Below are 111,176 nucleotides of genomic sequence, written 5' to 3' on the forward strand. Positions count from 1 at the left end.
CTGGCAAGTCGCCGATTTGCAGCGTGTGTGGATTGACCTCGGGCATCTTGCGATCGTTGAGTGGCACGCCCAGAGTCTCAAGCCCCAGCCCGGCGATATTGGGTCGACGCCCCATCGCGGCGAGCACGGCATCGGCCTCAAACTGCCCGCCCGCGCCCGAGACCGTCAGGGTGGTTCCGTTGTCTTTAATCTCGGCAGGTGCGCCCAGATATAGCGTCAGGTCTTTGCTGATACTCTCGCGCAGGGCGGTGGCGACATCGGGATCGCTGACGCCAGCCACGGTTTCGAGCGCGTCAAACCCCGCCACCTCGACGCCCAGACGCGCCATCGCCTGGGCCAATTCCACCCCGATTGCGCCCATGCCGATCACCGCTATGCGCTTGGGCAGATCGGGCAGTTCAAACAGCGTGTCGGTGGTCAGAATGCGGTTGCCGAACTTTTCCCACGGCTTGGGCAGGATCGGCGAGGATCCGGTCGCCAGAATGATCGCATCGGCGGTGACCTCGCCCACGCCTTCAATCTGCACGCGGTTCGGCCCTAGCAATTGCGCGCGCGCCGAAATTGCGCGTTGGCCCAGTTTCTGCGGCACTTCGCGGGGCGATTTGACAAAACCGTCACGCAGGGCGCGCACCCGCGCTAGAATCGTGGGAATATCGGCGCGCAGGTCTTCGCCGCCGCTGATCCCGAACTCTGCGAAATCCTTGCGGCGGTGAAAGGCGTTGGCAGCCTCGATCATCGCCTTGGAGGGCATGCAGCCACGCGCCGCGCAAGTTGTTCCCCAGTCGCCCGCGTTTACGATCAGGAAATCTTCTGTTTCCCGGCGCACTTCGCGCAAAGCCGAAATCCCGGCCGATCCTGAACCGATGATGATAACGCTTTTGTGCTGGGTCATGGTGCCTCCGAATTGGCGGGTTACGAAAAATACTATCCTAGCGCGGTTTGCGTCGCGCAAGTGGGGTCGAGCGGGGCGGGCTTTGGGCCGTCACTCGCAGCCCACGCATCGTCAAGATCTGGCGCAGGGATTGCGCGGGCGTGATGGTGCGAAAGATATCGCGCATCATTTTTGCATCGGCTGCCAGACCTTTGCGCCAATTGCCAAGTTTCGCGTGTTTCATCGGGCTATCGACGCCGGGCCATGAAACGACGGCGATGCGCGCAGATTGCGCGATCCAAAGCCGGTTCATGAACACTTCCAGCCCGAAGCGGGGCAGGGCGTGCAACTGATCGAGCCGCTCGGCCAGCAGATCGCGCGCCAGCACCCGTTCACCCGAGATGTAATCCAGCCCGATCAAGCGCCAAAGCCGGGGCGCGTTGCGCCGCAGACTGATCGAGACATCGGCCGCGCCACTCGCCACCGGTGCAATCAGCGCGCCCAGATCGCCCGCACCCAGCCCCAACAAGTCGCTATCAAGCAACATCACATGGCTGCCGGTGCTGGCCGCGATCCCTGCTGCTACCGCTGCCGTCTTGCCGCCATTCCGGCTTTGACGGATCACTTGCAGATGGGGATGCGTGCGCTGATGGCTTTCCGCGATCTGCGCTGTGTTATCGCTTGATCCGTCATCCACCACGATCACCTGAGAAATCTGGCGATGCGCCAGCACGGTTTGTAGCACCGCGGCGATCCGCGGGGCCTCGTTATAGGCGGGAATGATGCAGCTGATTTGCGTCATAGCGCGTGCTTCTTTCGACGAAAATACCAGATTACGCCGCCCAAAACGATCAGCCCCAGCGCAATCAGCGAGGCGCGCGCGATCCAACTGTCGATACTGCCGTAATAGGCGCCAAGCTGGTAGCCCAAGGCAACAAACAGCAGCGATTTCGGGATCGTAGCGATCAGGTTCGTGCCAGCAAACACCCAGAAATTCATCCGCGCGACGCCTGCCGCCACCAACACCGGCGCGCCCGCCGAATGAGTCCATTTGCCAAACAGCAGGGTGCGCACACCCTTGTCGCGAAAATGCCGCCCGTTGCGCAGCAGCCGCTCGCGATTGAGGCCCAGCTTGGTGCGCCAGCGCGCGGGCAGGCGATGCAGCCCCCATCGCCCCAGCGCATAAAGTCCGATATCGCCCACCAGATCAGCTAGGATGACGACGACCGACACGCTCCAGACGGAAAACAGATGCTGGCTGGCCAGCCACGCCGCGATCACCGTCACGATCGGCCCTTCAAGCACCGCAATCGGGGCAACCACCGCTAGCCCGTGCTTTGCCATCAGCACGGTGATCGTCTCAAGCCCGATCATGCGTCAGGGACCAGTGGTGACTTCGGTATGGGACATCTCATTGCCGCGCCATGTAAATTGCCGATCTTTCCAAGTCATCAACCAGAGTGCAGGCAGCATCGCGTCGCGGATCGTCCAGGCCGCCAAATCGCGCCAGCTCGCCGACCAGCCCGCAACCCGTGCCAGCGCCCATTCCACGCCATACCACAGCGCAAACAGAACGGGCAGGGCCAATGCGGGCCAAACATCCATCGCGACCAGCGCGATGGCGGTGGCAAAGGGCAGGATGGGGCCTTGCGCGATCTCGGCGGCAAAGATCGCGATGAACCCGTCGCGGCGCACTTTGGACCAGCGCAACTGGCGCTCCCAGACGGCGTGGGACTGGCGGCGGCCAATGGGCTGGGCAAACAGATGGCGGGTAAGACGGACGTGCAGCCCCTGATCGCGCACCAGTTTTGTGGCGGCGACATCCTCGGCCATATTACGCCCGAGCGCGGCAAACCCGCCCCCTTTCATCAAGATATCGCGGTTCCAGAACAAGGACTTGCCCTGCGCAAACCCAAAGCCCAATTCATCGGCTGCCAACTGCCAGCGCGCCTGATTGGTATTGAGAAACGCCGCCTCGACCGCGCCCCAAAGATTGCTGGCGCGCGCGCCCACTGGGGGGGCCGAAACCAACCCGGTGCCGGGGCGCCATTCGGCCAGCAACTGTTGTAGATAATCGGGCGGAAGCAGCAAGTTACTGTCGGCCATCGCAAGCCATTGCGCATCGGTGGCCGAAAGACCTTTATGCAGATTATTAAGTTTGGGATTGCCCGAGACCGCATCCAACCCCGTCAGAAGCCGGGCGTTAACGTCAGGATAGCGCGCCATCAGATCGCGCACCAGATCGCAGGCCGGATCAGACGCCGAGGGGGCGCAAAAGATTACCTCGAAATCGGGATACTCAAGGGTGAAGGACGAGCCCAGCGTTTCGTCATCGAATGGATCAACCCCGCAAACCGGGCGCAGCAGCGCGATTTTGGGCAGCGTGGCAGGAACGGGGCGGGGCGCGCGCAGACTGCGCCGCGCCACAATCGCCGAGGTCGCAAGATGAATCGCAAGGGTCAGGCCCAGAAAACCGATGAGGATGGCGGCGAGAATGCTCATGCGCGCACCCGCGCCAGTTTGGCGTCCTCAACGCGGGGCGCTGGCTGATGCTGCACTTGGCGCTCGGCGCGCCATTCCAGCAATTGCAGCGCGCCCGAGTGATCCTCAGTTAAAGCCGTCAGGCTATCGACCCAGTCGCCACAATTGGCATAGGTTAGCCCGTCCAGATCGCGCAGCGCGGGCTTGTGGGAGTGACCGCAAATAATGCCATCCGCCTCGCAGTCTTGGGCCAAGGTGGTAAGGCGACGCTCGTAACCCTCGCCACGCGCCAGCAACGTGTTGATGCCCGAAATGGCCAGTTCGATCACGCTATGCTCGGTCTCGGAACGCCCCGTCCGGCGACGCAGCCAAGCATCAAGCCCGCGAAACAAACCGTCCATCTGGCTGCCAAACCGCGTCATTCCGTGCCAGCGCAAGATCCGCGCATCGCATTGATCGCCATGGATCACCAAATAGCGCTGCCCGTCCGCGCCGTGATGGACCACCCGCTCGGCCAGTTCGAAATTGAGAAAGCTCATCCCCGGCCCGCGCATTGAGGCATCGTGGTTGCCCGGCAGATACACCACCCGCGTACCTTGCGCCGCGCGACGCTCTAGCTCGTTGAGGATTTCAGTCTGCGCGTTTGTCCACTGCACTTTGCCGCCATGCCATAGGTCCAGAATATCGCCCACCAGATAGATCGTGTCCGCCTCGCTTGCACGCAGAAATTCAAGGATCGGACCGGGCCGACAGCCCCGCGCGCCAAGGTGAAAATCCGACAGGAACAGCGTGCGATAATGTGTGCGGCAGACGGGTTTCGCAGGGCGGGCGGAAGCGTTCATTGGACGGCTCCAGGCTGGGAATAGGGGCTTAAAGAACTGACCCGTCCGCCCGAGATGCAGGCCAATGCGCATATTGAGGCTGCGCGAGACCAGGTCGACGCGCCGGATCTTGGCGGGGACGGGGTAGCTGTTGAGGCGAACAGACGGGACATGGCTCTCGCAATCATACTAGCATCGCCCGAATGACGTTTGACCGTAACGTCAAGGAGACACTTTTATTAAACTGTTATGACACTTAAGCGGCGCGTGAACGCGATCAAGCGCGCGAGAGCACAACTTCTGGTGAGGATTCTGTAACTTGTCATCGCCTGCCTGCGCAGAACATAGTGATCTCGGCTTTGAAAAAGGGATGCACGCAATCATGGCGGGATATTTGACGACACATGTTCTTGATACGGCACGAGGCTGTCCGGCCGCAGGTTTGCGCATCGTTTTGCATCGCCTCTCTGGCGACCAGCGCGCGCAGATTGCCGAGATGGTGACCAATGCTGACGGGCGCACCGACAGCCCGATCCTGCCTGCCGAAACTTTTGCGACCGGTAGTTACGAACTGATATTTCATGCCGGCGATTATCTGCGCGCGAGCGGGCAGGCGGCGGAAGATCCGCTGTTTCTCGATCAGGTGCCGATCCGCTTTGGCATGGCCGACACGCAGGCGCATTATCATGTGCCCCTGCTGCTGTCGCCCTATGGCTATTCAACCTATCGCGGCAGCTAGGCGCGCCAAAAATTTGAGCGGATGGACAATTTTTGCCCGTTTAGGCGCTGGGTTGGCTTGCGCTTGCGCGGAGCTTGGGGAACTCTGGCGCAAATGAGGGACGGATGATGGATTACACCTTCTGGATGGAATGGGCGCAATTTGCGGTGCGCTGGCTGCATGTGATCACTGCGATCGCGTGGATCGGATCGTCGTTTTATTTCATCGCGCTCGATCTGGGGCTGACGCCGGAACCCGGCGCGCCCAAAGGTGTGACCGGGGCCGCGTGGCAGGTGCATGGCGGCGGGTTTTACCACATCCAGAAATACATGGTCGCGCCGGACCAGATGCCAAGCCGTCTGACCTGGTTCAAGTGGGAGAGCTACGGCACATGGTTGTCAGGATTTGCGATGCTGATCCTGCTATATTGGATGCAGGCCCAGTTTTTCCTGATTGATCCGCGCGTGATGGATCTGAACGTCTGGCAAGCGGTGGCGATCTCGGCGGGCTCGTTGCTGTTTGGCTGGATCTCTTATGATCTGATCTGCAAGTCGCGTTTTGGCGAGGATAACACCCGCCTGATGCTGGGGCTTTACGTGATTCTGGTGGCTATGGCTTGGGGCTACACGCAGGTGTTTTCGGGCCGTGCGGCCTTGCTGCACCTCGGCGCCTTCACCGCCACGATTATGACCGCGAATGTGTTTTTAATTATCATGCCCAATCAGCGCATCGTGGTGGCGGATCTAAAGGCAGGGCGTTCGCCTGACCCGAAATATGGGAAAATCGCCAAGCAGCGCTCGACCCATAACAACTATCTGACGCTGCCAGTGATTTTCTTGATGCTGTCTAATCACTATCCGTTGGCATTTGCGAGCCAGTACAACTGGTTGATCGCCTCGCTGATTTTCCTGATGGGGGTGACGATCCGTCATTTCTTCAACACACATCACGCTCACAAGGGGAGCCCGTGGTGGACTTGGGGTGTGACAGCGGTGATTTTCGGGCTGATCATTTGGCTGTCGTCGATCCCGAAACCCGATGCGGGCGGTGATGAGGATGGGATGGCGATGCTGACCCCGGACGAGGCGCGCTTTGCCGCAGCGCCGGGCTTTGAGGATGTCAGCGATATCGTGATGGGGCGCTGTTCGATGTGCCACGCATCCGAGCCGGGATTTGACGGCATCGGGCGCGCACCCAAGGGCATTCATCTTGAGACCCCGCGCGAAGTGGCCGCCGCCGCGCGCGAGATTTATATGCAAGCCGGGCTGAGTGATGCGATGCCCCCCGGCAATCTCAGCTTTATGGAGCCCGAGGAACGCGCCGCGATCCGCAAATGGTATCGTGCAGGGGAGGGGTATGTGCAGTCGGCGCAAGCAGAGAGCGCGCCCAAAACGAACCCTGGCGATTCGTAACCGTGGGCATGTTTGAGTAAATGGCCCTCTGCTTCGCTGATTCTCAAAATAGAACCGCGTAAGTGATCACCTTGCGTTAGCTGCGCCCTTGCCACCCCTTATCCATCACACGCGTTAGCAATAGATTAACCCCGCCATGCGAAAACGAATCCTTTGCGCGCCCTTGCAGCGCTTTGCCCGCGTCACTAAGACTTCTGTAAAGAACTGAGGCTATGGATTTTGCAAAGACACCTAGGAAGGGCATCTCGATGAAAGACCCCCAAGACTTTTACATGAATACGCTGGTGCCTATGGTGGTCGAGCAGACGTCGCGCGGCGAACGCGCCTATGACATCTTCTCGCGCCTCCTCAAAGAGCGCATCATTTTCTTGTCCGGCCCTGTGCATGACGGCATGTCGACGCTGATCTGCGCCCAGCTTTTGTTCCTTGAGGCGGAAAACCCGAACAAGGAAATTGCGATGTATATCAACAGCCCCGGTGGCGTCGTTACCTCGGGACTGTCGATCTATGACACGATGCAATACATCAAACCCAAGATCTCAACTTTGGTGATCGGGCAGGCGGCTTCGATGGGCTCTCTGCTGCTGACGGCGGGCGAAAAAGACATGCGATTCTCGCTGCCCAACAGCCGGGTGATGGTCCACCAGCCCTCGGGCGGGTATCAGGGGCAGGCGACCGATATCATGATTCACGCGCGCGAGACGGAAAAGCTCAAGCGTCGTCTGAATGAGATCTACGTCAAACACACCGGCAATGACTACGAAACCGTCGAAGCGGCGCTCGAGCGTGACAATTTCATGTCAGCCGAAGATGCCAAAAAATGGGGTTTGATTGACGAAATTCTTGAAAGCCGCACTCCGAGCGAAGGCGAAAAGTGATCCCGGGACTTAACTGACCCGCGAATTTGACATTGAGGTAGCGGGTGGCCTGTCTTAGTCTGACCGGGACAGGCCCCCGAAATAGCCCGGACGGCCGGGCAGCGCAGAGGTTTTAGATGGCGAACTCGAACGGTTCCGACAGCAAGAACACGCTCTATTGCTCGTTTTGCGGCAAGAGCCAGCATGAGGTCCGCAAGCTGATCGCGGGCCCGACAGTGTTCATCTGCGATGAATGCGTTGAGCTGTGCATGGATATTATCCGCGAGGAAACGAAATCGGCGGGGCTGAAAACCACCGATGGCGTGCCCACGCCGCGCGATATTTGCAAGGTTCTCGATGATTATGTGATCGGGCAGGAACATGCCAAGCGCGTGCTGTCCGTTGCGGTGCATAACCACTACAAACGGCTTAACCACGGCTCGAAAACCGATATTGAGCTAGCAAAATCCAACATCCTGCTGATCGGCCCGACGGGCTGCGGCAAGACCCTGCTGGCCCAAACGCTGGCGCGGATTTTGGATGTGCCCTTCACGATGGCCGATGCGACCACGCTGACCGAGGCGGGGTATGTCGGTGAAGATGTGGAAAACATCATCCTGAAGCTGCTGCAAGCCAGCGAATATAACGTCGAACGAGCGCAGCGCGGCATCGTCTATATCGACGAGGTCGACAAGATCACGCGCAAGTCCGACAACCCCTCGATCACGCGCGACGTGTCGGGTGAGGGCGTGCAACAAGCGCTTCTGAAAATCATGGAAGGCACCGTGGCCTCGGTGCCCCCACAAGGCGGGCGCAAGCATCCCCAGCAGGAATTCTTGCAAGTGGATACGACCAATATCCTGTTCATTTGTGGCGGCGCGTTCGCGGGTCTTGATCGCATCATTGCGCAGCGCGGCAAGGGCTCAGCGATGGGCTTTGGCGCGGATGTTAAGGAAAAAGATAGCCGCGGTGTGGGCGAAATTTTCATGGATCTCGAGCCCGAAGATCTGCTGAAATTCGGCCTGATCCCTGAGTTTGTTGGCCGTCTGCCGGTGATCGCGACGCTGACCGATCTGGATGCCGAGGCGCTGGTGACCATCCTGACCGCGCCGAAAAACGCGTTGGTCAAACAATACCAGCGTCTGTTCGACATTGAGGGCGTAAAGCTGACCTTCACCGATGATTCGCTCGTCGCGATTTCCAAACGTGCGATCGAACGTAAGACTGGTGCGCGGGGCCTGCGCTCGATCATGGAAGATATCCTGCTGGATACCATGTTCGAACTGCCCGGTCTGGATGACGTCGAAGAAGTGGTGGTCAACGAAGAGGCGGTCACGCAATCCGAGGCCAAACCCCTTCTGATCTACGCCGACAAAAAGAAAGAAGGCAAATCAGCAAGCTGAGTCCTTCAAACTACAAGTTTTGAAAGGCGGGCTTCGGCTCGCCTTTTTTTGCGCCTGCCGACACTGGACCTCGCCGCGTCAAAGGATATAACGGTCAGGACAGATCGCGGAGGGTGTCCCATGAAATTCCTGCTTCGGCTTCTGACCTGGTGGAACGGTCAAACGCTTGGCACGCAATTGTTCACCGCGCGCAAAGGCGTGAAGGTGGGTGAGGACGCGCAGGGCAATATCTATTATCACTTGCGCGACGACAAGAAACGCTGGGTGATCTATAACGGCGTGATCGAAGCCAGCCGCATCCCCCCCGATTGGCATGGCTGGATTCATTTCACCTTTGACGAGCCGCCGACCGAGCAGCCCTTTGCTCATAAGGCTTGGGAAAAGCCGCATCAGGAAAACCACACCGGCACGGCTGCGGCCTATGTGCCGCCCGGCTCGATCCGCTTGGCGCAACCGGTGGAGCGGCGCGACTACGAGGCGTGGCAACCCAAATAATCGCAAGGGACGGCAATGTCTGAGAACCGCACCGAGATCGTGACCGGGGCCGTTGTTTTGGTCGTAGCGCTGGGTTTTCTGGTCTGGGCCGGGCGCGGGATCGGCCTTGGCCCCGAGGGCGGTAGCTATCCGCTGCATGCCTCTTTCCGCTCGATCGGCGGTGTGATTGCGGGCACCGATGTGCGGCTCGCAGGGGTCAAGGTGGGCACGGTGACCGATGTGTCGCTGAACCCGAAAACCTTTTTCGCCGACACGACGATCACCGTGAAAGACAGCGTGAAACTGCCCGAGGATACCGTGATTGCAGTGACGCAAGACGGGCTCATGGGCAGCAATTATATCGAATTGATCCCCGGCGGCGCGATGGATGACCTCAAGCCCGGTGATGAGATACTGGATACGCAAAGCGCGGTTTCGGTGCTGAATCTGATGCTAAAATTTGCCGGTGGTGGCACGCAGGAGGAGGCGCAATGATCCGCGCATTGATGCTCGCTTTGATGATGCTGCCCGGCATGGCGAGGGCGCAGGAATTGCTGCCAGACGCAACGCCTGATGACCAGATACCGCAAGCTGAACCCGCTCGCGGGCTGGCTGATGGCACGGGGGCGATACTACGCGGGCTTGATAAGGTGGCGGGCACGACCTCGAATATCGAGATGAAAGTCGGGCAGAGTGTCAAATTCGGATTTATTTCCATCACTTTGCGCGAATGTCGCTATCCGGCGGATGATCCGTCCTCAAACGCCTATGCGTTCCTGACGATCACCGAGGCCGCTAAGCCGCAACCCGATTTTTCGGGCTGGATGATTGCCTCAAGCCCCGCACTTTCGGCGCTCGATCATCCCCGTTATGACGTTTGGGTCATTCGCTGCACCAGCAATTGAGGCGTAGGGACATCCGGCGCAGTGAAATCCGCGCTTTGAAGCAGCGCTTTCGCGAGACGCGAGCGATACTCGACACGCGTCACCTCGATCCCGCCAAGGCTGGCTAAATGCGGCGTGATATACTGCGTGTCAAATAGCGTGAACCCCGCCTGTCGCAACCGATCCACTGCGAAGGCAATCGCGATTTTCGATCCGCTTTTACGTGCGGAAAACATGCTTTCGCCAAAAAACGCGCCCCCCAGCGTGATGCCGAACACCCCGCCAACCAGATCCGCACCCTGCCAGACCTCAACCGAATGAGCATAACCGGCCGCGTGAAGATCGTCATATAGCGCGAAGAGCGGCCCGTTGATCCAGGTTTCACTGCGATCCGCGCAGCCCTCAACCACGGCGCGAAACGCGCGATTAGTTGAAATAGTAAAATCTGCGCGCCGAATCTCCTTCGCGAGAGAGCGCGAAATGTGGAAATTGTCTAAGGGCATAATTCCGCGTTGTGCGGGGTCAAACCAGTGAAGCTGCGTCGATTCGCGGCTCTCGGCCATTGGAAATATACCTTGCGCATAGCCTGTCAGAAGGAGTTGCGCGCTTAGCCTGTCCGTCATTTTCTTGCCCGTTTTTCCCGTTACGCCTAGGGTGCCCCCAAAATGAACCAGAGCGAGGCCGAGCGCAAATATGGGTTTTTATGATTTTCTGCCCGAGATCGGGCGTTACGCCGATGACCCGGGCACGGTGGACCGCATGAACCTGCGCCACAAGGTGATTATCAAGCCGCTCGAAGATCAGATCGCGGGCAAACGCGTGCTGGACCTAGCGGCGCATGACGGGCGCTGGGCCTATGCGTTTGCGGCGGCTGGTGCGCGCGAAGTGGTCGGGATCGAGGGGCGTCAGGAACTGATAGACCGCTTTGACGAATTCCCCCGCGCCCATCTGCGCGAGAGGGTGCGATTGATTTGCGATGATATTTACGACGGGATGCAAAAGCTGATCGACGCGGGCGAACGCTTTGATGTCGTTGGGGTTTTTGGTATACTCTATCACGTCATGGACCATTTCCGCCTGTTTCAACTTGTGCGTAAGCTCGGTCCGGAACTGGTGATTGTGGATAGCGAGTTTGCGCAGCGTCCGGGTCAGGTAATCATGCTGGTGCGCGAACGCACGGATAATGAGCTGAACTCGATTCCCCAGATCAAAGGGCAGGAAAAGGCGCTGATCGGCATTCCATCCTTCCCAGCGATGGAGGCGATGGCCGATGTGCTGGATTACGATTGTCACTGGCTTGATTGGAACGAGATCGGGCCGGGCAAGCGCAAATTTGTCGGCGATTATTACCGCCCCGCCGATCAGCCCAAGCGACGCGGCACCTGCCTGTTGATCCCGAAATAGAAAAACGCCCCCAAGCGAGGGCGTTTTCATGGTCGCGTGTTCAGCTTACAGGTTTTTCTCAAGCCACTTTTCAAGCCAATGGATCGAGTAATTTCCAGCCTGAATATCCGGCTCGGCCAGCAGCGCGTTGAACAGCGGGACGGTGGTATCGACACCATCCACGATCAGCTCTCCCAGCGCGCGATACAGTCGTTGAAGCGCCTCGTGACGGTCGCGCCCATGCACGATCAGCTTGCCGATCAAGCTGTCGTAATAGGGCGGGATCGTGTAGCCGTCATACAGCGCGCTATCCATGCGCACGCCAAGGCCGCCGGGCGCGTGATAATGCGTTATCTTGCCGGGGCAGGGCGTGAAATTGGGCAACTTTTCAGCGTTGATACGCACCTCGATGGCGTGACCGCGAATCGACAGCTTATCCTGCTCAAACTCCATCGGCTCGCCCGCAGCGACCTTGATTTGCTGGCGCACCAGATCAACGCCAAAAATCGCCTCGGTGACAGGGTGTTCGACCTGCAGGCGGGTGTTCATCTCGATGAAATAGAACTCGCCGTCTTCATAGAGAAACTCGATCGTTCCCGCGCCAGAATAGCCCATTTTACCAATCGCATCGGCGCAAATGCCACCGATCCGCGCGCGCTGTTCGGGCGTGATCGAGGGGCCGGGGGCCTCTTCGAACACTTTCTGGTGGCGCCGCTGCAGCGAGCAATCGCGCTCTCCCAGATGGACGCCGCGCCCTTTACCATCACCAAAGACCTGGACTTCGATATGGCGGGGCCGTTGGAGGTATTTCTCCATGTAGACTTCGTCATTGCCGAAGGCCGATTTCGCCTCGGCACGCGCGGTGCGAAACGCGCTTTCCAGCGCAGCCTCGTCAGCGGCGACCTTCATGCCGCGCCCACCGCCACCAGCGGTCGCCTTGATGATCACCGGATAGCCCATTGCGGCGGCTTCTTTCTTGGCCGACGCGACATCAGGAACGCCTGCCGCCGAGCCGGGAACCACCGGAATACCCAGCTTTTTCGCGGTTTCCTTGGCGGTGATCTTATCACCCATCAGGCGGATATGCTCTGCTGAGGGGCCGATAAAGGTAATGCCGTGATCTTCAAGCACCTGCACGAAAGCGGCGTTCTCCGACAGGAACCCGTAGCCGGGATGGATCGCCTGCGCGCCGGTGATTTCACAGGCGGCCACGATTGCGGGGACCGAAAGATAGCTTAGCGTCGACGAGGGCGGGCCGATGCACACAGATTCATCGGCCATGCGCACATGCATCGCGTCCGAATCGGCGGTCGAGTGGACCGCGACGGACGCGATCCCCATTTCGCGACACGCGCGGATGACGCGCAGCGCGATTTCGCCGCGATTGGCGATCAGGATCTTGTCAAACATCTTCGCGCCCTCACTCAACGATCATCAGGGTCGTGCCAAACTCCACCGGCTGGCCGTCATCCACGAGGATGCGCTTGACCGTGCCCGATTTCGGGGCCGGGATATGGTTCATCGTTTTCATCGCCTCGACGATCATCAGCGTCTGGCCTTCTGTGACCTGATCGCCGGGTTTGACGAACGCTGGCGCGCCGGGCTCTGGCGACATATAGGCGGTGCCCACCATCGGCGAGGCCACTGCGCCGGGATGATCTGCGGGATCGTCATTCACGGGGGCTGCGTCGCTCGGGGCAGGGCTTGCCGAGGCCGTTACCGGGACAGGGGCCGCCGCCATCGGTGCCGCAGCTTGTTGCACCACATTCACCTGTTTGGCCACGCGCACCTTCAGGCTGTCATCGGGGCCGTAATCGCGTGTCACCGCCAATTCGGTCAGCTTGTTGGCGTTCAGAAGTTCGGCGAGAGCCTGAATGAAGGCCACGTCATTGTCTCGGGTGTCTTTGGTCATGCGATCCTCAAGGGGTGCTTTTACGAATGGCCCGTTCTGTCGGGGCCTTACAATGTCACAGGCGGTTATACGCGAGGTGGCGCGCGGTGAAAAGCCGCAACGGATTGCGCAGGGTCAAGCACTCGCGAAATCTTGACTGCCCGGAGAATAGGCAAGCGAAGGGCATCGCGCTCAATCTCCGGGCAAAGCGGAGGAAACGGGCCTCCGCTGCAGTGCGGAATATTTTACCACTTGATAAAATTCAAGACTGTGGCAGCGTAGGGGCAGCAAAAAAAAGAACAGGGAGCCCGCAAATGTCACACAGCCAGCTCACCGAAGGGATCGTGCCGGGACGGCTTGATCCTGAGGGTTACTGCACCAATTTCGCCGATGTCGCGCCGCCGCTTGGCGTGCAAGAGGCGCGCATCGCCGCCGATCGGTGTTATTTTTGCCACGATGCGCCTTGCATGGAGGCCTGCCCGACTTCGATCGACGTGCCGCTGTTCATCCGGCAAATCTCGACCGGCACGCCCGAGGCGGCGGCCCTCACCATCTTTGAGCAAAACATTCTGGGAGGCATGTGCGCACGCGTTTGCCCGACCGAAACCCTGTGCGAAGGTGCGTGCGTTCGTATGGACTCCGAGGGCGAGCCGGTGGAAATCGGCGCGTTGCAGCGCTTTGCCACCGACACGTTGATGGCGAAGCAGGACCACCCGTTTTCGCGTGCCCCGCGCACCGGCAAATCGGTGGCAGTCGTGGGCGCTGGCCCTGCGGGGCTGGCCGCGGCACATCGCCTTGCGATGCTGGGCCATGAGGTTACGCTGTATGATGCCCACAACAAACCCGGCGGGCTGAACGAATATGGGATCGCCAGCTACAAGGCACCGGGCGGCTTCGCGCAGGCCGAAGTGGCGTGGTTGATGCAGATCGGCGGCATCACGGCGGTCGAAAACTGGCAGTTGGGCCGTGAGGGTGATGGCGATCTGGCCGACCTATTGGCCAATCACGACGCAGTTTTCCTTGGCATGGGGTTAAGCGGAGTGAATGCGCTGCGCCTTGAGGGCGAGGACAAAGACGGCATTCGCCCCGCGACCGACTTTATCTCGGAACTGCGTCAGGCCTCGGATCTGGCCAGCTTGCCGATTGGGCGTGATGTGGTGGTGATCGGCGGCGGCATGACGGCGGTTGATGCCGCGGTTCAATCGAAATTGCTCGGCGCGCTGCATGTGACCCTTGTCTATCGTCGTTCGCGCGCGGAAATGCCCGCCAGCCTGCACGAGCAGGAACATGCGCTGACCCATGGCGTGACCATCATCGAGAACGCGGCGCCGGTGGCAATCCATGGCAATGGCGCGGTGCGTGAGGTGGAATTCGCCTATACGCGTTCCGGCCCTGATGGGCTTGAGATGACTGACACTACCCTCCGCCTACCCGCCGATCAGGTGTTCAAGGCCATCGGTCAGACGCTGGGAGACATGCCCGCCAAGGTCGAGGTCGCAGGCGGCAAGATCAAGGTTGACGGGGCCGGGCGCACCTCGGCTGCGCGCGTCTGGGCAGGGGGCGATTGCACCCATGCGGGCGAAGATCTGACCGTCACGGCGGTGGCGCAAGGGCGCGACGCTGCACAAGATATCCACCACGTTTTGATGGAGGGCTAAGACATGGCCGATCTGCGTTCCAAATTCATCGGTATCAAATCTCCCAACCCGTTCTGGCTGGCCTCGGCCCCGCCCACGGATAAGGAATACAACGTCCGGCGTGCCTTTGAGGCGGGCTGGGGGGGCGTCGTGTGGAAAACGCTCGGGTCTGAGGGGCCGCCCGTGGTCAACGTCAACGGCCCGCGCTACGGCGCGATTTACGGGGCGGACCGGCGGCTGCTGGGGTTGAATAATATCGAACTGATCACCGATCGCCCGCTAGAGGTGAACCTGCGCGAGATCAAGTCGGTCAAGCGCGACTACCCGGATCGGGCGCTGATCGTATCGCTGATGGTGCCCTGCGACGAGGATAGCTGGAAGGCGATCCTTGCACGCGTCGAGGAAACCGAGGCCGATGGGGTTGAGCTGAACTTCGGCTGCCCGCACGGGATGGCCGAACGCGGCATGGGCTCGGCTGTCGGACAGGTGCCTGAGTATATCGAGATGGTCACGCGTTGGGTGAAACAACATTCGCGCATGCCCTGTATCGTGAAACTCACGCCCAACATCTCCGACATTCGCGGCCCGGCGCGGGCGGCCAAGGCGGGGGGCGCGGATGCGGTCAGCCTGATCAATACAATCAATTCGATCACTTCGGTCGATCTGGATGATTTCGCGCCTGAACCCACGATTGACGGCAAGGGCACGCATGGCGGCTATTGCGGCCCGGCGGTCAAGCCGATCGCGCTGAATATGGTGGCCGAGATCGCACGCGATGCCGAAACGGCGGGCCTGCCGATTTCGGGCATTGGTGGCGTCACGACCTGGCGCGACGGGGCCGAATTCATGGCGCTCGGCGCGGGCAATGTGCAGGTGTGCACGGCGGCCATGACCTACGGGTTCAAGGTCGTGCAAGAGATGATCTCGGGCCTGTCGGAATACATGGATCGCAAGGGTTTCACCAACACGTCCGAGCTGGTGGGTCGCGCGGTGCCCAATGTGACGGATTGGCAATATCTCAACCTAAATTATGTCACCAAAGCTGAGATCGTTCAGGACGATTGCATTAAGTGCGGGCGTTGCTTTGCGGCGTGCGAGGATACGAGCCATCAGGCCATCGCGATGTCCGAGGACCGCACCTTCACCGTCAAGGATGAGGAATGCGTTGCCTGCAACCTGTGCGTCGAGGTCTGCCCGGTCGATTGCATCGAGATGAAGCAGATGCCCAAGGGCAGCGTTGATCCGCGCACCGGGGAAACAGTCGGCGATTATGCCAATTGGACGACGCATCCCAATAATCCTTCGGCCACCGCCGCCGAGTGAGGGCGCGCCCCCCTGTTGGGGGGCGCATCAGCGCGTCACGTCAAGCTGTGGCACACTGGTTTGGGGCGTTTGCGGCCAAGGCCGGGTTTGCCATTGCTGCGCCGCGCTTGTGTCAGGCGCGGCGTCTTGCGTCATTGCAGCCGATTTCGCGGCCTCCCCGGATTGAGACGATGCCACCCCCTTGATCGCGCTGTCTTGCGCGGGCGTTTCGCCTTGCGACTCTGGCGTTTCGGTAGCCTCCGACGCCTCTGACGCGGCCATATCCGTATCCCCCGCTATCGCCGAAACGGCCATGACCCGCGCTGCCGCCTCTTCTAGCGGTGACACATCAAAGGTCGGCATTGGCCCTGACGGTGCATTGGGATCAGGCGGCGGCCCGACCGGCTCGATTTGGGCCTCGCCAACGCCGACGCGCGCCGCAGCAATACCGCTGAAAAACCGCGCGGTTTGCGCATGGTCTTGCGCCGTTTGCGTATCCGTTCCCGCACTTTTTCCGTCATCCGTATCGGCGGACGTCGCCGCCGGTTCTACCGTTGTTGCAGGCGCATTTTTAGGTGTCGCCGGGCTTAACAGCGGCGACCAACCCGTTTGAGGCATCAGCCCCGATATCCGGTCCATCCCCATTTCCTCGCATAAGCATCCCCACAGGGTGAGTCTGCGCGCAAGAAGTTTCGCAAAGGTAAAGAGGTGGCCGCGGTTTAACCCTAAGGTTAACGCTGCAGCCAAAGGGTGCGATCAGGGGGCAAGCAAGCGACCGAACAGCATATCCAGAAATTGTCCTGCGCCCTCAAACGGGTCCGTGCCGGGGCCGAGAACCGCACGCACCTGCACCTCGAAATCGGCGTAATGCTGGGTCAGCGCCCAGATCGAGAAAATCAAATGATGGGGATCGACAGGCGCCAGCTTGCCTGCGTCGATCCAGCTGCGAATAACCTGCGCCTTGCTATCAACCAGGGCCTTGAGATTGTGGCCCAATTCATCTTCCATCCGGGGCGCGCCTTGCAGCATCTCATTGGCGAAAAGCCTGCTTTCACGGGGCATTTCGCGGCTCATCTCAAGCTTGCGCCGCATGTACGACATTATTTCGGCGCGCGGTTCTCCGTCGGGCTCCATCGCGCGCAGTGGGGCCAGCCAGATGTCAAGAAGCCCAGCCATCAACTCGGCATGGATCGCCTCTTTAGAGGGGAAATAATACAGCAAATTGGGCTTGCTCAAACCGGCTTCGGTCGCGATCTGATCCAGCGTCGAGCCGCGAAAACCATGCGCGGAAAACACCTCAAGCGCGGCCTCAAGGATCTTGTGCCGGTTCAATTTCTGAATTCGGGTCAGCGGTTTATCCGCATCTTGCCCTCGCGCAAAGCGCACCTGATTCCCGGTGTCATTCAATTCATTTCTCCCGATCACGCTAAAGTAACCGAAAAGCGGCGCGTGGATCAACGTAGCGTTGCCTTTGCGCTAGGGCAAGTCGCGTCACAATTCGCGCGCTTGACTGACTTCTTCGCTGTGGCAGCGTTCACTCTGACCGATTGGTCAAATCGTTATGCTCGGCCCGTGGCGCTGCCCCGGGCCGGAGACACGCCATGGCCCTTGATCGCAAGATCCCCAATGAGCTGAGCGCATTCTGGATGCCGTTCACCGCGAACCGCCAGTTCAAGAAGAACCCGCACATGTTCGTGGGGGCCAAGGACACGCATTACACCACCGCCGACGGGCGTCAGGTGCTGGATGGCACGGGGCGGGGCTGTGGTGCTGCAACGCGGCCCATTGCCGCCTGCTGATCACCGAGGCCATCCAGAGACAGGCCGCTGAGATGGATTACGCACCCGCCTTCTAGGTGGGCCATCCGATTGCGTTTGAGCTGGCCAACCGTCTGATCGACATCGCGCCCAAAGGCTATCTACAAAAGTTGCGTGAAATCACTAAAAAGCACGACATCCTGCTGATCTTTGACGAGGTGATCACCGGGTTTGGCCGCCTGGGCGCCGCCTTTGCCGCGTAGCATTATGGCGTCACGCCCGATATCATGACTACCGCCAAGGGGTTGACGAATGGCGTCATTCCGAAGGGGGGACATGATGACCACGGGACGGTGCATGACGCATTCATGAACGGCCCCGAGTATATGATCGAGCTGTCTCACGGCTATACCTATTCCGGTAACCCGATTGCTCGGCGGCTGAACTGGCGACGCTGGAAACCTACAAGCAAGAGGGCCTGTTCGAGCGCGCCGCAGGCCTTGCTCCTTATTGGCTGGCGGCGTTGCATTCGCTCATGGGCATGCGCCATGTGATTTATATTCGCAACGAGGGTCTGATCGGCTCGGTCGAGCTGGAACCGATCGCGGGCGAGCCGACGAAACGCGCCTTTAGCGGCTTCCTCAAGGCCTATGAGAATGGCACCCTGATCCGCACCACGGGGGACATCATCGCCATGTCGCCGCCGCTGATCATCTCGAAAGAGCAAATCGACGAGTTGATCGGGACACTCAAGGACGTGCTGGAAACGCTCGACTAGACAGTTTGATCGGGCGCACGCGCGAAACAACGCCGATCTGCCCGGTTCGCCCCTTGCGCCGTTGCCAGCGCTGCCTATTTTACGCGCAGCCCCGGAGGTTTCCCCATGCTGCGCCTCGCGTTCTTTTTCGCCCTTCTTTTGCCCGCCACCCCTGCGCTTGCCGAACTCGTCTCGTGCAAGACCTCGATTCGCGGCGAGACCTATGATTTCCGTTATGATCCCGACAATGCGGCGCTTAAAGACAGCCGCAGTCTGCGCGAAAAAGTGCTTGGGGAAAAAGGCGATGTAACCTGTCCTGCACTGGTGACCCTGCGTGCGCTGACGCCTGAGCTGGATGATGCCGGGCGCGCGCCGTTTTGTTTGCAATGGGATCGCAAGGCCGAGACTTATCTTGGCTATGACGAGGGCGCGCGCGACGCATATGGGATGTGCCGCAAACCGTCGAAAAGTTTCTGCCAGCGGTTGGCGGGTACGTCTCAGGCCGTGCAGGGCCTTGGAAGTGATGCGGAAGGCCTTGCTGCGGATGCTGCGGGAGTGGTCGTTGGCGGGAAACTCGGCACAAAGATCGTGCGCGATCAGTCGGGCCGCTTGCGTGACAAACTGCTTCAAGCCGGGATTGGTGTTTTGGCCGCCTCATCGCCGCCCGCGCTGGCCGCGACCGCGGTGATTGTGGGCAGCACGGTGTATGTCTGCTCGGATCGGGGCGCTGAGGGAGCGGCGATGCAGGCTGCGCCCGAGCCCGATCTCAAAAGCGGGGCCGAGATTGCAGAAGGGGCCGAGTTGTTGGGGGCAAAACTGCCCAAGACGCATCTGCCCGAGGGTGTTGAGGGGGCTCCGTCCGCGCCAGTCGAGGTTGCGCCACTGACCCAGCCAGATACCTCCGCCCCTAATCAACCCGAGCAGTCAGATTGAAGGTTTGATGGGGGGGCTGAAAGAAGAGCTTAAGATGATCGCGTGATCTCTCTTTCCCTTGCGGGCCGAAGCCCAACGAAAAGACCAAGACCCGACTGCTTTGGTATGAAAAAAGGGCGCGAATACGCGCCCCTTCCAATTTGTGAAGTTGGTCTGAACTAGAAAGCGTATTTCATGCCGACACGGATCTGGGTAAAGGCATAGCCGCCCGATGTGACAGTCGATGCGCTGAAGTCAGGGCTTTTCAAGAGTATCTGCATGAGTTCCGCACGCAGCGCGATACGGTCACTCAAGGCGTAATCCGTTCCGAGCCCGAGCGCAAAGCCCGCCTGCGTCCCGGAATAGCCGCAATCAATAAATCCACAGGGCCCCGTATCGGCACTACCTTTGATATGACCCGCAGCGAAACCAGCAGTCACATAGGGCGACAACTTGCCCATTTCAGTGCGCGCGGTGACTCGTAGTGTCGCCAGCCAGTCGGCCTTCATTTTACAGCCTTCTCCGATGGTGACGCACGGGAATGTACTGCCCACAATACGGTTGGACTCATAGTCACCAAACGAAATATCGCCCTCGATTGCTACGGCGGGCGTAAGCGCCTTGCCAAAGCCCAGCGTGATCCCGTTGCCATCCGCCTTGATCGGCACCGTGTCGCCAAAGCTATACGTATAATTTGGCTCGACGAGTGTTCGATTGGCCAGCACGTAGCCGTAGACGTTCTCGGCTGATGCGCTGGTTGCGAGCACGTTGAGTGCGATCGCCGCGCTGGCGATGATCGTTTTTAGGTTCATTTTTCAGGCTACCCCAAATTTCGATCCGACCCTTGTGGCAAGCTAAATCGAAAAAAATCTAATAATCAAATGCTTCGAGCGGGAGCGTCGCGAAAATTATAGCTACGTTGCTTTATTGCTGTGACGAGCGAAAGCAATTCGCGAGAGGGCTCACTTTACCCCGATGCCGCGCAGCACGATCCCCTTCACGCTGGCTTTCGTGGCCTCCCATTGCGCGTCTGACAATGGCTGGCCACCGTTCAGCGTCTCGATCTGATGGCCGAAATCGGCGTAATGCTGGGTTGTCGCCCAAAGCATATACAGCAGGTGATGTGGGTCCACGTCCGCCATTTGGCCTTGCGCGATCCAGCGCCGGATAATCTTGGCGCGCCCCTCAGTCCAGTCGCGCAGCGTGGTTTCCAGATAGTCCTGAATGACTGGCGCGCCATGCATAACCTCGCTTGCCCAAACCTTGGACCCGTTGGGGTGACTGCGTGAAATTTCCATCTTGGCGTCGATATAGGCGCCGATCCCTTCAGTAGGGCCGGAGGCTGCGTCAAACACATCTGCAGCCTCAAGCCAGACATTGAAAATCTGTTCAACCACGCGGCGATAAAGCGCCTCTTTGGTGTCGAAATAATAATGCAGATTAGCCTTCGGCAATCCCGCCATATCCGCGATCAACTGCATCGTCGCCCCGCCAAAGCCCGCCTCGGCAAAGACAGTCTCGGCGGCTTTAAGAATCGACTCTTCAGTCGCGCGCCGTGCTTCGGCGCGGCTTCCCGCACCACTGCGCCCAATTTTTGAGCGTTTGCCGCTCTCGTCATCTTTCATTTGCGATCCGCCCGAATTTTTGTTGACCAGATAGTCAGGACGTGGCCCACTCAACTTGACCATACGGTCAGAACAAGATTCGTCGCAAGAGGGCAAAGCCCCACCAGCCGACAGGGAGTTTCAAAAATGTCTGCACCCGGAGAGAACCTTCGCATCAATCCCGACCGCCTTTGGGATAGCCTTATGGAGATGGCCAAGATCGGCCCCGGCGTCGCGGGTGGCAATAATCGCCAGACCCTCACCGATGCCGACGCCGAGGGCCGCGCGCTGTTCCAGAAATGGTGTGAAGCCGCGGGTATGAGCATGGGCGTCGATAGCATGGGCAATATGTTTGCCACGCGCCCCGGCCAAGACCCCGACGCGCTGCCCGTATATATGGGCAGCCATCTTGATACGCAGCCTACGGGCGGGAAGTTTGATGGTGTTCTGGGCGTATTGGGCGCGCTGGAGGCCGTGCGCTCGATGAATGATCTCGGGATCAAGACCAAGCACCCGATCGTGGTGACCAACTGGACCAACGAGGAAGGCACGCGGTTTGCGCCTGCCATGCTGGCCTCGGGGGTGTTTGCGGGGCTTCACACGCAGGACTGGGCCTATGAGCGTGAGGATGCCGAAGGCAAGAAATTTGGCGATGAGCTGAAACGCATCGGTTGGGTCGGTGACGAAGAGGTGGGCGCGCGCAAGATGCATGCGATGTTCGAGCTACATATCGAACAAGGCCCCATTCTGGAAGCCGAGGGCAAAGATATCGGCGTTGTCACCCACGGGCAGGGGCTAAGCTGGACGCAGGTGACGATCACAGGCAAAGACAGCCACACCGGTTCCACCCCGATGCCGATGCGCAAAAATGCCGGGCTTGGCATGGCGCGCGTGCTGGAACTGGTCGATGAAATCGCCTGGTCGCACGCCCCCGACGCGGTGGGCGCGGCGGGTCATATCGACGTCTATCCCAATTCGCGCAATGTGATCCCCGGCAAGGTCGTGTTCACGGTTGATTTCCGCTCGCCCGATCTTTCGGTGATTGAGGATATGGAAAAGCGCCTGCGTGAAGGGGCGCAGAAAATTTGCGACGACATGGGTCTGGGCGTGGAGTTCGAAAAAACCGGCGGCTTTGATCCGGTCACCTTTGATCCGACCTGCGTGTCGGCAGTGCGCAATGCCGCCGAAAGGCTGGGCTATAGTCATCGCGATATCATCTCGGGGGCGGGGCATGATGCGTGCTGGATCAACAAGGTCGCGCCCACGGCGATGATCATGTGTCCTTGCGTCGACGGGCTAAGCCACAATGAGGCCGAGGATATCTCCAAGGAGTGGGCCGCGGCGGGGGCCGATGTTCTGTTCCACGCCGCGCTGGACACGGCGGAAATCGTGAGCTGAGCGAAGGTGCCGGGGGGGGCTGTCTGCCCCGTCGCCGATTGGTGCTCGGACCAATGGCGCATCAATCGGCGATCCCCGAGGATATTTCGATCAAGAGGAAGGTTGCAGCCTTTCGAAGGGAGAGAAAGAATGACCACAGTCATCAAGAACGGAACCATCGTCACCGCAGATCTGACCTATAAGGCGGATGTGCTGATCGAGGGCGGACAGATCATTGAAATCGGGCCGGACCTGACCGGCGACGAGAGCTTGGATGCCACCGGTTGCTATGTCATGCCCGGCGGGATTGATCCGCATACTCATCTGGAAATGCCCTTCATGGGCACTTATTCCACCGATGATTTCGAATCCGGCACGCGGGCTGCGCTGGCAGGCGGCACCACGATGGTGGTCGATTTCGTGCTGCCCTCGCCGGGTGAAGGGCTGCTGGATGCGCTCAAGAAATGGGACAACAAATCGACCCGCGCGCATTGTGATTACTCGTTCCACATGGCGATCACATGGTGGGACAAGCAGGTCTTTGACGAGATGAAGACCGTGACCGAGCATGGCATCAACACCTTCAAGCATTTCATGGCCTATAAGGGCGCGCTGATGGTGAATGATGACGAGCTGTATTCGAGCTTCAAGCGCTGCGCCGAACTGGGCGCGATACCGCTGGTGCATGCGGAAAACGGCGATGTGGTGGCGGAATTGTCGGCGAAACTGCTCGCCGAGGGCAATAGCGGCCCCGAGGGTCATGCCTATTCCCGCCCACCGCAGGTCGAGGGCGAGGCGACGAACCGCGCCATTATGATCGCCGATATGGCGGGCGTACCGCTGTATGTTGTGCATACCTCCTGCGAGGAAAGCCACGAGGCGATCCGGCGTGCCAAGATGAACGGCAAACGCGTCTGGGGCGAGCCGTTGATCCAGCACCTGACGCTGGATGAGTCCGAGTATTTCGACAAGGATTGGGACCATGCCGCGCGCCGCGTGATGAGCCCGCCTTTCCGCAACAAGCAGCATCAAGATAGCCTGTGGGCGGGCTTGCAATCGGGCACGCTGTCGGTCGTCGCGACCGATCACTGTGCCTTCTCGACTGAACAGAAACGCTATGGCGTGGGCGATTTCACCAAGATCCCCAATGGCACGGGCGGGTTGGAAGACCGCCTGCCGATGCTGTGGACTTATGGTGTGGGCACGGGTCGGCTGACGCCCAATGAGTTCGTCGCCGTGACCTCGACCAATATCGCCAAGATCCTGAACGTCTATCCCAAGAAGGGGGCCGTGCTGGTTGGCTCGGATGCCGATCTGGTGGTCTGGGATCCCAAGGCGAGCAAGACAATCTCAGCCAAGACGCAGCAATCTGCCATTGATTACAACGTGTTTGAGGGCAAAGAGGTGACTGGACTGCCGCGCTACACGTTGTCGCGCGGGGTAGTTGCTTGGGCCGATGGCGAGATCAAGACCAAGGAGGGCCACGGCCAGTTCGTCGCGCGCGATCCCGGAATGCCGGTGACCAAAGCGCTGTCGACCTGGAAAGACCTCACCGCGCCGCGCCCGGTGCAGCGCAGCGGTATTCCCGCGAGTGGGGTCTAGGGTCGCGATGGGTGCTCCGGCCCATAGCGGTGTTCTCGAGGCGGCGGTCTATGTCGGCGATCTCGACGCGACCGAACGCTTCTACAGCGGCGTTCTTGGTCTTGAGCGGATAGCGCGGGTTGAGGGGCGGCACGTCTTCTTTCGCTGCGGGCCAAGCGTAATCCTTGCTTTTATCGCAAAGGCCACGCAGCGCCCACCCGCCCCGGACGCGAAACTGCCCGTGCCCCCGCATGGCGCGATCGGGCCGGGCCATGTTTGCATAGGCAGCACGGGAGAGCTGTTAGATGAATGGGAAAAACACTTGAAAGACAATGATGTAGAGATTGAAGCTGACTTTCGTTGGCCGAACGGAGCGCGCTCGATCTACCTGCGCGATCCGGCAGGCAATAGCGTCGAGATTGCCGATCAAATCCTGTGGAGGCGCACATGACGGCCGCCCCGGTCATCTCAGCCAAAGGGCTGGACCTGACATTTGAAACCAATGACGGCCCGGTTCACGCGCTTAAGGATATCACCCTTGATATCGAGCGTGGCGAGTTCGTCAGCTTCATCGGCCCCTCGGGCTGTGGCAAAACCACCTTCCTGCGCTGTATCGCGGCGCTGGAAACACCCACGGGCGGCGAGCTGCGCGTCAATGGCATGAGCGCCGAGGACGCGCGCAAAGCGCGATCTTATGGCTATGTGTTTCAGGCGGCGGGGTTGTATCCATGGCGCACGATTGCGGGAAATGTGAAACTTCCGCTGGAAATTATGGGGTTTTCCAAGGCCGAGCAGGCCGAACGCGTTGAAAAAGTGCTATCGCTGGTCGATCTTGACGGCTTCGGCAAGAAGTTCCCGTGGCAGTTGTCGGGCGGCATGCAGCAACGCGCCAGTATCGCGCGCGCGCTGGCTTTTGACGCCGATATCCTGCTGATGGACGAACCCTTTGGCGCGCTGGATGAAATCGTGCGCGATAAGCTGAATTCCGAGCTGCTCAAGCTGTGGGAGCGCACGCAAAAGACCATCGGTTTTGTCACCCACTCGATCCCCGAGGCGGTCTATCTGAGCACCAAGATCGTGGTGATGTCGCCGCGTCCGGGCCAGATCTACGAGGTGATCGACAGCCCGCTGCCGCGCAGTGCGCGCCCGCTTGATATTCGCGACAGCGAGGAATTCCTGCAAGTCGCGCACCGGGTGCGCGAAGGACTGCGCGCGGGGCATGCGTATGATGAGTGATGCGATCACCCAACAGGTCGGGCAGGGGGAACGCGCATGAAGATGATCGCCCCTATCTTTACCGTTCTCGCCGCGATTGTGCTGCTTTGGTATGGTGGCTCGGTCGCGCTGAATGCGAAATGGACCTATGATCAAGCCGCGCGGGCGGGCGAGAGCGTGACGATCTCTCAGCTTCTCAGTGACACGATGCATCAGAAGCGCCCCGTTTTGCCCGCACCCCATCAGGTGGCGCAGGGGCTTTGGCAGGGGCTTGCTGGGCAGGCGATTACCTCCAAGCGCAGCCTAGTTTATCACGGCTGGATCACGCTTTCCGCCACGCTGGCGGGCTTCGCGCTGGGCACCGGGCTGGGGATTTTGCTGGCGGTCGGGATCACGCATAGCCGCGCGATGGATCTGTCGGTGATGCCTTGGGCGATTGCCAGTCAGACCGTGCCGATTTTGGCAATTGCGCCGATGGTGATTGTGGTATTGGCGAGCCTTGGGGTAACGGGGTTACTGCCCAAGGCGCTGATCGCGGCCTATCTCAGCTTTTTCCCGGTGCTGGTGGGCATGGTAAAGGGGCTGCGCGCGCCTGATAGCATGCAGCTTGATCTGCTTAAGACTTATAATGCCAGTCAGGGCGAGACGTTGCGCAAGCTGCGGCTGCCCTCGTCGATGCCCTATCTGTTTGCCTCGCTCAAGGTCGGTGTTGCTGCCAGCCTTGTTGGTACCATCGTGGCGGAACTGCCTGCGGGGGCCACGCGAGGCCTTGGCGCGCGGCTGCTTTCGGGCAGCTATTATGGGCAAACGGTGCAAATCTGGTCGGCGCTGTTCACGGCGGCCGCACTGGCGGCGATCCTAGTCGGGATCGTAGGCGTGATCGAGCGGATCACCCTGAAACGAATGGGGATGGCGTGATGGGTTGGGCGATTTTTGCGATACTGTTCTGGCTGGCAGCTTGGGGTGCCAATGCGTGGATGGCACGGCGCTATGGGCATCAGCGCTGGGCGCAATTTGCTATCCCCGCGCTGTTTGGCATCACGGTGCTGTTGCTTTGGGAGGGCCTGGTGCTGGGCTTTGGCATCAGCCCGGTGATCCTGCCCGCGCCCAGCCAGATCGCGCAGACCTTTGCGCAATCCGGCCCGATCCTGCGCGGGGATTTCGTGCAAACGATCCTGAAAGGCGCGCTGTCGGGCTATGTGATTGGCTGTGGCGCGGCAATTGTCGTGGCGGTGCTGATCGACCGCTCGCCGTTTTTGCAGCGCGGGTTGTTGCCGATTGGCAATTTCGTGGCTGCCTTGCCGATTGTGGGCGTCGCGCCGATCCTTGTGATGTGGTTCGGCTTTGACTGGCAGTCCAAGGCGGCGGTCGTGGTGGTGATGGTGTTCTTCCCGGTGCTGGTGAACATGGTCGCCGGGCTGGCCGCGACCGATCATCTGCAACGCGACCTGATGGCGACCTATTCGGCGAGCTACTGGCAGGGGCTGATCAAACTGCGCCTGCCCGCGGCGATGCCGTTTCTGTTCAACGGCCTGAAAATCGCGACCACGCTGGCGCTGATCGGGGCGATTGTTGCTGAATTTTTCGGCAGTCCAACCCGCGGGATGGGCTTTCGGATATCGACCGCCGTGGGGCAGCTTGATTTGCCGCTCGTGTGGTCGGAGATTACCGTTGCGGCGATTGCAGGCTCGGGCTTTTATGGGGCGGTGGCGCTTCTCGAAAAGCTGGTGACGTTCTGGCACCCGTCGCAGCGGGCCCGAGCTTAGGCACCGCCTGAGAATTATAAAAATCCCGGGCAAAGATCCGGGGACAACAGTGGAGAGTAAACGATGAAGAAACTGATGACCGGGCTGAGTGTCAGCCTTGGCCTTTTTGCCGGTGCGGCATGGGCTAATGAGGATGTGACGCTGCAACTCAAATGGGTGACGCAGGCGCAGTTCGCGGGCTACTATGTGGCTCAGGACAAAGGATTTTACAGCGATTCTGGCCTGAATGTCACGATCAAACCGGGCGGCCCCGATATTGGCCCCGAGCAGGTGATCGCAGGCGGTGGCGCCGATGTGATCGTCGACTGGATGCCGGCCGCTTTGGCGGCGCGCGAAAAGGGCCTGCCGTTGGTCAATATCGCCCAACCTTACAAAAAATCGGGCATGATGCTGACCTGTCTGAAGGAAAGCGGCATCAAGACTCCCGCCGATTTTCCCGGCCATACTTTGGGCGTGTGGTTCTTTGGCAATGAATACCCGTTCCTAAGCTGGATGTCGCATCTGGGCATTCCGACCGATGGCGGTGACGCGGGCGTGACGGTGCTCAAGCAGGGCTTTAACGTCGATCCGCTGCTGCAAAAACAGGCGGCTTGTATCTCGACGATGACCTATAACGAGTATCTTCAGGTGCTTGAGGCGGGGATCCAACCGGACCAGTTGGTCACCTTTAAGTATGAAGATGAGGGCGTCGCGACGCTCGAAGACGGTCTTTATGTGATGGAAGACAGCCTCAAGGACCCGGCTTTCGTCGAGAAGATGGCGAAATTCGTCAAAGCCTCGATGGAGGGCTGGAAATACGCCGAGGAGCATCCCGAGGAAGCTGCGAAAATCGTGCTGGATAACGACGAAACCGGCGCGCAGACCATCGAGCATCAGGAAGGCATGATGAAAGAGGTCGCCAAGCTGACCGAAGGCACCGATGGCATGCTGGACCCGGCGGATTATGAGCGCACGGTGAAAGTGCTGCTTGAAGGTGGCTCTGATCCGGTGATCACCAAGCAGCCCGAAGGCGCGTGGACCCATGCGGTGACGGATGCTGCCGGTCTGAAATAAGCCAGCGAAGCCGATGCGCCGCTTGCACGGCCAATGCGCCCCCCGGAGCCGATCCGGGGGGCTTTTTGCTGCGCGATTGCACGGCTTGTTAAGGCTTATGTGCTGTAACGGGGCCGGCAGATTGGGAAAGGCGTTGGCAAATGGTGGTTCATGCACAGGCAAGGCGGCAAGGCGGGCACGGGTTGCGCAACGCAGTACTGGCGATTGTCAGCTTTTTGGCATTGGTCGCGCTGTTCTGGATGACGTGGAAAAGCCAGTTCGCGGCCCCCGCAAGCTATGTTTTCAAAACCCCCACCCAAGAGGTAGAGGCCGCTTATTGTCTGGCGGTCGTGCGCCAGATCGCGCCGGGTGGTAGTTTTGGCGGCTACCTTGATGAGGCGCAGGATTTTTGGCTGAAACGGCTGATGACCTACGGCGGCGATATGGCGGATAACCTTACGCAGGGCGAGACCCTTTTGGGCCGCCATCTTGCCACGTTTCCGGGGCCGGATCGGGTGTGGTTGATGGATGCAATGGATGCCTGTTCCAATCGGGCGCTGGTCTATGGGTTTCGCTTTCGCGCGTTTCAATGAAGCTGGATCACGCCTGTTCCCCCTTGCCGTTGGAAAAACGTAAGGTCACACTCATCTTTGGCGTCGATATTTATTGATCGAAGTCAAAGCTTGAAGCACAGTACTGAACTATATGGTTCACTTGAAGGGCCGAGAGAATTTCGCCCGACTGACAGGAGACAGATGATGCAAAAAACGTTCAAAACAACACCGGTTCTGGCACTGCTCGCAGTAATGACGCTTGGCGCGCTGGCTGGCTGCACCGAGACCCAAGGCGCGAAGGATTGCAAGCAGACGCAAGGTACCACAGGAGATGAATTCTCGTGTGACGTGCCCAACATGCGCGCGACCATCGAAAACCCGATGTAAACTTTCAGGCGGTAAACCCCTTGTAAAAAGCTTTGTATCTCCTGCGCCTAGCTGTAAATCTGGACGCAGGAGGACGATATGGCCAAATCTGCACTCACCGGCACGCGCATCCGCGAACGCCGGACATCGCTTGGCATGAAACAAGCCGATTTGGCGCGTTCTGCAGGCATTTCTGCGGCCTATCTCAATCTGATCGAACATAACCGCCGCCGCGTCAGTGACGCCTTGGTCGAGCGGATTTCGCGCGCGATGGGGGTTGATCCCGTGGCGCTGTCTGAGGGTGCGGATAGCGCGCTGTTTGACGGTCTGCGCGAGGCTGTCGCAGGATTTGAGGCCGAAGGTGCAGGCCCGTTTTCCGCCCCCGATCTTGAGCGTATCGAGGAATTCGTTGGCCGTTTCCCCGGTTGGGCGGGGTTGCTGGCGCGTTCACAGGCGCGCGTGACCAGACTGGAGCGCCTGCTTGAGGGCTACGCCGAACGTATGGCGCAAGACCCGTTTCTGGCAACCTCGCTGCATGAGGTGCTGTCGGCGGTGACGGGGCTACGCTCTAGCGCTGCGATTCTGGTTGAGACCGAGGATATCGAACCCGAGTGGCAGGCGCGATTTCTGGCCACGATCCAGACCGAAAGCCTGCGCTTATCGGGCGCGGCCGAGGCCTTGGTTGGCTATCTCGACGAGATGGAAGACTCTGAGACCGGGCTGTCCTCGCCGCAGGAACAGTTTGAGGCCTGGTTAGAGGCGCGTGATTGGCATTTCCCAGAAATCGAGGCGGGCGAGCGTAACCTCGCGGGGCTGATCGCGGGCGTGCCGGAGCTTGCCTCATCGGCGGCGCGCACTCTGGCACTGGCGCATCTTGAGCGCGTGGCAAGCGATGCGCGCGCCTTGCCGCTGGATCTGATCACGCGCGATCTGGCCGAACTGGGCGCTGATCCCGGCGCAATTGCGCAGGCGCGCGCAGTCCCAATTAATGTCGTGCTGCGCCGTCTTGCGTCCCTGCCGGCTGGGCTGGCCGGGCTTGCGCCGCCGGGGCTAGTGATTTGCGACGGGTCTGGCACCCTGACCTTTCGCCGCTCGGCACCCGGGTTTGCGCTGCCCCGTTTCGGCGCGGCCTGTCCGCTTTGGCCCCTTTATGAGGCGCTGGCCCAACCGATGCACCCGATACGCACGCTGGTCGATGTGGCGGGGCGCGTGCCGCAACGCTTTGTTACCTACGCGATTTGCGAGACCCGCGCGGTGGGCTTTGACGCGCCGACGCTGCGTGAGGCGACGATGCTGATCCTGCCCGCGCCAGATGAGGTCGCGTCGCTGCCTGCGCGCGCCATCGGGGCGTCGTGCCGGATTTGCCCGCTGGCGCAATGTCCGGGGCGGCGCGAACCCTCGATCGTGGCGCTTGGCTAAACGCTTGCCTCAGATTGGCGCAAGCGGCACTCTCGTGATGATCCCAATCGGAGCCTTTCCATGTCTGGCAATCCCCCCCGCGTAAGCCTTTGGGCTGTCGAGGTCTTTACCGCCACCGCCGAGGAAGGCGCAATCACCGCCGCCGCGCGGCGTCTTGGCGTGTCGGCCCCCACGGTCAGCCAGCAGCTTGGCGCACTCGAGGCCGCCTTGGGTGCGGAATTGGTGGATCGCTCGGCGCGTCCCTTTGCCCTGACGGTGGCCGGGCGCGGGTTTTTGCCCCATGCCGAGGCGATGCTGGATGCCTTGGCGCGCGGTCGCGCGGGCGTGTCGCTGGCCGATCCTGCCGGGCTGACCAGTTTCCGTCTTGGCATGATTGAGGATTTCGAGGCCGAGGTGACGCCGCTGTTGCTTGCGGGGATGGCCAGCGATCTGCGCCAGTGCCGCTTTGAGTTGGAAACCGGCCCAAGCCATCGTTTGCTAGCGAAACTAGAGGCGCGCGGGCTGGACGTGGCAGTCGCCGCCCAGCCCGAAGGCCCGCCGCCCGATGCAAGCGAGGTGCATCCGCTGTTGCACGAGCCTTTCATGGCGGTGCGCCCGGCAGGTGGGGGCGCGGATCTACCTCTCATTCATTATTCGCAACGCACTTTGATGGGCCGTCAGATCGCCGCGCATCTGGCGCGCGAGGATATGGGTGGCGGTCATCGGTTGGAACTCGACAGCTATCCTGCGATTTTGGCGCTGGTCGCGGCGGGGCAGGGCTGGACGATCTTGACGCCCTCGGCGGTGCGCCATGCGCGGCGCTCGGGATTGGAACTGGCACCGCTGCCCGGCGCGCCGCTGTCGCGCACGATCACCCTGGCCGCGCGCGAGGGCGTTCTGGGCGATTGGCCCGCCCAAGTCGCCGCACGCCTGCGCGCTCTTTTGGCGGATCGCGTGGTTGCGCCCGCTTTGCTAGAGGCTCCGTGGCTGAAAGACGCGTTACGCATCGAGCCGGGCTAACGCGCAGGCCGTTACGGCGCGCTCAAACCCAACGCTTGCAACACTGCGCCCAGGTTCTCGCGCGGCAACATCAATAGCGCGGCCCCGTCTAGGGTGATCTCAACGCGCCCGTGCGCCTCATTCGAAGTGCCCACGCGGCTATCGGGCGCAAAGGCGATGTCGTCGAGCGGCCAGCGCAGCCCCGTCGAGCGTGCTGCAACCGGCCCAAACGGAAACAATGACACCCGCGTTCCGGCAGGCACATCCAGCGCGATACGGCTTGGACAGCGGATGATCACCTCGCGCTCTGCCAGCATCACGACAAGGGCGGGGCTGCGGATCAGATCGCTCATCGCCGCTAAAGTGTGATCCAGCCGCATCCCGGTGAATCCCAGCGCCATTACAAAAGGGGCCTTGATCGCGCGCAGGCATTTGGCGAAATCCGTGCTGTCTTGCTCTGTGATTCGATGCACACGCCCGCCCAACTGCTCGCTTGCAGACTTGGACAGGCTGTCGAGATCACCAATGACCGCCTTGGGATGCAATCCCAACGCCAACGCATGATCGCCCCCGCCATCCGCCGCCACCAGACAGGGTGCGATTGTCAACGATTCGTCAACATCTTGCGGGTTTACTGCGCCAGCGCCCAGTAAGGTGACCCCGCACGTTGAGTTTACAATCAGGTGGAACATGGCATGATTGATGACGAATAAGGCACGAGAACACAATCGAGACCTATAAAATTCCTTTCAAATGCCCTTTTTCGTCCACGGGAAAGCACCAGTTTGGGGGGATGGTGGCAACAATGAGGTCCAAATGAAAGCGAGTGGTCCATGATTGGTGCAAACAAGATCCTGACCGTCTCCTACGGCACTTTTTCGTGCACCCTTGAGGGGTTCGACGAGCCGTTCAATACGATGAAGGCGATTGCGGAGTATTTCCGTGATCTGGCCGCGGATGATCGGTATTTCGGCGCAGAACCCCCGCAACCCGACGCAGAGATGCTGCACCGGATTGCTGAACGCGAAATCAATCGCCGGGTTGAGGCAAAGATCCACGAAAACGGCGTGGTTTTGCGTCAGCAAGACGATGAAACAGCCTTGCAGGATGATGCAGGCGCGCTGGCTGAACCCAGCGAGGGGACGCAGGAAGCTGCGCCCGCGCAAGCTGATGCCGCTCCGCTGGTGTTGACGGATGCCTCGAAAGGCGCGCCCGAACCCGAGGCGCAGCCCGAACTTGAAGCCGCGCCCGAACCCGAAGTGGCGTTTGGCGAACCCGAATCGGTTGCCGCCAAGCTGCAACGTATTCGTGCCGCAGTAGCGCGTGCGCGTTCCGTGGCTCCCGACTCCTATGAAGACGACGAGCAGTCCGATGTGATCCCGCAGGCCCTGCTTGCAGATGGCGATATCGCGCTAGGTGGCGAGGCAGGTGATTTTGGCTTTGATCTCGATATTTCGGGCCCGCTCGCGGCAGAAGATATCGACAGCGATGATGCGATTGTCGCCCCCGCTGAGGTAACGCCCATCGAAGACTCCGCTGCTGTTGAGCCCGCGCAAGCCATCGTCGAAGATACCCCGGCCAAAGAGGACGTGAGCGTTGAAGATAGCGTCACCGCCGCGCTGGCCGAGGCGCTTCAACCCGAGCAAGACATGCCCGCTGAGCTTGAGGCGCTCGACGCTGCCGCTGACCCGACGGAAGAAGACTTGGTCGAGGCGAGTGCTGAGACTGACGAAGTTGCAGCGCAGGCCAGCCCTGAAGAAGAAGCGGCCCCGAAAGAGGAGACGCAAGACGCGGCTTCGGATGCTTCGGGTGCCGAAGATGACGCGGCAGAGGCAACGAACGCGGTTGTCGATACGGACAAAGAAGTGATGGATCGTCGTGCCGCCCGCCGTGCGCGCCGCGCCGCCAAACGTGCGCGCCGCGCGCAAGCCTTGCAAGCCACCGTCGCGGCGCAACTCGCAACGCCGGACGCGCCCGAGCAAGACGTTAAGGGTGATCTTCCGGTTGCCGAGGCACCGCCGGTTGAGGATGTTGCGCAAGTCGAAGAAGACGCAACGACCCAAGAGGTTGCTCAAGACGATGTAGCGGTCGCGCAAGATGACATCGCTCAGGACGAGGCTGACGCTTCACCCGAAGACGCAGCCGATACCGCTCCTGCTTTGATGGTCCAGCCCGTGCGTGCTCGTGTGATCAAGGTGCGCCGCGCCGATCACAATGCCGCTCCGATCATCACGCATGAGGTAAGCGACGCGCCCCTCGCACAAAATGAGGTGACGCAAACCGAGCAGGCGCTGGCGGATGCGCAAGACAGCGAAGTGTCGGATGTTGACGATCTGGCCGCGCGGCTTGCTGCAGAGCTGGGTGAAAGCACGCCTGAAACGGCTGTTGAAACGCCCGTTGAGGCCCCCAAAAGCGCGTTGTCAGAGGATGACGAAGCCGATCTGATACGCGAACTGGCGATGCTGGATGGCGATGATGAGGACGATCTCGACCAGATCGCGCAGCAAGACGCTGGCGATGAAACCGCGCAAGAGGGCGCGCCTGAAGAGATCGTGTCTGAAGATGCGGTGATCGTCGAGGAGAGCGAAGAAGATGCGCTCGTCGCCGAGGTATCTGAGCCTGAAACGGTTGCCGAGGATGACGATGCCGCGCTTGTGGCCGCCTTGAGCGCGATCCAAGAAGCTTCCGAAGCTGCCGCCGAACCCGAGCCGGAGATGGCCGAGGTCGAGATGGATGAAATCGAAGCCGATGAACTTGAAACGGTAGTTGTCGAGGCCGAAACGGGCGACGTTGAAACGGTTGATCAAGACGCCGAAGAGGTAGAAATCTTCGAAGAAGACGCCCTGATCGAAATCGCAGCAGAGGCCGAGAGCGACGAGCAGGACGCAGCCGACGTTGAAACCGAAGAAGCAGAACTGGCCGAAGTGGATGACACCGAAGCAGAATTGGCTGAAGCGGACGACGCCGAGGCAGAGGCACCTGCAGAAACACACGTTGCCGCCGCCGCTTTTGACAACCGCGAAGATGAAACTGCGCGCTTGATGCAAGAGGCTGACAAACAGTCCAAGGTTGTGGAAACGCGCCGTCGCTTCTCGGCGATCGCCCATCTCAAAGCCGCAGTGGCTGCGACTGTGGCGGATCGCATCACAAAGGGGCAAGACACCGCGCGCGGCAGCATTGAGGATCCGCAAGCCGCCGAACCTTACCGCGAGGATCTGACGCAGGCCGTGCGCCCGCGCCGCCCCGTCGGCGGTGGCAATGAACGTACGATGCGTCGCCCTGAAACGGTGCGCCCGGCGCCGCTGGTGCTGGTGTCAGAACAGCGCATCGACACGCTTGAGTCCGAATTGCATGACAATGCCGCCGTGGCGCGCACGCCCACGACGCACGTGATCCGCCCGCGCCGCATCTCTAGCGCGCAACTGGCTGAAGCGTTTGATGACGAGGCCGAAGCGATGGCCCCCAATCAAGCCACAAGCTTTGCCGAATTTGCCGAAACCCTTGGCACGCAGGGCTTGTCTGATCTGCTTGAGGCGGCTGCGGCCTATACCTCGGCTGTTGAGGGACGTCCGCATTTCTCGCCGCCTCAGATCATGCGCAAGCTGACCGCGATGAGCGAGACCGCCGAAGTGCCGCGCGAAGAGCGGATGCGGGTCTTTGGGCGCCTGCTGCGTCAGGGTAAAATCGCCAAGGTCAAACGCGGCCAATATGCGATCACGACCGCATCGCGCTATTACGACGAAGCTAAAATGGCGTCGGGTCAATAAGTTAGACCTGCTCGCGGGGACATTAAGCTTACTAATGAAACGGGCGGTCCAGACGGGCCGCCCGTTCTGCTTTGCGAACAAATTCGCGTCTAAGAGACAAGCGGAGTCGCATTTTGCGACTGACGACTGCAATCGAGCCAAAACATGACTTATCGGCGGGTCCATGCTATTTTATGGCGATGAGCAGCTTTATGGCGATGAGCAGCGTCATTATCCCAACCCTGCGATACCGAGATGCGAAAGCCATGATGGTTTGGCTTTGCAACACATTCGGATTTGATAAATACTAGGTTGTCGAAGATGTGTCAGGGGGCATTGCGCATGCGCAACTGACATTCGGCGACAGCATGATCATGCTCGGGAATGCGCGCGACGACGAATTCGGCAAGCTGATGAAACCGGCAGCCGATCTGGGCAGAACGACACAAAGCGCTTACATTATCGTCCAGGATGTTGACGCTCTGTGTGACAGAGCCAGAGCGGCAGGGGCTGAGATTGTGATGGAACCGAAGGATGAAGATTACGGAGGCCGCGGTTTTTCCTGTCGCGACCCTGAAAAGCAACTTTGGAACTTCTGCACCTACAATCCTTGGAACGCAGGATAGCGACAGGTTTGGTTTGCCAAAAAGTGCGCGCGATGCGGCTCTACGCGCGCCGCCTTACTGGCGCGGCGGCACGTCGGGGTCTTCCTTGCCCACGCCGCGAAAGATCGGCTTGAGCGGCAAAACCCAGATCACGCCAAGCACGATATAGACCAGCACCGAGCCCCACCAAGGCATCATGCCCCAGCGCGTCTCGGCCCAGTTCACGATGCTGACCGCCACGATGATGTAGGCGGGCAGCCCGACCACGAGGGCCAGCATCGAGAGGCGGCGGCGGGCCTTATAGCTGAGCGCCATCCGCTCAATCCGCGAAAGGATCGGTGACGAGGATGGTGTCGTCGCGCTCGGGGCTGGTGGACAGCATCGCAACCGGGCAATCGATCAGCTCTTCGATGCGGCGAACATATTTGATCGCGGCGGCGGGTAGATCGGCCCAGCTGCGCGCGCCCTCGGTTGAGGCATTCCAGCCCTCGATTTCCTCATAGACGGGCACGCATCGCGCCTGCTGATCGGCCGCCGTGGGCAGGTAATCCAGTTGCTTACCGTCTAACTCATAGCCGACGCAGATTTTCAGTTTCTCAAACCCGTCAAGCACATCCAACTTGGTCAGCGCAATGCCCGACACGCCCGAAACCGCGCAGGTCTGGCGCACCAGAGCCGCGTCAAACCAGCCACAGCGGCGTTTGCGCCCGGTCACGGTACCAAATTCGCGGCCCCGCTCGCCCAGCCTTTGACCGTCTGCATCGTCCAGCTCGGTCGGGAAGGGGCCTTCGCCAACGCGGGTGGTGTAGGCTTTGACGATGCCAAGGACGAAATCAATCGCCCCCGGCCCCATGCCGGTGCCCGCCGCCGCTTGACCTGCGACCACATTGGATGAGGTCACAAACGGGTAGGTGCCAAAATCAATATCGAGCAGTGATCCCTGCGCACCCTCAAACAAGATGCGCTTGCCGGCCTTGCGGTTCTCGGCCAGAACCTTCCAGACGGGGGCGGCGTATTGCAGAATTTCCGGTGCGATCTCAAGTAGTTGCGCGATCAGCGCGTCGCGATCCACAGCCTCGATTCCCAAACCTTTGCGCAGCGGGTCATGGTGCTGCAGAGCGCGATCAACGCGTGCGATCAGCGTGGCTTCATCGGCCAGATCGGCTACGCGCACCGAGCGCCGCCCGACCTTGTCCTCGTAAGCCGGGCCAATGCCGCGCCCGGTCGTGCCGATCTTGGTGCCTTTAGAGGCCGCCTCTTCGCGCGCGCGATCCAGCTCACCATGAATGGGCAGGATCAGCGGCGTGTTTTCCGCAATCATCAGCGTTTCGGGGGTGATCGTGACGCCTTGTTCGCGGATTTTCGCGATCTCGGTTACTAGATGCCACGGGTCAAGCACGACACCATTGCCGATGATCGACAGTTTGTTTCCTCGCACCACGCCCGAAGGCAGCGCGTTCAGCTTGTAGACCTTGGCGTCGATCACCAGCGTATGGCCCGCGTTATGACCGCCCTGAAAGCGCGCAATAATATCGGCACGCTCGCTTAGCCAGTCCACGATCTTGCCTTTCCCCTCGTCACCCCATTGGGCACCGACGACGACGACATTGGCCATTGCTCTCTCCTTGGCAGGTATAAAACCGCGCGAGATATAGCGGCTGAACGGGCGCAGCGAAAGCCCGGTTTTGCGATTTGCTGTGATGCAGGCCCTCCCGTCAGGGGGCGTCTATATCTTTAGATCGCTTGGCTCTGCTCACTTGAGCAGGGCTTGCGCGGTGTTTTGCGCCGCTGATTGGGAAAAACCGTCAACTCGGCCTTGCGACTTTTGCCTCTTGCGCCTAGATAGGCGCGTCGAACTAGGAAGGCCCGGACCCGTTCAATGGAAAACGTCGTTCTCTCAATCCACTTGATCCTTGCACTGCTGCTGATTGGCGTGGTGTTGCTGCAACGCTCTGAGGGCGGTGGGCTCGGAATGGGTAGCTCCAGTTCCAGCGGAGTCGGCGGTGTCATGTCCGGCCGTCAGGCCGCCAATGCGCTGACCCGGCTGACTTGGCTTCTGGCCGCAGGGTTCCTTGTGACCTCGGTGACGCTGACGGTTCTGGCCGCGCAAAAGGCCAAAGACGAATCGGTGCTTGATCGCGCGACGACCGGACAGACGGTTCCGGCTGGCGATGCTACAGCACCGACTGCGCCAGCAGATCAGGGTTCGGATGCGGGCAGTCTGGGCGTCGTGATGCCCCCCGCGCCAAGCGATTCAGCGACCTCCACGGGCGGCACGTCTGGCGAAAGCACGACCGATAGCTCGACGGGCCCGGTTACGCCGCCGCCTGCGAACTAATCACGTCCTCGCGCCACAACCTGTTGGGGGGTGGCAAGAAAACAACCCAATAACTTGCGGTTCGGTTGCGGGCGGATTGCGAATCGTGTAAGCATCAAACCCCGTGATCCTGCGCCCTTTTGGGGCCGGGAATCAGTTTTGAATTTTGCAGATCACGGGGGTCTTCATGGCACGTTATGTCTTCATCACCGGTGGCGTTGTTTCGTCGCTCGGCAAGGGGTTGGCATCGGCCGCTTTGGGGGCGCTTCTGCAAGCACGCGGCTTCTCTGTGCGCTTACGCAAGCTGGACCCCTATCTCAACGTCGATCCCGGCACGATGAGCCCGTTCGAGCATGGCGAGGTTTTCGTCACCGATGACGGGGCCGAGACCGATCTGGATCTGGGCCATTACGAACGCTTCACCGGGGTCAGCGCGCGCAATACCGATTCCGTGTCTTCGGGGCGGATCTATTCCAACGTTCTGGAAAAAGAGCGGCGCGGCGAATATCTGGGCAAAACGATTCAGGTGATTCCGCATGTCACGAATGAAATTAAAGACTTCCTTGATGTTGGCGACGATGAGGTCGATTTCATGCTGTGTGAGATCGGCGGCACGGTCGGCGATATCGAAGGTTTGCCGTTTTTCGAGGCGATCCGCCAGTTTTCTCAAGATCGCCCGCGCGGCCAGTGCATTTTTATGCATCTCACGTTGCTGCCCTACCTCGCAGCCTCGGGTGAGTTGAAAACCAAACCGACGCAGCACTCTGTCAAAGAGTTGCGCTCGATTGGCTTGCAGCCCGATGTGCTGGTGTGCCGTTCCGAGCACCCGATCCCCGAAAAAGAACGCGCCAAGATCGCGCTGTTTTGCAACGTGCGCCCCGATTCCGTTATCCCCGCCTATGATCTGAAATCCATCTATGAGGCCCCACTGGCCTATCACCGGATGGGGTTGGATCAGGCGGTGCTCGATGCGTTTGAAATCTCGCCTGCGCCCAAGCCCGATCTGTCGCGCTGGGAAGACGTGATGGACCGCCTCAACAATGCCGAAGGCGAGGTGCGCGTGGCCATCGTGGGCAAATATGTCCAGCTTGAGGATGCCTATAAATCCATCGCCGAGGCGCTGACCCATGGCGGTATGGCTAACCGGGTGCGCGTCAAGGCCGAGTGGATTGATGCCGAGATATTCGAGACAGAAGACCCTGCGCCCTATCTGGAAGATTACGATGCGATCTTGGTTCCTGGCGGCTTTGGCGAGCGCGGCACTGAGGGCAAGATCCGCGCCGCTCAATTCGCGCGTGAAAAGGGCGTGCCTTACCTCGGGATCTGTTTGGGCATGCAGATGGCAGTGATCGAGGCCGCGCGCAACTTGGCGGGCGTTGCCGATGCCGGGTCCGAGGAATTCGATCACGAAGCGGGGAAAAAGCGTTTTACACCCGTGGTGTATCACCTCAAGGAATGGGTTCAAGGCAACCATCGGGTCGAGCGTAAGCTTGATGACGATAAGGGCGGCACGATGCGACTGGGCGCTTATACGGCGGCCTTGCATGCGGGCTCGAAAGTGGCCGAAATTTACGGCTCAACTGAGATCGAAGAGCGTCACCGTCACCGCTATGAGGTCGACATCAAGTATCGAGAACCGCTGGAAAGCTGCGGGCTTGAATTTTCCGGCATGTCGCCCGATGGACGTCTGCCCGAAATCGTCGAGCACAAGGACCACCCGTGGTTCATCGGCGTGCAGTTCCACCCCGAGCTGAAATCCAAACCCTTCGCGCCCCATCCGCTGTTTGCTGGATTTATCAAAGCGGCGCTTGATCAAAGCCGTCTCGTCTGATCTTTGCTTTGCGGGGCCTTGCGGCCCCGCCCGTTTTGGGGCGCTGCCCCCCTTCGCATGAGGCGAATTCCCCCGGGATACTTCAAACACTTGGATAGCAATAACGCCCGACTCGATCCGCAGAGGGGCGGGCAAGCCGGGCGCTTCCAAGTGTACGGCCATCGGCGTCCCCGCCTGTCCCGCACTCCAAGGTTGCACCGATTCCGGTTAAGATATCCTTATCGGCCTTCCAAGTGTTCAAAATTTCCCGGGGGGCTGGCGTAGCCAGCGGGGGCGGCGCCCCCTCAGACTTTTCAGATCAAAGCGCACGCCAGCCGATATCACGGCGTACGAAGCCTTCGGGCCAGTCGATCGCATCGACCATCGCGTAAGCGCGATCATGTGCCTCTTGCAGGGTTGCGCCGCGTGCAGTGACGTTGAGGACCCGCCCGCCATTGGCCACGATCTGCCCGTCCTTGCTGCTGGTGCCGGCATGGAAGATCATGTGATGGCTGTCACCGGGTAGCGCATCCAGACCACCAATTTCCGAACCCTTCTGATAGGCCCCAGGGTAGCCCTTGGCGGCCATCACGACCGTGATCGCGTGATCGGGGACCCATTGCGCGCGCATCTCTGCCAGCCGTCCCTCGGCGCAGGCCAGCAGAAGATCAAGCGCCTGCGCGCCCAGCCGAAGCATCAGCACCTGACATTCCGGGTCACCAAAACGCACGTTATATTCCACCAGTCGTGGCTGGCCGTCCTTGATCATCAGCCCTGCATAGAGAACCCCCTGAAACGGAGTGCCGCGGCGCGCCATCTCGGCCACGGTGGGGCGCACGATTTCGGCCAGCGCCTTTTCTTCGATCTCGGGTGTCAAAACCGGGGCAGGGGAGTAGGCCCCCATGCCGCCGGTGTTGGGGCCACTATCGCCTTCACCCACGCGTTTGTGGTCTTGCGCACCGCCCACGGGCAGGATGTGGATGCCGTCGCACAGGATGAAAAGCGACGCTTCCTCGCCTTCCATGAATTCCTCGATCACCACTTCGGTGCCCGCATCACCAAACGCGCCGCCGAAAATCTCGTCGATCCCGTCCAGTGCCTCGGGCAGCGTCATGCCCATGATCACGCCCTTGCCAGCGGCCAGACCATCCGCCTTGATCACAATCGGCGCACCCTGCTGGGTCACATAATCCTTGGCTGCTTGCGCATCGCTGAACCGCGCATAGGCTGCGGTGGGCGCGTTGCAGGCGTCGCAGATTTCCTTGGTGAACGCCTTGGAGGCCTCAAGCTTGGCCGCCTCAGCCGAGGGGCCAAAGGTCAGATAGCCCTGCTCGCGCAGCGCATCGGCGACGCCAGCCGCTAGCGGTGCCTCGGGGCCGATCACGACGAAGTCGATGGCATTGGCCTCGCACAGTTCCAGAACCGCCGCCGTGTCGCAGGGGTCGATCGCGGCGCAATCGGCAATCTGCGCGATGCCCGCATTGCCCGGCGCGACGATCAACCGGTCGCATTTCGGGTTTTGTTTGATTGCCCAAGCCAGCGCATGTTCGCGCCCGCCGCCGCCCAGAACCAGAATGTTCATCACACGCCCCCTTGGCCTTGCCATTTGGGCCTTCTAAGCTGGGCGCAAGAGTGAGGCAAGGCTGGCTGATGGACCTTTGGGACGACGAGAGCGGCTCGAACGCGCATGATTACACCGTTTCCGAGATTTCGGGGGCGGTCAAACGTGTGATCGAGGGCGAGTTTGGCCGTGTGCGGGTGCGCGGTGAGGTTGGACGGGTCTCGATGCCGCGCTCGGGGCATATGTATTTCGACCTCAAGGATGATCGCTCGGTGATCGCCGCCGTTTCGTGGAAGGGCCAAGTTGCCAAGATGGAGGTCCGCCCCGAAGAGGGGATGGAAGTAATCGCCACCGGCAAGCTGACCACATTTCCGGGGCAGTCCAAGTATCAACTGATCGTGGATACGGTTGAACCAGCAGGCGCGGGTGCGCTGATGGCGATGCTTGAGGCGCGGCGCAAGCAACTGGCGGGCGAGGGGCTGTTTGAGGCTGAGCATAAGCGCGCGATCCCGTGGTTGCCGAATGTGATTGGCGTGGTGACCTCGCCCTCGGGCGCGGTGATCCGCGATATTTTGCACCGGTTGCGCGACCGTTTTCCGCGCCATGTGCTGATCTGGCCGGTGGCGGTGCAGGGTCAAGCCTGCGCCCCCGAAGTCGCCCGCGCGATCCGGGGTTTCAACGCGATGGCACCGGGCGGGCCGATTCCGCGCCCCGATCTGATCATAGTGGCGCGCGGTGGAGGCTCGATTGAGGATCTGTGGGGGTTCAACGAAGAGGCGGTAGTGCGCGCGGCCTTTGACAGTGAGATCCCGCTGATTTCGGCGGTGGGCCATGAAACCGACACGACGCTGATCGACTATGCCTCGGATCGGCGCGCGCCCACGCCCACAGCGGCGGCGGAAATGGCGGTGCCGGTGCGCGCGGAACTTGCCAGTTGGCTGTCTGAGGCACAGGCACGCATGGGGCGCGCGGCGCGTGGACGGTTGGAGCAGCGCGATCAGCGGTTGCGCGATCTGAGCCGTGGATTGGGTCGCCCCGAGACGCTGACCCAGTCGGCGCGACAGCGCTTTGATATGTGGGCGGACCGGTTGGGGCCAGCGCTGCGCACGCTGGTGCTGCGTAAGGGCACGCGGTTTGCTCCGCTGTCGGCACGGATTGAGCCGCGCCTTTTGCGTCAGTTCATGGGCAATGAAGCGCGCCGCCTAGATGGGTTTGCGGGCCGCTTGCAGCCCGCCCCGGGTGTGCGGCTGCGCCGCGCTCAAAGGGATCTGGATATGCTGGCGCGTCGATTAGAGGCCTCCAAGTCGCGCATGATCGGTGATGCTCAGCGCCGCATCCGTGACGATCACACCCGTCTTGACGGGCTGACCGTACGGCTGTCGCGCCTGCCCGAAACGCGCATCGAAGCGCTGCGCGAGCGACTGGATCGGTTGGATAGGATGCGCCAGACGCTGGGCTATCGCGAGACGCTCAAGCGCGGCTATGCCGTGGTGCGCGGGCCGGATGGTGTGGTGACCAGTGCCGTCGTTGCAGGCAAGCAACCCGGTCTGGAAATCGAATTCGCCGATGATCGTCTGGCGGTCATTCCCGGTGGCGGAGGCGCATCAACTTCGCCCGCCAAGCCCAAGCCCACCAAGAAGAAATCCGAACCGCCACCCGATCAGGGTAGTCTGTTTTAAACGCCCAGATCCGGCCCCTGACAGCTCAGCGGATCTTGGCTTTCACTGAGGCTGACAAGAGGTTCGCTGTCCGGGTCGCCGCGGAATTTCGCAACTAACCCTTGCGGGCTGTCATAAAATGTCCAGCATTGCAGTGGCACGAAATCACCATAGTCAAAGCAGATAAACTCATCGCTTTGGAACCAGTCGCCTTCCTTACATTCGCTTTGTGTGAAGGCCCAGATGACCTTGTGGCCGGGCTTGTATTGTTCGGTGCCGTAGGGTTGGCCCTGCGCGGAATAGGTGATCGTGCGGCCCTGCGTGCGCGCGTCGAATTGCTCGGCGTTGAGCGGTTTGCCCAGATCGGCGGCCAGATCAACGGGTTGGGCCGTCGCGGACAGAGCTGTGAGGGTGGCAAGGCAAGTCAGGACAAGAAATTGGCGCATCGGGCCTCCGGGGTCAAATTGTGCCCAGAGTGCCAGATCACGCAGCCCTTGCCTAGCCTCGCGCGCGTGACTTGGTGCCCTGCAGGGCGGCCACACGCTTATCCATGACGCGCCGCCACAGAGGCGGGATCAAGGCCAGTGCCGCCATCGCGGGCAGGCTGCGCGGCAGCACCGGGCGCTGGGGCGCATCCAGATCGCCCAAACGCAATGCGGGATACTCGCGCCCCGGATGGGCGTGATGATCGGAATGACGCGGCGCGTTCAGCATCCACAATGCCGAAATCGGGTGGGGCGCATCCCAGCTGTGGCGTGTATCCACCGGCTCATAGCTGCCATCGCCGCGACGTGCGCGTTGCAACCCGTAATGTTGCACATAATCGGACAGTAAAAGCTGCAACTGCGCGTAGGCGCACAGCAGCAGATAGGCAAGCACCCCGCGCAGCCCAAAGATCAGGCCAAACAGCAGCACGAACCACAGCCCGCCCAGAACGTAGGACGGGTAGGGGCCAAGGGCGGCGATGCGCGCGCGCAACTGCGCGACCCGGTCGCCCCCTCCCGGCAGGGTTCGCCGCTGCGCCAGATTGCGTTCCATCTCTAGCCCGGCAACGAAACCGCCAATCCAGGCGCGCGGCACGAAAGACCAAAACCCCTCACCCGGCTGGGCGGAATTCGGGTCGTCAGGCGTGGCGACAAAGCGGTGATGCACATGGCGATGGGCCGAGCTGTGATGGCCGTAAAGCAGAGAAATATAAACCCATTTCCCAAGCAAAAACAGACGCTTGTCGCGGCGATGGATTAGCTCATGGGCGTTGGAGTTTGACACTTGCCCAAAGAACAACCCATAGGCCAGCAGCACCGCGACCCAAGACGGGCCTTGCAGCAGCGTATGCCCCGACAGCGCCGCAACCCCAAGGATCAGCAACGCGAAATGCGCCCCCGCCAAGGCAATTGACAGCGTATCAGCAGCGGGAAATTCCGATCCCTCGGGCGCATCGGGGGCGGCGCGCGCGATGATCTCATCCAGAGCAAAAATGAACAGAGCGATCCAGATCAGCGCCAGCCACGCCGGCCAGCCGCCAAAAATACCCGCCAAAATCAACAACGGCACCGGCGCGAATGTGACGATGGCAAAGGTATCGACCTCGGGGATGTCATTCGTAAGACCAAACAACGTCGCCAGCGGACCGGGCAGCCGGTCGCTCCAGCGCGAACGCTCTTCGGGAATCGCATCGCGAATCTTTTGCAAATCAGGCTCTTGCGTCATCTCTGCCTCTGAGTTTTGCCCCATCTTACCGCCAATTTCGGCCATTTTACGGCAAGACTTGCGGGGCGGTGGAAAATCTGTCCCTGTGGCGCAATGACTATGATCCTTCTTTTGCCGTTTGTCGCAGCCCTGCTGCTGGCCGTGATCTACCTGATCTCCTTCGCGGGGGCGACGCCCAGTTGGCGTAAAACCGCGATCAAGACCGGCGCGATCGCCTGTTTGGTGCCGCTGGCGCTGATGTTCCATATGCCGGGCTGGATCGTGATCGGGCTGGCGCTGGGCGCTGTTGGGGATTTTGCGCTGTCGCGCCCCGGAAAAGGCGCGTTTCTGGTGGGAATGGTGGCTTTTGCAGCCGGGCATCTGGCCTATCTGGTGGCGTTTATTGGGCTTGGCGCGGTGTGGCCAAGCTGGCCTGCGATTGCCGTGATGGTCGTGCTGGCGGGCACGGTCGAGATTTGGGTCGTGCCCCATACCGGATCGCTGCGTTGGCCGGTGCGCGGCTATATTTTGGTGATCGTTGCGATGGCGATTGCCGCGATGGGGCTACCGCCCGAGGCGACGGCACTGTCTTGGGGTGTTGCGTTTTTTGTGACGTCGGATGCGATCCTGTCGGTCGAGACTTTTGTGATGCGAGAGGGCGCGCGAAAGCGTCTAGCCTCACGCGCGCTTTGGCTGTTTTACTGGTGCGGACAGGCGCTGATTGCAATCGGGCTGGCACTGGCCCCTCTTTTCACCGGGCCTGCGATGAACTAGGTGGAACGCAACGAAAGGCCTGCCGAGATGTCGTTTTTCAAAAAGCTCAAAACCCGACTGACGCGATCTTCCTCCAAGCTCGAAGAAGGGCTTGAAGAGATCGTGGCCGAAAACGCCGCCGAGGAAGACAGCGCCGCGTCTGATCTGATCGCGCCAGAGCCCGATGACCTGCGCCCGGATGACGGCGAAACGGTCAACCTTCCCGATCCAACCTTTCCCGCGCCCGGCTATGTGCCAGCGCCCGTAACCGAACCGGTTCACGAAAAAGACGCGCAGATCGCCAAAGCACCGCTTGATGTGCAGCCCGCAGCCCCGCGCCCTGATCCAAGCCCGAAAAAGCCGGGCCTTTTGGGGCGCATTTTCGGGGCTGACACGAAAGAGGCCGAACCACGTCGCGTGCTAGATGATGCGATGCTGGAGAGCCTTGAAGAATTGCTGATTTCCTCGGATATGGGGGTCGACACGGCATTGCGGGTCACGGCGAACCTCGCCGAGGGGCGGATGGGGCGCAAGCTATCCGTGACTGAGATCAAGGGCCTGCTGGCCGCCGAGATCGCGCGCATCATGGAGCCAGTGGCCAAACCGCTGCCGATCTATCCCAAAAAGCCGCAAGTGGTGCTGGTGGTCGGGGTCAATGGCTCGGGCAAAACTACGACGATTGGCAAGCTGGCCTCGCAATTTCGCGCTGCTGGCAAGCAAGTGGTGATCGCTGCGGGTGATACGTTCCGCGCCGCCGCCGTGGAACAGTTGCAAGTCTGGGGTCAACGTGCCGGCGTACCGGTGCTGACCGCGCCCGAAGGGTCTGACCCGGCCTCGCTGGCGTTCGATGCGATGAAAAAGGCCGAGGAAGACGGTGCCGATCTGCTGATGATCGATACTGCCGGACGGCTGCAAAACCGCGCTGATCTGATGGAAGAACTTGCCAAAATCGTGCGCGTAATCCGCAAGCGCGACGAGACGGCACCTCATAATACGATCCTTGTTTTGGATGCCACGACTGGGCAAAACGCGTTGCAACAGGTCGATGTGTTCCGCAAGATTTCCGATGTCTCGGGCCTTGTGATGACCAAGCTCGACGGCACCGCCAAGGGCGGCGTTTTGGTGGCTTTGGCCGACCGCTTTGGCCTGCCGATCCATGCGATTGGCGTGGGCGAGCAAATCGATGATCTTGCCCCCTTCGATCCTGAGGAATTCGCCCAGGCCCTCGTCGGGCTGGAAAGCTGAGACCGGGCAGGGGGCGCTGCCCCCCGGGCTACGCCCTCCCCCTGGGATATTTAGATCAAGAGGAAGGCAGGATTCCTCTCTTCCTCTTGACAGAAATATCCCGGGGGTGAATGGCCGTCAGGCCAGAGGGGGCGGCGCCCCCTCCGACGCGATCATTATAAGGATACCGCTTTGGGCGATTGGATCATTTCAGTTTCTGGCACCGAGACGGGGCGTCATCTGGCGCTGGGCTTGGCGCTACTGGCGGCGTTTTTGCATGCGCTCTTTGGCGCGCTGCAAAAGGGGCGGCATGATCCTTGGCTCAGCCGGGCGGCAATCGATGCAAGCTACGGGATCATGGCGGCACCGATTGCGCTGTTCTTGGTGCCGTGGCCCGAGCCCTTCATGTGGCCGATCTTCGCCACTGTTTTCGTAATCCATGTCTGCTACAAGCTGCTGCAAGCGATGACCTATACGCGTGGCGCCTATACGGTCGTTTATCCGGTGGTGCGCGGCACCGGGCCGCTTTTCGCGGTAATCGGTGCGGGGATAGTCTTTGGTGAGCATTTCACTTGGGGCCAGTGGGCCGGGGTCGGCGTGTTGCTGGCGGGGATCTATGGATTGGCGCTCTATAATCTGCGCACGATCACGGTCAATCGCGAGACGATGGTGCCCGCGCTGGCGCTTGCGGTGGCGACGGGGGCGTTCGTGGCGCTTTACACCACCTATGACGCCTATGGCATCCGCGCGACCGCCGATCCGTTCACCTTTCTGGCGTGGTTTTTCTTCATCGATGGCTGGTTCATGCCCATTGTGACGGCGCGGCGCTGGGTACGTTTGCCCAGTAGCGAAATCGTGCCTTTGCTGAAAAGGGGTGTTATCGGGGCGATTGTTGCCTATTTCTCCTTTGGCGCGATCATGCTGGCGACGCGGCTGGACAAGGTGGGCGAGGCGGCGGTGCTGCGTGAGACCTCAACGGTCTTTGCTGCCCTGATCGGCTGGCTGGTACTGGGCGAAAAGGTTGGGCCGCGGCGCACGGGTTTGATGGCGCTGATCGCGGTGGGCGCGGTGATTGTGGAAATGGCAGGACGGTAAGACAGATGGCAGGCAAAAAGATTTCCCCTTGGGTGAAAGGCGCACTTGATTGGGGGCCGCTGGTGATTTTCTTCATCGCGTTCAATCGCCTGAAGGATGGTCACTACGAAATTCTCGGCCGGGATTATTCCGGCTTCATTCTTGCCACCGCGCTGTTCGTGCCTCTGATCGCGCTCTCGACGCTGATCCTGTGGCGTCTCACGGGCAAGCTCTCGGCGATGCAGATTGCGACGCTGGTATTGGTGTTGATCTTTGGCGGGCTGTCAGTCTGGCTCAACGATCCGACCTTCTTCAAGATGAAGCCGACGATCATCTACCTGCTGTTTGCCGGCATCCTTGGCGCGGGGCTGTTGCGCGGCAAGGCGTGGTTGCAGCTGGTGATGGAAGAGGCCCTGCCGATGGAGCATGAGGGCTGGATGATCCTGACCAAGCGCTTCGTCGGGCTGTTTCTAGCGCTGGCTGTGGCCAATGAAATCGTCTGGCGCACGATGTCTGACAGCGTTTGGGTTGATTTTAAGACCTTCGGGCTGCCGATCATCCTGATCGGGTTTATCATGGCACAGGCCAAGCTGTTTGAGCGCTACGGCATTGAAAAACCAAAAGAAGATGGCGCGCCCCCGAAATAGGGACGCGCCGCGCCGTTCAGCGTTTAAATAGTACTTTCTGCGCGTCGCGGTTACTATTGTCGCCCCGATTTTCCGCCGCCAGCGCGCGACCGGCCTGTACTGCGGGGCGCGCCGATAGCTCATCGAGCCAGCGTTTCAGATGCGGCTTGTCGTCCAGCGTCTGCTGCTGACCCTCCCAAAGCGAGGCCCAGCCCCAAGTCGCCATATCCGCGATCGAATAGAAATCGCCCGCCAAGTAGCGGTTTTCGGCAAGGCGGCGATCCATCACGCGGTAAAGACGCCCGGTCTCGGCGCGGTAGCGATCTTTGGCATAGGGCAAGTCTTGCGGCGGCTCTAGGTTGGGGGCGTATTTCAGGAAGTGATGCGCCTGACCTGCCATCGGACCAAGCCCGCCGACCTGCCAGAACAGCCATTCATCCACCGCGATGTGCTGACGTTCATTTGCGCCGTAGAATTGCCCGGTCTTGCGCGCGAGATATTGCAAGATCGCGCCGGATTCAAAGATCGAGATCGGCGCGCCATCGGGGCCATCGGGATCAATGATCGCGGGCATCCGGTTATTGGGCGAAATCTTGAGAAACTCGGGCTTGTACTGATCGCCCGCGCCGATATCGATCAGGTGGGTTTCGTAGTCCAGCCCCATCTCCTCAAGCGCGATGGAGATTTTCCAGCCGTTGGGCGTGGGCCAATAGTAAAGTTCGATCATGTCTGTCCCTTTCGCAAAACGCGTTGGGGATCAATCTGCGCTATGATGCACGAAAGGCAAGCGCAGAGGCGCTGTGCGCGGGCGCGCAAACAGTCGCGACCAGCGCGGGGCCTGCGCCTGCGGCAGCGCTTGGGCCAGATAGGGCAGGGGCAGGCGGTCGGGTGCGCGCAAAACCGTGCGATACAGATCAAACAGCCCTTCGCGCATGTAGCACGAGAAATGGCTGACCCGTCTATCCGCCACCCCAACCGGATAGCCGATATTGCACAGCGTCGCGATCACCTCGGGGGCGTCGATTTGCAAATCGAGCCAGTTGCGCAACGGCCGGGTCAGCCCGTTGCCGATACAACGCTCGCGCCCGCGGCCCACGCCCAGTTCCATCAACAGATCAAAGATATCATTCTCGCGCGTCGTGACATTCAGGATCTCACAGGCGCGCCCGGCGGGGCTGGTCATTGCCTCTTCGGCGCGACTTTGAAATTCCGCCGCCGCCAGCAAGACCATGCGGGACACACGACCTTCGTGCAAATGACGCAACGCTCGCAAGGCGACGCGGCAGCCCATCGAATGCGCGATAATCCCGACCGGACGCCCCGAGACCAGCGCAAGCCGCGTCGTCAGGCGCGCCAGCCGCTGCGCCGCAATCTCCGCCATGTCATAAATACGCGCCAACCGCCCCGAGGATTCCCAGCCAAAGCCGACCGCAATCCCCTCGACGGGGTTTTGCCCGCCAAGCCCCAAAGCACGCGGCCAACTGAGGGCGGTGTTGAGATCGTAGCTGGGTTCCAGCGCGAAAATATGGGCATGCGGGTCGCGTCTGGGATCGGTGGGGGAATAGCCATAGCCATGCACCATCACGACAATCGGCGCGCCCTCGGGCAGGGCTTTGGCCTGCGCAAGCAGATCGGGGGGAATGTCTTCGCAGGCGTTGATGTTGAATAGCGGCATGGCGGGAGGTCCGGGTTGATATTGCGGTTTCGTAAAATCCAAACGCAGCATTTCGCGGCGCGGTTCCCCTAGCGCGCGTGCGCATCGGCCCACAACGCTGTGCAAACGCGTGATCTGACGGGTGCGAAAGCGTTGACCCCGCGCAGTTGGGGCGCTATCGCAACTAAAACGCGACCAACCGTCGCAGGAGCGCGCCATGACCGATCGCAAATTTCGCACCAAACTTGTCCATGACGGCATCCGCCGCAGCCAATATGGCGAGATGGCCGAGGCGATGTTTCTCACGCAAGGCTTTGTGTATCCGTCAGCCGAGGCCGCCGAGGCGCGCTTTCTCAATCAGGGCGAGGATGAGTTCATCTATGCCCGCTACGGCAACCCCACGACGCGGATGTTCGAAGACCGGATGGCCTCGATTGAGGGCTGCGAAGATGCGTTTGCCTGTGCCAGCGGTATGGCTGCGGTCAATGGGGCGCTGACCTCGCTGGTAAAAGCGGGCGATCACATCGTGGCGGCGCGCCAGATGTTTGGATCGTGCCTGCATGTGCTCAAGATCCTGCAGGGGTTTGGCGTGGCGGTGACGCTGGTCGATGGCACGAAGCTGGATGCGTGGCGCGCGGCGATGCGCCCGGAAACCAAGGTTTGCTTTTTTGAAAGCGTGTCCAACCCCGGTCTTGAAGTGATCGACATCGCGGGCGTTTCCCAGATCGCGCATGCGCACGGAGCGGTGGTGGTGTTAGACAACGTCTTTGCCTCGCCGGTGTTTTCCAACGCGGTCAGCTTAGGCGCTGATATCATTGTTTATTCTGCGACCAAGCATATTGACGGCAGTGGGCGCGTGCTGGGCGGTGTGGTGCTGGGAACGCGCGACTTCATCCGCGGCCCGCTGGAAACCTATGTCAAACATACCGGTGGCGCGATGAGCCCGTTTCACGCTTGGCTGTTGCTGTCGGGCTTGCAAACGCTGGATCTGCGGGTGCGTGCGCAGGCGGCCAATGCGGCGGCTGTCGCAAGCGCCGTGGCGGGGCACAAGGCGCTGGCGCGCACGATTTATCCCGGCCTGATGGACCATCCCCAGCACGCGCTGGCGATGGATCAGATGGGGTCGGGCGGCACGATGATCGCGCTCGATTTCGTAGGCGGCAAAGCGGCGGCGTTCCGCTTTCTCAACGCTTTAGAGATCGTGTTGCTGTCCAACAATCTGGGCGATGCGAAATCCATCGCGACCCATCCGGCGACGACCACGCATAAAAACCTTAGCGAAGACGAACGCGCCGCGATCAACATCACGCCGGGTCTTGTGCGGATCTCGATGGGGATTGAGGATGGCCGCGATCTTGTTGCCGATATCGTGACCGCGCTTTCGGCTGTCTAAGCGGTGATCCAGCGGAAGGTTCGGGGCGTATTCCCTTGGACAATCGCCCCAAGCCCCCCATATCAAGCGGGACCGGGTATGCCGGAGGATAGGATATGAACGTGCACGGTAAGATCGACACGCCTGATGAGACGCAGGCCAAGGCCGCGTTGGAAACCTTGCGCGCATGGGCCGCCCTTGCCGATCCGGTTGAGGTCGCGCGCCTGGACCCGGCGATTGCGCGCCTGCTGCCGGGCCATGCCGTCGCAAATTACCCCGATCTGAGCCGTCAATTCGATCCTGATTTCAAGGTCGATGAGGCCTATAAGGCCAGCTTGCCCGATTTGCAAAACGGCCCCGCTTCGCTGATCGTTGGGGCAAAAAATAGGATCGCGCATGTCGGCATTTCCAATTTCCGCTTGCCGGTGCGGTTTCGCACCCGCGACAACGGCGACTTGACGCTCGAGACCTCGGTCACTGGCACGGTCAGCCTTGAAGCCGAGAAAAAAGGCATCAACATGAGCCGCGTAATGCGCAGCTTTTACAGTCATGCCGAAGAGAGTTTCTCCTTCGAGGTGATGGAAGCTGCGCTGAATGATTATCTCGACGATCTCGAAAGCTTTGATGCGCGGCTGATGATGCGGTTTTCTTTCCCGGTCAAACGCCCGTCGCTGCGCTCCGGTCTTGAGGGTTGGCAGTATTACGACATCGCGCTGGAACTGATCGACATGGGCGGTGTGCGCACCAAGGTGATCCACCTTGATTACGTCTATTCTTCGACCTGCCCGTGCTCGCTGGAGCTGTCCGAACACGCCCGCGCCACGCGTGGTCAACTGGCCACGCCGCATTCGCAACGCTCGGTCGCGCGGATTTCTGCAGTGATTGAGGCGGGTGAATGCCTGTGGTTCGAAGATCTGATCGAACTCGCGCGCGCCGCCGTTCCGACTGAGACGCAGGTGATGGTCAAACGTGAGGACGAGCAAGCCTTTGCCGAGTTGAACGCCGCCAACCCGATCTTTGTTGAAGATGCGGTGCGTGTTTTTGCCCAACGTCTTTTGGCCGAGCCGCGTATCGGTGATTTCCGCGTGCTTGCCAGCCATCAGGAAAGCCTGCACAGCCATGACGCCGTTGCGGTGCTGACCGAGGGGGAGACCTTCGCCTCTGCCAGCCTCGACCCGCAGCTTTTCGCTAGCTTGGTGCATCGCGGTTAAGGCGACGGGACGGGCGTTTGCGCGCCCGTTTCACGGCTCCGGTTTAACGTCCGGCATTCCCATGAAAAAGGCGACGAATTCGGCCTTGTTGGCGGCGCCGGTTTTCTCGAAAAGTTGGGCGCGATACTGCTCGACAGTGCGATGCGACAGGCCCAGATCGCGGGCGATTTCCTTAGCAGTGCGCCCTTGGCAGGTGTGCATCGCCACCTCGCGTTCACGTGGGCTGAGGTCGAACACCCGGCGCTCTGCCGAGATGTCGATAAAGGTCCAGACCGCACGGGCAAACGGTTCGTCCTTGATCAGCGAGCGCCCCCTGACCCGACACCAAAACAGCGTGTCATCAAGGCGGCGCATGATGCGTTCGTCGGAATAGACCGAGCCTTCGCGCATCCGGTCCAGACCCGCTGCACCAATGCGGATGTAATCCTCGATGCTGGGATAAAGGCGCACCAGATCCAGATCGGTGAAATCCTCTGGCTGGCCGCCAAATATCTCCGCAAAGGCCGGGTTGCAGTTGCGCACGATGCGCCGCTCAGTCAGCGCGATGCCAACGGGTGCGAATTGCATTGCAAGGGTTTCAAATTCCATAACGCATTATGCGCGGCGCGCGCCCGCGCTGACAAGCCATGCGTAGTTCTACGGTATAGCGCGACGGTCGTCGCAAAGGCATGCTGACCGACAAAGAGGAGGAGAAGATGGTTGCGATCATTGGTTGCGGGCACAGCCGCTTTGGGCGGCTGCCCGATACGCTGGAGGATTTGATTGTCGCAGTGGCGCGCGAGGAGCTTGCAGAGGCCGCGATTGCCCCTGCCGAAATCGACGGCATCTGGCTGGGGCATTTCAACGCCGGGATGGTCGAGGACGGCTTTGCCGCCTCGCTTGCGCTGAATGCGCATGAGGATCTGCGTTGGGCCCCGGCAACGCGGGTCGAGAATGCCTGTGCCTCAGGCGCTGCTGCGATCCGTTCGGCGATGGATGCGATTGAATCGGGCCGGGTTCGCGCCGCGCTGGTGATCGGGGCCGAGAAGATGACGCATCTCTCAACCGCCGACGTGTCTGCCTGTCTTGGCCGTGCGGCCTATCAACCCGAAGAGGCGGGTCAAAGCTTTCCCGCGATATTTGCGCATTTCGCAAAGGCTTACGCCGCGCGCTTTGGTGATCCGACCGAGGCAATGGCGCAGATCGCCGCGAAGAACCACGCCAACGCGATGGCCAATCCGCTTGCACAGATGCACAAGCCGCTCAGCGTGGAATTCTGCCGCGAGGTCTCGGAAAAGAACCCGATGATCGCGCCGCCGTTGAAGGTCTCCGACTGCTCGCTGGTGTCGGATGGGGCGGCTGCGCTGGTGCTGGTGGCCGATGATCTGGCGCAGGGGCGCACGGGCGTTCGGATTGCGGCGATGGAGCAGGTGAACGACCTTTTGCCGATGTCGCGCCGCGATATTTCAGTGATGGAGGGGCCGCGCCGCGCGATCCACGCGGCGCTGGACCGGGCAGGAATCAATCTGGACGGGCTCGATTTCGCCGAGGTGCATGACTGCTTCACCATCGCCGAGCTGATGATCTACGAGGCGATGGGGCTGGCCGCGCCGGGGCAGGGCGCGCGCGTGCTGGAAGACGGCACCGTGATGCGCGGCGGGGCCTTGCCGGTGAACCTGTCGGGCGGGCTTAAGGCGAAAGGTCACCCGGTCGGGGCGACGGGCGTGTCGATGCATGTGCTCGCCGCGCGCCAGATTCTTGGCCAAGCGGGCGACATGCAGCTACCGGGCGCGCGCCGTGGGCTTGTGTTCAATATGGGAGGCGCGGCAGTTGCCAACTATGCCTCGGTTCTGGAGGGCGCGGCATGAACATGGCGCAATGGTTAGAGCGCACAGCGCGAATGTCCCCCACGGCCCCTGCGCTGTTTCATGGCGCACAGCTTGTGACGGATTATGCGGGGTTTCGTGCGCGCGCAGCGGCGCTGGGAAGGGCTTTGATCGCGCAAGGCGTCGCGCCGGGTGATCGCGTGGCGATCTTTATGAAAAACTGCCCTGACTACCTGATCGTGCTGTATGGCATCTGGTACGCGGGCGCGGTGGCGGTGCCGATCAATGCCAAGCTGCATGGCAAAGAGGCGGGCTGGATTATTGAGAATTCAGAGGCCGAAATCGCCTTTGTCACGCCCGATCCCGGAGCCGGTCTAACCGAGGCTTGCACGGTGATCACGCTCGACGTGACCTCGCCCGATTATGCTAAGATGCTGCAAGGCGAGGCGGACGCGCCTCTTACGCGCGGCCCCGATGACCTCGCATGGTTGTTTTACACCTCGGGCACCACGGGGCGGCCCAAGGGCGTGCAGATTACACACGCAATGCTTGCCGCAACTTCGCTGTGCTACCCGCTGGATGTCGATCCTGTCGCGACCGAGGATGGTGCTTTCTATGCCGCGCCGATGAGCCATGGCGCAGGCCTTTATGCCCCGATCCATATTCGCATGGGCGCGCGCCATATCTGCCCTGCCTCGGGTGGGTTTGATCCCGCAGAGCTGCTTGAAACTGCCCGCTCGCAGGGGCCGCTGTCGTTGTTTATGGCCCCGACGATGGTGCGTCGCCTGACCGATGAGGCGGTGCGCCAAGGTGCAGACGGGAGCGGGATCAAAACGGTCGTTTATGGCGGCGGGCCGATGTATCGCGCCGATATCGAAGAGGCCGTGGCGCGCCTTGGTCCGCGTTTCGTGCAAATCTACGGTCAGGGAGAATGTCCGATGGGGATTTCGGCCCTTTCACGCGATGAGGTGGCTGACCGCTCTCACCCGCGCTGGCGCGAACGGCTGGTCTCGGTCGGTCGGGCGCAATCGGCGGTCGAGATTGCTATCGCGGGTCCCGACGGGCAGACGCTTTTGCCCGGTGAAATGGGAGAGATCATCGTGCGCGGCGCGCCGGTGATGCCCGGCTATTGGCGCGATTCCAACGCTACCGCAAAGGCGTTGCAAGATGGATGGTTATTGACCGGAGATATCGGAAGTCTCGACGCTGACGGATATCTCACACTGCAAGATCGCTCCAAGGATGTGATTATCTCGGGGGGCACCAATATCTATCCGCGCGAGATCGAGGACGTGCTGCTGACCCATCCCGAGGTGCATGAATGTGCTGTGGTGGGCCGGGCGTCGGCGGAATGGGGCGAAGACGTGGTGGCCTTTATCGTGCGTCACCCCGGCGCGACGGTGGAGGCGCGCGCGCTGGAGGAACTGTGCCTTGCGCAGATCGCGCGCTTCAAGCGGCCCAAGCTGTATCGTTTCGTGAGCGGGTTGCCAAAGAACAATTACGGCAAGGTTCTGAAAACAGACCTGCGCGACATGCTGGAGGAGGAAGACTGATGGATTTGAGCGGAAAGACGGCCTTGGTGACAGGCTCGGTGCAGGGCATCGGATTTGAGATCGCGCGCGCTTTTGCTGGGGCCGGGGCGGCCATTGCGGTGCATGGGCTTGCGGATGCTGCGCAGGCCGAGGCTGCCTGTGCCGAGCTGATCGCTTTGGGCGCGCCCGAAGCCAAGTTCTTTGGCCATGACCTGTCCGACCCGGCTGCGGCAGGCGCGCTGGTCTCCGATGCGCTGGAATGGCGCGCGATTGATATTTTGGTGAATAATGCGGGCATCCAGCACACCGCCTCGATTGCCGAGATGCCACTTGAGACCTTCCAGAAGATCCTGACGATCAACCTTACCGCCGCCTTTGCCACGATGCAGGCGGCGCTGCCGAAAATGGCCGAGCGCGGTTATGGGCGGGTGGTCAATATCGCCTCGGTGCATGGGCTTGTCGCCTCGGTCCACAAGGCCCCCTATGTCGCCTCGAAATTCGGTCTCGTTGGCATGTCGCGCGTGGCGGCGCTGGAATATGCCACCGCTGGCAGTCGCGAAAGCGGTGGGGTAACGGTGAACTGCATTTGTCCCGGCTGGACCGAGACCGCGATCCTCGAGCCGCAGATATCTTCGCGCGCCGCCCTGCATGATGGCGACCGCGCAGCCGCAATCGCAGACCTGCTGTCGGAAAAACAGCCCTCGCGGCGCATCTCTGACGCTGCAGAGATCGGCGCTCTGGCGCTGTGGCTGTGCAGCCCGATTGCGCATAACCTGACCGGAACGGCGATTCCCGTTGACGGAGGCTGGACAGCGCGATGAGCTCTCGCGCCGAACAGGGTGCGCAGGCAAAGACGTTTCGTTTGCGCTCCGTTCGGCTATGCTTCTGACGACAATCAGGTGCAAGGGCGCAAAATGACCGATCAACAGGAGAAATTTGAACGCCTGAAAGCCTTGCACGCCCGAGATACGGCATTCGTCATTCCCAATCCTTGGGATGCCGGGTCTGCGCGTTTGTTGGCCAGTTTGGGCTTTGAGGCACTTGCAACCACAAGCGCGGGCTATGCGTTCTCGAAAGGCAAGCGCGACTCTTTCGCGGGGCTCGGCAGGGGCGAGATACTGCAAAACGCCGCTGAGATTGTGGGGGCCATTGATCTTCCGGTCTCGGCTGATCTTGAAGACGGCTTTGGCGCGGCACCCGAAGTTTGCGCCCAAACCATCCGTCTGGCCTGCGAGGCTGGTCTGGTCGGCGGATCGATCGAAGATGCGACAGGCGATCCGGGCGCGCCGATCTATGATTTTCCCCAATCGGTTGACCGAATTCAGGCCGCTGCCGAAGCGGCGCTTGATTTGCCCTTCATGCTAACCGCCAGGGCCGAGAATTACCTATGGGGACGGCCTGATCTGGACGATACAATCAAACGGCTTCAGGCGTTTTCCGAGGCGGGCGCGGACGTTCTTTTTGCGCCCGGCCTGCCTGATATCGCGGCGATCAGAACCGTCTGCGCATCCGTCGACAAGCCGGTGAATGTTGTCATGGGGTTGCAAGGGCAAAGCTATTCAGTAGCCGAACTGTCAGCCGCAGGCGTGCGCCGTATCAGCGTGGGCGGTTCTTTCGCGCGTGCAGCGCTTGGTGCGCTGATGCGCGCGGCGCAGGAGGTGAAAACCTACGGCACGTTTAGCTATGCTACAGATGCCATGCCTGACACAGTCGCCAGCCAAATGATGTCACAACACAAACGCGCCGACAGGCAATGATGGGGGCGCCGCGCGAAACAGACCTGAACGCCGAATGTTAGTCAGTTGGCGTTCGCTGTGCATGTGCGGCCTTGCTGTCAGCGGGGGCCTGTGCGCGATCAAACATCCCGTAGGCGCGGATCACATGCGCAATCCGCAGGCGATAATCGTCAAAGACGCCATGTCGCCCCTTGGTTTGCGCGCTGCGATGGGCGGTTAAACTGCGCCATTGCAGCACCGCCGCCTCGTCCTCAAAGAAGGACAGCGACAAGATTTTTTGCGGATCGCTGAGGCTTTGAAACCGCTCGACAGAGATAAAGCCCTCGATTTCATCCAGCAGGGGCCGAATCTGCGCCGCGATGTCGAGATAGGCGTCCTTTTGGCCCTCGGCTGGTTCAACCTCAAAAATGACAGCGATCAAGTTGCGGCCCCCGGCCCATCCGGCGCCGAGACGCATTTCACAAAGGTCCGATCTTCGCGCAGCAGGAATTTTTCTTTCTGGGCAAATTCGTAATTCTCTCGGCCCAAAGGATCGGCGGCCAATCTGGCGCGATAGGCCTCGTAATCGGCGAGGCTGGCGATGGTGTAGATGCCATATGCTAACGTGCTGGAACCCTCATGCGGGGCGTAATAGCCGATCAGATTGGCGCCGCAACGCGGAATCGCTTGACCCCAGTTGCGGGCATATTGTGCGAACTGGGCGGTCTTTGTCGGGTCGATATGATAACGGATCACACAGGTCAGCATGGTTTCATCCTTTCTAAATGGCGCTTGGTCAAATCTACAATATTGAACAGGGGTCATGCTTCGATTAGGGTCGAACTATGAAAGAGGGTCCAAATATCGCTCATATCGCGGCGCTGATCGGTGATCCGGCGCGCGCAAACATGTTGACCGCGCTGATGAGCGGCAATGCCCTGACCGTCAGCGAACTCGCCCAAGAAGCGGGGGTGACGATACAAACGGCCAGCTCGCATCTGTCGAAACTTGATAGCGGCGGCCTGCTGCACCCGCGCAAGCAAGGTCGGCACAAATATTTCGCGCTGGCCAGTGATGAGGTTGCGCAGGTTCTTGAGGGGTTGATGGGGTTGGCGGCTGGATCAGGGCATCTGCGCCAGCGCACCGGTCCAAAAGATACCGCGCTGCGTCGGGCGCGCGTTTGCTACAATCATCTGGCCGGTGACATGGGCACGCAGCTTTTTGACAGCCTGATGTCTCAGGGGCATCTTGCGCTCAAAGATTGCCAACTGATCCTGACCGATACAGGCGCTGAATTTGCCACCCGCTTGCAGATTGATCTTGCTGCTCTTCACAGCAAGCGAACGCCCCTGTGTCGCGAATGTCTGGATTGGAGCGAGCGAAAATCGCATCTGGCAGGCAGTCTTGGCCGCGCGTTTCTGAGCCGTTTTGAAGAACTGTCATGGGCAAAACGCGATCCGAAAACCCGCGTTGTGACATTCTCTCAGAACGGGAAGAAGGAGTTCGAGCAGCTGTTTCGTGTGATCTGAGAATTGGGTCTATGCCGGAAACTCAAAAAAGAGTGTGCGATGGGCTGGCGGAAAACCGGTGGCGAAACTCTCGTTGCGCCCCATCTAAGGGAAATACCCGGCCATTTCGCCGGTCCTGACACGCAAATAAGGACAGTTTCATGCGCTATAAACGTCTTGGCCCAAGCGGGCTGTTTGTCTCTGAGCTTTGCCTTGGCACGATGACCTTCGGGGGCCGCGACGGTATCTGGGGCCAGATCGGGCAATTGGATCAGACAGAGGCCGACGCGCTGGTGAAAACTGCGTTGGATGCGGGCATTAACTTTATCGACACCGCAAATGTCTATGCTGGCGGCGATAGCGAGCGCATCCTTGGCCAGTCGCTGAAAAGCCTTGGCGTGGCGCGCGAGGATGTCGTGATCGCGACCAAGGTTCTCGGGCCGATGGGCGAGGGGGTGAATGCGCGCGGTGCCTCGCGGTACCACATCATGGCGCAGTGCAAGGCCAGCCTTGAGCGGTTGCAACTTGACCATATCGACCTCTATCAGATCCATGGCTTTGACGCCTATACGCCGATTGAAGAAACTCTGGAGGCGCTGGATACGCTCGTGCGTCACGGGCATGTGCGCTATATTGGGCTGTCCAATTGGGCGGCGTGGCAGATCGTGAAAGCGGTCGGGATCGCGCAGGCGCGCCAGCTTGCCCCGATCCTGTCCTTGCAGGCCTATTACACGTTAGCGGGGCGCGATCTGGAGCGTGAAATCGTGCCGATGCTGAAAGATACGGGGATCGGCCTGATGGTCTGGAGCCCGCTGGCAGGGGGCTTCCTGTCGGGCAAATATGACCGCGAGGGCAAGGGCAGCGACGGGCGACGCGCCAACTTCGATTTCCCGCCGATCAACAAGGATCGCGCCTATGACGTGATCGAGGCGATGCGCCCGATCGCCGACGCAAAAGGGGTGTCGGTAGCCCAGATCGCGTTGGCTTGGCTGCTGCATCAGGATGCGGTGACCAGCGTGATCGTAGGGGCGAAACGGGTGGATCAGCTCAGCGACAATATCGCGGCGAGCGAGGTCAAACTGAGTGAAGCCGATCTAATAACCTTGAACGAAGTCAGCGCGCTGCCTGCGGAATATCCCAGTTGGATGCTAGAGCGCCAAGGCGCTTATCGCGCACAATGATCTGCGTGGGCGGGCCGGTCTTTCGGCCTGCCCCCTAAGGTTTACAGCCGGATCGGGTCGTCCTTGGCCAGACGGTCGAACTGCATCAGCACTTGGACCAGTTTCGGCATCTGATCAAGCGGGATCATGTTCGGCCCGTCCGAGGGCGCGGTGTCGGGCGCCTCGTGAGTTTCGATAAACACGCCCGCAATGCCAAGGCTGACCGCAGCGCGCGCCATCACCGGGGCGAATTCACGCTGCCCGCCGCTTGATCCGCCTTGCCCGCCGGGCTGTTGCACAGAATGGGTCGCATCCATGATCACTGGATAGCCCGTGCGCGCCATCTCGGGCAGGGCGCGCATATCGGCGACCAAAGTGTTATAGCCAAACGAGGTGCCACGTTCGGTTAGCAGGATTTTCTCATTGCCGGTCGAGGCGACCTTCGCGGCCACATTGGGCATGTCCCAAGGCGCAAGGAACTGCCCCTTCTTGATATTGACCACGCAGCCGGTTTCCCCCGCCGCCAGCAACAGATCGGTCTGGCGACACAGGAAGGCGGGGATCTGAATCACATCGACCACCTGCGCGGCGATGCGGGCCTGCTCGGCGTCGTGGATGTCGGTGAGAACCGGGCAGCCCAGCTCGTCGCGCACATCCGACAGGATCTTGAGCCCCTCGTCGATGCCAAGACCGCGCACGCCTTTCAGCGAGGTGCGGTTGGCCTTATCATAGCTGGCCTTGAAGATGAATTGCGCGCCTGCCTCGTCGCAGGTTCGCGCCATCGCTTGGGCAATCATCAGCGCGTGATCGCGGCTTTCCAACTGGCAAGGTCCGGCAATCACCGTCAGCGGGCGATCGTTGGAGACGGTCAAACCGCCGATCTTCACGTCTTTCATGGGCCTTCTCCGCAGCTTTGGGGCGGCTCAGCTTGAAACCTGCTCGCGCAGGATCGAGGCAGTGAGCGACAGCATCAGATAGATGCCCGAGAAGATCAGGAAAGCCAACAGTGTGTTCTCAAATGCGCGCGGATATGTGGGCTCATCAGGGGCAATCGGACGCACGCCCATCTCAAGGTAGCGCACCTGTTTATTCGCTTCGATCCGCGCCGTTTCCATCTGTTGCGCGGCGGCTGACAGCAGCATCTGGCGGGTTTGCAATTCGCCTTGCGCGATTTGCAACTGTCCTGTCACGGCGGCGAGGGATTCGCCCGTTCCTTTAGCTTGCGTCAACTGGTTGCGCAGCTTGTCGATGGTGGCCTTAAGGCGGGCAATGTCGCCTTTGACACCGTCAACGCGGGCTTGGTTGGGGCGCGCGTTATCCAGCAATTGGCCGAGTTCAAGGTTCTTCCTTTGCAACTCGGTCTCAAAGCTGGAAATCTGCCCCATCACCATCGAATTTTCGCTGACCGGATCCAGAATGCCGACCTTCTCTTGCAGTTTTTGCACCTTGGCCTGAGCGGCAAATACCTTGGCTTCGGCATCCTCGTAACTTTCGCGCGCCCCTTGCATCTGATCGCCGCGCAGGCGCGATGTTAGCTGGTCAACCTGTTGTTCGGCATATGAAATCAAGGCTTCTGAGAACTTCTGAGATGTCTGCGGGTTGGGGGCGACGACCTCCATTTTGACGATGCCCTCAGACGGGTCGTAGCCGATCTTGACGTTTTTTTGATACAGTCGATAGGCCTGCTCATCTGACGCATTCGGAGGGAGGCGTTGCAGCACGTCGATATCAGGGTTTTCAAACACCTTCTTGAAGCCGAGATCCTTGTTCAGCCGCAACATTGCATCGCGCGATTGCATATAAGATTGCACGGTCACCGAGTCTTGGTTGGTCGCAAGCTGCGTGCCCGAAAACAGGCTGCCCAGCCCCGATTGACCCATACCCTCGGCCTTTTGGATCACGAAGGCGGATTTGGTCCCATACATTGGCGTCGCCATCGCATAGTAGTAATAGCCCGCGACAATCGTCGGTATGAACACGAAAAACATCAGCCGTGCCGCCAATAGCCCTAGCTTGCGGCGGCGTCGTTTGGCGATATCGCGTTGAATTTTAAGGATCTGGGCGGCGCGATGATCTGCGGCGTTCACCTCGGTCGACGGAAGCTGCCCAGGTTTGGTCGTTTGGGGCAGCTGCACGCGCGTATCCGCACCCGCGCCATCGGTGCGCGCCAACGCGCGTGACGTGGTTTCGTCCAAATCATGCGGCTTGACCAGCGCGACGATATTAGAGCGATCAAACGGGTCAATGCCACGGCGGCGCAGCAGCAGCACTGCTTCAAAATCAGAGGTCGCCTGAATGCCGTGTTTTTGCGCCATGCGACGCGCCAGTCGGAGTTGGCGCCCTGTAAGCCCTTCGGCCCGCACACGCGCAATTTCTTCCTCAAGCGTTAGCTCTCCTGCGCCGATAACATCGCCGCCACCCGCTGCGGTGGGAAATTTCTCTTCGCCGAAACCATCGTCTTGTGGTTCAAAAATTGCTGCCGGATCAGTGGATTGCGCTTCATTGGCCGTCGGGCCAGTGACCGGTGCCTTGGGCTGTTCAGGCGCGGGCGCCTTAGGCGGCGTTTGACCATCCGCCAGCACGGGCGCCTCGCGACGGATGCGGTATTTCTGAGCCTTAGGAGTGGTAGTCATACATCCGCTTCGCTTCTTCTAAAGTGTCAAACATATAAAGCTGGCCATCGCGCAGCACCGCCGCCGAGCGGCAGAATTTCTCCAGCGTTGCAGGCTGGTGTGAGACCACGACAACGGTGGTGTCGCGCAGCCGTTCGCGCAAAATCGAGCCCGCCTTGCGATTGAATTCGACATCGGTGGTCGAGGGCATCCCCTCGTCGATCAGGTAGATGTCAAACTCCAGCGCCAAGAGCAAAGAAAACGTGAACCGCGAGCGCATCCCCGAACTATAAGTGCCCACCGGCATGTCGAAATACTCATCGATCCCCGTCAGCCAGCGGCAGAACGCCTCGACATAGTCGGGATCAAGCCCGTAGAGGCGCGCGATGAAACGCGCGTTTTCGCGCGCGCTGTGTTTGGTGACCACGCCGCCCATGAAGCCCAGCGGAAACGAAACACGGCAGGATTTACGAATCTCGCCCTCGTCAGGTTTTTCCAAGCCCGCCATCATGTTGATAAGCGTGGTTTTGCCGGTGCCGTTGGGGGCCAGAATGCCAAGCGAATTACCCAGTTCCACGCGAAAGCTGGCGCGATCAAGAATGACCTTGCGCTGCTTGCCCGTCCAGAAGGACTTGGAGACATTTTCGAATTCGAGCATGGTTGTTGCGGGCCCCGCACTTTCTGTGCGCTAGAACATCATGAGAGCACTCAGTTAATAAAGTAACCTATGCGTGGATTTAGGCATCATTATGTCCGTTTACGACTAGGTAAAGCAATGAGGAACGGTTTGTTTCTGGATCAGAGACGATGAGCGCCACAATTCAAGAGCAAATCCGCGCCTGCCGGATCTGCGCGCAGCGATTTAGCACGACTGCGACGCACCACGAGCCGCGTCCGGTGGTGTGGTTTGAACGCGGCGCGAAGGTGTTGGTTGTGGGGCAGGCGCCGGGGGTGCGGGTGCATGAGACGGGGCGGCCCTTTACGGATCGCTCGGGGGATCGGTTGCGCGACTGGATGGGGCTGGATGCGGCCACGTTTTACGACCGCGCGCGCATTGCGATCGTGCCGATGGCGTTTTGCTTTCCCGGCTATGACGCCAAGGGCAGCGATCTGCCGCCGCCCGCGATTTGCGCGAAAACTTGGCGCGATCAGGTGATGGAGGAGATCGGCCCGCCCGATTTGACGCTCGTCATTGGCGGGGCTGCGCAGCGCTGGCACATCGGCACGCGCAATGTCAGTGACACGGTGGCGGGCTGGCGCGATCATGCGCCGCGCCTGTTTCCCTTGCCTCATCCGTCCTGGCGCAATACGGGATGGCTCAAACGCAACCCGTGGTTTGAAACCGATCTGATCCCCGCGTTGCGCGCCCGTGTGAAGGAGCTGACATGACCCCCTATGACCGCGCCCATGCCGCGATGCTGGCCGAGCCTGATAATGAGTCCAAACGTTTGGCAATTTACGACCGGCTGGCGGATGCCGAACTGTTCCTGCTGCTCGAATCCGAACCCGAGGATGAAAACATCACGCCGCAGGTCTTTGCTGCCGATGAGGGCGATTTCGTGCTGGTCTTTGATACCGAAGAGCGCATGGCCGAGTTCGCCGATGCCGCCCAGCCCTATGCGGCCCTTCCCGGTCGCGTGATCGCGCAGCATTTGGTGGGTGAGGGGATTGGCCTTGGCGTTAATCTGGGCGTGGCAGAGTCTGCGATGCTGCTGCCGCCCGAGGCGCTGGACTGGCTAACCGAGACGCTGGCCCAGACCCCCGCGCAGGCGCAGGGCCGCCCGGTCGGGTTCAGCGCACCCGCGCTGTCGCCCGCCATACTGGCGCTGCTGATGCCCGCCTATCAGGCCAAGCTGGATCAGCTTGCCGGCATCGCGCAGGCTGCGGTGCTGGGCGGCGTCACCTACGACGACGGCCATCGCGGCCATGTGCTGGCAGTGATCGGCGCGCATGAGCATTTCCGCCCCGGTATTGCCAAAGCGATGGGCGAGGCGCTGACCTTTTCCGGTCTTGATGCGGGGGAACTGGACGTGACATTCCTCGACCCCGAGGACGAGGCCGCCCAACTGCTGCTTGATCAAGGTCTTGTGCTGCACATCCCCGAGCCGGTCGAGGAAGAGGTGCAAGAAATCACCCCCGGAGCCGCGCCGGGCATGGACCCGAGCAAGCCGCCGATTTTGCGGTGAGAGGGAGGCCTATATGATCTATATTGGGTTTTGTGCCATGGGCAGCCAAGCGCAGATTCCGGGCTTTGCAAAGTCCTTCCACACAGCGGACCTTAAAGCTGAACGCAGCGAGCGGGCTCTCTGAGACTATATCAACCACGTTCTGCACCGCAGAATTTTAAACGAAAAGTGTATTTTGCCAAACCAGATTGCCCGTGAAGTCTATCTAAGTTGATCACGGTAAGCTCAGAACACATTTAAGCGCGCCCCATTCTAATTTGCTGGATTGGTCATTGCTCAGAGTCAGTAGATTGGCGGGGCCACGATCCAGATTGCGATGGCTGGCACATCGCCTGGGTTTTCCCATGCATAGTCCTTGTTTTGGAATTGGAAACTGTCCCCTGGGGCTAGACTGAATCGCACTCCGTCAATGATAAGAGCCAGTTCACCCGAGAGAAGGACGCCGCCGTGCTCGGTCGGGTGTAGCGGCTTAATCGCTTCGGAACGTGCCCGCGGTGCGAAGGTGGATTGTATCATTTCAAAAGACCCGCTTAATGTGGGCGACAGCAGTTCCTCTACCAACCCGCCTTCAGGTGTTCCCAAAGGACTGCGGTCCTGCCTGCGCACGACAAGCCCTCTTTCCTGATCATCCTGCCCTGACGACCGGAAGAAGAAAGAGATATTGACGTCGAACAGCGCCGCGATCTGCCTGAGATCATTGATCGCGGGCTGCGCCTGTCCACGCTCGATCAGACTAAGCCACCCGGGCGACCGCCCGATCGCATCGGCCAGATTTTGCAAGGTCATGCGGCGCGACCTGCGCATGGCGCGGATGTCGGAACCCACGTAACTACCCAACGCCTTCTCCTTGCATTTTTGAACGATATTAATGATCAAATACACGCCAAATCAAATAATCTGAAACGAATATTGCATCTACTAAATAATTTGGTTGATTTTTTAGTGGATTCGATTTGATGTAACCCAAATCCATTATGTGAGTTGGCATCATGACCGTCCTTCCGTTGTCCGCGCGTGTCGTCATCATTGGCGGCGGTATCTCTGGCTGCTCCGTCGCGTATCATCTGGCCAAGCTTGGCTGGACAGATATTGTGTTGCTGGAGCGCCAGAAATTGACCAGCGGCACTACGTGGCATGCGGCAGGCCTTGTTGGACAGCTGCGCGCGAGCCAGAACATGACGCGCCTGGCGAAATACTCTGTCGACCTTTACCGCACGCTGGAGGCCGAAACCGGGTTGGCTACAGGCCTGCGCCAATGTGGGTCGATCACGGTGGCGCTGACCGCCGAGCGCGAGGAAGAGCTGCGCCGTCAGGCTGCGATGGCGCGCGTTTTCGGTGTTAAGGTGAACGAACTTTCGCCGTCGGACGTTCTGTCGCTGTATCCGCATCTGAACATGAAAGACGTCGTCTCTGGCGTGCATCTGCCAGGTGACGGGCAGGCCGATCCGGGCAATATCGCACTGGCTTTGGCCAAGGGTGCGCGGATGTTGGGCGCACAAATTGTCGAGGGCGTGATCGTGAACAACGTCACGCAGGCCGATGGCCGCGTCACCGGCGTGACCTGGCAGCGAGGCGAAGAGACCGGCACTATCGCGACCGAGCACGTGGTGAACTGCGGCGGTATGTGGGGCCGTGATCTGGCTGCGCGCAACGGCGTCACCCTGCCGCTCCATGCCTGCGAACACTTCTACATCGTAACCGAAAACATCCCGGAGCTTGCCCAATTGCCGGTGCTGCGCGTGCCGGACGAATGCGCCTACTACAAGGAAGATGCGGGCAAGATACTGCTGGGCGCGTTCGAGCCTAAGGCCAAGCCCTGGGGCGTGAATGGCATTCCTGCGGACTTCTGCTTTGATCAGCTGCCCGAAGACTTTGACCATTTCGAGCCGATCTTGGAGGCAGCCGTCAACCGGATGCCGATTCTGGAAAAAACGGGTATCCACACCTTTTTCAACGGCCCGGAAAGCTTTACGCCCGACGACCGTTACTATCTGGGCGAAGCGCCCGAGTTGGCGGGCTATTGGGTTGCGGCGGGCTACAATTCCATCGGGATCGTGTCGTCTGGCGGGGCAGGCATGGCGCTGGCACAATGGATGACCGATGGCGAACCACCGTTCGACCTGTGGGAGGTCGACATCCGCCGCGCCCAGCCGTTCCAGAAAAACCGCCGTTACCTGCAAGAGCGCGTGACCGAGACGCTGGGCCTGCTCTATGCCGACCACTTCCCCTATCGCCAGATGGGAACCGCGCGAGGGATCCGCCGTTCGCCGCTGCACGATCATCTGAGGGTCCGCGGTGCTGTCTTTGGTGAAGTCGCCGGATGGGAACGCGCCAACTGGTTCGCTAACGAGGGCCAGACAGCGGAATATGCATATACTTGGGGTCGCCCGAACTGGTTCGAGAACGGCCGCGCCGAACACACGGCTCTTCGCGAAGCAGTAGGCCTTCTTGACATGACATCTTTCGGCAAAATCCGTGTCGAGGGGCGCGATGCGCTGACCTTTTTGCAGCGGATGTGCGCCAACCAGGTGGACGTGGCCCCAGGTAGGATCGTCTATACCCAGATGCTTAACGGTCGCGGCGGAATCGAATGCGATCTGACTGTCACGCGTCTATCGGAAACGGCGTTCTTTCTCGTGGTGCCGGGTGCCACGCTGCAACGCGATCTGGCTTGGCTACGTCGTCATTTGGGCGATGAGTTCGCGGTCATCACCGACGTCACCGCAGCCGAGGCTGTGCTGCCGCTGATGGGTCCCAAAGCGCGGGACCTGCTGAACGCGATCTCGCCAGACGATCTGTCGAACGAGGTGCATCCCTTTGGCACCGCTCGCGAGATCGAGGTCGGCATGACGCTGGCCCGCGCTCACCGCGTGACTTATGTCGGAGAGCTGGGCTGGGAGCTATATGTGCCGACCGATCAGGCTGCGCATGTGTTCGAAACGTTGGTTGCAGCCGGGGTGGATCACGGGCTGAAATTATGCGGCTTGCACGCCATGGACAGCTGCCGGATCGAGAAGGGCTATCGCCACTTCGGTCACGACATTACCGACGAAGATCACGTGCTGGAAGCGGGCCTCGGCTTTGCGGTGAAAACCGACAAAGGTGCCTTCATTGGACGCGAGGCCGTCCTGCGCAAACGTGGCAACGGCCTTGCGCGCCGGATGGTTCAGTTTCGCCTGACCGATCCCGACCCGCTGCTTTTCCACAACGAACCGATCTTGCGCGACGGCGTGATTGTGGGTTTCCTTACCTCCGGTAATTACGGTCATTCGCTTGGCGGAGCCGTAGGCCTTGGCTATGTGCCCTGCCGCCACGTGGGCGAGACCGGGAAAGAGATGCTGACCTCCACCTATCAGATCGACGTGGCTGGACGCCTGGTCGGTGCCGAGGCGTCTCTCAGCCCGCTCTACGATCCGAAATCGCAGCGCGTCCGTGTGTAAACCGTTGCTGGACATAATTGCGTTGCGTTTGACTGTGGCAATCGCCGTTGGGCGACTATCGGGGATATGAAATCGTCGCAACGATAGTCAGCAATGTGCCAGTTCGCCGACAGCGCAATGAAAGCCAGCTTTTGCAGTTCGAGAATGACACGACGCTTCCGCTTTGGGCTGTGAGCAGACATTCCTACAGCAAAAGTAAGCGATGGAAAACAATTCGTCAAAGCTGCCCGCTATCGTATCTACCCGACACCCTAACAAAAACCGCCGCCCCCAAGGCGGGAGCGGCGGCATAACTCGTTACGCAAACAAACAGGGTCTTACGCGGGCACGGTCATGCCTTTGTCGCGCGCCAGTTCGGTCATGCGCTTTTGCAGTTTTTCAAAGGCGCGCACTTCGATTTGACGGATGCGTTCGCGTGAGACGTCGTATTGGCCTGATAGCTCTTCAAGCGTTAGCGGGTCGTCGCGCAAACGGCGTTGCGTCAGGATGTCTTTTTCGCGCTCGTTGAGCACATCCATCGACGCCATCAGCATCTCGCGCCGGGTTTCCAGCTCTTCGCTTTCGGCGTAAGCCTCGGCCTGATTGGCGTCTTCATCCTCAAGCCAGTCCTGCCATTGCGCGGTGCCGCCATCATCGCCCGCCCCGACCTGCGCATTCAACGAGGGGTCCGCGCCCGCCATACGGCGGTTCATCGAGATCACCTCGGCCTCGGTCACATTCAGGTCATGCGCGATTCGGGCCACGTTTTCGGGCCGCATATCGCCGTCTTCATAGGCGCCGATCTTGGATTTCGCTTTGCGCAGGTTGAAGAACAGCTTTTTCTGCGCGCTGGTCGTGCCAAGTTTCACAAGGCTCCACGAGCGCAGGATATATTCCTGAATTGCGGCGCGAATCCACCACATCGCGTAGGTCGCCAGACGGAAACCTTTTTCAGGATCGAACCGCTTGACCGCCTGCATCAGGCCGACGTTGGCCTCGGAGATCACCTCGGCTTGTGGCAGGCCATAGCCGCGATAGCCCATCGCGATTTTGGCCGCCAGGCGCAGGTGGCTTGTGACCATCTGGTGCGCAGCCTCGGTGTCTTGATGATCGACCCAGCGTTTGGCCAACATGTATTCCTGTTCCGGTTCCAGAAGGGGGAATTTCCGGATCTCTTGCAGGTAACGATTAAGCCCCTGCTCGGGGCTGGGGGCGGGAAGGTTGGTGTAACTGGTCATCTCTGTCCCATGTCTCCCTTTGTCGGCCGCTCAATATGGCGGCCTGATATCAGCATTTCAAGGTCAACGCAGCGCGGGGCGTTTTGGTTCAGTCATGCCGCCGCGACGCGGTGTCGCATGATACAGTAAACGTAGGATGAAGCCGTTTCCGTCGGTTTTTGTGCGCCCTCACGCGCTTGTGAGGCCTGTTACAAGACCGGCGCGAGGATCGAGATCAGGTTGTTCATCAGGCGGCGCAAAACCGACCAGCGCGCAAGGGTTTCGCAATTGACGTGAATGGATTGGCCAATCCACGCCTCTTGTGCGGCCGCCAGATCGCGCGCCAGCATTGGGTCGCTCATCAAGATGCAGGCCTCGTAGTTCAGCTCATAACTGCGCCGGTCCAGATTGGCCGAGCCAAGGATCAGCGCGTGATCATCCGCCAGCAGCGTTTTGGCATGCAGGATGCCGGGGCCATGTTCGAAAATCTCGACCCCGGCGGTGATCAGCGCGGGGTAATAGCTGCGCGAGGCAAAGGCGACAAAGCGGCTGTCATTCACGCGCGGCACGATCAGGCGCACCCGCACACCGCGACGTGCAGCCGCGCGCAAGGCCGCATCCAGCCCCTCACCGGGCACGAAGTAGGGCGTGGACAGCGTAAGGGTGGTGTTTGCCGCGCCAATCGCTGCGCCAAACACATCTGGGATCGCGCGGGTGTCAAGCATCGGCCCGCTGGCAAAGCAGATCGCGGGCGCGCAGGGCAGACCGGCGGGCGCGGGCGTGGCATCGGGGGGCAGCGCGTGGCCGGTATGGGTCATCCAGTCGCTGGCAAAGATATGGGCGTGTTGTGCCACGACCGGGCCTTCAAGGCGCAGCATGATATCGGTCCAAGGGGCAAAGCGCGCTTTTATCTCAAACTCGGGGGCGGCGATATTGCGAGAGCCGATATAGGCCACGCGCGCGTCGATCACCGCCAGTTTGCGGTGGTTGCGCAGATCGATCCGGCTGGTCGCCAGTTTGAACAGCGGCCAGTGGAAGGGAAAGGCGACGCCGGTTTGCACGCCTGCAGCGCGCATTGCCGCCCAAATCGGCGTGCGGATGAATTTGCGCGCGCCCAGCCCATCGACGAGAACGCAAACCTCGACGCCGCGTGTGGCGGCGCGCGTCAGTGCTTCGGCCAAAGCGCGCCCGACGGGATCATCAAGCCAGATGTAGCTGATCAGATGGATGGTATCGCGCGCTGCCTCGATATCGGCCACAAGGGCGTCGATTTGCGCCTCGGCAGGCACCAAAAGACGCGGCTGTGTGGCGCGGCTGATCGCGTAGCCATTGACGCTGGCGGCGCGCGCAAAGGCAGGGCGCCACGCCTCGGGGACCGTTTCAAGCGGGATTTCGCGCGGCGGGGGCAGGGCGTCCAGCGTCTTGCGCTGACGTCGTGCGATGCGAAAATTAAGCCGCGTCTCGCCCACCAGCAGATACAAAATCACCCCCGCAACGGGTACGGAAAAGATCAGCACCAACCAGCCTGCCCGCACCGCCGGAGGCCTGTCGGGACGCGCCAGCACGCGGATCGCAGCCCCGATCTGCGCCAGAAAATGCAGCGCGACCGCGAGGTTGAGCGTGCCGATCGCCTCCAGCATCAACTTGCTCCGCGCAAGGTCTCGATCAGGGCGGTCATGTCGGCGGGCAGGGGGGCTTCGAACGACAACTCTTCCTCGGTGACCGGGTGGATAAAGCCCAATGTCGCGGCATGCAGCGCTTGGCGCGGGAAGCTGCGCGCGGCCTCGGCCCCATCCGCGCCCACGGCTTTTTCGCTCAGCTTGCGCTTGCCGCCATAGGTCGGATCGCCCAGCAAGCCGTGACCCGCATAAGACATATGCACGCGGATCTGATGCGTGCGCCCGGTTTCCAGCCAGCAATCAATCAGCGCGGCCGCCCCGTGAAAGCCCTCGACCACGCGCGCCCGTGTCACCGCATGCCGCCCGCCATTGGCGACCACCGCCTGTTTCTGGCGGTCGGTCTTGTGGCGCGCCAGTTGCGTCGCGATCTTCAAGATCCCGCCCTGTTCGAAACTGACGCCCCGCGTGCCGCGCAGGCGCGGATCGGCGGCGTCGGGGATGCCGTGGCAAACCGCAAGGTAGTGGCGATGCACGGTGTGGGCCTCGAATTGCGCGGCCAGCCCGTGATGGGCGCGATCGGATTTCGCCACGACCAGCAGCCCCGAGGTGTCCTTGTCGATCCGGTGCACGATGCCGGGGCGCGCCTGCCCACCCACGCCCGACAGGTTGCCGCCGAAATGATGCAGCAGAGCGTTGACCAGCGTGCCCTCGGGCGTGCCGGGGGCGGGATGGGTGACCATGCCTGCGGGCTTGTTGACTACGATCAGATCGGCGTCTTCCCACAGCACCTCAAGCGGGATGTCTTGGGCCAGCGTCTCGACCGCTTTGGGCGGCTCAAGCGCTATGGCGTAGATCTCGCCCTCGCTGACCTTTGCCTTTTGATCGGTGATTGGCGTGCCCTCACGGCTCACGGCCCCTTCTGCGATCAACCGCGCAAGGCGCGAGCGTGACAGCGCCGCTTCCTCTGGCACAGCGGCGGCCAGTGCCTTATCAAGGCGCGGGCCCATGTCCGGCCCGATCTCGACGTTGAGGATGTCTTTTACCATGTCCGACCTGCCTGAAGATGACGCCCCTGTCACGCTGCCCCCCGATCTGCGCTTCTTGAAGCTACTGGTCACGGTGCTGGCGGGCGTGATGATTTTGGGGCTTGTAGCGATTGTAACGCTGCTTGTCATCCGTCTGCAAACACCCAGCCCTTTGCCCGAGATGCCAAACCAGATCACGCTGCCTGCGGGGGCGCACCCAGAGGCCGTGACATTTGCGCGCGGCTTTACGGTGGTCGTGACCGATCAGGGCGCGGTGCTGGTATTTGATCGCGCGGGCAAGCAGGTGGCTGATGTGGCGATTACGGGGCTGCCGGATGGAAATTGATCTTGAGATCGAGGTTGCGGGCTGGGAGACGCTGGATTTGCCCTCGCTGGCCGAGCGCGCGGCCAAGCTGGTGCTAAAGGATCGCGGGTTGGACCCCGATATTTGCACGCTGTCGATTCTGGCCTGTGATGATGCGCGCATTGCCGAGCTGAACAGCGATTTTCGCGACAAGCCGCAAGCGACGAACGTGCTAAGCTGGCCCGCCGAGGAGCGCGGCGCCGAGCAACCCGGTGCCCCGCCGGATCTGCCCCAACCCGATGTCTTCGGCGAAATCACGCTGGGCGATATTGCGATTGCCTATGAAACAACTGCGCGCGAGGCCGCCGATCAGGGCAAGCCCCTTGAAAATCATGTGACGCATCTGCTTATTCACGCTATTCTGCATCTGCTCGGTTACGATCATATTCGTGACCAAGATGCGCAACTGATGGAAGAAATCGAAATCCGACTGCTTGAAAACCAAGGGATTGTTAACCCATATGGGCAAGACTAAGGCCAAAAGGGTCGCGATTTTGGAAAGGGACGATGGAACAGGTCACTGACGCGGGGCACCGCGCCAATACGCAAGACACTGCTGAGGGTTCGGATAACTCCGAGCCGGGACAGTCTTGCGAGCCCGCTTCGCGCGGGCTTCTTAGCCGCTTGTTCGGGGGACGTACCTCGGATGCCGATCATCAGGTCGAACAATCGCAACCGCTTGCGCCCGCGCCGCCGCCGGGGCTGGGTAACCTGCGCCGGATGCGCGTGGGTGACGTCGCGATTCCCAAGGTCGAGATTGAGGCTGTTCCCGTCTCGATCACACGCGACGAGCTGGTGCAGAAATTCCGCCAGCACGGCTATTCGCGCCTTCCGGTGTTCAAAGACACGCTTGATACGCCCTTGGGGCTTGTGCACCTTAAGGATCTGGCGCTGGAATACGGCTTTGGCTCGGGCAATGGGCGGTTTAACCTGCGCAAACTGATCCGGCCGCTGATTTTCGTGCCTCCCTCAATGCCTATCGGTGTGCTGCTGCAAAAGATGCAGGTGCAGCGCATCCACATGGCTTTGGTGATCGACGAATATGGCGGCGTTGATGGCTTGCTTACGCTTGAGGATCTGATCGAACAGGTGATCGGTGAGATTGAGGATGAGCATGACGAGGCCGAAGACGGCTATTGGCGCGAGGAAAAACCCGGTCAATGGAACGTGCTTGCGCGCGCCCCAGTGCATGAATTCGAGAATGTAGCCGGAATCCGACTGGCCGATGCCGAGGCCGATGACGAGATCGATTCAATGGGCGGGCTGGTGTTTATGCATCTGGGCCGTGTGCCTGCGCGCGGTGAGGTTGTGGTGACGGATAATGGCGTCGAATACGAGGTGGTTGATGCCGACCCGCGCCGGATCAAGCGGCTTCGGGTGCGTCTGCCCGGCGTGGCTGCCGCCGAATGATCTTGGGGCTGCGGGCTGGATTTCGCGCGCCGCTGCGCCCGCGCTGGCAAAGCTTGCTTGGCGCGCTTTTGCTGGGCGCACTTGTGGCCACCGGTCAGGCTCCGCTGGGCCTGTGGTGGATCGCGTTGCCTGCGCTGGCGGGGGTGATCTGGCTGGCGGCGGGGCAGCGCTGGGCGTCATCGGTTGCATGGACCGGGTTCGCGGCGGGCTTTGGCTATGCCCTTGCGGGCATGTTCTGGATCGTCGAACCGTTCATGGTCGAGGCCGAGGTCTATGGCTGGATGGCCCCGTTCGCACTGGTCTTGATGTCGGCAGGCATGGGCGTGTTCTGGGCGCTGGGCTTTGGTCTTGGCGCGCAGATCGGGCCGGGGCCGGGGCAGCGTGCTTTGGGTATTGCGCTGGGCATGGCGGCGTCAGATGCGCTGCGTTCCTATGTGTTTACCGGTTTTCCCTGGATCTTGATCGGCCATATCTGGATTGGCACGCCGGTGGCGCAAGCGGCGGCGTTTTTCGGGCCGCTTGGGCTAAGTCTGATGACGATGCTGGTCGCGGCGACCCCCGCAATGGCGGCAACGCTTCGCACAGGGCGCGGGGCGGTGTTGATGGGCGTCGCGCTGCTCAGTCTGGGGGCGATCTGGTTTGGTGGGGTGACACGGCTGGCGGCCCCGATTGCGCTGCGCACCGAGCCGATCCATCTACGGCTGGTGCAGCCCAATGCCGCGCAAAACCTCAAATGGTTGCCGCAATACCGGATGAAGTTTTTTGATCGGTTGCTGCGCCTCACAAGCAGCGCGCCCAAACCCGGCACGCCAAAACCTGACCTGATTATCTGGCCCGAAACAGCGGTGCCGTTTCTGCTGGATCGCCCCGGTCAGGGGCTGGAACTATCGGCGCAAGCGGCGGGCGGTGTGCCGATTGCGATGGGCATTCAGCGCAGCCAAGGCGCGCGCTATTATAACGCGCTTGCGGTGATCGGGCCGGACGCTGCGGTGCGCGATATTTACGACAAATCCCACCTCGTGCCGTTTGGCGAATACATGCCCTTTGGCGATTTTCTGGCGCGCTTTGGGATTACCGCTTTTGCGTCGCAGGTGGGCAATGGCTATTCGGCAGGCGCGGGAGAGAAGTTGCTAAACCTTGGCGCTTTGGGCAAGGTCGCACCTCTGATCTGCTACGAGGCGATTTTTCCCCAAGATCTGATGCATTTCCCGTCCCGCCCTGACTGGATTTTGCAGGTCACGAATGATGCGTGGTTTGGCACGCTGAGCGGCCCCTATCAGCATCTCGCCCAAGCCCGGCTGCGCGCGATTGAACAGGGCCTGCCGATGGCGCGAGACGCCAATACCGGGGTGAGTGCGCTGATCGATGCCAAAGGGCGCATCGTGGCCAGCCTTGGCATGGACCGCGCGGGTGTGCTGGATGTAACCCTGCCGCCTTCGCTGCCCAAGACGCTGTATGCCAAGCTGGGCGACGGGCCGATTATCGCGCTAATTGCCGCACTCTTGATCGTTTCGTTACTGTTTTCACGCATTGTCATTGACCGCCGCGTTAAGCGGCACTAGCTATGCGCGACCCGCTCCAACGGCTTCCTGACGGCGCGAGGTAATTCACAACGGAGCAAGTCCCATGGCACGCGATACCTATATTTTCACTTCCGAGTCCGTCTCGGAGGGGCATCCCGATAAGGTCTGTGACCGGATATCGGATTCGATTCTCGATACGTTTTTGAACGAAGAACCCAATGCCCGCGTGGCATGTGAGACCTTCGCCACAACCAACCAGGTCGTCGTTGGCGGCGAGGTTGGGCTGAGCGACAAGACCAAGCTCGCCGAATATCTTGAAGGGATCGACAAGATCGTGCGCGATTGCGTCAAGGATATCGGCTATGAACAAGACGAGTTCCACTGGGCCACGTTGAAGGTCGCGAATTTCCTGCATCCGCAATCGGCGCATATTTCACAGGGCGTTGATAAGGACGGAGCAGGCGATCAGGGGATCATGTTTGGCTATGCCACCGATGAGACGCCCGAACTCATGCCCGCACCGATCCATTACAGCCACGCGATTTTGCGGCGCTTGGCCGAGGCGCGCAAATCGGGGGCCGAACCGACGCTGCGCCCTGATGCGAAGTCGCAACTTTCGGTGCGCTATGAGGGCGGCAAACCGGTGGGCGTGACGTCGATCGTGCTGTCTACGCAGCATTCCGATGCTAACCAGACCTCGGATGATATCCGCGCCATCGTCGAACCCTATATCCGCGAAGTGCTGCCCGAGGGCTGGATCTCGCCGGACACCGAATGGTGGGTAAACCCGACGGGCACGTTTGTCATCGGTGGGCCGGATGGCGATGCGGGCCTGACGGGTCGCAAGATCATCGTGGATACCTATGGCGGCGCGGCCCCGCATGGCGGCGGCGCGTTCTCGGGCAAAGACCCGACCAAGGTGGACCGCTCTGCCGCCTATGCCGCGCGCTATCTGGCGAAAAACGTAGTGGCCGCAGGTCTTGCGAAAAAATGCGTCATTCAAGTGTCTTACGCGATTGGCGTGGCCAAGCCGCTGTCGATTTATGCCGACACGTTTGGGACTGGCCAAGTGCCTGACGAGGAAATCGAACGCGCTGTCAGCGCGATCATGGATCTCACGCCCAAGGGCATTCGCGACACGCTTGATCTGTGCAAACCGATCTATGAACGCACGGCTGCCTACGGCCATTTCGGTCGCGCGCCCGAGGCCGATGGCGGCTTTAGCTGGGAAAAGACCGATTTGATCGAGGCGCTAAAAAAGGCGATTTGATCGGGTCGATAAGCTGAAAAAGAGCCGCAGTGTTTTTCGATGCAGTCTGATAGATGGGACATGCGTTGAGGCCTAAAAAATGTAATTAGCAGCGATGTCTATCGCTGCTAATTTTTTGCCAAATACTCAGGGAATTTGCGAAGAGCATTTTCCAATTATTGGCTGCGCCAGCTTTTGCATCTCGAATTCACCCATGACGCCGAGAGCGACGAGGACCAGCGATGCGGCGCTCTCGCCTACTGTCACGAGTGTCTGGAAAGCGCGCGGAAATCTGCGCGCTGCGGCACCTGTGTGCGCGATAGCGATTGCGCCATTCAAGCAGTGCGCTTCGCCTGATACTGCGTTCTGAATGAACAATGCCGTGACTGATCAAAATTTTACGCGAATGTCATTTGATTGACAGCTAACGGATTTCTTGGAAGGCTTGAAGGAACCGACAAGAGTGGTATCTGGGAGGAACCTACATGCAAAAGAGAACTTTCGTCACAGGTCTGGCGGGTGTGATAACCCTTGCGCTGGGAGGCGTCGCACCGGCGTTTGCAGCCGATTATCCCTCGCAGCCCATCACCATCATCGTGCCGTCAAAGGCCGGAGGCTCAACCGATACCACGGCGCGCATCTTTGCGGAAATTGCAGAAGCCAAGTTTCCGGGCTTTGAGTTTGTGATCGACAATATCGGCGGTTCGGGTGGGCAAAAAGGCTTTGAAACCATCGCGCGCGCGAAGCCTGATGGATACACGGTTGGCATGAATTTCACGCCGCAACTTGTGGCGCATATCGTGTCCAAACGCGGGAAATACACGCTCGACAGCTTTCATGTGATGGGCAATGTCGCGGAAGATCCCGGCATTGTCGCCGTGCCCAAGGACAGCAAGATCAAGACGATGGCCAATCTGGCCGCGGCCGCCAAGGGCGGCGACCTGACGGTGGCTGTGAACGGTATCGGCTCGGATGATTTTCTTGCTGCCAAGACCTTTGAGAAAGAGGCCGGCGTCACGTTCAACCTGTTGCCGACCAATGGCTCGACCGAGCAGAAAGCTGCGATCTTGGGCGGGCATGTCGATGCCTCGTTCATGAACCTGTCGCAGATGATTGCGCAGCATAAATCGGGCGATGCTCATATCATCGCGATCCTGACCGACAAGCGCGCCGCTTCAGCGCAGGATATTCCGACGGCCAAAGAAGAGGGCTTTAATGTCATGATGACCGCGACGCGCGGCTTTGTGGCCCCGGCGGGAATCGACCCGGCGATTCAGACCAAACTGGATGACATGCTGGCGACGGTTATGGCTGACCCGGAGTTTCAGAAAAAATGCGCGGCTAGCAAGATTGATCTGCTGCCGATGAACGGACCGGATTACACGACATATCTCGAAAATCTGGAGACCTCGGTCAAGGACGTGTATAACGCGGCTCCGTGGTAATGAGCCGGACGACCGTTGATCGGATCGTCCTTGCGGGCTTTGTGGTTCTGGCGGTGCTGCTCTATATCAGCACCGCCAGCTATCCCGGCATCGCGCAAAAGACATCCGCTAAATATGTGCGCTTTCTCTCACTCTGCCTTGGTGGACTGGGGGCTATTCAACTTGGCCTGAGTCTGTGGAAAGAAAAACCTACAGTGCCGCTTGCGCTGACCGGGCATGTCCCGCGGTTTGTCGGGCTGATCGCGGGGCTGATCGCCTTTGCCATCGCGTTCGACACCCTTGGGTTCTTTATTCCGGCGGCGGCGTTCATTCCGGTGATCTCGCTGATGCTGGGCCAGCGCAACCCGATTGTGATTGCGGGCACGACCTTGGGTCTGCTGGTCGTGGTCTATCTGATCTTTGTCGTGGTCCTGGGTATCAGGCTTCCCGGCCCTCAATTCTAAGAATGCGACCTTGATGGAATACCTATCGGAAGTTTTCACGCTGCCCGCGATCCTGACCATCGTTCTGGGCACATTTGCGGGCGTTGTCGTGGGCGGCATGCCGGGCCTGACCGCGACGATGGCGGTGGGGCTTTTGGTGCCTTTCACCTACACGATGGACCCGACTTTGGGGCTGATGTTGCTGGGTGGCATTTATTGCGGCGCGATGTATGGCGGCTCAATTCCCGCGATTTTGCTGAATACGCCCGGCACGCCCGCCGCCGTGGCCACCGCGATTGAGGGCTACCCGATGGCGCGCCGTGGCGAGGGCAGCGTGGCGCTGAAAACCTCGGTCATCGCGTCGTTCATGGGCGGGACGTTTTCGGTCGCTATTCTACTGATGTTTGCCCCGCTACTGGCACGACAAGCGCTTGAGTTTGGGCCAGCCGAGACGTTCTTGCTGGCGTTGATGGGGCTGGCCGGGATCGTCTCGATTGTTGATGAGAACACCTCGCTGCTCAAGGCGCTGCTATCTGGGTTTTTGGGCATGATCATCGCGGTGGTGGGCACAGACAATATGTCAGGCGGCTTGCGCTATACGTTCGGGCTGACCGACCTGATCGACGGGATCAACTTCATGCCCGCGCTGATCGGACTGTTCTCGATGCTTCAGATGTTGGAACTGGCCGGTCAACGCGAACATGCCCCGATTGACACCTCGGCAATTGGCGGCTCGCAAAAGCGCGCGAAACTGCCCAAAGGTCTTGGCAAATACATGGCGCTTGGGTCGGGCACCGGCACCGTGATCGGGATTTTGCCGGGCGAGGGAGCCACGATTGCGGCCTTTATCTCGTATAATTTTGCCAAGCAAATCTCGAAAGCCAAGCACATGTTTGGTAAAGGAAACCCCGAGGGTGTGGCGGCTGCTGAGGCGGGCAATAACGGCTGTGTCGGTGGCTCGCTTGTGCCCACGTTGACGCTGGGAATTCCGGGCAATTCGGTTGCGGCGGCGCTGATGGGGGCGTTCATTATTCACGGCATGATTCCGGGGCCGGAATTATTCACCGTGCACGCTGATCGCACCTATCCGTTCATCCTGTCGATGTTCGGGGCAAATTTCACGTTTCTAATCATTGGCTTAGCCTTTGCGCCCTACCTTGCGCGTATCGCGCTGATCCCGCCCTCGGTGATGGTGCCGATTGTCTCGGCTTTTGCGGTGCTGGGCTGTTATGCGCTGAACCAATCGGTGTTTGATATCTATCTGATGATCGCGTTTGCCACGTTCGGTTTGCTGCTTAAAAAGCTGGGCTATTCGCTTGAGGGATTGATCCTTGGCCTTATCTTGGGCCCGATCGCAGAGAACGGATTTTCGCAAGGCATGATCATTGGCAAAGGGTCCCCGACGATCTTTTTCCACAGCGAGATTGCCAAGGTGATGTGGGTAATCATCATCGCATTGCTTGTCCCACCGCTGTTAAGCATCGCGCGCAAATGGCACGCAAGCTGGCGGGCGGCGCAGTAGCGGTATCGCGGCCCTGCCTAGTCGGGCAGGGCAGCGACCAGTTGGGCAAAATGATCGCCGCGTTTCTCGAAATTGGGGTATTGATCGAAACTGGCAGCGGCGGGGGCCAGTAGCACGGTGTCGCCCGGCGCTGCATCGCGCGCGGCGGCGACGACGGCGGCCTCCATCGTCTCGCAGATTTCATGCTCTAGCGGGGCGAGTTCAAGCGCGAAATCGCGCGCGGAATGGCCGATGAGATAAGTCTTCTTAACGGAACCGAGATGCGGTTTCAGCCCCGTCACGCCGCCCTCTTTTTCCAATCCTCCCGCGATCCAGCGGATATTCTTGAACGCTTGCAAAGCCTTGGCGGCGCTGTCGACATTGGTGGCCTTGGAATCGTTGACATAGCGCACGCCGCCCTTTTCTGCCAAGGTCTGGCTGCGATGGGGCAGCCCGCCAAAGCTATGAAACGCGGCCTCGATCTCGCGCGGGGCGATGCCCAGCGCGCGCACGGCGGCGTAGGCGGCGCAGGCGTTTTGGTGGTTATGTGCGCCGGGCAGTCCCGTCACATCGCGCAGGTCAATCGAGGCAATCTGGCGACCCTTGCGCCATTCGCTCAGGAACCCTTTGCGCGCAAAAACCGACCAGCCCCAATCGCCAAGCTTGCGCGCCGCCGACACCCGGATCACGCGATCATCGCTGCGCGACACGGCCATCTGATTGGCCAGATAGGTGCCCTCGGGTTCGTCCACGCCGATCACGGCGCGATCTGGCCCTCCCTCGGAAAACAGGCGGCGTTTGGCGGCGAAATACCCCCCCAAGCCGCCGTGACGATCCAGATGATCGGGCGTCAAATTGGTGAAAACGGCGATATCGGGGGTCAGCGCGCGCGCCAGATCGGTTTGATAGCTTGAGAGTTCCAGTACGACAACTTCGCCCGCTTCGGGCGGGTCGAGATCAAGCACGCCGCGCCCGATATTTCCCGCCATCTGCGACGACCGCCCGGCCTCGGTCAGGATGTGGTGGATCAGCGCGGTGGTGGTCGATTTCCCGTTCGATCCGGTGACGCAGATCGTGCGCGGGGCAATGTCGAAATTCTCCCACTCGGGCGTGGCCCAAGAGGCAAAAAACAGCCCGATATCATTATCGACCGGTACGCCCGCCACCATCGCTGCCGCAATCACCGGATTGGGGGCGGGATAGAGATGCGGGATACCGGGGGAGGTGATCAGCGCCGCGATATTGTCAAACGCGCCCTGCTTGGTCAGATCGGTGCAGGTGAAGCCTGCCGCCTCGGCGCGTGCGCGTCCCTCGGGGCTGTCATCCCAGCAGATCGGTTCGGCCCCGCCTGCGCGTAACGCAGTCGCGCTTGCCAGTCCCGAACGGCCCAAACCCAGAACCGCCACCTTTTGTCCGTCATAGCCCTGAACCGGTATCATGCCTGTCTCCTGCGCCAAGCGGGGGCCGGCCCCCGCACCCCCGGGATATTTGAACCAAGGGGAAGGGGAAAGGGATTTTCGTGCGCAAGGACTGCGTGATCCTATCGTGCGCTCCATCCCGCTGTATGCGCTCCCTTTTTCCTAGCCAGCGTATGCGATTTCAGCTACTCTTTGCCCTAGACCCGGCAAACGGGCGATTTGAGGCAGCGACGGCGGTATTACCCATGACAGAGATGGCCTTTGGCACTGTGCCTGTGCGCGCAGGTGAACCTGTTCTTCCGAAATGGTGGCGCACCATTGATAAATGGGCGCTTTCAGCGGTGCTGATCTTGTTCGGGGTGGGCATGTTGCTGGGGCTAGCGGCTTCAGTACCGCTGGCGGAACGCAACGGGCTGGAGCAGTTTTACTATGTGAAACGTCAGGCGGTGTTTGGCGTCATCGCGCTGATCGTCATGCTGGGAATTTCGATGCTGGACCCGCGCCAGATCCGCCGTCTTGGCGTGATCGGTTTTGCAGGCGCGTTTGTGGCGGTAATGTTGTTGCCGCTTCTGGGCACGGATTTCGGCAAGGGTGCGGTGCGTTGGTATAGCCTTGGCTTTGCCTCAGTGCAGCCCTCGGAGTTTCTCAAGCCCGGTTTCGTGATCATCTCGGCGTGGTTCATGGCCGCCGCGCATGAGGTCGGCGGCCCGCCCGGTCGTGCCTATTCCTTCTTGCTGACCTGCGTGATTGTGGTGGCGCTGGCGCTGCAGCCCGATTTTGGCCAAGCCTCGCTGGTGCTGTTTGCGTGGTCGGTGATGTATTTCGTCTCGGGCGCGCCGATTGCGCTGCTGACTGGCATCGGCGGTCTGGCGATCACGGGGGGCTTTTTCGCCTATAACTTCTCGGACCACTTCGCGCGTCGCATTGACGGGTTTCTATCGACCGATGTCGATCCGCGCACGCAGATTGGCTATGCGACAAACGCCATCCAAGAGGGTGGGTTCTTTGGCGTCGGTGTGGGGCAGGGCTCGGTGAAATGGTCGCTGCCTGATGCGCATACCGACTTTATCATCGCGGTCGCGGCGGAAGAATACGGATTGATTCTGGTGCTGTGCATCATCGCGCTTTACGCGACGGTGGTGATCCGCTCAATGCTGCGCCTGACGCGCGAGCGTGACCCCTTCACGCGTATTGCGGGCACCGGTCTGGCCTGTGCGTTTGGGATTCAGGCGATCATCAATATGGGCGTGGCTGTGCGGCTTTTGCCCGCGAAAGGCATGACTTTGCCGTTCGTCAGCTATGGCGGGTCTTCAGTCATTGCGTCGGGCATTGCGGTGGGTATGTTGCTTGCGCTGACGCGAACGCGCCCGCAGGGTCAGATTTCCGATATTCTGGCACGGCGCGGCCGCTAACCCCGGAGGGTGACATGGCCAAGGATAAAACTCCGTTATTGCTAATCGCCGCAGGCGGCACGGGCGGGCATATGTTTCCCGCCCAGGCGCTGGCAGAGGCGATGGTGCGCCGGGGTTGGCGCGTCAAGCTGAGCACGGATGCGCGCGGGGCGCGCTATGCGGGCGGCTTTCCCCATGTGGTTGCGGTGGAACAGGTGAGTTCGGCAACCTTCGCGCGTGGCGGAGTGCTGGCGAAACTGCTAACCCCGTTCAAGATTTTTGGCGGCATCATTTCGGCCATTATGCGCAATGTCTCCGATCGCCCCACGGTAGTCGTGGGCTTTGGCGGCTATCCGACGATCCCTGCGCTTGCCTCGGCGACGTTTCTGGGATTACCGCGCGCCATTCACGAACAAAACGGCATCATGGGGCGGGTGAACCGGGTGTTTGCCAAGCGGGTGAACCGCTTTGCGTGTGGCACTTGGCCCACAGATGTGCCGGATGGCGTTCAGGCCGAATATACTGGCAACCCGGTGCGCGCGAGTATTCTGGAACGCGCGGGCGCGGCTTATATCTCGCCCGGCGATTATCCGATGTCGATTTTGGTGATCGGCGGCTCGCAGGGTGCGCGCATTCTGTCGGATACCGTGCCTGCGGCAATGGCGGGCCTGCCAGAAACCCAGCGCGCCAATCTGCGCGTCGCCCATCAGGCGCGCTCTGAGGATCTGGAGCGCGTGATCGCAGCCTATGACGCGGCAGGCATCACCGCCGAGGTCGAGACCTTTTTCAACGATGTGCCGCGCCGCCTTAGCGAATGCCAGCTTGTGATTTCGCGCGCCGGGGCCAGTTCGATCGCCGATATTTCCGTGATCGGGCGTCCCGCCATTTTGATCCCCTACGCGGCGGCGGCGGGCGATCATCAAAGTGCCAATGCCAAGGGGCTGGCCAAGGCGGGCGGTGCGATCACCATTCCCGAAAGTAAACTCGACGCCGACACGCTGCGCGACCAGATCGCGCTGGTGCTGGACAATCCCGACGGCGCGCTGCAAATGACGCTCGCCGCCGTTTCCTACGGCGTTCCCGATGCGACCGAGCGGCTTGTGGCGCTTGTGCAAGATCTAGCAGGACAAAATACATGAACGCGACCAAACTGCCCGGAGAACTCGGCCCCATTCATTTCGTCGGCATCGGCGGCATTGGCATGTCCGGTATTGCCGAGGTGCTGATGACGCAGGGCTTCACCGTGCAGGGCTCGGATGCGAAAGCATCGAAAATCACGCAGCGGCTGGAGAGTTTGGGCGCGACCTTTTTCGAGGGCCAGCGCGCTGAAAATCTGGGCGAGGCGGGCGTTGTCGTGATCTCGACCGCGATCAAACGTGGCAATCCCGAGCTGGAGGAAGCGCGCCGTCGCGGTCTGCCCGTGGTGCGCCGCGCCGAGATGCTGGCCGAGCTGATGCGGCTCAAATCCAACATCGCGATTGGCGGCACGCATGGCAAGACGACCACCACGACGATGGTGGCGACGCTGCTGGACAAGGGCAATTTCGACCCCACCGTGATTAATGGCGGCATCATTCACGCCTATGGTTCAAACGCGCGCGCGGGTGAGGGCGAGTGGATGGTGGTTGAGGCCGACGAGAGCGATGGCAGCTTTAACCGCTTGCCCGCGACCATCGCCATCGTGACCAATATCGACCCCGAGCACATGGAGCATTGGGGCGATTTCGATGCTCTGCGCAAAGGGTTTTACGATTTCGTCTCCAATATTCCGTTTTACGGGCTGGCGGTGTGCTGCACCGATCACCCCGAGGTGCAAACGCTGGTGGGCAAGCTCAACGACCGCCGCGTCGTGACATTCGGGTTTAACGCGCAGGCTGATGTGCGCGCGGTGGGGCTGCATTATGACGCAGGCGTGGCGCATTTCGACATCGCGCTGCAAGGCGAAGAGGGCAAGCCGGTGATCGAGGGCTGCACCCTGCCGATGCCGGGCGATCACAACGTCTCGAACGCTTTGGCGGCTGTGGCGGTTGCGCGCCATCTGGGCATGAAGCGCAGCGAGATCCGCGAGGCGCTGGCCGCGTTCGGCGGTGTCAATCGGCGCTTTACCAAAGTCGGCGAAGTGCTGGGCGGCGTCGCGATCATCGACGATTACGGCCACCACCCCGTTGAAATCGCAGCCGTTTTGAAAGCCGCGCGGCAATCGGTGAAACCCGGTGCGCGCGTGATCGCGGTACATCAGCCGCATCGTTATTCGCGTCTGCATTCGCTGTTTGATGATTTCTGTACCTGCTTTAACGAGGCCGATGTGGTCGCCATCGCTGAAGTCTATGGCGCTGGCGAAGACCCGATTGAGGGCGCATCGCGCGATGATCTGGTCGCAGGGCTGATCGCGCATGGCCACCGTCACGCCCGCGCGATCCTGTCCGAGGATGACCTGTCGCGGCTGGTGCGCGAACAAGCGCGCCCCGGCGATATCGTCGTCTGCCTTGGCGCGGGCACAATCTCGACCTGGGCCAACAATCTGCCTGAAAAGCTGAAAGCATGACATGACCACCCCGCTCGTTCTGGCCTGTCTCTGGGCACTTTGCGCGACGCTGATCGCGCTTGGGCCGAGGCGGTTTCACTGGGCTGCGGCGGTCATCTTGATCGTGCTCGCGGTGCCGCTGCTGATCTGGGTGGGGGCGGTGCATGGCGTGATCGTTGCGCTCTTGCTGCTGGCTGGCGCGATGTCGGTGCTGCGCTGGCCGCTGATCTATTTGATGCGCGGGCTGCGCAAGACTTTTGGGGCGCGCAAGGGCTAGACGCGACTGCGCTCTTGTCTGATCCGCGCGTCACCGCTAACACAGCCGCCATGACCAACCCGTCCAGCTATACCCCGCGCGGCGCGCTGACGCCCAACCGCCCGCTTGCCGATCTGACATGGCTGCGTGTCGGTGGTCCTGCCGACTGGCTGTTCCAGCCTGCCGATAAGGCCGATCTGGCCGATTTCCTGCGCGGACTGCCAGACGATATCGCCGTTTTCCCGATGGGGGTGGGGTCGAACCTGATCGTGCGCGATGGCGGTTTGCGCGCGGTGGTGATCCGGCTGGGGCGCGGCTTTAACGCGATTGAGATTGAGGGCGCGAGCGTCACCGCCGGGGCGGCGGCGCTGGATGCGCATGTCGCGCGCCGCGCTGCGCAAGCCGGGCGCGATCTGACATTTCTGCGCACCATTCCGGGCAGTATTGGCGGCGCGGTGGTGATGAATGCGGGCTGCTATGGGGCCTATGTGGCCGATCACCTGATCGAGGCGCGCGCTATCACGCGCAGCGGCGATATCGTGACGCTGACAGCGGATGACCTGAATTTTGGCTATCGCCACAGTGACTTGCCCGAGGGGGCTGTGCTGATCGGGGCGCGCTTTCGCACCGATTCCGGCGACCCCGAGGCGTTTGAGGCGCGCATGGTCGAGCAAATCGCCAAGCGCGACGCCAGCCAGCCCACCAAAGAGCGCTCGGCAGGGTCTACCTTTCGCAATCCGGCCGGGTTTTCGTCAACCGGGCGCGAAGATGACGTGCATGATCTCAAGGCGTGGACGCTGATTGACGCGGCAGGTTTGCGCGGCGCGCGTCTTGGTGGAGCGCAAATGTCTCAGAAACATAGCAATTTTTTAATCAACGCCGATCAGGCGAGTGCTTCCGATCTTGAAAATCTTGGCGAAGAGGTGCGTAAAAAGGTTTTGCACAACAGCGGAATTTCGTTAGAGTGGGAAATTAAGCGCGTGGGTGAATTCGGGACGTAAGATCACCGGCCTGGCGCGGTTACTAAATAAGGTTGACGGGGGATAACCCCCGCAAATGGCGAAAGTGGCGGGTATGTCGAGCAGGGCATCCCAACGTGTGGCGGTACTGATGGGCGGCCCTTCTGCTGAGCGGGAGGTCTCTTTGTCTTCTGGGCGCGAATGCGTCAAGGCACTGCGCACGGCGGGATTTGAAGCAATCGAAATTGACGCGGGTGCGGACCTCGTTGAACGTCTTTTGGACGTGAAACCAGACTGCGTTTTCAACGCTTTGCATGGGCGTTGGGGCGAAGATGGCTGCGTTCAGGGCATTCTTGAATGGTTGCGCATCCCCTATACCCATTCCGGCGTTCTGGCCTCGGCGCTGGCGATGGACAAGGCGCGCACCAAGCAGATTTATGCGCAGGCCGGGTTGCCGATCGTGCCCTCGGTGATTGCCGCGAAAGTCGATGTGATGGCGCGCCATGTGATGCCCGCGCCTTATGTCGTCAAGCCCAATAACGAGGGCTCGTCGGTCGGCGTCTATCTGGTGATGGACGAGGCCAACGCGCCGCCGCAACTGTCTGACGAAATGCCCGCTCAGGTGATGGTCGAAGCCTATGTTCAAGGGCGTGAGCTGACCGTGTCGGTGATGGGCGATCGCGCGCTGTGTGTGACTGAGATCATCACCGAGGGCTGGTATGATTACGCCGCGAAATACCAAGTGGGTGGGTCGCGCCATGTGTGCCCCGCCGATCTGCCCGACGACATCACCGAGGCCTGCCTCGATTACGCCAAGCGCGCCCATGACGTGCTGGGCTGTCGCGGCATGTCGCGCACCGATTATCGCTGGGATGATACGCGCGGCTTGCAAGGTCTGGTGCTGCTGGAAACCAACACCCAGCCGGGCATGACGCCGACGTCGCTGTCGCCCGAACAGGCCGCCAGTTGCGGCGTCGATTTCTCCGCGCTTTGTGCGTGGCTGGTGGAGGACGCCTCATGCGATCGTTGATGCGTAATCCGGTTTATGTGGCGGCTGATCATCGTGGCGGCGTTCCCGCCCGTGTCTATCAACGCGGTCGCCGCCCGGGCACCCGCGATCCGGCCCCCTCGCGGCTGTCGTTTCGGCTGCAACGCCTGTGGCTGACCCCGGCTGTTCGCGCGCTGACGCGTATCGGTCTGCCGGTGTTTGTCGTCGTTTTGGGGCTTGGCATTTGGCTTGGCGATCAGGGGCGGCGCGCCGATCTGATCTCGCGCGTGCAGGATGTGCGCGAAAAGATCGAACATCGCCCGGAATTCATGGTGTCGCTGCTGAAAATCGAGGGCGCGGGCCCTGAAGTGTCGCGCGCGATCCGCGCGATGCTGCCCACGCAGCTGCCCGCCTCCAGCTTTGATCTTGATCTTGATGCCTATCGCGACACGATTGCGCGTTTGGATGCGGTGGCCGATGTGAGCCTTGTGATCCGCCCTGGTGGTGTGCTTGAGGCCGATGTAACGCAGCGCGTGCCTGCAATTTTGTGGCGCAAGCCGCAAGGGATCGAGATGCTCGATACGACCGGGCATCGCGTCGCCACGCTGCTCACGCGTGAGGCCCGTCCCGGCCTGCCGCTGATCGTGGGGCAGGGCGCAGATAAGGCGGTGCCCGAAGCACTGCGTTTGATCGCAGATGCGGGGCCGATCCTGCCGCGTCTGCGCGGGCTGGAACGAATGGGTGAACGGCGCTGGGACATGGTTCTGGATCACGATCAGCGCATCATGTTGCCCGAGATCGATCCGCAGGCCGCGCTGGATCGCATCCTTGCGCTCAATACCGCCGAGGATTTGCTCGCACGCGATTTCACCGTGATTGATTTTCGTAACAAAGACCGCCCGACGATCCGCCTGAGCGAACCTGCGCTTAGCGCGTTCCGGCAGGTGCAATCCGACAGTCTCAAAGTAAGGGCCAGCCAATGACCGATTTGTACGAGTCCCAGCGCGCGATGCGCAATATGCGCAAGGCGGCGATGCAGCGCGGGGTGATCGCGTTGCTTGATATCGGCACCTCGAAGATTGCCTGTCTGGTGCTGCGCTTTGACAATCCCGGCGGCACCGAAGGCGAGGGTTCTCTTGCCGGACATGCGGCCGCGCGTGTGATTGGCGCGGCCACAACGCGTTCACGCGGCGTGCGCTTTGGCGAGATTGACGCGATGGCGGAAACCGAGCGTGCCATTCGCACCGCCGTTCAGGCCGCGCAAAAGATGGCCAACACCCGCGTCGATCATGTGATTGCCTGTTTCTCGGGCGCGCGGCCGCGCTCTTACGGGATTGAGGGCGCGATTGATCTGCAAGGTGAGACGGTATCAGAGACCGATGTCGGGCGCGTTCTGGCGGCCTGTGATATGCCCCCTATCGGGCATGGCCGCGAGGTGTTGCACGCCCAACCGGTGAACTTTGCGCTCGATCATCGCACGGGGCTGGGTGATCCGCGCGGTCATGCCGGATCGCGTCTGGCGGTCGATATGCATCTGCTGACGGTCGAAGATACCGCGATCCAGAACCTGATTTACTGCATCCGGCGCTGTGATCTGGAGCTCGCCGGTATTGCTAGCTCGGCCTATGTGTCGGGCATTTCCAGCCTTGTCGAGGACGAGCAGGAGCTGGGCGCGGCCTGTGTCGATATGGGCGGCGGCGCGACGGGCGTGTCGATTTTTATGAAAAAGCACATGATCTATGGCGACGCGGTGCGGCTGGGGGGCGATCATGTCACCCGCGATATCGCCGCCGGGCTGCAAGTGCCGATGGCGGTGGCCGAGCGGATCAAGACCTTCCATGGCGGCGTGCATGCAACGGGCATAGATGATCGCGAGATGATCGAGTTGGGCGGAGAGTCTGGCGATTGGGAAAAGGATCGCCGTCAGATCAGTCGCGCCGAGTTGATTGGCATCATGCGCCCGCGTGTCGAGGAAATCCTTGAAGATGTGCGCGCGATTTTGGACGCCGCTGGATTTGAACATTTGCCGAGCCAGCAGATCGTGTTGACCGGCGGGGCGAGCCAGATCCCGGGTCTTGACGGGTTGGCGGCGCGGATTTTAGGCCAGAATGTGCGTCTGGGTCGCCCGATGCGGGTGCAAGGTTTGCCTCAGGCTGCAACGGGATCGGGTTTTTCTTCGGTGGTGGGCTTGGCGCTGTTTGCGGCCCATCCCCAAGATGAATGGTGGGATTTCGAATTGCCCCCCGAAACGATGGGCGGGCGCTCTATCCGTCGGGCAATCCGTTGGTTCCGCGATAATTGGTGAAATGTTGAAAAAGTGATGGTTTGGGAAAAGCGCGCGCGTGCATCATTTACCTGATGTTACGCAGGGGCAGCAGAGTGTCTGCTAAAACCCACTATATTCAGCGCAATACGCGAAATACCGCTTGTCACGCAAAAGAGAACTCCAGATTTTGTGTCTTGGGGTAAGTTTTTGCGTGACGTTTAGGTGATTCATAGCTAAATTCAGTCTAATTTCTATTCATTACGGTCTGGGACAGGGCCGGGCAGCAGCAACAGGCGGATAAACCACATGACGTTGAATCTCATGATGTCAGAGCATCAGGACCTCAAGCCTCGGATCACTGTTTTCGGTGTTGGCGGCGCAGGCGGCAACGCGGTCAATAATATGATCGAACAGAAGTTGGAGGGCGTTGAGTTCGTGGTCGCGAATACCGACGCACAAGCGCTTCAGCAGTCGAAGTCAGAGGCCCGCGTGCAGATGGGCGTGAAGGCAACTGAAGGTTTGGGTGCCGGCGCGCGGCCCTCGGTCGGTGCCGCTGCTGCTGAAGAAAGCATCGAGGCGATCGTCGATCACCTCGCGGGCGCGCATATGTGCTTTATCACTGCCGGTATGGGCGGTGGCACGGGCACCGGCGCTGCGCCGATCATCGCGCAAGCTGCGCGCGAATTGGGTGTGCTGACCGTGGGCGTCGTGACCAAGCCGTTCCAGTTTGAGGGCGCCAAGCGGATGCGTCAGGCCGAAGAAGGTCTGGAAGCGCTGCAAAAGGTCGTCGATACGCTGATCATCATTCCCAACCAGAACCTGTTCCGTCTGGCGAATGAAAAGACCACCTTTACCGAAGCCTTCGCACTGGCTGATGACGTTCTGTATCAGGGCGTCAAGGGCGTGACCGACCTGATGGTGCGTCCCGGCCTGATCAACCTTGATTTTGCCGACGTGCGCGCCGTGATGGACGAGATGGGCAAAGCCATGATGGGCACGGGCGAGGCCGATGGCGATGATCGCGCTGTTCAGGCTGCTGAGAAGGCCATCGCCAACCCGCTGCTCGACGAGATTTCGCTCGCCGGCGCGAAAGGCGTGCTGATCAACATCACTGGCGGCTACGATTTGACCCTGTTTGAACTGGACGAGGCTGCAAACCGGATCCGCGAAGAGGTCGATCCGGAAGCCAATATCATCGTCGGCTCGACGTTGGACCCGGATATGGCAGGCTCGATGCGCGTCTCGGTCGTGGCCACCGGTATTGATGCGGTTGTTGCCACCACGGACATCCCGGTGCCGCGCCGTTCGATGGCTGAGCCGCTGAAACCGGCGGCAGAAGCGGTCGAAGCTGCGACCCATCACACCGAAGACTACGCGCCCCAGCACGTTTACGAGCCCGCGCCTCAGCCGCAAGTGCAGCAAGCTGCTGCGGCACTTTCGGTGACCTCGGCACAGCCCGTTTCGCGCCCCGCGCCGCAACCGGCACCGCAGGCGCATCAGCCCGCGTCGCAGCCTCAGCAGGCCCATGAGCGCACGCTGTTTGATGCTCCCGCTGCGCGTGCTTCGGCCCCCCAACAGGCCACTGACGATCTGCCGCCCCCGGCCTATAGCGCGCCGCGTGAACCGCAGCCCGATCTCTATGTCGAGGATGAAGCTCAGGGTTATGTCGCCCCGCGTCCGCGCCAGCCCGGCACGCCGTCCCCCGAGGCGCTGCGCCGTCTTGAAGCGGCTGTTGGCAAAGCGCCCGCAGGACAGCGCCCGATGGCGGCAACGCGTCCCGCGCACGCCCAAGAGGCCCCCCAACCGCAGGCCGAAAAGCCGCGCTTTGGGATCAACTCGCTGATCAACCGGATGACCGGCCACAGCGGTGAGGGTCAGGGCGCGCATCCCCAGCACGCCCAGCCGCAGGCCGCGCCGCGCGCACAAGCGCCGGTGCAACAGCAACAACCCCGCGCTGAGGTCTATGACGACGAGCAAACCGACGAGCAGGATCGCGTTGAGATCCCCGCCTTCCTGCGCCGTCAGGCAAACTAAGAAAAAACGTTATCACAAAACTGTAATGGGGGCCGGAGTTTTCCGGCCCTTTTTCTATGGAAATCAATTCGTTATGCCGCGTTAGGCGGTGTTTTGCCCGACGCGTGCGCCATTGTTTCACTCCGTTACAAAGAGTGAGTTGAGATGCGTTGACCATCTGACTAACTGAGATTGCGGTACAGAGAGTTGAGATTCCGTTACCGCCAAAGATAAAAGTCGTGAGGTCACACCGTGCAAACCACTCTTGCCAGAACCGTAAGCTTTTCGGGCGTTGGGCTCCATTCCGGGGCACCAGTAGAGATGCGTGTGCATCCCGCGCCTGCGGGCAATGGCATTGTGTTTCGCCGCACCGATGTAACCGGTGTTAACCCGCGTATCGCGGCGCTGTGGAGCAATGTTCCAGCCGCACAGCTTTGCACGAAAATCGAAAATGCCGATGGCGTTCAGGTGTCCACCATTGAACATGTGATGGCCGCGCTGGTCGGGTCGGGTGTGCATAATGCGCTGGTCGAAATTGACGGTCCCGAAGTTCCAATCCTTGATGGGTCTTCTGCGCCTTTCGTCGCGGCGTTCTGCGAGGCCGGCCTGCGCCAGTTGAACGGCGCGATGCGCGCGATCCGCGTTCTCAAGCATATCGAAGTGCGCGAAGGCGCTGCCGTGGCACGCTTGGACCCTGCGGCTGCGCTTGAAATCGACTTTCACATTGATTTTAGCGATGCCGCGATTGGCGTTCAGCATAAGACGTTGAAAATGTCGAATGGCGCGTTCGTGCGCGAGCTGATGGATAGCCGCACTTTCTGCCGTCGCTCTGATGTCGAAATGATGCAGTCCAATGGGCTGGCACTTGGCGGCACTTATGAAAACGCAGTCGTGATCGAGGGCGATCAAGTGCTCAGCCCCGGTGGTCTGCGTCACAGCGATGAGGCAGTGCGTCACAAGATGCTGGACGCACTTGGTGATCTTGCGCTGGCTGGCGCGCCGATTCTGGGGCGTTACACCGGGACGCGCTCGGGCCATGCGTTGACGAACAAATTGTTGCGCGCCTTGTTTGCCGATCCCAGTGCTTGGGCTTGGGAAGAGTGTTCGGACGCGCAGTCCTACGCTTTGCCCGGTGCGGGTGTTTGTCCTGCAAAAGCGCTTGTTTCGGCCTAATTTACGCAGCTCCGAGTGAACAGGTTTGTCACGTTACGCAAGCTTGGGCAAAAAGGCATCAAAGGCATTTTGCGCCCCGGATTTTTCTGTGCTAGGACAACCCAAACCCCCCGCGCGAAGCGGGTGTCAGGATACGGGTCCGGGGCCTTTCCCCCGGTAGTTAAGAGGATTGGGGCAGGGCATGGGGCGCGGCAAAACAGCGGCAGCGAAACTCGGGGCTCTTGGTCTTGTGACCGTTTTGGCCGCGTGCGGTGCAAATCAAAAGGATATGCCCAATCTGGAAAACTTTACCGCGCAACAAATTTACGAGCGTGGCGAATATGAACTAGAGGTCGGCAATCCGCGCCGTCCCGCCGATGCGCTGAAATATTTCTCCGAGGTCGAGCGGCTTTATCCCTATTCGCAATGGGCCAAGCGCGCACTGATCATGGAGGCTTACGCCCAACACCGCGCCAAGAAATACGAAGAGGCGCGGGCCTCGGCGCAACGTTTCCTTGATACCTATCCGGGCGATGAAGATGCGGCCTATGCGCAATATCTTCTGGCGCTGTCTTATTACGACCAGATCGACGAGGTGGGTCGCGATCAGGGTTTGACCTATCAGGCGTTGCAGGCGCTGCGTGATGTGATCGAGAAATATCCCGATAGCGAATACGCCCAATCTGCGATTCTGAAATTTGATCTTGCCTTCGACCATCTGGCCGGAAAAGAGATGGAGATCGGGCGCTATTACCTGAAACGTGGCAATTACACCGCCGCGATCAACCGGTTCCGCGTTGTGGTCGAGCAGTTCCAGACCACCGCGCACACGCCCGAGGCGCTAGAACGTCTGGTCGAGGCCTATCTTGCCCTTGGTATCAACGACCAAGCGCAGACTGCGGGCGCGATTCTGGGTCACAACTTCCAATCCTCGCCTTTCTACCAAGACGCTTTTGATCTGTTGGCGAAAAAGGGCCTCAAGCCCGAAGCCAAGGGCAACGGCTGGTTGGCAAAGGTTTATCGGCAGGTGATCAAAGGCGAATGGCTCTGATCTCATGCGGGACTGGCTGACATGCTGCGTTCGCTGGATATCCACAACATCTTGATTATAGACCGGCTCGAACTCAGTTTCGGGGCCGGTCTTAACGTGCTTACGGGAGAAACCGGGGCGGGCAAGTCGATTTTGCTCGACTGTCTGGGCTTTGTGCTGGGCTGGCGGGGGCGGGCCGAGTTGGTGCGTCAGGGGGCCGATCAGGGCGAGGTGACGGCGGTGTTCGAACTGCCGCCCGAACATCCTGTGCGCGAGATCTTGGCTGAGGCCGGTTTGCCCTGCGAGGATGAGTTAATCTTGCGCCGCGTCAATGCGCGCGATGGCCGCAAGACTGCCTGGGTCAATGACCGGCGGGCCAGTGGCGAAGTGTTGCGCCAGATTTCGGCCTCGCTGGTGGAATTGCACGGGCAGCAGGATGACGGCGGCTTGCTTAATGAGCGCGGCCATCGCGCGCTGCTCGATCTGTTCGCCGATCACCCCAAACGTCTTGCCGCGACCCGCGCGGCGTGGAAAGCGCGCTCATCCGCGCAGCGCAAGCTGGACGCCGCGCGCGCCGACCTAGAGGCAGTGCGCCTTGAGGAAGATTTCCTGCGCCATGCCGTCAAGGAACTGGATGCGCTTGATCCCCAGCCCGGCGAAGAGGCCGCGTTGGATACTCAGCGGCGATTGATGCAAGGCGCGGCCAAAATTCGTGAGGATGTGGCTAAGGCCGCGCAGGCTTTGGGCCCCGAGGGAGCAGAGGGCGCGATGCGCGATGCCGACCGCTGGCTGCAAGGGGCGGCGGCGCGCGCTGAGGGGCGTCTGGATGGGCCGCTTGAAACGCTGGAGCGCGCGTTGCTGGAACTGGGCGATGCGTTGCAGGGCGTCGAGGGCGCGCTGGATGCGCTTGATTTTGATCCCCGCGCGCTGGAAGCTTGCGAAGAGCGCTTGTTCGAAATTCGCGCTCAGGCGCGCAAGCATGGTGTTTTGGCTGATGAGCTGGGCGAGTTCGCCACTGGTTTGCGCGACAAGCTGGCCGCTTTGGATGCAGGCGCTGAGGGGATCGAGGAGCTGGAGGTCGAACTTGCGCGCGCAGGTGCCGAATTTGAACGTGCTTCAGCCGATCTGACCAAGGCGCGCGTGGCAGCAGCGACCCGTTTGGATCAGGCAATGGCGGGCGAATTGGCGCCGCTTAAAATGGAGCGCGCGCTGTTTGAAACCCATATCACGCCGGGCGATCCCGGCCCGGACGGGCGCGATTGGGTGGCCTTTACGGTCGCCACAAACCCCGGCGCGCCTGCGGGTCCGCTCAACAAGATCGCCTCGGGTGGAGAGCTGTCGCGATTCTTGCTCGCGCTCAAGGTGGTGCTGTCGCGTGGGGCCGATGCGCTGGTATTGATTTTCGACGAGATTGATCGTGGCGTTGGCGGGGCGACTGCAGATGCGGTGGGTCGCCGGCTTGCGAAACTGGCCGAGGGCGCGCAGGTGCTGGTCGTGACCCATTCGCCGCAAGTCGCCGCGCGCGGGGCGACGCATTTCCGCGTTGCGAAATCGGTGAGCGATGGGATGACCACCTCGCAGGTGATCGCGCTGCCAGAGTCAGAGCGCATCGACGAGATTGCCCGCATGATCGCGGGGGCGGAAGTCACCGATGCGGCGCGCGCGGCCGCAAAATCGCTACTCGCCGGGTAACTTCGCGCGTTTTTCAGGCGGCGGGTTCCACCACGAACTGCGCCGAGACGATCTCCCAGCCAGCATCCGAGCGCTCCATCGTCGCGGCGAAAACCGCACCAACGCGCCCCGCATCCGAGCCATCTGGATGCAAAATCCCTGATAGCACAAAGCGTTGCAGCATCACGCAGGCCTGCTCGCCGACCGGGCGCAGTTTTATCCGCCCGGTCACAAGACGCGCGCGCGCGAATGCCCCGCTGAGTTCGCCCGCAAGCAGCTCGGTGATCTCTTCACGCCCGGTCGCCGCGCCGCCCGTGAGCGACAGAAAATCGGCGTCTTCGGCGAAATAGCCTGCCAAGCTAACGGCATCGCGGGCGCCCCATGCGCGCGCGAAAGCACGCGGGAAATCTTCTGGCGTCTCAAAGCTCATGTTTTTTGCTCCACCAGTTTGCCGGGGTTGAGAATGTTTAGCGGATCAAGCGCTGCTTTGAGCGTGCCCATTACATCCCAGCCCGCCCCGTGCTCGTCGCGCATATAGCCGATTTTGCCCATGCCGATGCCATGCTCGCCCGTCACAGTGCCGCCCATTTCCAGCGCGCGCTTGGCCATCTTGCCCGCCACGTCCTTGGCGCGTTTGAACTCATCCTTGTCATTGGGATCAAGCAGCATGACTGAATGGAAATTGCCATCGCCGACATGCCCCACCATTGGCCCGATCAGCCCCGCCGCCGCGATTTCACCCGCCATTTCGGCCACTGCCTCGGCGAGGCGCGAGATCGGCACGCAAATATCGGTCACCAGCCCCATGCAGCCGGGGCGATGCGCGATCGAGGCGGGATAAGCGCCGTGCCGCATCCGCCAAAGCTTGTTGCGATCCTCGGTCGTGGTGGCCCATTCGAAATCGGCCCCGCCCATATCAGCCACGACCTCGCCAAAGCGTTCGGATGCCTCGGCTACCGCTGCGTCCGAGCCGTGAAACTCGATCATCAGATGCGGCTTGGCGGGGAAGCTCGTGCCATTCGCCTTGTTGAAAATCTCGGCCGTCAGCGCGTCGACAAATTCGATCCGCGCCATCGGGATGCCCATCTGGATCGTAAGTTGCACGGTCTCGACCGCCGCCTCTAGCGTATCGAAAGCACAGACCGCCGACGAGATCGCCTCGGGCTGACCATGCAGGCGCAAAGTCAGTTCCGTGATGATCCCAAGCGTGCCCTCAGACCCCACCATCAGCGCGGTCAGATCATAGCCAGCGGCTGACTTCTTAGCGCGCGATCCCGTGCGAATGATGCGCCCATCGGCCAGCACGACTTCAAGTGCCGCCACATTGTCGCGCATTGACCCATAGCGCACGGTCGTCGTTCCGCTTGCGCGCGTCGCGGCCATCCCGCCAAGCGAGGCATTCGCGCCCGGATCGACGGGAAAGAACAAGCCCGTCGCGCGCAGGTCATCATTAAGCGCCACGCGCGTCACGCCGGGCTGCACGCGCACCTGCATATCCTCGGCCAGCACCTCAAGCACGCGGTTCATCCGGCTCATGTCCAGACTGATCCCGCCACGCAACGGCACCGCGTGCCCCTCTAGCGAGGTGCCCGTGCCCCAAGGCGTGATCGCCACGCCATGCGCGGCGCAGATTTTCACCAGTTCCGAGACCTCTTGCGTGGTTTCGGGATAGGCGACCGCATCGGGCGGGCTAAAGGGAAACCAGGTTTCATTGCGCCCATGCTGATCGCGATCCCCCGCCGCGCGGCTCAGCCGGTCGCCCAACAGCGATTCGAGCGCGCTTAATGCCTCGTTGATAGCCATCGCGGACCTCCTTCGTGCAGTTTGCCTAGGTCTTAGGCGTCTGCGGCTGCACAGGAAAGGGGGGAGACGAAATGTCGGCGGTTTTTGTCTCGGATCAAAGATTTGTCATCTGTCGCAGGTTAGATGAAACCGATAGGCACAGCAAAGATGCGCGCAGCACACAGACAGGAGAGAGTGATGATTTTGGAAAGTCGGCAATGGGACGAAATAGAGGTCGGTCAAAGCGCAGAGCTGAAACGGCTGTGTACGGCGGATGATTTCTATGTCTTTGCTGCTGCGTCCGGTAATCACAATCCTGTCCATCTTGAGGCCGAGGATGGCGATGGCGACGGGGTGCGGGAGGCCTATGCGCCGGGCATGTTCGTGGCCTCGTTGATCACGGCGGTGCTAGGTAACTTTTTGCCGGGGCCGGGTACACTTTATCGCTCGCAAAGCCTGAATTTTCACGATCACGGCTTGGCGGGTGACGAATTATGTGCGCGCGTCGAGGTGGTTGAAAAGCTTGAGGACGGCGCGGTGCGTTTTGCCACGCAGGTCACACGGATCAGCGATGGGGCGTTGATCGTGGATGGCATGGCCGATGTGTTTGCCCCCAAGAAGCACCTGAGATTTGATGCGCTTGAAGTGCCCGGCCTGATCAGCCAGCGTCATCGCCATTTCGAAAAACTTCTGGAACGCGCCGAGCCGTTGCCCGATCTAGTGACGGCTGTGGTCTGCCCCGAGGAACCCGCCTCGCTGGAGGGGGCGATTTTGGCCGCAGAGCACCACATCATCGAGCCGCTTTTGATCGGTGATCCCGAAAAGATCATGCGCGCGGCTGCCGAATGTGGCAAAGACGCGACCCACTTTGAAATCCTGCCCGCCGAGAGTGCGCGCGATGCCGCTCGCCTTGCGGTGCAACTGGTCAATGACGGGCGCGCGGGCGCGATCATGAAGGGGCATTTGCACACCGATACTTTGCTCAAGCCGATGCTGGATAAGGTCACGGGGCTGCGGATGGGGCGGCGCTTTACCCATGTGTTTGTGATGGACGTGCCCGGCGTCCCGCATCCGCTGATCGTCACCGATGCCGCGATCAACATCGCGCCCGATCTGGTGACCAAGGTGGACATCGTGCAGAATGCGATCGACGTTGCGATCTCGATCGGTATCGCCGTTCCCAAAGTCGGCGTGCTGAGCGCGGTTGAAACCGTGACGCCCTCAATCCCGTCTTCGCTGGATGCAGCACTTCTGTCGAAAATGGCCGAGCGCGGACAGATTACGGGGGGGGAGGTCGACGGGCCGCTGGCGATGGATAACGCGGTTGATCTTGGGGCCGCGCGCACCAAGGGCCTGCGTGGGCAGGTCGCTGGTCGCGCCGAGGTGCTGGTCGCGCCGGGTATCGACTCCGCCAATATGCTGGCCAAGCAACTGGCCTATATCTCGCATGCCGAAGGGGCTGGGCTGATGCTGGGGGCGAAAGTTCCGGTAATCCTCAATTCGCGCTCCGATAGTTCGATGGCGCGGCTGGCTTCGGCGGCGGTGGCCTCAATCCACTACTTTCGACTGCGGGGGGATGTGCAATGACGCGCGCGATTTTAACTTTGAATTCAGGATCTTCCTCGCTCAAGCTGGGGCTGTTCACCGAGAACCTCGACATGCTGGCGATGGGCCATGTGGACCGGATCGGGCGTCGTGAGGCGGCGATGAGACTGACCGGCTCCGATGGTGCGCACCTGCCGCTGCCGGAAACCGCGCCTGAGGCATTCGCGACCAATGCGGCGGCGCTGAAAACCGCGCTCGACGCATTTCGAGCCGATTTCGACGCGCTTGAAATCAGCGCGGTTGGGCATCGCATCGTGCATGGTGGGCTTAAACACGCCGCGCCTGAAAAGGTGACACCGGAGTTGATCAAAGACCTTGCGCGGCTCGCCCCCTATGCGCCCTTGCACCAGCCTCATAATCTTGCGGGTATTCGTGCCGCGATTGACGCCTTTCCCGGCGTGCCGCAAGTCGCGTGTTATGACACGGCATTTCATCGCGGCCACCCGTTTGTGTCTGACGTCTACGCGCTGCCGCGCGCTTATTACGACAAGGGCGTGCGTCGCTACGGTTTTCACGGGCTGAGCTATGATTACATCGAAAGCGAGTTGGCGCGCAGCGAACCCGATTTGCATGCGGGGCGCGTCGTTGTCGCCCACTTGGGGTCTGGGGCGTCAATGTGTGCGATCAAAGGCGGAAAATCCATCGCTTCGAGCCTTGGGTTCTCCGCGCTCGACGGGCTGCCGATGGGCACGCGCTCGGGGGATCTGGATCCGGGGGTTGTGCTGTATTTGATGGATCAGGAAGGGATGAACGCGTCAGATATTTCCGACCTGCTGTATAAAAAATCGGGCCTGCTTGGCCTGTCGGGTATTTCCAACGATATGCGCACGCTTGAGGATTCCGATGACCCGCACGCGGCGCAGGCCATCGCCTATTTCGCCTTTCGGATAAAACGCGAGATCGGCGCGATGGCAGCGGCTTTGGGCGGGCTTGACGGGATCGTGTTTTGCGGCGGGATCGGGGAAAACTCCGCGCGCCTGCGCTCCGAGGTCTGCGCCGATATGGCTTGGCTCGGCATCGCGCTGGATCCGCAGGCCAATGCGCAAAACGCGCGCGAGATCGGCGCGGATCGGGTGCGCGTGATGGTGATCCCGACGAATGAAGAAATCGTCATCGCCCGCGCGGCACGGCAAGTAATTTCTCAATAACCGGGTCGGCTTGAGAGGGCGTTGGGGTCGCTCCGCGGGGAGTATTTGGGGCTAGATGAAAGCAGACTGGCTTTTCATCTAGCGCAAAATACTCCCGCCGGAGGCATCCGACGTTTGACAGGTTCGCACGATCAGAGAGGCGCGCATGCCCCCTCAAGCCAAGTTTTCGCCGTGGCGCTGACATGCGGGCCGGTCTGGTCAAGCACCTGCGCGTGATAGGCGTTCAGCCAGTTACGCTCGTCGGGTGACAGCAGCTCAGACGCGATCAAGTGGCGATCAATGGGCACGAAGGTCAGCGTGTCAAAACTGAGTTGATCGCGTTTGTCGCCCTTGGCGGGCGCGGTTTGCGTGACGATCAGGTTTTCGATGCGGATGCCAAACACGCCTTCTCGGTAATAACCCGGCTCGTTGGACAGGATCATGCCCGGCTCCAGCGCGATATCTGAGACGCGCGAGATCCGCGCAGGGCCTTCATGCACGCAAAGCGCGGCCCCCACGCCATGCCCGGTGCCGTGATCGTAGTCCCAGCCCTCGGTCCAAAGCGGTGCACGTGCCAGCGCATCAAGATGCGCCCCCGCAACCCCGCGCGGGAAGCGCGCGCGCGACAGCGCGATCATGCCTTGCAGCACGCGGGTGAAGGGAGCGCGTGCCTCGGCGGGCGCATTGCCGACGGCCACGGTGCGGGTGATGTCGGTCGTGCCATCGACATATTGCCCGCCCGAATCCACCAACAGCAACTCGCCGGGTTTGACGGGGCGGTTCGTCGCCTCATTCACGCGGTAATGCACGATTGCGCCATTTGGCCCCGCGCCGCAGATCGTGTCGAATGAAATATCCAGCAAGGCATTGGTTTCGCGGCGAAACCCCTCTAGCGCGCTGACCACATCAATTTCGTTCAGCTGACCCTTGGGGGCCTGCGCGTCGAGCCATGCGAGGAATTCCACCATCGCGCAGGCATCGCGGTGATGGGCTGCGCGCATGCCCGCGATTTCGGCGGCGTTCTTGCGCGCCTTGGGCAGGATGCACGGATCGCGCGCCCAGAGGATTTTGGTGTTGCGATCGCTCAGCGTTAGACCGACCGCTATCGGGGCAGAGTCGGGATCGACCAGCACCGGGCCTTCGATCGCCTCAAGCGCGGCGGTGAACGACGCCATCGGCAGGATCGCGACCTGATCGCCCAGATGCGTGTGCAGATCGGCGTCGAACTTGGCGGATTCGGCAAAGAGTTTCACCGTGCCATCGTCAAACAGCACGGCAAAAGCCTGCACGATGGGATTGCGGGGGATATCTGCACCGCGAATGTTGAGCAGCCAGCAGATCGAATCCGGCAGGGTCAGCACCGCTGCCGCCGCGCCCTGTTTGCGCAGGTCGGCCGCCAGACGCGTGCGTTTCTCAGCAGCCGTTTCGCCCGCAAATTCTGGCGGGTGGATGCGCGCGGGGGCCATCGGTGGGGCAGGACGATCAGCCCAGATCACGTTGATCAGATTGGCGCACTCAACAAGGGCGATCCCGCTGCCTTCCAGATCGGCGCGAATCTTGGTGATCTCGGAACGCGTGTGCAGCCAAGGATCAAAGCCCACCTTCGCGCCCTCGGGCAGATTGTCGCGCAGCCAAACGCCGGGTTTGATCTCGGGCCAGTTCACGGGGGTGAAATGGGCTAGATCGACCTCGGAGCGCACCTGCACGCGGTAGCGGCCATCGACAAACACGCCCGCCTGATCGGGGGTGGCAATGCAAAATCCCGCCGATCCGGTAAAGCCGGTGAGCCACGCCAAACGCGCATCGCAGGCGGCAACATATTCGCCCTGATGGGCATCCGCGCGTGGCACGATGAACCCGTCAAGCTCGGCCTTGGCCATTTCTGTACGCAGTTCGGCCAGCCGGGGCGGGCCAAATTCGGGGCGCGATTGCACCGAGAAATCCTGAAACATCACATTGCCTTTTTGATACCCAGAAGACGCGCGCGCGCCCGTGGATCGCTGTCAAACAGACCGGCGAGTTGCTCGGTCATTGCGCCGGCCAATTGCTCGACATCGGTGATCGTGACGGCGTGCTGATAATAGCGCGTCACGTCATGGCCGATCCCGATCGCGATTAATTCCACGGCGCGGCGTTTCTCCACCATCGCGATCACGTCGCGCAGATGTTTTTCCAAATAAATCGCTGGGTTGACGGATAAAGTTGAGTCATCCACCGGCGCGCCATCGGAAATCACCATCAGGATCTTGCGCGACTCCGATCGTGCCATCATCCGGCGATGCGCCCATTCTAGCGCCTCCCCGTCGATGTTTTCCTTGAGCAAGCCTTCCTTCATCATCAGGCCCAGATTGGTCCGCGTGCGGCGCATCGGAGCATCGGCGCGTTTGTAGATAATGTGGCGCAGATCGTTCAGGCGACCGGGGCTTTGCGGGCGCCCCTCGGCGAGCCATTTCTCGCGCGATTGCCCGCCTTTCCAAGCTCGTGTGGTAAAGCCGAGGATCTCGACCTTCACATCACAGCGCTCAAGCGTGCGCGCTAGAACATCGGCACAAATAGCGGCAATCGAGATCGGGCGGCCCCGCATCGAGCCGGAATTGTCCAGCAGCAGCGTCACCACGGTGTCGCGAAACTCGGTGTCTTTCTCGACCTTGAACGAAAGCGGCATCGTCGGGTTGGCGACCACACGCGCCAAGCGGCCTGCGTCCAGCATCCCTTCCTCGAGGTCAAATTCCCACGCCCGGCTTTGTTGGGCTTGCAGGCGGCGTTGCAACTTGTTGGCAAGGCGCGACACCGCGCCTTTCAGTGGTTCCAACTGCTGATCAAGATACAACCGCAGGCGTTCCAACTCTGCCGGTTCGGCCAAGTCTTCGGCGGCGATCTCCTCGTCAAATTCCGTCGTGAAGACGGTGTAATTCGGATCGGCGGCAGAATGGGGCTGTGGCGGGGGCGGTTCTAGCGGCGCATCGGCCTGCGGCATGTCCACCTCATCGCCCATTTCCTGATCGGCCAGATCGTCAGAACTGACGGTAGTCTGGCTTTGATCTTGCTGGGTGTCTTGGCTGGATTCGGGGGAGGCGTCGGCGTCGTCTTCCTCGGATTGCTCTGAGTCCTGATCCTCGCCCTGATCCTCTTCTTGGCGGGCTTGCGGGTCGTCCTCGCCCTCATCGCCCATGTCCTCATCAGGATCGTCGCCAAGTTGGTCGCCATAGCCGAGATCGGCGATGACCTTGCGCGCCATTCGGGCAAACGCGGCCTGATCGCCCAGAACGTGATCAACGCCCTCTAGATCATCGCCTGCCGATTGTTCGATAAAGGGGCGCCACAGATCCAGCACGTTGGACGCGCCAACCGGCAATTTGCGCCCCGTCGCCAATTCGCGCACGAAATAGCCCGCCGCCACCGAAAGCGGGGCCTCTTGCGCAGAGCGAATCTGGGCATAGCCCTTTCGCTCGGCGTCATGGGCGATCTTGGCATCGATATTGGTCAGCGTGCCCGGCATGTCGCGTGCGCCCAAAGCCTCGCAGCGTGCGGTTTCCATCGCCTCATAAATCGAGGCCGCCAGATCGCCCGAGGGCGCATAGCGGGCGTCAATTTTCGCATCGTGGTGGCGTCGGTGCATCGCCAGCGCATCGGCGGTGCCACGCGCCAGCAGCACCTCGTCGCGCGTCATCCGGCGCGACACCTGCGGCAGGCGCATCGTGTCAGAGGTCATTCCCGAAGGGTCGACCGAATAGCTCACCGTCATTTCAGGCGCATCGGCCATCGTTTTGGTGGCCTCGGCCAGTGCCTTCTTGAACGGATCAGCGGGGTTGTCGGTGGGCTTGCTCATGACCCAGATAAAGCACCGCGCGCGCGCGCCCGCAAGGGGGCCTGAGGTTCCATGCGCAGACGCGCGTTCACGGTTCAGCATTGCACAGAGTTTGCGGTTGGAATGGCTCAGGGCGGCGTTATCTGTAAATCGAGCTATATATCAAGCCGTTCCACGGAATCGGTAGCAAGGAGCCGCATTATGACTGAGAAACTAAAGATCGGACTCATCGTTGGCACCACACGCGACGGGCGCTTTGCCGACCGCGCATTGGAGTGGTTTGAGGGGATAATCGCGGCGCGCGACGATCTGACCTATGAGGTTCTGGACTTGCGCGATTATGCCTTGCCGTTTTTCGACGAGGTCGCCCCACCCGCTGCCAAGCCCGTGACCAACCCAGCCGCTCAGGCATGGGAGAAAAAGCTGGAAGAGTGCGACGGGTTCATCGTTCTGACGGCGGAATATAACCATTCGATCCCGGCCACGATCAAGAACGCGTTTGATTATGCGTTCAAGGGCTGGCATCGCAAGCCGATTGGCACGGTGGGCTATGGCGGCGTGGGCGCGGCCCGCGCGGTCGAACATCTACGCCTCATCGCGGTGAATTTCGGCATGGTTCCGGTGCGCGGCGCAGTCACCATCGGTGGCGCGGATTTCGTGAAGGCGAGCCAAGGCACGCCGATTGCAGAACTGGGCGATCACCTGAACGGACCCGCTAAAGCGTTGCTTGATGACATGGTATTTTGGGGCAGGGCGGCGAAATGGGGCAAGGTCAACATTTGAGCCCACCCGATGTTTGAAACAGAAACGCCCGGTCAAAAGGCCGGGCTTTTTCACATCTCGTTTACTGAAAAAGGGATGCGCAGATTTTGGGCATGTAATCCGCATCGAGTTGCGAGATTGGGAAAGCGCGTGCGTCCTGCCGACCCTTTTGGGTCTTACCGTCGAGCGTCAATTCGTGGTTCCCCGCAAGCAGGTTCACGTCGCAACTGCCATAATGTTCGGGATTTATTCGGTCGTAAAACTGATAGCTGTATCCAGCGAGCACGAACTGCCCGTTGCGCCATGCAATCGAGAGCGTCGATTCCCAAGGTGTGCGGCCAATGCCGATCTGTTCCTGATGCAGTTTGAAGCTACTGCTTGATCCGGGCAAAAGCGCGGGCGTTTGTCCGCCCATTGGGCCGGAAAAAATCACGTGGGGTCGATCAACCACGCGCTTTAACCCAAAGACCGGGTCGCCCAGATACAGGCTCAAACCGGCATCTCCGCCCTCGGCCTGCGTAATCAATGCAGCATCAGGTTGGCCATCGCCGTTCCAGTCGCCACTGAGTGCCGCGACCAGATCGCCCGCTTTTGGCGGCTCTTGCGCCAGCGCCAGCGCAGGGGCCAGCGAGACCGCAATGGCCGCCAGAGCCCGTATCATTTCGCGATCGCTGCCGCGCTTTCGGGCAGTTCCTCGTCAAACAGACGCTGGTAGAACTCGGCCACGGTCTGGCGTTCCAGTTCGTCGCATTTGTTCAGGAAGCTCAGGCGGAACGCATAGCCGATATTGTTGAAGATGCGCGCGTTTTGCGCCCATGCAATGACGGTGCGCGGGCTCATCACGGTGGACAAATCCCCATTCATGAACGCGGTGCGGGTCAGATCGGCGACGGTCACCATCTGGCTGATCGTCTTGCGGCCCGACTCGGTGTTGTATTGCGGGTTCTTTGACAGAACGATCGCGACCTCGGCGTCATGGGACAGGTAGTTCAGCGTCGAGACAAGGCTCCAGCGGTCCATCTGGCCTTGGTTGATCTGCTGCGTGCCGTGATACAGCCCCGTCGTGTCGCCCAAACCTACGGTGTTGGAGGTCGCGAACAGCCGGAAATAGGGGTTCGGCGTGATCACCTCGTTTTGATCGAGCAGCGTCAGCTTGCCATCGGCCTCCAGCACGCGCTGGATCACGAACATCACATCCGCGCGCCCCGCGTCATATTCGTCAAACACAATCGCGGTCGGGTTGCGCAACGCCCAAGGCAGAATGCCTTCGTGGAACACCGTGACCTGCTTGCCATCGACCAGCTTGATCGCATCCTTGCCGATCAGGTCGATACGCGAGACATGACTATCAAGGTTGACGCGCACGCAAGGCCAGTTCAGTCGCGCGGCGACTTGCTCGATATGTGTGGATTTGCCCGTGCCGTGATAGCCTTGAATCATCACGCGACGGTTATAGGCAAACCCCGCCAAGATCGCCATTGTGGTGTCGGGATCGAACTTATAGGTGGAATCGATGGCCGGCACGCGTTCGCTGGTTTCGGCGAATGCCTTGACCTTCATATCAGAATCGACCCCGAAAACTTCTCGGATATCAACCTCTTCAGTGGGTTTGGCGTTCTGATCGAGCATCACGGGCGTCCTTTCCTTGCTTGACGCGATTTGTGGACCATCAGCGAGAGGGGTTCAAGAGCCGCAATTGTCTCAGTTACACGCGGCTCGGCCCGTTCCCGCCACCTCACAGGTGTTTCGGTTGACCGGCTGCGCGCATACGCTAGATAGGGGCAAAGCTTGAGGTGGCCAGATGCAGCAGTTCGAATACAAGGTGATCCCCGCACCGGCACGGGGCGAGAAAGAGCGTGGGCTGAAGGCCGGGGTGGAGCGGTTCGCCCATACCTTGTCGGGCGTGATGAACGACATGGCCGTGCAGGGCTGGGAGTATCTGCGCGCCGAGACCCTGCCTGCCGAAGAGCGCACCGGTCTGACAGGCAAGACCACCGTCTATCACAACCTGCTGGTGTTTCGCCGCGCGCTGTCGCTGGAACCCGCGCAGGGGATCGGCGCGCATTTGAGCAACCATGACCCGGCCGCCAATGTCGAAAACGCGCCCAAACTCGCGTCAAAAACCGTTGAAATCGGTGAGGCGGGCAAGCCTGTCGAGCGTAGCCTCAAAGCCGAGGCCCCTGAAGGGCGCGCCCCGAGCTTGCGTGCAAGCCGCTCGGGCGATGACGATTAAGCGTGGCCGCGCGGGCGAAAGTTCGGGTTTGATCCGTGCTATCTCATTGATCTGATAGCACAAACATACCCTAAAGCAGCGCGTTCAGGTCTGTCACGGGCCTGCGCGTGCTAGCGTTTATTTATCCACCCAAGCTGAGGGACACCTAGGCCCGCGCCGCCGCTATATCTTATGCGATTGGCGTTTTTTGTGCGCTCACCGGCCTAGCCCCCCTTTCCTAAAGCGTCATATCGACTAAACTGCGTGGCCCGACTCGTTGAGTGGGTCACGATCACCATCACCGACGTCAGGCATCGGGCAGAACAAGAGGCAAGCATGAGCAAGAGCGATCCTTTCGGGTTCAATATCTCGGCCGCCGCCGACAAAAAGCGCCGCTCGAAAGGGCGCCGCGGCATGTCGGGTGCGTTTGAATCCTCCACCCGCGTGTGCGATCAGGCGGGCTGTGAAGAACCCGGCAAATATCGCGCGCCCAAAAGTCCCAAAGTGTTGGATGATTACTATTGGTTCTGCAAAGACCATGTGCGCGATTATAATTTGAACTGGAACTATTTTCAGGGTCAGTCCGAGGAAGAATTCCAGAATTTCCTTGATAATGCGACCGTGTGGGAGCGTCCGACCAAGCCGTTTTCCAAGGCGAAAGAGGCACAAGGCTGGGCGCGTCATGGCATTTCCGACCCCCACGAGATGCTGGGCGTGAATGCCACGTTGAACCCTGGCCGCTCACTGGGGCGCAAACTGCCGCCCACGGAAAAGCGCGCGCTGGATATTTTGGATCTGCGCGACAGCACCACCAAGGCCGAAATCAAAAAAACCTACAAGGCGCTGATCAAGGTGATGCACCCCGATATGAACGGCGGTGATCGGTCGCAGGAAGATATGCTGCAAGAGGTGCTTTGGGCGTGGGAACAGCTCAAGGAAAGCCGGAATTTCAAATAGGTTTGAGGATTGGCTTTGCGATGAAAAAGGGCGCCCTGCGAGGCGTCCTTTTTGCTGTTAAATCAAAGTCTACCGCGCCGTTCTTAAGGTTCGCGATACGGCTTTGGTTGTTTTGACGCCTTCTTTTTCTTCTTCTTTGCCGTGGTGGGGCGGGCAACGGGATTTGCAGGGCCACGTGCAGCATCAATCTCGTTTGACAAGGCCGGGGCCTCAAGGCGCGCCAAAGCGCCCATATGGCCTGCGACCGCATCAAGGACCTCGCACAGGGCCGCCGCGCGCGGATCGGCGCTGCGGGTTTCCAATGCTGCGAGTTGATCGCGCGCAGGCCCGATGACGCGGCGTGTGCGTTCGGCGACAATCAATCGCGCCAATTCCCAAGGATCGGCAGGGGCGACGAAAAACTCTTTGCGCGATCTCGGCGTGCGTGCGCTTTGGATCAAGCCCGCCGCGCGCAGCTCTTTCAACGCGACCGAAATATTGGAACGCGACAATCCCAATTGAGCGACCAAATCCTCGGCGCTGGGCGCTTGTGCGGCCCGCCAGATCGCCCCGAAACACCGCCCCGCCGGACGGCTCAGGCCAAAGCGCGGCGCGATTTCCCCAAAGGTGTCGGACAGATCCAGATCGGTCATGTCACGGGCGCTCCTTTGGGTTGCGGGCTTGGGCAAGGCCCGCGATCAGCGCGGCCTCTCCGTCGCCTAAGGTGACCTGAGCGCCCTGGCTTTGCAAGGCGCGCAGGCAAACCTCACCCCAACCCGGTGCCGTGGGTGAGCTTAGCGCAAGAACCGATTGCCCCAGCCACCACGGGCGCGTTGCGGCGAGTTCCAGACCCAACACCGCCCCCGCAGCGCGACTGGATTGTCCGGTGAGGGCCAGTTCCGCCAGATCACGGCTGGCGCGTTCCGGGCGCGAAAGCGCATCGCTTAAGGCGTCGTCAAACTCATCGCCAGCCTGCAAAGGCGCGCCAAGGGCGGCCAGAATCGCCGCCGATCCGGCACGCGTCGCGCTCACGACTTCGCCTGCCGAGACATGCACCCAAAGCGCCGTTGCGCCGCAAATCCAGACCACCCCGTCAAATTGCGGCGCGCCTGCCAGAATTCCGGCGATGCGCGCGGCTTCGGGCGGGGTGATTGGCTCGGACGGGCGTTTTTGCATCAGGCCGGGTAGGGCGGGCAGCGCGCGATCTGCGATCTCGGCCACGGGCCAAGCCGTTTCGGGTAGCGGCGTGCAGGGCAGTGCGCGCGGTTCAAGCCCGACAGAGGCGGCGGCCAGCACCACCTCTGTCTCAGTTTCCGGCAAAAGCGGGCGCGGCGTGGGGCCGGTGCGCTGCGCACTTATCGCGCCCGTCCCGTCCACTCCAAGCGCGCGCCAGCGCCCGGCCTCTTCGATCAATGCGGTCCAATCTGTCATGGGATGCAGATGGCACGCATGGCCGCCCAGATCAATCCTGCGAGGACAGGCAGGCGGTGATCGTATCGGCGGACTTTTGCATCAGCGCCTCATACAGCCCCGGCCCGTAGGTCAGCGAACTGCCCGAGGGATCCAGCGCCCCACCCAGTTTCACCGGCGTCCCGTCGACCAGAATATCGACCATTTTGGGGTCATGCTGTGCCTCGGGGAAGGCGCAATAGATCTTGTCGGTATTGGCCTCATTGCGCAGGCTGACCAGATGGGCCGCGCCGGGGGTCGCGGCATCGCTGGGCGACAATGCGCCTGCGATATGCAGCCCGTAGTGATCGGCGAGGTAGCCATAAGCGGCGTGATACACAAGGAACGGCTTGTCCTGAACCGGCGCAAACTGTGCCTTGAGGCGGTCATCCATGGTGGTGATGCGTGCCTGCGCGGCCTTGGCGTTACTTTCATAGATTTTGGCATTTTCGGGGTCGAGCTTGCTAAGATCCTGTGCGATCAAGCCAACCCAGATTTTTGCATTGTCGGGGTCAAGCCAGGCATGCGGGTCGACATCGCTTTGCGCGCCTTCGCTTGCGTGATCGTCATGGTCGCTCTCATCGCTGGCATGGGCGTCGTGATCTTCTTCATCGTCCATATCGGCGCTGTGATCATGGGCATCAGCGGCGCTGAAATGGCGTACATGCGTGCCCGGTGCGCTCAGCAAACTCAGCGCGCGATCTTGCGCCCCAAGCCCGTCAAGCGCGCGCTCCAGCCAAGGCGTCAGACGCGGCCCGATCCAAACAACGAGCCCCGCGTCTTGCAGCGCTCCGGCTTGGCTGGGCTTCAGCTGATAGTGATGCGCGTCGGCGTTTTGTCCCAGCAAAACCGTTGGTTCGCCCAGATCACCCATCACCTGCGCGACCAGCGATTGCACGGCGGGAATGTCGGTCACCACCTTGGGCACCTCGGCTTGGGCAACGCTTGAAAGGGCGCCAAACGTAGCCAACGTTAACGGAATTATGAAACGCATCTGTCTCTCCTGAACTTGATCTCTGCGCCAATAGATGTATGTTATAAAATCACACGTCAAGAGAAAATGTGATAAGGTAACATTTCTGTGGTCAAACAACGCGACATCAAGCCCTCTGCCAAGACCGCTTTCGTGACCCACGATCATGCGGGATGTGCGGCAGGCACACTGCACCGCGCCCAAGAGGCGGCACGCGAAAAGGGCGCGCGGATGACCCCGGTGCGCCAGCGCGCGTTGGAGATTTTGCTCGAAGAGCATCGCGCGATGGGGGCCTATGAGGTGCTGGACCGGCTGGCGGCGGATGGGTTTGGCAATCAGCCCCCTGTGGCCTATCGCGCGCTGGAATTTTTGGTGGAAAACGGGTTGGCC

General features: G+C 60.7%; 108 protein-coding genes, 1 pseudogene and 1 riboswitch (2 of these 110 running past the window's edge). Of the genes and pseudogenes, 69 read left to right on the top strand and 40 right to left on the bottom strand.

Going from position 1 to position 111,176, the window contains the following annotated elements:
- The 5 genes in view from ACN0SD_RS08860 to ACN0SD_RS08880 are tightly spaced (at most 37 nt apart) and all read right to left on the bottom strand, a layout consistent with a single transcriptional unit that may run on beyond the window.
- Positions 1 to 892, bottom strand: partial view of a dihydrolipoyl dehydrogenase gene (locus ACN0SD_RS08860; RefSeq protein WP_417807877.1) — the 5' portion only. Its footprint begins 527 nt before the window's first position; the window shows 892 of its 1,419 coding nt (coding positions 1-892); the start codon lies at positions 890 to 892; its stop codon lies beyond the left edge, outside the window.
- Positions 893 to 929: 37 nt separating this feature from the next.
- Complete coding sequence (locus tag ACN0SD_RS08865) at positions 930 to 1,673, bottom strand: glycosyltransferase family 2 protein (RefSeq protein WP_417807878.1); 744 nt, start codon at positions 1,671 to 1,673, stop codon at positions 930 to 932.
- Positions 1,670 to 2,245 carry a DedA family protein gene (locus ACN0SD_RS08870; protein WP_417807879.1) on the bottom strand — a complete coding sequence of 192 codons (576 nt, stop codon included), beginning with the start codon at positions 2,243 to 2,245 and terminating at the stop codon, positions 1,670 to 1,672. The genes ACN0SD_RS08865 and ACN0SD_RS08870 overlap by 4 nt, the downstream gene beginning before the upstream one ends.
- Positions 2,246 to 2,248: 3 nt before the next feature.
- Positions 2,249 to 3,373, bottom strand: coding sequence for a ceramide glucosyltransferase (locus tag ACN0SD_RS08875; RefSeq protein WP_417807880.1), 1,125 nt, complete (start codon positions 3,371 to 3,373; stop codon positions 2,249 to 2,251).
- Entirely contained in the window at positions 3,370 to 4,194 is an 825-nt protein-coding gene (locus ACN0SD_RS08880) for a UDP-2,3-diacylglucosamine diphosphatase (RefSeq protein WP_417807881.1), read from the bottom strand. Before ACN0SD_RS08880 ends, ACN0SD_RS08875 begins: the two co-directional genes overlap by 4 nt.
- A gap of 361 nt (positions 4,195 to 4,555) precedes the next feature.
- Here ACN0SD_RS08880 and uraH point away from each other — a divergent pair, with 361 nt between their 5' ends.
- The 7 genes from uraH (at position 4,556) to ACN0SD_RS08915 (ending at position 9,942) form a co-directional block, all read left to right on the top strand.
- Positions 4,556 to 4,912 carry a hydroxyisourate hydrolase gene (gene uraH / locus ACN0SD_RS08885; RefSeq protein ID WP_417807882.1) on the top strand — a complete coding sequence of 119 codons (357 nt, stop codon included), beginning with the start codon at positions 4,556 to 4,558 and terminating at the stop codon, positions 4,910 to 4,912.
- A gap of 104 nt (positions 4,913 to 5,016) precedes the next feature.
- Positions 5,017 to 6,303, top strand: coding sequence for a urate hydroxylase PuuD (locus tag ACN0SD_RS08890; RefSeq protein WP_417807883.1), 1,287 nt, complete (start codon positions 5,017 to 5,019; stop codon positions 6,301 to 6,303).
- 248 nt (positions 6,304 to 6,551) lie between these two features.
- Positions 6,552 to 7,181, top strand: coding sequence for an ATP-dependent Clp protease proteolytic subunit (locus tag ACN0SD_RS08895; RefSeq protein ID WP_038129633.1), 630 nt, complete (start codon positions 6,552 to 6,554; stop codon positions 7,179 to 7,181).
- 116 nt (positions 7,182 to 7,297) lie between these two features.
- Positions 7,298 to 8,563 carry an ATP-dependent Clp protease ATP-binding subunit ClpX gene (gene clpX / locus ACN0SD_RS08900; RefSeq protein ID WP_417807884.1) on the top strand — a complete coding sequence of 422 codons (1,266 nt, stop codon included), beginning with the start codon at positions 7,298 to 7,300 and terminating at the stop codon, positions 8,561 to 8,563.
- 120 nt (positions 8,564 to 8,683) lie between these two features.
- Positions 8,684 to 9,058 (top strand): NADH:ubiquinone oxidoreductase subunit NDUFA12, encoded by a 375-nt coding sequence (locus ACN0SD_RS08905; protein WP_417807885.1) that lies wholly within the window; start codon positions 8,684 to 8,686, stop codon positions 9,056 to 9,058.
- A 15-nt stretch (positions 9,059 to 9,073) separates the two neighbouring features.
- A complete protein-coding gene (mlaD, locus tag ACN0SD_RS08910) occupies positions 9,074 to 9,532 on the top strand; it encodes an outer membrane lipid asymmetry maintenance protein MlaD (RefSeq protein ID WP_417807886.1) in 459 nt (152 codons plus the stop codon).
- Positions 9,529 to 9,942 (top strand): DUF2155 domain-containing protein, encoded by a 414-nt coding sequence (locus tag ACN0SD_RS08915; RefSeq protein ID WP_417807887.1) that lies wholly within the window; start codon positions 9,529 to 9,531, stop codon positions 9,940 to 9,942. The genes mlaD and ACN0SD_RS08915 overlap by 4 nt, the downstream gene beginning before the upstream one ends.
- Here ACN0SD_RS08915 and aat read toward each other — a convergent pair.
- Entirely contained in the window at positions 9,906 to 10,544 is a 639-nt protein-coding gene (gene aat, locus ACN0SD_RS08920; RefSeq protein ID WP_417807888.1) for a leucyl/phenylalanyl-tRNA--protein transferase, read from the bottom strand. The genes ACN0SD_RS08915 and aat overlap by 37 nt on opposite strands.
- Positions 10,545 to 10,614: 70 nt before the next feature.
- On the opposite strand from aat, the gene ACN0SD_RS08925 reads away from it, so the two are divergent.
- The gene (locus tag ACN0SD_RS08925) at positions 10,615 to 11,325 is read left to right on the top strand and encodes a methyltransferase domain-containing protein (protein WP_417807889.1); all 711 of its coding nucleotides are present in this window, start codon (positions 10,615 to 10,617) and stop codon (positions 11,323 to 11,325) included.
- 45 nt (positions 11,326 to 11,370) lie between these two features.
- Here the strand turns inward: ACN0SD_RS08925 and accC are convergent, their stop codons facing one another.
- Positions 11,371 to 12,714 carry an acetyl-CoA carboxylase biotin carboxylase subunit gene (accC, locus tag ACN0SD_RS08930; RefSeq protein ID WP_417807890.1) on the bottom strand — a complete coding sequence of 448 codons (1,344 nt, stop codon included), beginning with the start codon at positions 12,712 to 12,714 and terminating at the stop codon, positions 11,371 to 11,373.
- A gap of 10 nt (positions 12,715 to 12,724) precedes the next feature.
- Positions 12,725 to 13,216: an acetyl-CoA carboxylase biotin carboxyl carrier protein gene (accB, locus tag ACN0SD_RS08935; RefSeq protein ID WP_417807891.1), complete on the bottom strand. Its 492-nt coding sequence runs from the start codon at positions 13,214 to 13,216 to the stop codon at positions 12,725 to 12,727.
- 293 nt (positions 13,217 to 13,509) lie between these two features.
- Between accB and ACN0SD_RS08940 the strand changes: the two genes are divergently transcribed.
- Both ACN0SD_RS08940 and preA read left to right on the top strand, forming a co-directional pair.
- Positions 13,510 to 14,853: an NAD(P)-dependent oxidoreductase gene (locus ACN0SD_RS08940; RefSeq protein ID WP_417807892.1), complete on the top strand. Its 1,344-nt coding sequence runs from the start codon at positions 13,510 to 13,512 to the stop codon at positions 14,851 to 14,853.
- A 3-nt stretch (positions 14,854 to 14,856) separates the two neighbouring features.
- A complete protein-coding gene (gene preA, locus ACN0SD_RS08945; RefSeq protein ID WP_417807893.1) occupies positions 14,857 to 16,155 on the top strand; it encodes an NAD-dependent dihydropyrimidine dehydrogenase subunit PreA in 1,299 nt (432 codons plus the stop codon).
- Between the two features lie 27 nt (positions 16,156 to 16,182).
- Here preA and ACN0SD_RS08950 read toward each other — a convergent pair whose 3' ends face one another.
- Both ACN0SD_RS08950 and ACN0SD_RS08955 read right to left on the bottom strand, forming a co-directional pair.
- Positions 16,183 to 16,773: a hypothetical protein gene (locus ACN0SD_RS08950; RefSeq protein WP_417807894.1), complete on the bottom strand. Its 591-nt coding sequence runs from the start codon at positions 16,771 to 16,773 to the stop codon at positions 16,183 to 16,185.
- Positions 16,774 to 16,890: 117 nt separating this feature from the next.
- Positions 16,891 to 17,541, bottom strand: coding sequence for a TetR family transcriptional regulator C-terminal domain-containing protein (locus tag ACN0SD_RS08955; RefSeq protein WP_417807895.1), 651 nt, complete (start codon positions 17,539 to 17,541; stop codon positions 16,891 to 16,893).
- A 194-nt stretch (positions 17,542 to 17,735) separates the two neighbouring features.
- On the opposite strand from ACN0SD_RS08955, the pseudogene ACN0SD_RS08960 reads away from it, so the two are divergent.
- Together ACN0SD_RS08960 and ACN0SD_RS08965 are read left to right on the top strand one after the other, a co-directional pair.
- Positions 17,736 to 18,669, top strand: a pseudogene (locus ACN0SD_RS08960) (aminotransferase class III-fold pyridoxal phosphate-dependent enzyme).
- A gap of 105 nt (positions 18,670 to 18,774) precedes the next feature.
- Complete coding sequence (locus ACN0SD_RS08965; RefSeq protein ID WP_417807896.1) at positions 18,775 to 19,581, top strand: hypothetical protein; 807 nt, start codon at positions 18,775 to 18,777, stop codon at positions 19,579 to 19,581.
- A 158-nt stretch (positions 19,582 to 19,739) separates the two neighbouring features.
- On the opposite strand, the gene ACN0SD_RS08970 is transcribed toward ACN0SD_RS08965, so the two are convergent.
- Both ACN0SD_RS08970 and ACN0SD_RS08975 read right to left on the bottom strand, forming a co-directional pair.
- Positions 19,740 to 20,372 (bottom strand): outer membrane protein, encoded by a 633-nt coding sequence (locus ACN0SD_RS08970; RefSeq protein WP_417807897.1) that lies wholly within the window; start codon positions 20,370 to 20,372, stop codon positions 19,740 to 19,742.
- Between the two features lie 150 nt (positions 20,373 to 20,522).
- A complete protein-coding gene (locus tag ACN0SD_RS08975; protein WP_417807898.1) occupies positions 20,523 to 21,185 on the bottom strand; it encodes a TetR/AcrR family transcriptional regulator in 663 nt (220 codons plus the stop codon).
- Positions 21,186 to 21,311: 126 nt separating this feature from the next.
- Here ACN0SD_RS08975 and ACN0SD_RS08980 point away from each other — a divergent pair, with 126 nt between their 5' ends.
- The 11 genes from ACN0SD_RS08980 to ACN0SD_RS09030 all read left to right on the top strand — a co-directional run bounded on the left by ACN0SD_RS08980 (position 21,312) and on the right by ACN0SD_RS09030 (position 31,473).
- Positions 21,312 to 22,562: a Zn-dependent hydrolase gene (locus tag ACN0SD_RS08980; RefSeq protein WP_417807899.1), complete on the top strand. Its 1,251-nt coding sequence runs from the start codon at positions 21,312 to 21,314 to the stop codon at positions 22,560 to 22,562.
- 129 nt (positions 22,563 to 22,691) lie between these two features.
- The gene (gene hydA, locus ACN0SD_RS08985) at positions 22,692 to 24,143 is read left to right on the top strand and encodes a dihydropyrimidinase (RefSeq protein WP_417807900.1); all 1,452 of its coding nucleotides are present in this window, start codon (positions 22,692 to 22,694) and stop codon (positions 24,141 to 24,143) included.
- A 7-nt stretch (positions 24,144 to 24,150) separates the two neighbouring features.
- Positions 24,151 to 24,573 carry a VOC family protein gene (locus ACN0SD_RS08990; protein WP_417807901.1) on the top strand — a complete coding sequence of 141 codons (423 nt, stop codon included), beginning with the start codon at positions 24,151 to 24,153 and terminating at the stop codon, positions 24,571 to 24,573.
- Entirely contained in the window at positions 24,570 to 25,358 is a 789-nt protein-coding gene (locus tag ACN0SD_RS08995; RefSeq protein WP_417807902.1) for an ABC transporter ATP-binding protein, read from the top strand. The genes ACN0SD_RS08990 and ACN0SD_RS08995 overlap by 4 nt, the downstream gene beginning before the upstream one ends.
- A gap of 36 nt (positions 25,359 to 25,394) precedes the next feature.
- Complete coding sequence (locus ACN0SD_RS09000; protein ID WP_417807903.1) at positions 25,395 to 26,255, top strand: ABC transporter permease; 861 nt, start codon at positions 25,395 to 25,397, stop codon at positions 26,253 to 26,255.
- On the top strand, positions 26,255 to 27,103 hold the full coding sequence (locus ACN0SD_RS09005) for an ABC transporter permease (protein ID WP_417807904.1): 849 nt from the start codon (positions 26,255 to 26,257) through the stop codon (positions 27,101 to 27,103). The genes ACN0SD_RS09000 and ACN0SD_RS09005 overlap by 1 nt, the downstream gene beginning before the upstream one ends.
- A 63-nt stretch (positions 27,104 to 27,166) precedes the next feature.
- The gene (locus tag ACN0SD_RS09010; protein WP_417807905.1) at positions 27,167 to 28,156 is read left to right on the top strand and encodes an ABC transporter substrate-binding protein; all 990 of its coding nucleotides are present in this window, start codon (positions 27,167 to 27,169) and stop codon (positions 28,154 to 28,156) included.
- A 140-nt stretch (positions 28,157 to 28,296) separates the two neighbouring features.
- On the top strand, positions 28,297 to 28,728 hold the full coding sequence (locus ACN0SD_RS09015; protein ID WP_417807906.1) for a hypothetical protein: 432 nt from the start codon (positions 28,297 to 28,299) through the stop codon (positions 28,726 to 28,728).
- Between the two features lie 165 nt (positions 28,729 to 28,893).
- Entirely contained in the window at positions 28,894 to 29,076 is a 183-nt protein-coding gene (locus ACN0SD_RS09020) for a hypothetical protein (RefSeq protein ID WP_417807907.1), read from the top strand.
- 78 nt (positions 29,077 to 29,154) lie between these two features.
- Entirely contained in the window at positions 29,155 to 30,474 is a 1,320-nt protein-coding gene (locus ACN0SD_RS09025) for a short-chain fatty acyl-CoA regulator family protein (RefSeq protein WP_417807908.1), read from the top strand.
- A gap of 60 nt (positions 30,475 to 30,534) precedes the next feature.
- A complete protein-coding gene (locus ACN0SD_RS09030; RefSeq protein WP_417807909.1) occupies positions 30,535 to 31,473 on the top strand; it encodes a LysR family transcriptional regulator in 939 nt (312 codons plus the stop codon).
- Positions 31,474 to 31,484: 11 nt separating this feature from the next.
- On the opposite strand, the gene ACN0SD_RS09035 is transcribed toward ACN0SD_RS09030, so the two are convergent.
- Positions 31,485 to 32,144 carry a thiamine diphosphokinase gene (locus ACN0SD_RS09035; RefSeq protein ID WP_417807910.1) on the bottom strand — a complete coding sequence of 220 codons (660 nt, stop codon included), beginning with the start codon at positions 32,142 to 32,144 and terminating at the stop codon, positions 31,485 to 31,487.
- A 141-nt stretch (positions 32,145 to 32,285) separates the two neighbouring features.
- Between ACN0SD_RS09035 and ACN0SD_RS09040 the strand changes: the two genes are divergently transcribed.
- Complete coding sequence (locus ACN0SD_RS09040; protein ID WP_417807911.1) at positions 32,286 to 35,219, top strand: hypothetical protein; 2,934 nt, start codon at positions 32,286 to 32,288, stop codon at positions 35,217 to 35,219.
- Between the two features lie 302 nt (positions 35,220 to 35,521).
- Positions 35,522 to 35,824 carry a VOC family protein gene (locus tag ACN0SD_RS09045; protein WP_417807912.1) on the top strand — a complete coding sequence of 101 codons (303 nt, stop codon included), beginning with the start codon at positions 35,522 to 35,524 and terminating at the stop codon, positions 35,822 to 35,824.
- 54 nt (positions 35,825 to 35,878) lie between these two features.
- Here ACN0SD_RS09045 and ACN0SD_RS09050 read toward each other — a convergent pair whose 3' ends face one another.
- Positions 35,879 to 36,118, bottom strand: a complete 240-nt coding sequence (locus ACN0SD_RS09050) for a DUF2842 domain-containing protein (protein WP_417807913.1) — start codon at positions 36,116 to 36,118, stop codon at positions 35,879 to 35,881.
- A gap of 4 nt (positions 36,119 to 36,122) precedes the next feature.
- Entirely contained in the window at positions 36,123 to 37,418 is a 1,296-nt protein-coding gene (locus tag ACN0SD_RS09055) for an adenylosuccinate synthase (RefSeq protein WP_417807914.1), read from the bottom strand.
- Positions 37,419 to 37,682: 264 nt separating this feature from the next.
- Here ACN0SD_RS09055 and secG point away from each other — a divergent pair, with 264 nt between their 5' ends.
- Positions 37,683 to 38,141: a preprotein translocase subunit SecG gene (gene secG / locus ACN0SD_RS09060; protein WP_417807915.1), complete on the top strand. Its 459-nt coding sequence runs from the start codon at positions 37,683 to 37,685 to the stop codon at positions 38,139 to 38,141.
- A 166-nt stretch (positions 38,142 to 38,307) separates the two neighbouring features.
- Positions 38,308 to 39,951, top strand: coding sequence for a CTP synthase (locus tag ACN0SD_RS09065; protein WP_417807916.1), 1,644 nt, complete (start codon positions 38,308 to 38,310; stop codon positions 39,949 to 39,951).
- 298 nt (positions 39,952 to 40,249) lie between these two features.
- Here the strand turns inward: ACN0SD_RS09065 and purD are convergent, their stop codons facing one another.
- Positions 40,250 to 41,512 carry a phosphoribosylamine--glycine ligase gene (gene purD / locus ACN0SD_RS09070; RefSeq protein WP_417807917.1) on the bottom strand — a complete coding sequence of 421 codons (1,263 nt, stop codon included), beginning with the start codon at positions 41,510 to 41,512 and terminating at the stop codon, positions 40,250 to 40,252.
- 65 nt (positions 41,513 to 41,577) lie between these two features.
- On the opposite strand from purD, the gene xseA reads away from it, so the two are divergent.
- Positions 41,578 to 43,170, top strand: a complete 1,593-nt coding sequence (xseA, locus tag ACN0SD_RS09075) for an exodeoxyribonuclease VII large subunit (protein WP_417808109.1) — start codon at positions 41,578 to 41,580, stop codon at positions 43,168 to 43,170.
- Here xseA and ACN0SD_RS09080 read toward each other — a convergent pair.
- Both ACN0SD_RS09080 and ACN0SD_RS09085 read right to left on the bottom strand, forming a co-directional pair.
- Positions 43,167 to 43,595 carry a hypothetical protein gene (locus ACN0SD_RS09080; RefSeq protein WP_417807918.1) on the bottom strand — a complete coding sequence of 143 codons (429 nt, stop codon included), beginning with the start codon at positions 43,593 to 43,595 and terminating at the stop codon, positions 43,167 to 43,169. The genes xseA and ACN0SD_RS09080 overlap by 4 nt on opposite strands.
- Before the next feature lie 52 nt (positions 43,596 to 43,647).
- Positions 43,648 to 44,859, bottom strand: coding sequence for an alkane 1-monooxygenase (locus ACN0SD_RS09085; protein ID WP_417807919.1), 1,212 nt, complete (start codon positions 44,857 to 44,859; stop codon positions 43,648 to 43,650).
- A gap of 99 nt (positions 44,860 to 44,958) precedes the next feature.
- Here ACN0SD_RS09085 and ACN0SD_RS09090 point away from each other — a divergent pair, with 99 nt between their 5' ends.
- The 4 genes from ACN0SD_RS09090 to ACN0SD_RS09105 all read left to right on the top strand — a co-directional run bounded on the left by ACN0SD_RS09090 (position 44,959) and on the right by ACN0SD_RS09105 (position 48,536).
- Positions 44,959 to 45,612, top strand: coding sequence for a lysoplasmalogenase family protein (locus ACN0SD_RS09090; protein ID WP_417807920.1), 654 nt, complete (start codon positions 44,959 to 44,961; stop codon positions 45,610 to 45,612).
- 27 nt (positions 45,613 to 45,639) lie between these two features.
- Positions 45,640 to 46,836: a signal recognition particle-docking protein FtsY gene (ftsY, locus tag ACN0SD_RS09095; protein ID WP_417807921.1), complete on the top strand. Its 1,197-nt coding sequence runs from the start codon at positions 45,640 to 45,642 to the stop codon at positions 46,834 to 46,836.
- 171 nt (positions 46,837 to 47,007) lie between these two features.
- Positions 47,008 to 47,910, top strand: a complete 903-nt coding sequence (locus ACN0SD_RS09100; RefSeq protein WP_417807922.1) for an EamA family transporter — start codon at positions 47,008 to 47,010, stop codon at positions 47,908 to 47,910.
- A gap of 5 nt (positions 47,911 to 47,915) precedes the next feature.
- The gene (locus ACN0SD_RS09105; RefSeq protein ID WP_417807923.1) at positions 47,916 to 48,536 is read left to right on the top strand and encodes an inner membrane-spanning protein YciB; all 621 of its coding nucleotides are present in this window, start codon (positions 47,916 to 47,918) and stop codon (positions 48,534 to 48,536) included.
- Positions 48,537 to 48,552: 16 nt separating this feature from the next.
- Here the strand turns inward: ACN0SD_RS09105 and ACN0SD_RS09110 are convergent, their stop codons facing one another.
- Together ACN0SD_RS09110 and ACN0SD_RS09115 are read right to left on the bottom strand one after the other, a co-directional pair.
- Entirely contained in the window at positions 48,553 to 49,242 is a 690-nt protein-coding gene (locus ACN0SD_RS09110) for a glutathione S-transferase N-terminal domain-containing protein (protein WP_417807924.1), read from the bottom strand.
- A gap of 30 nt (positions 49,243 to 49,272) precedes the next feature.
- The gene (locus tag ACN0SD_RS09115; RefSeq protein WP_417807925.1) at positions 49,273 to 50,190 is read right to left on the bottom strand and encodes an alpha/beta hydrolase; all 918 of its coding nucleotides are present in this window, start codon (positions 50,188 to 50,190) and stop codon (positions 49,273 to 49,275) included.
- Positions 50,191 to 50,386: 196 nt separating this feature from the next.
- Here ACN0SD_RS09115 and ACN0SD_RS09120 point away from each other — a divergent pair, with 196 nt between their 5' ends.
- Positions 50,387 to 51,562 (top strand): aminotransferase class I/II-fold pyridoxal phosphate-dependent enzyme, encoded by a 1,176-nt coding sequence (locus tag ACN0SD_RS09120; RefSeq protein ID WP_417807926.1) that lies wholly within the window; start codon positions 50,387 to 50,389, stop codon positions 51,560 to 51,562.
- Between the two features lie 95 nt (positions 51,563 to 51,657).
- Positions 51,658 to 52,752: a GTP cyclohydrolase FolE2 gene (gene folE2, locus ACN0SD_RS09125; RefSeq protein ID WP_417807927.1), complete on the top strand. Its 1,095-nt coding sequence runs from the start codon at positions 51,658 to 51,660 to the stop codon at positions 52,750 to 52,752.
- 30 nt (positions 52,753 to 52,782) lie between these two features.
- On the opposite strand, the gene ACN0SD_RS09130 is transcribed toward folE2, so the two are convergent.
- Positions 52,783 to 53,340, bottom strand: coding sequence for a LuxR C-terminal-related transcriptional regulator (locus ACN0SD_RS09130; RefSeq protein WP_417807928.1), 558 nt, complete (start codon positions 53,338 to 53,340; stop codon positions 52,783 to 52,785).
- A 107-nt stretch (positions 53,341 to 53,447) separates the two neighbouring features.
- Between ACN0SD_RS09130 and ACN0SD_RS09135 the strand changes: the two genes are divergently transcribed.
- From ACN0SD_RS09135 to ACN0SD_RS09150, 4 genes are all read left to right on the top strand, one after another.
- Positions 53,448 to 54,599, top strand: a complete 1,152-nt coding sequence (locus tag ACN0SD_RS09135; RefSeq protein WP_417807929.1) for a thiolase domain-containing protein — start codon at positions 53,448 to 53,450, stop codon at positions 54,597 to 54,599.
- Entirely contained in the window at positions 54,596 to 56,110 is a 1,515-nt protein-coding gene (locus tag ACN0SD_RS09140) for a class I adenylate-forming enzyme family protein (protein ID WP_417807930.1), read from the top strand. Before ACN0SD_RS09135 ends, ACN0SD_RS09140 begins: the two co-directional genes overlap by 4 nt.
- Positions 56,110 to 56,910 carry a 3-hydroxybutyrate dehydrogenase gene (locus ACN0SD_RS09145; RefSeq protein ID WP_417807931.1) on the top strand — a complete coding sequence of 267 codons (801 nt, stop codon included), beginning with the start codon at positions 56,110 to 56,112 and terminating at the stop codon, positions 56,908 to 56,910. Before ACN0SD_RS09140 ends, ACN0SD_RS09145 begins: the two co-directional genes overlap by 1 nt.
- A 93-nt stretch (positions 56,911 to 57,003) precedes the next feature.
- A complete protein-coding gene (locus ACN0SD_RS09150; protein WP_417807932.1) occupies positions 57,004 to 57,846 on the top strand; it encodes an isocitrate lyase/PEP mutase family protein in 843 nt (280 codons plus the stop codon).
- 37 nt (positions 57,847 to 57,883) lie between these two features.
- Here ACN0SD_RS09150 and ACN0SD_RS09155 read toward each other — a convergent pair whose 3' ends face one another.
- Together ACN0SD_RS09155 and ACN0SD_RS09160 are read right to left on the bottom strand one after the other, a co-directional pair.
- Positions 57,884 to 58,246 carry an antibiotic biosynthesis monooxygenase family protein gene (locus tag ACN0SD_RS09155; protein WP_417807933.1) on the bottom strand — a complete coding sequence of 121 codons (363 nt, stop codon included), beginning with the start codon at positions 58,244 to 58,246 and terminating at the stop codon, positions 57,884 to 57,886.
- A complete protein-coding gene (locus ACN0SD_RS09160) occupies positions 58,243 to 58,572 on the bottom strand; it encodes an NIPSNAP family protein (RefSeq protein ID WP_417807934.1) in 330 nt (109 codons plus the stop codon). Before ACN0SD_RS09160 ends, ACN0SD_RS09155 begins: the two co-directional genes overlap by 4 nt.
- A 77-nt stretch (positions 58,573 to 58,649) precedes the next feature.
- Between ACN0SD_RS09160 and ACN0SD_RS09165 the strand changes: the two genes are divergently transcribed.
- Together ACN0SD_RS09165 and ACN0SD_RS09170 are read left to right on the top strand one after the other, a co-directional pair.
- The gene (locus ACN0SD_RS09165; protein WP_417807935.1) at positions 58,650 to 59,333 is read left to right on the top strand and encodes an ArsR/SmtB family transcription factor; all 684 of its coding nucleotides are present in this window, start codon (positions 58,650 to 58,652) and stop codon (positions 59,331 to 59,333) included.
- A gap of 140 nt (positions 59,334 to 59,473) precedes the next feature.
- On the top strand, positions 59,474 to 60,493 hold the full coding sequence (locus ACN0SD_RS09170) for an aldo/keto reductase (protein ID WP_417807936.1): 1,020 nt from the start codon (positions 59,474 to 59,476) through the stop codon (positions 60,491 to 60,493).
- Positions 60,494 to 60,534: 41 nt separating this feature from the next.
- Here ACN0SD_RS09170 and kdsA read toward each other — a convergent pair whose 3' ends face one another.
- The 3 genes from kdsA to ACN0SD_RS09185 are packed head-to-tail and all read right to left on the bottom strand — an operon-like array spanning position 60,535 to position 63,742.
- The gene (gene kdsA, locus ACN0SD_RS09175) at positions 60,535 to 61,368 is read right to left on the bottom strand and encodes a 3-deoxy-8-phosphooctulonate synthase (RefSeq protein WP_417807937.1); all 834 of its coding nucleotides are present in this window, start codon (positions 61,366 to 61,368) and stop codon (positions 60,535 to 60,537) included.
- 27 nt (positions 61,369 to 61,395) lie between these two features.
- Complete coding sequence (locus ACN0SD_RS09180) at positions 61,396 to 63,105, bottom strand: capsule biosynthesis protein (protein ID WP_417807938.1); 1,710 nt, start codon at positions 63,103 to 63,105, stop codon at positions 61,396 to 61,398.
- Positions 63,089 to 63,742 carry an ABC transporter ATP-binding protein gene (locus ACN0SD_RS09185; RefSeq protein WP_417807939.1) on the bottom strand — a complete coding sequence of 218 codons (654 nt, stop codon included), beginning with the start codon at positions 63,740 to 63,742 and terminating at the stop codon, positions 63,089 to 63,091. Before ACN0SD_RS09185 ends, ACN0SD_RS09180 begins: the two co-directional genes overlap by 17 nt.
- A gap of 149 nt (positions 63,743 to 63,891) precedes the next feature.
- Between ACN0SD_RS09185 and ACN0SD_RS09190 the strand changes: the two genes are divergently transcribed.
- Both ACN0SD_RS09190 and ACN0SD_RS09195 read left to right on the top strand, forming a co-directional pair.
- Positions 63,892 to 64,473: a uracil-DNA glycosylase family protein gene (locus ACN0SD_RS09190; RefSeq protein ID WP_417807940.1), complete on the top strand. Its 582-nt coding sequence runs from the start codon at positions 63,892 to 63,894 to the stop codon at positions 64,471 to 64,473.
- The gene (locus ACN0SD_RS09195; RefSeq protein ID WP_417807941.1) at positions 64,470 to 65,270 is read left to right on the top strand and encodes an SseB family protein; all 801 of its coding nucleotides are present in this window, start codon (positions 64,470 to 64,472) and stop codon (positions 65,268 to 65,270) included. Before ACN0SD_RS09190 ends, ACN0SD_RS09195 begins: the two co-directional genes overlap by 4 nt.
- Positions 65,271 to 65,552: 282 nt before the next feature.
- Here the strand turns inward: ACN0SD_RS09195 and ACN0SD_RS09200 are convergent, their stop codons facing one another.
- Positions 65,553 to 66,152, bottom strand: coding sequence for a helix-turn-helix domain-containing protein (locus tag ACN0SD_RS09200; protein ID WP_417807942.1), 600 nt, complete (start codon positions 66,150 to 66,152; stop codon positions 65,553 to 65,555).
- 107 nt (positions 66,153 to 66,259) lie between these two features.
- Between ACN0SD_RS09200 and ACN0SD_RS09205 the strand changes: the two genes are divergently transcribed.
- Positions 66,260 to 68,710: a GcvT family protein gene (locus tag ACN0SD_RS09205; RefSeq protein WP_417807943.1), complete on the top strand. Its 2,451-nt coding sequence runs from the start codon at positions 66,260 to 66,262 to the stop codon at positions 68,708 to 68,710.
- A 317-nt stretch (positions 68,711 to 69,027) separates the two neighbouring features.
- Here the strand turns inward: ACN0SD_RS09205 and rpoH are convergent, their stop codons facing one another.
- The 3 genes from rpoH to ACN0SD_RS09220 all read right to left on the bottom strand — a co-directional run bounded on the left by rpoH (position 69,028) and on the right by ACN0SD_RS09220 (position 72,571).
- On the bottom strand, positions 69,028 to 69,927 hold the full coding sequence (gene rpoH, locus ACN0SD_RS09210; RefSeq protein WP_417807944.1) for an RNA polymerase sigma factor RpoH: 900 nt from the start codon (positions 69,925 to 69,927) through the stop codon (positions 69,028 to 69,030).
- Positions 69,928 to 70,115: 188 nt separating this feature from the next.
- Positions 70,116 to 71,546 (bottom strand): cardiolipin synthase, encoded by a 1,431-nt coding sequence (gene cls / locus ACN0SD_RS09215; RefSeq protein WP_417807945.1) that lies wholly within the window; start codon positions 71,544 to 71,546, stop codon positions 70,116 to 70,118.
- Entirely contained in the window at positions 71,546 to 72,571 is a 1,026-nt protein-coding gene (locus ACN0SD_RS09220; protein WP_417807946.1) for an RluA family pseudouridine synthase, read from the bottom strand. Before ACN0SD_RS09220 ends, cls begins: the two co-directional genes overlap by 1 nt.
- Here ACN0SD_RS09220 and ACN0SD_RS09225 point away from each other — a divergent pair.
- From ACN0SD_RS09225 to ACN0SD_RS09260, 8 genes are all read left to right on the top strand, one after another.
- A complete protein-coding gene (locus ACN0SD_RS09225) occupies positions 72,570 to 72,896 on the top strand; it encodes a DUF6476 family protein (RefSeq protein WP_417807947.1) in 327 nt (108 codons plus the stop codon). The two genes, ACN0SD_RS09220 and ACN0SD_RS09225, sit on opposite strands and share 2 nt — an antisense overlap.
- Positions 72,886 to 73,389 (top strand): rRNA maturation RNase YbeY, encoded by a 504-nt coding sequence (gene ybeY, locus ACN0SD_RS09230; protein WP_417807948.1) that lies wholly within the window; start codon positions 72,886 to 72,888, stop codon positions 73,387 to 73,389. Before ACN0SD_RS09225 ends, ybeY begins: the two co-directional genes overlap by 11 nt.
- Positions 73,390 to 73,421: 32 nt before the next feature.
- Complete coding sequence (locus ACN0SD_RS09235) at positions 73,422 to 74,324, top strand: hemolysin family protein (protein ID WP_417807949.1); 903 nt, start codon at positions 73,422 to 73,424, stop codon at positions 74,322 to 74,324.
- On the top strand, positions 74,321 to 75,886 hold the full coding sequence (gene lnt / locus ACN0SD_RS09240) for an apolipoprotein N-acyltransferase (protein ID WP_417807950.1): 1,566 nt from the start codon (positions 74,321 to 74,323) through the stop codon (positions 75,884 to 75,886). Before ACN0SD_RS09235 ends, lnt begins: the two co-directional genes overlap by 4 nt.
- Before the next feature lie 8 nt (positions 75,887 to 75,894).
- A riboswitch (SAM-SAH riboswitch) is annotated at positions 75,895 to 75,944 on the top strand.
- A 6-nt stretch (positions 75,945 to 75,950) separates the two neighbouring features.
- Complete coding sequence (gene metK, locus ACN0SD_RS09245; RefSeq protein ID WP_417807951.1) at positions 75,951 to 77,117, top strand: methionine adenosyltransferase; 1,167 nt, start codon at positions 75,951 to 75,953, stop codon at positions 77,115 to 77,117.
- Between the two features lie 464 nt (positions 77,118 to 77,581).
- Positions 77,582 to 78,541 (top strand): Bug family tripartite tricarboxylate transporter substrate binding protein, encoded by a 960-nt coding sequence (locus ACN0SD_RS09250; protein WP_417807952.1) that lies wholly within the window; start codon positions 77,582 to 77,584, stop codon positions 78,539 to 78,541.
- Positions 78,541 to 78,984 (top strand): tripartite tricarboxylate transporter TctB family protein, encoded by a 444-nt coding sequence (locus ACN0SD_RS09255; RefSeq protein WP_417807953.1) that lies wholly within the window; start codon positions 78,541 to 78,543, stop codon positions 78,982 to 78,984. The genes ACN0SD_RS09250 and ACN0SD_RS09255 overlap by 1 nt, the downstream gene beginning before the upstream one ends.
- Before the next feature lie 13 nt (positions 78,985 to 78,997).
- Entirely contained in the window at positions 78,998 to 80,485 is a 1,488-nt protein-coding gene (locus tag ACN0SD_RS09260) for a tripartite tricarboxylate transporter permease (protein WP_417807954.1), read from the top strand.
- A 17-nt stretch (positions 80,486 to 80,502) separates the two neighbouring features.
- On the opposite strand, the gene murD is transcribed toward ACN0SD_RS09260, so the two are convergent.
- Entirely contained in the window at positions 80,503 to 81,903 is a 1,401-nt protein-coding gene (gene murD, locus ACN0SD_RS09265) for a UDP-N-acetylmuramoyl-L-alanine--D-glutamate ligase (RefSeq protein ID WP_417807955.1), read from the bottom strand.
- 224 nt (positions 81,904 to 82,127) lie between these two features.
- Here murD and ACN0SD_RS09270 point away from each other — a divergent pair, with 224 nt between their 5' ends.
- The 12 genes from ACN0SD_RS09270 to recN all read left to right on the top strand — a co-directional run bounded on the left by ACN0SD_RS09270 (position 82,128) and on the right by recN (position 96,153).
- On the top strand, positions 82,128 to 83,294 hold the full coding sequence (locus ACN0SD_RS09270; RefSeq protein WP_417807956.1) for a peptidoglycan glycosyltransferase FtsW: 1,167 nt from the start codon (positions 82,128 to 82,130) through the stop codon (positions 83,292 to 83,294).
- Positions 83,295 to 83,308: 14 nt separating this feature from the next.
- Positions 83,309 to 84,412 (top strand): UDP-N-acetylglucosamine--N-acetylmuramyl-(pentapeptide) pyrophosphoryl-undecaprenol N-acetylglucosamine transferase, encoded by a 1,104-nt coding sequence (locus ACN0SD_RS09275; protein ID WP_417807957.1) that lies wholly within the window; start codon positions 83,309 to 83,311, stop codon positions 84,410 to 84,412.
- The gene (murC, locus tag ACN0SD_RS09280; RefSeq protein ID WP_417807958.1) at positions 84,409 to 85,818 is read left to right on the top strand and encodes a UDP-N-acetylmuramate--L-alanine ligase; all 1,410 of its coding nucleotides are present in this window, start codon (positions 84,409 to 84,411) and stop codon (positions 85,816 to 85,818) included. The genes ACN0SD_RS09275 and murC overlap by 4 nt, the downstream gene beginning before the upstream one ends.
- Before the next feature lies 1 nt (position 85,819).
- Complete coding sequence (locus ACN0SD_RS09285; RefSeq protein ID WP_417807959.1) at positions 85,820 to 86,074, top strand: DUF2484 family protein; 255 nt, start codon at positions 85,820 to 85,822, stop codon at positions 86,072 to 86,074.
- 50 nt (positions 86,075 to 86,124) lie between these two features.
- Positions 86,125 to 87,054: a UDP-N-acetylmuramate dehydrogenase gene (gene murB, locus ACN0SD_RS09290; RefSeq protein ID WP_417807960.1), complete on the top strand. Its 930-nt coding sequence runs from the start codon at positions 86,125 to 86,127 to the stop codon at positions 87,052 to 87,054.
- A 73-nt stretch (positions 87,055 to 87,127) separates the two neighbouring features.
- Positions 87,128 to 88,042, top strand: coding sequence for a D-alanine--D-alanine ligase (locus tag ACN0SD_RS09295; RefSeq protein WP_417807961.1), 915 nt, complete (start codon positions 87,128 to 87,130; stop codon positions 88,040 to 88,042).
- Complete coding sequence (locus ACN0SD_RS09300; RefSeq protein WP_417807962.1) at positions 88,042 to 88,983, top strand: cell division protein FtsQ/DivIB; 942 nt, start codon at positions 88,042 to 88,044, stop codon at positions 88,981 to 88,983. Before ACN0SD_RS09295 ends, ACN0SD_RS09300 begins: the two co-directional genes overlap by 1 nt.
- A complete protein-coding gene (gene ftsA, locus ACN0SD_RS09305; protein WP_417807963.1) occupies positions 88,980 to 90,305 on the top strand; it encodes a cell division protein FtsA in 1,326 nt (441 codons plus the stop codon). Before ACN0SD_RS09300 ends, ftsA begins: the two co-directional genes overlap by 4 nt.
- Positions 90,306 to 90,572: 267 nt before the next feature.
- Positions 90,573 to 92,300 (top strand): cell division protein FtsZ, encoded by a 1,728-nt coding sequence (ftsZ, locus tag ACN0SD_RS09310; RefSeq protein WP_417807964.1) that lies wholly within the window; start codon positions 90,573 to 90,575, stop codon positions 92,298 to 92,300.
- Positions 92,301 to 92,531: 231 nt separating this feature from the next.
- Positions 92,532 to 93,452 carry a UDP-3-O-acyl-N-acetylglucosamine deacetylase gene (gene lpxC / locus ACN0SD_RS09315; RefSeq protein ID WP_417807965.1) on the top strand — a complete coding sequence of 307 codons (921 nt, stop codon included), beginning with the start codon at positions 92,532 to 92,534 and terminating at the stop codon, positions 93,450 to 93,452.
- A 181-nt stretch (positions 93,453 to 93,633) separates the two neighbouring features.
- Positions 93,634 to 94,482 carry an outer membrane protein assembly factor BamD gene (locus ACN0SD_RS09320; RefSeq protein WP_417807966.1) on the top strand — a complete coding sequence of 283 codons (849 nt, stop codon included), beginning with the start codon at positions 93,634 to 93,636 and terminating at the stop codon, positions 94,480 to 94,482.
- A gap of 21 nt (positions 94,483 to 94,503) precedes the next feature.
- Positions 94,504 to 96,153: a DNA repair protein RecN gene (recN, locus tag ACN0SD_RS09325; RefSeq protein ID WP_417807967.1), complete on the top strand. Its 1,650-nt coding sequence runs from the start codon at positions 94,504 to 94,506 to the stop codon at positions 96,151 to 96,153.
- A gap of 13 nt (positions 96,154 to 96,166) precedes the next feature.
- Here the strand turns inward: recN and ACN0SD_RS09330 are convergent, their stop codons facing one another.
- Both ACN0SD_RS09330 and ACN0SD_RS09335 read right to left on the bottom strand, forming a co-directional pair.
- Complete coding sequence (locus ACN0SD_RS09330; RefSeq protein WP_417807968.1) at positions 96,167 to 96,562, bottom strand: YybH family protein; 396 nt, start codon at positions 96,560 to 96,562, stop codon at positions 96,167 to 96,169.
- A complete protein-coding gene (locus ACN0SD_RS09335) occupies positions 96,559 to 97,935 on the bottom strand; it encodes an FAD-binding oxidoreductase (RefSeq protein ID WP_417807969.1) in 1,377 nt (458 codons plus the stop codon). Before ACN0SD_RS09335 ends, ACN0SD_RS09330 begins: the two co-directional genes overlap by 4 nt.
- Before the next feature lie 177 nt (positions 97,936 to 98,112).
- Here ACN0SD_RS09335 and ACN0SD_RS09340 point away from each other — a divergent pair, with 177 nt between their 5' ends.
- Positions 98,113 to 99,501, top strand: a complete 1,389-nt coding sequence (locus ACN0SD_RS09340) for a bifunctional enoyl-CoA hydratase/phosphate acetyltransferase (RefSeq protein ID WP_417807970.1) — start codon at positions 98,113 to 98,115, stop codon at positions 99,499 to 99,501.
- Positions 99,498 to 100,667 carry an acetate/propionate family kinase gene (locus ACN0SD_RS09345; RefSeq protein WP_417807971.1) on the top strand — a complete coding sequence of 390 codons (1,170 nt, stop codon included), beginning with the start codon at positions 99,498 to 99,500 and terminating at the stop codon, positions 100,665 to 100,667. The genes ACN0SD_RS09340 and ACN0SD_RS09345 overlap by 4 nt, the downstream gene beginning before the upstream one ends.
- Positions 100,668 to 100,798: 131 nt before the next feature.
- Here the strand turns inward: ACN0SD_RS09345 and ACN0SD_RS09350 are convergent, their stop codons facing one another.
- Together ACN0SD_RS09350 and cobT are read right to left on the bottom strand one after the other, a co-directional pair.
- Positions 100,799 to 102,598: an aminopeptidase P family protein gene (locus ACN0SD_RS09350; protein ID WP_417807972.1), complete on the bottom strand. Its 1,800-nt coding sequence runs from the start codon at positions 102,596 to 102,598 to the stop codon at positions 100,799 to 100,801.
- Entirely contained in the window at positions 102,598 to 104,475 is a 1,878-nt protein-coding gene (gene cobT, locus ACN0SD_RS09355; RefSeq protein ID WP_417807973.1) for a cobaltochelatase subunit CobT, read from the bottom strand. The genes ACN0SD_RS09350 and cobT overlap by 1 nt, the downstream gene beginning before the upstream one ends.
- Before the next feature lie 180 nt (positions 104,476 to 104,655).
- Between cobT and ACN0SD_RS09360 the strand changes: the two genes are divergently transcribed.
- Entirely contained in the window at positions 104,656 to 105,237 is a 582-nt protein-coding gene (locus ACN0SD_RS09360; protein WP_417807974.1) for an NADPH-dependent FMN reductase, read from the top strand.
- A gap of 61 nt (positions 105,238 to 105,298) precedes the next feature.
- Here ACN0SD_RS09360 and ACN0SD_RS09365 read toward each other — a convergent pair whose 3' ends face one another.
- Positions 105,299 to 105,877: a hypothetical protein gene (locus ACN0SD_RS09365; RefSeq protein ID WP_417807975.1), complete on the bottom strand. Its 579-nt coding sequence runs from the start codon at positions 105,875 to 105,877 to the stop codon at positions 105,299 to 105,301.
- Entirely contained in the window at positions 105,874 to 106,845 is a 972-nt protein-coding gene (gene cobS / locus ACN0SD_RS09370; protein WP_417807976.1) for a cobaltochelatase subunit CobS, read from the bottom strand. Before cobS ends, ACN0SD_RS09365 begins: the two co-directional genes overlap by 4 nt.
- Positions 106,846 to 107,017: 172 nt before the next feature.
- Between cobS and ACN0SD_RS09375 the strand changes: the two genes are divergently transcribed.
- A complete protein-coding gene (locus tag ACN0SD_RS09375; protein WP_417807977.1) occupies positions 107,018 to 107,449 on the top strand; it encodes a DUF4177 domain-containing protein in 432 nt (143 codons plus the stop codon).
- A 315-nt stretch (positions 107,450 to 107,764) separates the two neighbouring features.
- On the top strand, positions 107,765 to 108,385 hold the full coding sequence (locus tag ACN0SD_RS09380; RefSeq protein ID WP_417807978.1) for a DnaJ domain-containing protein: 621 nt from the start codon (positions 107,765 to 107,767) through the stop codon (positions 108,383 to 108,385).
- 83 nt (positions 108,386 to 108,468) lie between these two features.
- On the opposite strand, the gene ACN0SD_RS09385 is transcribed toward ACN0SD_RS09380, so the two are convergent.
- Genes ACN0SD_RS09385 through ACN0SD_RS09395 form a run of 3 tightly spaced genes read right to left on the bottom strand, consistent with a single transcriptional unit; the run spans position 108,469 to position 110,807 of the window.
- Positions 108,469 to 109,017: a GbsR/MarR family transcriptional regulator gene (locus ACN0SD_RS09385; RefSeq protein WP_417807979.1), complete on the bottom strand. Its 549-nt coding sequence runs from the start codon at positions 109,015 to 109,017 to the stop codon at positions 108,469 to 108,471.
- A 1-nt stretch (position 109,018) separates the two neighbouring features.
- Positions 109,019 to 109,795 (bottom strand): 2-dehydro-3-deoxygalactonokinase, encoded by a 777-nt coding sequence (locus tag ACN0SD_RS09390; RefSeq protein ID WP_417807980.1) that lies wholly within the window; start codon positions 109,793 to 109,795, stop codon positions 109,019 to 109,021.
- Positions 109,796 to 109,826: 31 nt separating this feature from the next.
- Complete coding sequence (locus tag ACN0SD_RS09395) at positions 109,827 to 110,807, bottom strand: zinc ABC transporter substrate-binding protein (RefSeq protein WP_417807981.1); 981 nt, start codon at positions 110,805 to 110,807, stop codon at positions 109,827 to 109,829.
- 87 nt (positions 110,808 to 110,894) lie between these two features.
- Here ACN0SD_RS09395 and ACN0SD_RS09400 point away from each other — a divergent pair, with 87 nt between their 5' ends.
- Positions 110,895 to 111,176, top strand: partial view of a Fur family transcriptional regulator gene (locus tag ACN0SD_RS09400; RefSeq protein WP_417807982.1) — the 5' portion only. 234 nt of this gene lie beyond the right edge of the window; 282 of the gene's 516 nt are visible here — the first part of the coding sequence; the start codon lies at positions 110,895 to 110,897; its stop codon lies off the right edge, out of view.

Source organism: Thioclava sp., assembly GCF_048263065.1.
Lineage (GTDB): Bacteria > Pseudomonadota > Alphaproteobacteria > Rhodobacterales > Rhodobacteraceae > Thioclava.

Excerpts from the sequence above, each read along its gene's own strand:
- aat (WP_417807888.1), bottom strand. The coding sequence starts at position 10,544 with ATGACGGACAGGCTAAGCGCGCAACTCCTTCTGACAGGCTATGCGCAA.
- ACN0SD_RS09050 (WP_417807913.1), bottom strand. The coding sequence starts at position 36,118 with ATGGCGCTCAGCTATAAGGCCCGCCGCCGCCTCTCGATGCTGGCCCTC.
- ACN0SD_RS08895 (WP_038129633.1), top strand. The coding sequence starts at position 6,552 with ATGAAAGACCCCCAAGACTTTTACATGAATACGCTGGTGCCTATGGTG.
- kdsA (WP_417807937.1), bottom strand. The coding sequence starts at position 61,368 with ATGAAAGACGTGAAGATCGGCGGTTTGACCGTCTCCAACGATCGCCCG.
- ACN0SD_RS09055 (WP_417807914.1), bottom strand. The coding sequence starts at position 37,418 with ATGGCCAATGTCGTCGTCGTCGGTGCCCAATGGGGTGACGAGGGGAAA.
- ACN0SD_RS09115 (WP_417807925.1), bottom strand. The coding sequence starts at position 50,190 with ATGCCGCTATTCAACATCAACGCCTGCGAAGACATTCCCCCCGATCTG.
- ACN0SD_RS08865 (WP_417807878.1), bottom strand. The coding sequence starts at position 1,673 with ATGACGCAAATCAGCTGCATCATTCCCGCCTATAACGAGGCCCCGCGG.
- ACN0SD_RS09285 (WP_417807959.1), top strand. The coding sequence starts at position 85,820 with ATGACCACCCCGCTCGTTCTGGCCTGTCTCTGGGCACTTTGCGCGACG.
- hydA (WP_417807900.1), top strand. The coding sequence starts at position 22,692 with ATGACCACAGTCATCAAGAACGGAACCATCGTCACCGCAGATCTGACC.
- ACN0SD_RS08940 (WP_417807892.1), top strand. The coding sequence starts at position 13,510 with ATGTCACACAGCCAGCTCACCGAAGGGATCGTGCCGGGACGGCTTGAT.
- ftsY (WP_417807921.1), top strand. The coding sequence starts at position 45,640 with ATGTCGTTTTTCAAAAAGCTCAAAACCCGACTGACGCGATCTTCCTCC.
- ACN0SD_RS09330 (WP_417807968.1), bottom strand. The coding sequence starts at position 96,562 with ATGAGCTTTGAGACGCCAGAAGATTTCCCGCGTGCTTTCGCGCGCGCA.
- ACN0SD_RS09270 (WP_417807956.1), top strand. The coding sequence starts at position 82,128 with ATGACAGAGATGGCCTTTGGCACTGTGCCTGTGCGCGCAGGTGAACCT.
- ACN0SD_RS09395 (WP_417807981.1), bottom strand. The coding sequence starts at position 110,807 with ATGCGTTTCATAATTCCGTTAACGTTGGCTACGTTTGGCGCCCTTTCA.
- ACN0SD_RS09135 (WP_417807929.1), top strand. The coding sequence starts at position 53,448 with ATGGTTGCGATCATTGGTTGCGGGCACAGCCGCTTTGGGCGGCTGCCC.
- ACN0SD_RS09350 (WP_417807972.1), bottom strand. The coding sequence starts at position 102,598 with ATGTTTCAGGATTTCTCGGTGCAATCGCGCCCCGAATTTGGCCCGCCC.
- ACN0SD_RS08915 (WP_417807887.1), top strand. The coding sequence starts at position 9,529 with ATGATCCGCGCATTGATGCTCGCTTTGATGATGCTGCCCGGCATGGCG.
- ACN0SD_RS09035 (WP_417807910.1), bottom strand. The coding sequence starts at position 32,144 with ATGTTCCACCTGATTGTAAACTCAACGTGCGGGGTCACCTTACTGGGC.
- ACN0SD_RS09085 (WP_417807919.1), bottom strand. The coding sequence starts at position 44,859 with ATGACGCAAGAGCCTGATTTGCAAAAGATTCGCGATGCGATTCCCGAA.
- ACN0SD_RS09235 (WP_417807949.1), top strand. The coding sequence starts at position 73,422 with ATGGAACAGGTCACTGACGCGGGGCACCGCGCCAATACGCAAGACACT.
- ACN0SD_RS09065 (WP_417807916.1), top strand. The coding sequence starts at position 38,308 with ATGGCACGTTATGTCTTCATCACCGGTGGCGTTGTTTCGTCGCTCGGC.
- murC (WP_417807958.1), top strand. The coding sequence starts at position 84,409 with ATGAACGCGACCAAACTGCCCGGAGAACTCGGCCCCATTCATTTCGTC.
- ACN0SD_RS08890 (WP_417807883.1), top strand. The coding sequence starts at position 5,017 with ATGATGGATTACACCTTCTGGATGGAATGGGCGCAATTTGCGGTGCGC.
- ACN0SD_RS09360 (WP_417807974.1), top strand. The coding sequence starts at position 104,656 with ATGACTGAGAAACTAAAGATCGGACTCATCGTTGGCACCACACGCGAC.
- uraH (WP_417807882.1), top strand. The coding sequence starts at position 4,556 with ATGGCGGGATATTTGACGACACATGTTCTTGATACGGCACGAGGCTGT.
- ACN0SD_RS09320 (WP_417807966.1), top strand. The coding sequence starts at position 93,634 with ATGGGGCGCGGCAAAACAGCGGCAGCGAAACTCGGGGCTCTTGGTCTT.
- ACN0SD_RS08980 (WP_417807899.1), top strand. The coding sequence starts at position 21,312 with ATGTCTGCACCCGGAGAGAACCTTCGCATCAATCCCGACCGCCTTTGG.
- ACN0SD_RS09080 (WP_417807918.1), bottom strand. The coding sequence starts at position 43,595 with ATGCGCCAATTTCTTGTCCTGACTTGCCTTGCCACCCTCACAGCTCTG.
- cobT (WP_417807973.1), bottom strand. The coding sequence starts at position 104,475 with ATGAGCAAGCCCACCGACAACCCCGCTGATCCGTTCAAGAAGGCACTG.
- ACN0SD_RS09140 (WP_417807930.1), top strand. The coding sequence starts at position 54,596 with ATGAACATGGCGCAATGGTTAGAGCGCACAGCGCGAATGTCCCCCACG.
- ACN0SD_RS08925 (WP_417807889.1), top strand. The coding sequence starts at position 10,615 with ATGGGTTTTTATGATTTTCTGCCCGAGATCGGGCGTTACGCCGATGAC.
- ACN0SD_RS09345 (WP_417807971.1), top strand. The coding sequence starts at position 99,498 with ATGACGCGCGCGATTTTAACTTTGAATTCAGGATCTTCCTCGCTCAAG.
- purD (WP_417807917.1), bottom strand. The coding sequence starts at position 41,512 with ATGAACATTCTGGTTCTGGGCGGCGGCGGGCGCGAACATGCGCTGGCT.
- ACN0SD_RS09260 (WP_417807954.1), top strand. The coding sequence starts at position 78,998 with ATGGAATACCTATCGGAAGTTTTCACGCTGCCCGCGATCCTGACCATC.
- ACN0SD_RS09340 (WP_417807970.1), top strand. The coding sequence starts at position 98,113 with ATGATTTTGGAAAGTCGGCAATGGGACGAAATAGAGGTCGGTCAAAGC.
- ftsZ (WP_417807964.1), top strand. The coding sequence starts at position 90,573 with ATGACGTTGAATCTCATGATGTCAGAGCATCAGGACCTCAAGCCTCGG.
- folE2 (WP_417807927.1), top strand. The coding sequence starts at position 51,658 with ATGAACGTGCACGGTAAGATCGACACGCCTGATGAGACGCAGGCCAAG.
- metK (WP_417807951.1), top strand. The coding sequence starts at position 75,951 with ATGGCACGCGATACCTATATTTTCACTTCCGAGTCCGTCTCGGAGGGG.
- ACN0SD_RS09255 (WP_417807953.1), top strand. The coding sequence starts at position 78,541 with ATGAGCCGGACGACCGTTGATCGGATCGTCCTTGCGGGCTTTGTGGTT.
- ACN0SD_RS09005 (WP_417807904.1), top strand. The coding sequence starts at position 26,255 with ATGGGTTGGGCGATTTTTGCGATACTGTTCTGGCTGGCAGCTTGGGGT.
- murD (WP_417807955.1), bottom strand. The coding sequence starts at position 81,903 with ATGATACCGGTTCAGGGCTATGACGGACAAAAGGTGGCGGTTCTGGGT.
- ACN0SD_RS09040 (WP_417807911.1), top strand. The coding sequence starts at position 32,286 with ATGATTGGTGCAAACAAGATCCTGACCGTCTCCTACGGCACTTTTTCG.
- mlaD (WP_417807886.1), top strand. The coding sequence starts at position 9,074 with ATGTCTGAGAACCGCACCGAGATCGTGACCGGGGCCGTTGTTTTGGTC.
- ACN0SD_RS09190 (WP_417807940.1), top strand. The coding sequence starts at position 63,892 with ATGAGCGCCACAATTCAAGAGCAAATCCGCGCCTGCCGGATCTGCGCG.
- ACN0SD_RS09375 (WP_417807977.1), top strand. The coding sequence starts at position 107,018 with ATGCAGCAGTTCGAATACAAGGTGATCCCCGCACCGGCACGGGGCGAG.
- ACN0SD_RS09220 (WP_417807946.1), bottom strand. The coding sequence starts at position 72,571 with ATGGTAAAAGACATCCTCAACGTCGAGATCGGGCCGGACATGGGCCCG.
- ACN0SD_RS08950 (WP_417807894.1), bottom strand. The coding sequence starts at position 16,773 with ATGGACCGGATATCGGGGCTGATGCCTCAAACGGGTTGGTCGCCGCTG.
- ACN0SD_RS09090 (WP_417807920.1), top strand. The coding sequence starts at position 44,959 with ATGATCCTTCTTTTGCCGTTTGTCGCAGCCCTGCTGCTGGCCGTGATC.
- ACN0SD_RS09160 (WP_417807934.1), bottom strand. The coding sequence starts at position 58,572 with ATGCTGACCTGTGTGATCCGTTATCATATCGACCCGACAAAGACCGCC.
- ACN0SD_RS08870 (WP_417807879.1), bottom strand. The coding sequence starts at position 2,245 with ATGATCGGGCTTGAGACGATCACCGTGCTGATGGCAAAGCACGGGCTA.
- clpX (WP_417807884.1), top strand. The coding sequence starts at position 7,298 with ATGGCGAACTCGAACGGTTCCGACAGCAAGAACACGCTCTATTGCTCG.
- ACN0SD_RS09150 (WP_417807932.1), top strand. The coding sequence starts at position 57,004 with ATGACCGATCAACAGGAGAAATTTGAACGCCTGAAAGCCTTGCACGCC.
- accC (WP_417807890.1), bottom strand. The coding sequence starts at position 12,714 with ATGTTTGACAAGATCCTGATCGCCAATCGCGGCGAAATCGCGCTGCGC.
- ACN0SD_RS08965 (WP_417807896.1), top strand. The coding sequence starts at position 18,775 with ATGCTGCGCCTCGCGTTCTTTTTCGCCCTTCTTTTGCCCGCCACCCCT.
- recN (WP_417807967.1), top strand. The coding sequence starts at position 94,504 with ATGCTGCGTTCGCTGGATATCCACAACATCTTGATTATAGACCGGCTC.
- murB (WP_417807960.1), top strand. The coding sequence starts at position 86,125 with ATGACCAACCCGTCCAGCTATACCCCGCGCGGCGCGCTGACGCCCAAC.
- rpoH (WP_417807944.1), bottom strand. The coding sequence starts at position 69,927 with ATGACCAGTTACACCAACCTTCCCGCCCCCAGCCCCGAGCAGGGGCTT.
- ACN0SD_RS09390 (WP_417807980.1), bottom strand. The coding sequence starts at position 109,795 with ATGACAGATTGGACCGCATTGATCGAAGAGGCCGGGCGCTGGCGCGCG.
- secG (WP_417807915.1), top strand. The coding sequence starts at position 37,683 with ATGGAAAACGTCGTTCTCTCAATCCACTTGATCCTTGCACTGCTGCTG.
- ACN0SD_RS09225 (WP_417807947.1), top strand. The coding sequence starts at position 72,570 with ATGTCCGACCTGCCTGAAGATGACGCCCCTGTCACGCTGCCCCCCGAT.
- ACN0SD_RS09120 (WP_417807926.1), top strand. The coding sequence starts at position 50,387 with ATGACCGATCGCAAATTTCGCACCAAACTTGTCCATGACGGCATCCGC.
- preA (WP_417807893.1), top strand. The coding sequence starts at position 14,857 with ATGGCCGATCTGCGTTCCAAATTCATCGGTATCAAATCTCCCAACCCG.
- ftsA (WP_417807963.1), top strand. The coding sequence starts at position 88,980 with ATGACCGATTTGTACGAGTCCCAGCGCGCGATGCGCAATATGCGCAAG.
- ACN0SD_RS09020 (WP_417807907.1), top strand. The coding sequence starts at position 28,894 with ATGCAAAAAACGTTCAAAACAACACCGGTTCTGGCACTGCTCGCAGTA.
- cobS (WP_417807976.1), bottom strand. The coding sequence starts at position 106,845 with ATGCTCGATCAGAACGCCAAACCCACTGAAGAGGTTGATATCCGAGAA.
- ACN0SD_RS09025 (WP_417807908.1), top strand. The coding sequence starts at position 29,155 with ATGGCCAAATCTGCACTCACCGGCACGCGCATCCGCGAACGCCGGACA.
- ACN0SD_RS09185 (WP_417807939.1), bottom strand. The coding sequence starts at position 63,742 with ATGCTCGAATTCGAAAATGTCTCCAAGTCCTTCTGGACGGGCAAGCAG.
- ACN0SD_RS09130 (WP_417807928.1), bottom strand. The coding sequence starts at position 53,340 with ATGGAATTTGAAACCCTTGCAATGCAATTCGCACCCGTTGGCATCGCG.
- ACN0SD_RS09385 (WP_417807979.1), bottom strand. The coding sequence starts at position 109,017 with ATGACCGATCTGGATCTGTCCGACACCTTTGGGGAAATCGCGCCGCGC.
- ACN0SD_RS09300 (WP_417807962.1), top strand. The coding sequence starts at position 88,042 with ATGCGTAATCCGGTTTATGTGGCGGCTGATCATCGTGGCGGCGTTCCC.
- ACN0SD_RS09205 (WP_417807943.1), top strand. The coding sequence starts at position 66,260 with ATGACCGTCCTTCCGTTGTCCGCGCGTGTCGTCATCATTGGCGGCGGT.
- ACN0SD_RS09110 (WP_417807924.1), bottom strand. The coding sequence starts at position 49,242 with ATGATCGAACTTTACTATTGGCCCACGCCCAACGGCTGGAAAATCTCC.
- ACN0SD_RS08995 (WP_417807902.1), top strand. The coding sequence starts at position 24,570 with ATGACGGCCGCCCCGGTCATCTCAGCCAAAGGGCTGGACCTGACATTT.
- ACN0SD_RS08875 (WP_417807880.1), bottom strand. The coding sequence starts at position 3,373 with ATGAGCATTCTCGCCGCCATCCTCATCGGTTTTCTGGGCCTGACCCTT.
- ACN0SD_RS09170 (WP_417807936.1), top strand. The coding sequence starts at position 59,474 with ATGCGCTATAAACGTCTTGGCCCAAGCGGGCTGTTTGTCTCTGAGCTT.
- ACN0SD_RS09010 (WP_417807905.1), top strand. The coding sequence starts at position 27,167 with ATGAAGAAACTGATGACCGGGCTGAGTGTCAGCCTTGGCCTTTTTGCC.
- ACN0SD_RS09000 (WP_417807903.1), top strand. The coding sequence starts at position 25,395 with ATGAAGATGATCGCCCCTATCTTTACCGTTCTCGCCGCGATTGTGCTG.
- ACN0SD_RS09015 (WP_417807906.1), top strand. The coding sequence starts at position 28,297 with ATGGTGGTTCATGCACAGGCAAGGCGGCAAGGCGGGCACGGGTTGCGC.
- ACN0SD_RS09165 (WP_417807935.1), top strand. The coding sequence starts at position 58,650 with ATGAAAGAGGGTCCAAATATCGCTCATATCGCGGCGCTGATCGGTGAT.
- ACN0SD_RS09295 (WP_417807961.1), top strand. The coding sequence starts at position 87,128 with ATGTCGAGCAGGGCATCCCAACGTGTGGCGGTACTGATGGGCGGCCCT.
- ACN0SD_RS09275 (WP_417807957.1), top strand. The coding sequence starts at position 83,309 with ATGGCCAAGGATAAAACTCCGTTATTGCTAATCGCCGCAGGCGGCACG.
- ACN0SD_RS09380 (WP_417807978.1), top strand. The coding sequence starts at position 107,765 with ATGAGCAAGAGCGATCCTTTCGGGTTCAATATCTCGGCCGCCGCCGAC.
- ACN0SD_RS08970 (WP_417807897.1), bottom strand. The coding sequence starts at position 20,372 with ATGAACCTAAAAACGATCATCGCCAGCGCGGCGATCGCACTCAACGTG.
- lnt (WP_417807950.1), top strand. The coding sequence starts at position 74,321 with ATGATCTTGGGGCTGCGGGCTGGATTTCGCGCGCCGCTGCGCCCGCGC.
- ACN0SD_RS09030 (WP_417807909.1), top strand. The coding sequence starts at position 30,535 with ATGTCTGGCAATCCCCCCCGCGTAAGCCTTTGGGCTGTCGAGGTCTTT.
- ACN0SD_RS08905 (WP_417807885.1), top strand. The coding sequence starts at position 8,684 with ATGAAATTCCTGCTTCGGCTTCTGACCTGGTGGAACGGTCAAACGCTT.
- ACN0SD_RS09180 (WP_417807938.1), bottom strand. The coding sequence starts at position 63,105 with ATGACTACCACTCCTAAGGCTCAGAAATACCGCATCCGTCGCGAGGCG.
- ACN0SD_RS09335 (WP_417807969.1), bottom strand. The coding sequence starts at position 97,935 with ATGGCTATCAACGAGGCATTAAGCGCGCTCGAATCGCTGTTGGGCGAC.
- ACN0SD_RS09365 (WP_417807975.1), bottom strand. The coding sequence starts at position 105,877 with ATGATACGGGCTCTGGCGGCCATTGCGGTCTCGCTGGCCCCTGCGCTG.
- ACN0SD_RS09195 (WP_417807941.1), top strand. The coding sequence starts at position 64,470 with ATGACCCCCTATGACCGCGCCCATGCCGCGATGCTGGCCGAGCCTGAT.
- ACN0SD_RS09145 (WP_417807931.1), top strand. The coding sequence starts at position 56,110 with ATGGATTTGAGCGGAAAGACGGCCTTGGTGACAGGCTCGGTGCAGGGC.
- ybeY (WP_417807948.1), top strand. The coding sequence starts at position 72,886 with ATGGAAATTGATCTTGAGATCGAGGTTGCGGGCTGGGAGACGCTGGAT.
- ACN0SD_RS09105 (WP_417807923.1), top strand. The coding sequence starts at position 47,916 with ATGGCAGGCAAAAAGATTTCCCCTTGGGTGAAAGGCGCACTTGATTGG.
- cls (WP_417807945.1), bottom strand. The coding sequence starts at position 71,546 with ATGCTGGAGGCGATCGGCACGCTCAACCTCGCGGTCGCGCTGCATTTT.
- ACN0SD_RS08975 (WP_417807898.1), bottom strand. The coding sequence starts at position 21,185 with ATGAAAGATGACGAGAGCGGCAAACGCTCAAAAATTGGGCGCAGTGGT.
- ACN0SD_RS09250 (WP_417807952.1), top strand. The coding sequence starts at position 77,582 with ATGCAAAAGAGAACTTTCGTCACAGGTCTGGCGGGTGTGATAACCCTT.
- accB (WP_417807891.1), bottom strand. The coding sequence starts at position 13,216 with ATGACCAAAGACACCCGAGACAATGACGTGGCCTTCATTCAGGCTCTC.
- ACN0SD_RS08880 (WP_417807881.1), bottom strand. The coding sequence starts at position 4,194 with ATGAACGCTTCCGCCCGCCCTGCGAAACCCGTCTGCCGCACACATTAT.
- ACN0SD_RS08990 (WP_417807901.1), top strand. The coding sequence starts at position 24,151 with ATGGGTGCTCCGGCCCATAGCGGTGTTCTCGAGGCGGCGGTCTATGTC.